The sequence below is a fragment of the Paenalcaligenes niemegkensis genome, assembly GCF_022230885.1.
In the GTDB taxonomy this organism is placed as follows: Bacteria; Pseudomonadota; Gammaproteobacteria; order Burkholderiales; family Burkholderiaceae_B; genus Paenalcaligenes; species Paenalcaligenes niemegkensis.
The window spans coordinates 1,088,692-1,204,034 of the sequence record NZ_JAKGCT010000004.1 but is presented as its reverse complement, the minus strand read 5'-3'; the positions used below and the strand labels follow the sequence as shown (position 1 = coordinate 1,204,034).

Genomic DNA, 115,343 nt, shown 5'->3' with positions numbered 1-115,343 from the left:
TTCGAGAAATTCCATTTCATGCAAATACTAAACATCGCTACAGTATGCTTTGTGAATGAAAGCCAGGAGCTACTGGTCGTTCGTAAGAAAAATACCAGTTTCTGGATGCTTCCAGGTGGCAAGCTCGATCATCAAGAAACACCAGCAGAAGGGGTTATCAGGGAAGTTTGGGAAGAGCTTCAGATAACACTTGAGGCTCAGAATCTTGCGCAGCTGGGTACTTTTGATGCGCTCGCTGCCAACGAAGCGGATACGTCCGTACATGCTCATGCTTTTCTTGCCAAGTTACCCGGTAAGCAAAAGCCTAGAATTTCAGCCGAAATTGCCGAAATGAGGTGGCTACCATTGAATCGGCCCTTCCCGATAAGCATAGCGCCTCTGCTAAGAAACCATATTATCCCGGCGCTTCAAGGCCTATGATATTCCGGTCAGATAAGCAGTAGTTGCTTTGCATCGAGACCCTGTATCGTTGAATGGAATTTGCGTTCTTATTGGGTCAATAAAGCACTTTGTTTGTATAGTGCGACACTTCCATGCATTATAGGGTAAACCCCTATCCAGACTCTAGGGTTTACCCTATAATGCATACATGTGTTGGCATTTCTCTTAGGGGACTTCAAAGTGGCAAATGAATTTGTAAAACTGGCGTCAGTGGGTAATGTTCCAAACGGCAGGGCAGAGCATCCAAATGCACTAGAGCTTCGGGTAAGAGCTTTTGCAAAAACTGCAGCTACGGTGATTGCTAAAGTCGATCAAGCCATGCAGGGGTATTTCAATGCGATGGCAACAGCTCGTAGTCGTAAGCCTGTTACATGCGAATGTGCCCAGCCTTTGTCCGAGCGTCGTTACTAAAACGCTCCTCAGGTTCAGGTCTTCGCGATCTTCGTTTCTTAAGATGTCGTACTTTATTGATCAGCGGGGCGATTTGACCTCGCTGTTTGCCTGGTAGGCAATTCCAATTACGTTAACCCGCTCGGGGGCGTATCTGTATTAGTCTGTTTGGTTTTTGTGCTTTTTCAGCTCTAAACCCAGTCTATATCTATCACACTCAATGATTTTAATAATTCGTTCTGCAAGGCGTTGCCCTGTTTGATAACGATGGGCTGTATGCGTCGTTAAGCGTATCAAAATCAGAAAAACAAATGAAAAGGCCTGTATCCGGTGTTGCTCCGGATACAGGCCTGAAGCCCTTAGTGTTAACTGTTCAACTTATTAAGATCAGTGCATTAAGGGGCTTTCATGCGCACTTGAGAATGACTTGGCTAGTCGTTGTCAGCACCACGGTAGCGCTTGTACGGCAAAACGTTCCAGGCGCGATCTTTCAGTTTTTCTGCGGAAATTGCGGGTGGGACGTCTTCAAGCAGCTGACGGGCAGCGCGTAATTCGCGTTCGACTTCAGCCTTGTCCTGATACATGAACTCGTCGGACGCTTCCTCAGGAGCTTGACTGAGCTTCTCTTCAAGGTCACTGAGTATGCGTTCTTGCTGGAAGCGAAGTGTGGTGCGTGCTTCTTCGACCCAGGCTGGCTGCAGGTTACGATTGTGGTCACCTACGGAGGTGTACTCGTTGTAGACACCATTGTAGACGTCGCCAGCGTGCGAGCGTGCGTCTTGGCTGGCAATTTCGAGATCGCGGATGGTGAGTTCGCTGTCTTCGATGATCTTGGCACGTGGCTGTCCACCCAGACGCGTGTACTTGGTGTAGAAAGGGTACATGCTGTTGATGACTTTTGCGATAGGTAGCGTACCTTCATGGTTTTCGTCTACGCCCTTCGGTTGTACACCCTGCATTCCGGCAATAGCAGACTCAGGGCGAACGACCTCTTTGGGCGGCATGATGCCATGGCGTAACATTTCGCGAATACCGGTGCCGGAAATATTGAGGCGGTAGCGCTCGTCGTGGCGGCAGGTTTGCGTACTGGCATGGCTGGCGCAACGGGTGCAATAAAACACCTCATGGAACAGGCGAACATCGATGCCGAGCTCTTCGGGGCGGAACTGATCAAAAATGCTATGACTGGCATATTTGTCGTAGAAGCTGCCAATGCCTGCGTGATCACGACCAATCAGGGCGTGAGTACACCCATAGTTTTTCATGATCAGGGCGTGCAAGACCGTTTCGCGCGGCCCCGCGAAAATGTAGGTAACCCGTAGCGGAGATAAAATCGCTCGCTCGTCAGGATAATAGGTTTCCAGAACATTGCGGTAGGCAAGCATGCGATATTCATGACGCACATATTCGCGTTTTGCCATCTCAACCAAAGGTTGCAGGAACAAGCCGTCAACTTCTTCAAGTGCGTTGCGATGGATGTGCTCATGGCCGCGATGCAGGGGATTAGCACCTGTAATGAAACCCGCTACAGAGCGGAACTTCTTCTTTTCATAGAACAGGCGCCATGTGTCTTTAGGCTCTTGGCGTAACTTCTCGAAAGGCCCCCAGTCTACCCGCTGTAGCAGATGTAAGGTGCCACCCAGTGCTACATCACCCATCCGGCGGTGAATGGAATCCACCCCGGGGTGATTTCTGTCGGTAGTGCCAAAAAGCTGCTGCGCACGGTGTTCTTTGTCGTACGAGAAAATGTCTTCGATGCTAAGAATGGCTACTGGCTCATTGCGGCTGTCGGTAAGCGCCACCTCTGAACCCACTGATAGTTCCTTGATGATTTCACTGTTGCGCTCACCAATAGGAGCGAAGCTTAAGGGCACTGGCCAGATTACACCGTTACTTAAGCGGCCATCTTTGAGTACAGACTTATAGTCGGCTTCATTCATGAAGCCCTTATTTGGGGACAACACACCTGTGGCGATCATTTCGATGGTGATGACGGCTTCCAGATCGACGCGGATGCAAGGTAGCGATCGGGCCCGCTCGATTTCGTCTTTTACCAAATGCTCAGGGACAACCTGATTAACCAAGGTGCCACCATGAGGCTGTTGTGGGTAGCTGTCAAAATTTAGAGTGTGGTGTTCCATGTTTCCTCCAGTAGTTTTCCCATTTGACGATAAAAGATCGCCTTATTGTTGGGGTGTTTTTTAGCATTTCAGTAGCAGGTGTCATTCTAAAACTGAAGATTCGCTATCGTGTTTAAAAAGTACTATTTATTAGCCTGTGCGTAGGTCTTTGCCTTAGGGATTGAGCTTAATATAACGTGTACCGTTATTACAGCAGATTGGGAGCAGGCACAATAATAACCATCGGGTATTCATCCTTAAAGTTGATACTTGAAACGCAGCAGCTCTTGAAGGCGGTGAGCCTGGCGTATGGATTCGTGAAGAATTTTGCGTTCTAGCGGATTTAACGAAGCGGGATCAAGCGTATTGCTTAATGGCTGTTGATTCTGGCTTTGCTGCAAATGCTCTTGCATGCGCAGCAACTGCAAGTATTTATAAGCGCCCTGAAAAGCATGGGCGTCTTCCCGGCTAATGGCACCCTTGTGTTCCAGCTGCTCCAGACGAAGCAAGGTCGAAGCCTGGCTTATGCCATACGCCAGGGCCAAAATGCGTGTGGCGTCGACAAAAGGGCTTAAGGCTTCAGTCTTTAAATTGATAGTATTGTCGGAAATTCCGAGGGCATGCCCTATACGATCAAACACGCCGCTAAGCGGCAAGCGATACTGCAGCGCGTTCTCGGCCATCATACGTTGAAACTGGGGATGATCGCTGATCAGGCTTAACAGGTATGGCATCAGCCTTGGCAAGGCGGACTCATTACCCCATAAGTTGCGTATATCAAAGAAGATACTCGCTGCCAGCAGGTTATTGGGGTCTGGCAGTTGGATAATGTGCGCAAACTTGTGCTGCCATTCGCCAAACGAGAGACAGAGTTCGGGGTTGCTCGCCATGATATTGCCAGGACAGAGCGTTAATCCGCATTGGTCCAGCGCCTGATTGATATCGTGGGCGATGGGTAAAAGAGTCTGGCGAAAAGCCTCGGTTTCAGCTGGGCTGTTACTAAAAAAAGTATGCCGTTGTCTTGATCGCTTAACAGCGTTTGTTCATGGCGGCCCTCGCTGCCAAAGGCCAGCCAGCAAAACTCAATATCCGGATTGCCATGGCTGGCAAGCATGAGTTCGATAATGCGCGTGGTTGTGTGGTCATTAAGCTGTGTAATTAATGCGGTGATCTGCATGGCCTGTGCACCATGAGCCAGCATGCTGTTGACCAGCCGTGGCATTTCAGAGCGTAGCTGCTGCAGGCTGTTGACGCTGTCGGCGTAACGGATGGCTCGCGACAGGCGAACAAGGTCCACACGCTGCAGTGCGAAAAGGTCACGCTCGGAAAGCACTCCTGCAAGATGCCCGTTTTCGACGATGCAAACGTGACCTATGTGGTGCCGGGTCATGAGCATGGCGGCATCGTAAGCGCTATGCCGGGCTTCAAGCACATGCAGCGTTTTGGTCATCAGGCCAGAGATGCGGTCGCTCCGTTTAACGGAGGCATCAGCAAATACACGACGTAAATCACGAAGGGTGAAAATGCCTTCGAGCTTGCCAGATTCGTCGGTGATGGCTACGCTGCTGACCTGGTGCCCATGCATGAGCTTGACCGCTGCCTCAAGCGTGGTGTCAGGAGTACAGCTAACAGGCGTGCGTGTCAGTAACTGCTGCAACGGGGTGTCTAGTGACTGATCGTCGCCTGGAATCCGGGCCGCTTGTGCCTGGGCTTGCTGCTGTAGCGAAGCAAGCAGGGGACTTATCCCTTGAAAGGCAAACAGGCGAAAGGGCTCAGATGCATGTAGCAAGCGTTCGAACGGCTCAATCTGAAGAACCAGGCATTGGCATGCCGTGGCAGCAGTATATTGGGTTCGGGTAGGGCGTTCGCCAAGAAGAGCAGCCACAGGGAAAGCATCGCCAGGCGTTAAGGAAAAACGCTCGTCGGGATGATCGGCCGAGGCCGATTGCCGTATGCCTTTTACTTCGCCGTCGAACAACAAATACCAGCGTTTTACCTGACCTGATTCAGGGGAAAACAATATATCGCCTGCTTTAAAAGACCGGAGTTCGCAGTGATCAGCTAAATACAGCTGGTGCGTTTGTTCCATCTGCCCAAAAGGCACGTGATCTTGCAAGAAACGGACGATAGTTTGAGTATTGGTTGTGACAGCTGGCTGGCCGGTATGATCATAATTTTTCGTCATGGTGGTGGCCCTGAAGCAACTGTCTTATTATTACTCACAATCGCGAGGCATATCATCGCGTTATACCAAAGTAGGAGACAGTATTAATGAAGCCAGGATGGGTCGTATTGGCCTCTTTGATTTATGCGGCAATCCTGTTCGCTATCGCGTGGATCGGGGATAGAAATCCCCTATATACCCAGCGCCCATGGCTGCGTCCTGCGGTATACAGTTTAGCCTTGGCGGTCTATTGCTCCTCATGGACCTTTTATGGAGCGGTAGGCTCGGCCGTACGGTATGGCGTAGGGTTCCTGCCTATTTATCTGGGTCCTTTGCTGATGCTGATATTTGGGTGGCGGATTATCGAGCGGCTTGCTTTGGTGGCCCAGTCTCAGAATACCGTTTCCATTGCTGACTTCATGGCCAGTCGCTATGGCCGTTCCCAGCGCCTTGCAGCCATGGTGGCCGGTATGGCGGTGGTCGCGGCGGTACCATACCTGGCTTTGCAGTACAAGGCGGTAGCCCTTAGTCTGAGCGTGTTGGCTGGCACCGACTTTCATACTAGTGTCCTGGGCGATCCCGCCTTGTATGTGGCGATCTTAATGGCTCTGTTTTCGATATTGTTCGGCACAAGGCAAGTGGATGCCACCGAGCACAGGCCTGGACTGATGCTGGCAGTGGCCTTTGAGTCTTTAGTCAAACTTGTGGCGCTTGTTGCCGTCGGTTTGTTTGCTGTGCGCTGGTTTGGTCATGCAGAACTCAATATGGTGGGCGCTGTCAGTGCCCTATTCGAGAACACACCTCCTGTGGGGTTTGTTGGCCAGACATTGCTGGCTTTTGCAGCCATTATTTGCCTGCCCCGCCAGTTTCATGTCGCGATTGTCGAGTGCGGGGACGTCGTCGATATACGGCGGGCCCGCTGGTTATTTGGTGGCTATCTTATCGTCATCAGTCTGATGGTGTTGCCGATTGCGGCGGCCAGCGTCAGCTTGTTTGGCACGGGCTCAGGTATGGTGGCGCCGGATAGTTTTGTACTGGCGCTTCCCTTATCGCAGAATCAGGTGGGCCTGGCCCTAATGGTATACATCGGTGGTTTCTCTGCAGCCACCGGTATGGTTATCGTTACCAGCGTCGCACTTTCGACCATGGTCAGCAATGACCTCGTAATGCCCTTGTTGTTGCGTCGGGGCTGGGCCCAGTACCAGCAGGGCAACGTGGCTTCTACCGTCTTGTGGATCCGCCGCGTGGCGATTATGGCCTTGGCCGGAGTCGCGTATGGCTATTACATGCTCAGCGGCAGTGATACGGCTCTGGCTGCTTACGGGCTAATGGCTTTTGTAGCGGTGGCTCAGTTCGGCCCGGGCTTAATTGGCGGTTTGTACTGGCGTGGGGCCAGCCGCCAGGGGGTTGAGGCCGGTTTGTTGCTCGGTTTTGGCATTTGGGTTTATACCTTGCTATTACCCACTCTGACAGAAGTGGGCTGGCTGGCCGACGACTGGCTGCTTTATGGCCCCTTTGGCCTGTCGTGGTTGCGTCCTTATCAGCTATTCGGGGTAGAGGGCTGGGACCCCTTGACGCACGGTACCTTCTGGTCATTATTATGCAATATCGGTGCTTTTCTATGGGTGTCACTGCGCAGGCGGCCTGGTCTCGGAGACCGACTGCGTGCCGAGCCTTTTCTAAACCCTTACGCTGAACGTCAGGCCTTGGCTTCCCGACATTCGTATGGTGATTTGTCGGTACACGACTTATTGCTGCTGGCGGGTCGTATCGTGGGAGAGAAAACTGCGCAGCGTGCTTTTGAAGCCCAGGCAAGGCAGCAGCATCAGCCCCTTGAGCCAGGGCTGCGAGCCAACAACGCATGGGTACATTTTACCGAACTGCTGTTAGCTGCTGCAGTGGGCGCAGCTTCGGCCCGTCTTGTACTGACCAGTGCATTACGTGGCTCTGGCATGGAAGTGGCCGCCATTGTGGCGGTGCTTGATGAAGCAGGTCAAGAGCTGCGCTTCAACCGGGATATCTTGCTCACTACCCTGGAGAATATTGATCAGGGGGTCAGTGTGGTTGATGCAGAGATGCGTTTGGTCGCCTGGAACCTGAGCTATCAGCAATTGTTTAAGTACCCGGGTGGCATGCTATACGTTGGCAGGCCAGTCGCAGACCTGATTCGTTTTAATGCCGAGCGTGGAAAAATAGAGCGTGTAAAAGGCACAGATATTGAACAGGCGATAGAACGCCGCATTCAATTCATGCGCGAAGGTTCATCTTATGTATCACAGCGTACATTGAACGATAAGCAGGTTATAGAACTACGTGGCCGTCCTCTTCCCGGGGGCGGCTACGTTACAAGCTATAGTGATATCACGCATTACAAGCGCGTTGAGCGGGAGTTGCGCGAGATGAATGACAATCTTGAACAGCGTGTCGCTGTGCGCACTCAAGAGGCAGAGCAGGCACAAGAGTCCCGTACCCGTTTCTTAACCGCTGTCAGTCACGATGTGCTGCAGCCCATTAATGCTGCCCGTTTATTTGCCTCTGCTTTAAGAGACACCAGTGATAGCAGCGAGATGCCTCATCTTGCCGAGCGTGTCGATACCTCGCTGCGCACGGCGGAAGAGTTGCTTGAGGGCTTGCTGGATATTTCTCGCCTGGATGCAGGCGCATTAAAGCCCGAGCTGGGAGTGATCAATGCACAACAGCTGCTACAGCATTTGGCAGATCAATATGCGCCTATGGCTGCACGCCGCGGCATGACGCTGCGTATACATGCTCGTCCTGTACAGGTCTATAGTGATCACCGTCTCTTGCGTCGGGTACTGCAGAACTTTCTGGCAAACGCCTTACGTTATACACAAGAGGGGCGCATTATCCTCAGTGCACGTGTTCGGGGCGACGAAGTCGAGTTCCAGGTATGGGACAGCGGCCAGGGCATCCCGCCTCATCACATTCAGCAGATTTACGCTGAATTTCATCGCTACGAGCAACCCTTTGACTGGGATGGCCGTGGCCTTGGCCTGGGGCTCTCCATCTGCCAGCGGATCTCGCTGTTGCTGGGCCATAAGCTCGATGCACGGTCAAAAGTAGGGCACGGCAGCATGTTTTCCATACGTGTGCCTATCACTCATTCTGCCAATGTCAGTGACGGGCAGGCCAATGAGTCGGCCAAGCCCAATGACCGTCATACTTTGGCTGGTCTGCGGGTGCTTTGCCTGGACAATGACCTCGATATCATGGCGGGCATGGAGGCATTGCTGAGCCGGTGGGGTGTACACATCATTAGCGCCACCACGGTAGATATCGCCATCGAAAAAATGGCGCTGAGCCCCGATGTGCTTCTGGTCGACTACCACTTGCACGATAGGCTTGATGGATTGCAAGCTCTTCAGCTGCTGCGCCAGCAAGCGCCTCACGTGCAGGGGGCGCTACTAACCGCAGATGGGAGTGATGAACTCAAGGCTGCGGCGCGCCAGTATGGGTATCTGGTCTTGACCAAGCCTGTTAAGCCAGCCTCATTGCGTGCTTTTTTAACGGCTCAAATTAAAGAATATTAGTTTCACTGGGCTCGTCTTGACTGAGGCCAAGGCGGCTTGCAATTAATACGGCCTGGGTGCGATTTGAAGCGCCCAGCTTGCGCAGTATGGCCGTCATGTGGGCTTTGATAGTGGCTTCTGACACATTAAGCTCATGAGCAATCTGCTTATTCAGTTGACCAGTGCTGACCATCTGCAGGACACGAAACTGTTGGGGAGTCAGTTCGCGTAATTGCGCCGCCGCTTTTCTTTCGTCAACACTAATACCCGGGGTTGAGATAGAAACTTCAGGCAACCACGTCCCCCCGTCTAGCACTTCCTGTAGGGCGATGCCCAGGTTCTGGGAGTCAATGGATTTGGGAATAAACCCCATCGCGCCATGCTCGAGTGCCCGGCGTATAAAACGAGCCTCTTCGTGTGCAGTAACGATCACAATGGGTAGTGATGGATATGTTGCGCGCAAATGCACTAAGGCACTAAAACCAATTGCTCCGGGTATATCTAAATCGAGCAGTAATAGATCGGCGTCCGGGTGGTCGTCAACCAAAGCATATAAATTGGATATCCGATCAGCTTCGTATATGGCCGCACTTGGAAATAAGCGGGCAACAACACCACGTAATGCCTCGCGGAATAGAGGGTGATCATCAGCAATTAACAATTCAGTCATGGTGGGATTATGCCATGCGTTATTTTTATAATTGTGCATATCGTAATAACGTGTCCATAAGTAGAAACAGGGCACCGAAGTACCCTGTTAAATACTACCTAATTAAGAATGGCTAATGGATCAATGAGCGCTGGCTGTCGAGGCACCAATACCTGTTTGACTGCGTACGGTAAGAGCATCGAATGCTGCCCGTTCTTTAGTGGCGCGAGCGCTATTGTCTAATGTTGAGAATAACCAGATAGAAAAGAATGCCAGAGGAATAGACAAAATGCCGGGGTTGGGGAATGGGGTAATGGGCTCGGCAAAACCGAATACATCGACCCAGACAGTGCTGCTAAGCACAACCCATACGGTTGCAGTTACCAGCCCCAGGAAGCCGCCGGTTGTGGCTCCGCGAGTGGTGCAGCCACGCCAGGCGATGGAAAGCACGAGCACTGGGAAGTTGGCGCTGGCAGCGATAGCGAAGGCCAGTCCGACCATGAAGGCTACGTTCTGGTTCTCAAAAATAATGCCCAGCAAAATGGCCAGTACACCCAGGACTACCGTTGAAATGCGTGAAATGCGCAATTGATCTTTTTCGGTAGCGCGTCCTTTGGCAAAGACGTTAGCGTACAAGTCATGCGAAATGGCAGCAGCACCGGCCAGAGCCAGACCTGCGACTACAGCAACAATTGTAGCGAAGGTAACTGCAGCCAGGAAGCCAAGCAGTAAATCACCACCTACAGCATTGGCCAGATGCACCGCAACCATATTGGTGCCGCCAATCAGGCTGTTAAGCATGTCAAACGAACCGTCAGGGCCAGTTTGGAAATACTCGGGATGCTGAATCAGCAGGGCAATCGCTCCGAAGCCAATAATAAAGGTAAGGAGGTAAAAATAACCAATGAAGCTACTGGCGTAAATAACGGATTTACGAGCTTCTTTGGCATCGGCTACGGTAAAGAAACGCATTAGGATATGCGGTAGGCCAGCGGTACCAAACGCCAGGGCAATACCCAATGACAATGCGTTTAACGGATTACTGCTGACAGCAGCGCCGGGCTCAAGGATGGAGTGTCCTGTGGGGTGTGTAGCGACCGCCTCGGCGAGTAATGCATCGATATCCCAGTGGAAGGCTGCCAGTACCAGGCCAGTCATTAAGGTGGCACCCACCAGCATTAATACCGCTTTGATGATTTGAACCCAGGTGGTGGCTGTCATGCCGCCAAATGTCACGTATATCATCATGAGCGAGCCCACAATAACAACCGCAACGTTGTAGTCCAGGCCAAACAGCAGCACGATAAGTTTGCCTGCACCCACCATTTGAGCGATTAAGTACAAGGCAATAATCAGCAGGGAGGCGCTGGCTGCCAAAATACGCATGGGGGTTTGTGACAAACGAAACGACGTTACGTCGGCAAAGTTATAACGGCCCAAGTTACGCAGGCGTTCGGCAATTAAAAACATCACGACGGGCCAGCCGAACATAAAGCCAATGGCGTAGATCATGCCGTCAAAACCACTGACGTAGACCATGCCGGCAATACCCAGGAAAGAAGCGGCCGAGAGGTAATCTCCCGCAATGGCCAGACCATTTTGAAAGCCGGTTAATCCGCCGCCTGCGGTATAGAAGTCGGAGGTGGTGTGTGTGCGGCGCGCTGCCCACCAGGTAATGCCCATGGTTGCCGCAATAAACACCAAAAACATAACGATGGCAGAGGTGTTGGCTTGATTAGGAGGGGCGGCAACCGCATTAGCGCTGAACAGGGTTAAAAATCCCAGACTTAGAAGGGTTTTTATCATGCTACATCCCTCACGATTTTTGCCAATAAGGGGTCATAGACTTTATTTGAAATGTAGACGTAGGTTGAGACCAGAATCACCGCGCTGACGAGAACCAGAATTGCACTCAGTACACCGATGGTCATGGTCATGTTGCCGACTGGGCGGCTAAATAGTTCCGGATCGAAAGCCAGGGTCAAAATAAAGCCAGCGTAAATCACAACCGTCAGGCCGAAGAAAGTCAGGCTCATGCGATTACGTTTTCGTAGTAGTTCTTGATATGCGGGGTGTTTTGTCACCGCCGACACGACATCGTTGGGCGAAGTCATCGTTATGTCTCCTTATGGGTTGATGATTCTATGCATCGAAATTCCGTAGGCACAAGAGCAGTGCGGGTGGAGTTGGCGCGTACAGGCGCTCTGTTTGAAGCAATATAGAACGAGTTAACACCGTGCAATAGGCGACTTTGGTCGTAGACGAGGAGTAGGGCCGGGCCGATATTTACAAAATGAGGAGCAGGGCCAGAGGGGGATTTTTGTTATTAATAAAAAATCGACCTTTTTTATTCACGAGTAAGGCGAAATTTTGCTGCACTGCAATATAGTGAGTGAAACTAATAGCTATGCGGTACGCACCCTGTCAGAGGCATTAAATGCCTTAGATTCAAGGCATTTATAAACGAAAAAACAATGAGGCATCGGTAGACCAGTTACGTATTATTCAGCAGTCAGCTTATTTTTTATTTGCCTGTTTCGCCGGACTACGTGTTTTCCCCGATGTTCAAAGCAAAGAGTTGCCTATTTTTATTGATTTATGCTGCCTAAGCGAATAGGGAGAGATCTTTAAGCCGTGTCAACAGCGTTTTTGGATAAAGCGCTTAATCAGTGTCATTGTTTCATACGGCTGTAAGAAAGAAGTCTTATTAGGTGCCTAGAATGGGGCCATTGGGCAAAGGCCTCGGGTAGCTCATGCTAAATGCGTGAGCTTTGGTCAAGAAGTCTGAGCCTTGCTGTTTTATTTTTTATTTAGTGTTTGATATAAAGCTATTACCAGGAGCCAAGATGAGGCGATCACAGGAGGACACACAACTTATCTCCCTACTTGAATACTATGTGCTTCACATTATTGGCGAGCTCAGCGATGATAAGCGGCATGACGTAAAACGCATCGAGCCTCATTTACATCACATTTATAAAATCAGGGGCGGCTGGCTTGATGTGATCAGTGAACAAGTGCAGTGGTCGTCCGAACAAAAAAACGACATCAGACGTATCTGGAATAAGTATAGTGGCTGGGCTAAGCAACGTGGCGCTATACCTGACCCTGATGCTTTTGCGGCATCGTATGTAGATCAAAACTTCGGTAAAGCCCACGGAAAGGCTGCCCAGAACAAGGCCGACGCCTAAGTGAATTTCTAAACGTATCAGTGCATTCCCTAAGTGTTAAAGCTTATAAACTAATGCACAATACGTTTCATGCAGGTGAGGAGACTATGCAGCCCGACTTAACAGGGCAGCCGCAGATTGCGGTATCTATATAAAGCAGTATCTATAACAACAACATAAAAAAACAAAGGCCAACAGTGATCCTGTTGGCCTTTGTTTTTTATAGTTCACCTGCAGGCTCGTAGGCATGAGACAGCTCGGCCCGTCCTGGCGCTACAGATGTGCTGATTTAGACGCTATATTAATAACCAGCACGCCTGCCACAATCAGGCCGATGCCCAGTAAGGCAGGCAAATCTAACTGCTGCTTAAATACAATCCAGGCAATGATCGATATTGCTACGATTCCTACACCCGACCAGACCGCATAAGCGATACCGATGGGTATGCTGCGCAGTGATAGCGATAAGAAATAAAAAGCTATTCCGTAACCCAGTGCTGTAATTAGGCTGGGCCACAAGCGAGTGAAGGATTCGCTGCTTTTAAGAGCAGTGGTAGCGATGATTTCTGCTGCGATGGCAATACTTAAATATACCCAAGCCATGATTAAGGTTACCTGTAGGTACGTAATACAATTTTGACAGCCCCTTTGCCGCCTTCGTGGGGCGCGCACTCGGTATAGGCTAGAACGTCATGCAGCTGTGCAAGCCAGCGTCGCACAGTGGGTAACAGTATGGGGCCGTTGCCTTTAGAACCATAGCCAACTCCATGAACGATGCGCACGCATTTAATACGATGTTCAATGCATTGATCGACGAAGTTGCTCACCAAAACTCTTGCATCGTCTAGAGTAGCGCCGTGCAGGTCAAGGCTGGCCAAAATGGGCCAACGGCCCTTTTTCAGATTACGCATTACATCTGTTCCACAAGCCGGGCTGAGAAACTCAGTTGGGTCGTCTTCGAAAAGGGGAGAAATATAGTGGTCAGAGGTTTGCGCCAGAACCAGAACCGGTACATCGGTGCCAACAGCGTTAAGGCGGTTCGCAGAGTGTTGCTCACGATGATTGTCGCTTAATGGTGGGAAGAGTTGCCGTCCCGAAGGTGTTAGCGGCTGAACACTGTGCATTTCCTGCTCAAATAACTTTTTATCTGCGCTTGAAAGCAAAGGTTTTTGAACAATATCAGTCTGGAGCAGTTCGCGAAATTCATTTTTAAGCTTATTGCTTTCTGGTGAGCTGTACTTAGCGGCCGCCAGCGCCTTTGGCGTCATGGACGCAGTATTCCCCCTTCAGGAGGGCTCTGTGCCAATGACGCTCTGTTTGAGTGAAGGGTTTTCAAGTCGGCAAGCTGAGGCTTGCTCGACTTGCTTTTACTGGTCTTCATTCTCCAACTGGCCTTCATTTTCTAGCCAGCGCTGTGCATCGAGTGCTGCCATGCAACCAGCTCCGGCACTGGTAATCGCTTGGCGGTAAATAGTGTCTTGTACATCACCGGCGGCAAATACCCCGGGAATTGAGGTCATGGTAGCCATGCCCTCGTGTCCTGACTTGGTAATGATGTAGCCGTCTTTCATGTGTACCTGACCCTGGAAGATTTCCGTGTTGGGGTGGTGGCCAATGGCAATAAAGACACCCGTTAAAGCGAGATCTTCGGTCTGACCCGTCTGATTGTTGCGCAAACGCACACCGGTGACACCAGATGCATCGCCCAGCACTTCGTCAAGCTCATGAAATAGTTTTAACTTAATATTGCCATTCTGTACGCGATCCATTAGACGGTCAGTCAAAATGGGCTCAGAGCGAAACGTATCGCGGCGGTGAACAACCGTAACGGTTTTGCACAGGCTAGACAGATACAATGCTTCTTCTACGGCAGTGTTACCGCCACCAACCACGATGACGTCTTGGTTTTTGTAGAAGAAACCATCGCACGTTGCGCAACCTGAAACACCACGTCCCATGAAAGCTTGTTCTGACTCCAGGCCTAAGTACATCGCGGAGGCACCGGTACAAATGATCAATGAGTCGCAGGTGTATAAATTGCCACCATCACCGTGTAAGGTAAAGGGACGCTTGCTAAGATCAACCGAGGCGATCTGATCAAAAATCAGCTCTGTCTCAAAGCGTTCGGCATGAGCCTGGAAACGAGCCATTAAGTCCGGTCCTTGAACGCCATTGCCGTCGCCAGGCCAGTTTTCTACATCAGTGGTGGTCATTAACTGCCCACCTTGTTCCATCCCGGTAATTAATACGGGGTTAAGATTAGCTCGGGCAGCATATACTGCTGCCGTATAACCTGCTGGGCCAGAGCCCAAAATAAGTACTTTTGCATGTTTAACAGTCGACATTGTAGAAATTCCGAATAATCAATAACCAGCCAATTATAATGAGTCCATGGCTAGATTACCTGCTCCTTCAAATCGCTCCTCAAAAAACGTCCGAAATGGGCCTTCCCCGTTGCAGCTACGGCTGACCTCACTCGTGCGCGAAGCACGGTGGTTTGTTTTTGCCGCTGTCGCTGCCTGGCTGGGTCTTGTCCTGGCTACCTGGAATTCCGCTGACCCCGCGTGGTCGCAGTCCGTGCATGCCGGGGTCATTCGCAATCGGGGTGGCACATTTGGTGCCAACGTTTCTGATTTTCTTTTGTTTCTATTTGGCTTCTCCGCGTGGCTGTGGGTGGTATTGCTGGTGCAGCGTGTAGCTGTGGGGTTTTATCGCTTAACCCATCTGATGCTGCCCAAGGCTAAGGCCGAAGAGCCCCTGCCGCGTGTACGCTGGGAAATCGGAATTGGATTCTTCTTATTGCTTTTGGGGTGCATGGGCTTCGAGGCCTTGCAGTTCCGTGAGTGGGGCCAGAACTTGCCAGCAGGTGCAGGGGGCAGCTAGGGCGCATGCTTGCGGATCTCATGGCGACCAGCCTGGGCTTTGCGGGTGCCACGTTGCTGCTGCTCAGTTTTATTGCGACGGGCTCAAGTTTGTTTTTCAATTTTTCGTGGTTGACTGTTTCCGAGAAAATAGGCCAGGGTGTAGAAAAAGGCATACGCCGCTTGCTTGAATTCAAAGCGGCGCGCGAAGATCGCCGCGTTGGTGAAACCAAGAGTGCTGAACGCAAAGAAAGTGTGGCCACCAAACAAGAGCAGTTCGTGCACGAAACGCCAGTGCGTATCGAACCTGCCATTACCGTAGTGCCTAAATCCGAACGCGTTGAAAAAGAAAAGCAGCAAGCGTTGTTTAAAGAGCCCAGGCAGCCCAGTCTTCCTGGCGGGTTGCCCGAGGTCAGCCTTCTGGATGCCGCAGACGAACAGCAAGAAACCGTGTCGGCTGAAACGCTGGAGTACACCTCCAGACTAATAGAGAAAAAGCTTTCTGATTTTGGCGTAAACGTAACCGTGGTCAGTGCACAGTCGGGGCCGGTGATTACCCGCTACGAAATTGAGCCGGCTACGGGGGTCAAGGGCAGTCAAATCGTAAATTTGGGCAAAGACCTGGCCAGATCACTAAGTCTGGTCAGCATTAGGGTAGTGGAAACTATTCCGGGTAAAAACCTGATGGGTCTGGAGCTACCTAATCCGAAGCGTCAGATGGTTCGCCTCGAAGAGATTATCGGCTCGCAAACTTACCACCGCAGTGCGTCACTTTTAACCATGGTGCTGGGCAAAGACATAGCCGGTAACCCCGTAGTGGTCGATCTGGCTCGTATGCCTCACCTGTTGGTGGCGGGTACCACCGGCTCGGGCAAGTCAGTGGGTATTAATGCCATGATATTGTCGCTGCTGTATAAGGCTGCGGCAGACGAGGTCAAGCTCATACTCATTGACCCCAAGATGCTCGAAATGAGCGTTTACGAGGGCATCCCCCACCTGTTGGCGCCGGTTGTCACCGATATGCGTCAGGCTGCGAATGCCCTGAACTGGTGCGTAAACGAGATGGAAAAACGCTATCGGCTGATGAGCAAAATGGGCGTGCGAAATCTCGCAGGCTTTAATGCCAAGATTCGTGAAGCCGAGAAAAAAGGTACGCCTATACCTAATCCCTTCTCGCTCACACCCGATGCCCCTGAGCCACTAAGCACAATTCCATTTATTGTGGTCGTCATCGATGAGCTTGCCGATTTGATGATGGTGGCAGGTAAGAAAATTGAAGAGCTTATTGCCCGTCTGGCCCAAAAGGCACGGGCCGCCGGGATCCATCTGGTTTTAGCCACGCAGCGCCCTAGTGTTGATGTCATTACCGGCCTGATCAAGGCCAACATACCTACCCGTATCTCGTTTCAGGTGTCATCGCGCATCGACTCCCGCACGATTCTCGATCAGATGGGGGCCGAGACCTTGCTGGGCCAAGGGGATATGCTGTATTTGCCACCAGGTACAGGTTTTCCTGTTCGTGTTCACGGTGCTTTTGTGCACGATGACGAAGTGCATCGCGTCGTGGACTATTTAAAAGAGCAGGGCGGCGAGCCTGATTACATCGATGGGATTCTTGAAGGGATACAGGCTGGCGAAACCGGCGACGGTTTAAATCCGGTTACCGGTATGGCCGATGCCGAGTCCGATCCTCTGTATGATCAGGCTGTAGCAATTATTCTCAAAAATCGTCGTGCCTCGATTTCGTCAGTGCAGCGTCACTTGCGTATTGGCTACAACCGTGCTGCTCGTTTACTCGAGCAGATGGAACAGGCTGGTGTGGTTTCAGCCATGCAGCCTAATGGTAACCGCGAAATTTTAGTTCCCACCGGAGGGGCTTCTGATGAAGACGATTAACTATGCTTTAGCTGGCATGTTGTTGCTGGGAGCATCAAGCATGACCTGGGCAGCCGGAGCGGCAGAGCAGTTGCGTGCCTTTGTCAGCGAAGTCAGTGCTGCCACAGGCCAGTTTACCCAACGTACGGTCGATAACTCTGGGTCTGGCTCAGCGGCTCAAACAGGTAATTTTGCTTTTCAGCGTCAAGGTCAATTTCGCTGGGAGGTGCGCGAGCCTTACGAGCAGCTTGTTTTGTCTGATGGCCAATATGTCTATCAGTATGATGCTGATCTGATGCAAGTAACCCGGCGCGGTGTTGATGCGGCGGTCGGGGCTTCACCTGCGGCCATTTTATTTGGTTCGGGCCGAATCGACGATGCTTTTGAACTATCAGAAATGCCTGATAATGACGGCCTTCAATGGTTGCAGGCGGTACCCAAAAGCGCAGATGCTGGCTTTGCCCATGTCAATATTGGCTTTAAAGAGAAGCAGCCTGTACGTCTCGAGTTGTTAGACTCGTTCGGACAAACAACTCGCATTGATCTCACTGGTCTAACCCCACAAAGCGCTGTTGATCCCGCTTTATTTATTTTTAAAGCGCCCGACGGCGTGGATATGGTCACTATGCCTTAAGCGGGCATGGGTTATTGCTCATGGAAGATTCAGATCTGTTCTCTGGTGCCTCGGCCATGAAGGTGTATGCGCCCTTGGCTGAACGTATGCGCCCACGAAATCTGGACCAGGTTGTTGGTCAGCAAGACTTGGTCGGCGATGGCAAGCCGCTGCGTGTTGCCTTTGAGTCTGGCAGGCCGCACTCCATGATTTTCTGGGGGCCTCCAGGCGTAGGTAAAACAACTTTGGCGCGGATGATGGCAGAAGGCTTTGATGCCCAGTTTCTGGCCATTTCAGCGGTTCTTGGTGGTGTTAAAGACATACGCGAAGCGGTGATCAAGGCACAAATTGCCCAAGGCCAGGGACGCAGAACGATTCTATTTGTTGATGAAGTGCATCGCTTCAACAAAGCACAGCAAGATGCGTTCTTACCTTATGTCGAAAGTGGTCTATTTACCTTCATTGGCGCAACGACCGAAAATCCGTCGTTCGAGGTGAATTCGGCCTTGCTTTCGCGCGCCCGTGTCTACGTGCTGCAACCCTTGTCCGAGCCAGAGCTACTAGAGCTGTTAGACAGGGCCGTGACCTTATTAAACACTGACTCCAACTACGACGGAGAGCTTAATATCGATGACGATGCCCGCGATCAGCTTTGTCGCTGGGCCGATGGCGATGCCAGGCGTCTACTGAACGCGGTCGAGGTGGTGGCCGAGTCGGCGCAAAGTGCAGAGCGTGACGTTATTGACAGCGAATGGCTTGAAATTGCACTGTCGCAAAACCTTCGGCGTTTCGACAAAGGCGGCGATGCTTTTTATGACCAAATCAGTGCCCTGCACAAGTCAGTGCGTGGCTCTGACCCCGATGCGGCACTTTACTGGTTTTGCCGGATGCTCGATGGGGGGCCGATGCACGATATTTATCGCGGCGTATCGTACGTATGGCCTGGGAAGACATCGGGCTAGCCGACCCCAGGGCAATGCAAATGGCAAACGATGCAGCAGCCACCTACGAGCGCCTGGGGTCTCCTGAAGGTGAACTCGCGCTGGCCCAGGCTGTGATTTATCTGGCTATCGCTGCTAAAAGCAATGCGGGCTATAACGCTTATAACCTGGCACGACGGTTTGCGTCCGAGCATGGCAGCTCGCCAGTGCCGCCACACCTGCAGAATGCACCTACCAAGCTCATGAAAGACCTGGGGCATGGCAAAGCCTATCGCTATGCCCACGACGAGCCTCATGGCTATGCGGCCGGGGAAAACTATTTTCCTGAAGGTCTGAATCCCACTTTTTATAACCCTACTGACCGGGGGCTGGAGCAAAAAATCGGACAAAAGCTGCAGACTTTGGCAGAACTTGACCGCCAACATCGCAGTAAGCGCTCCTAGATTCGCTACAATCACCAGATTCACTCATTTAACGGCTTTTTCATTCATGTTAGACATAAACCTTTTACGTAAAGACTTGCCCAGTGTGGTTCAGGCACTGGCAACGCGCGGTGTTGACTTTGATACCCAGCGTTTTAATCAGCTCGAAGCCAGGCGTAAATCGGTGCAGGTCGAAACCGAGACCTTGCAAGCCAGGCGGAATGCCGTGTCCAAGCTGATCGGTCAATTAAAGTCTAAGGGTGAAGACGCCTCTAAAGAGATGGCAGAGTCTCAGCAAATACCACAGCAATTGCACGAGCTAGAGCAGCAGCTGTCGGTCATTCAAAATGAGCTGACTACGTGGCTGAATGGCCTACCCAACCTTCCGCACAGCAGCGTTCCTGTCGGCGATTCAGAAGAGCAAAATATTGAGGTTCGGCGCTGGGTTCCTAATGCGACAGACCCTGCTGCCGACCCTGCTCCCTTGGCATTTGAAGCCAGGGACCATGTTGAAATCGGCGAGAAAATCGGCCTTGATTTCGAGGCGGCCCGCAAGTTGTCCGGCTCGCGTTTTATGGTGCTGCGAGGCAGCATAGCTCGTCTGCATCGTGCACTGGCACAGTTTATGCTGGATATGCAGACACTTGAGCACGGCTATACCGAATGCTATACACCCTACATAGTCAACAGCTCGACCTTGTACGGTACCGGACAGCTGCCCAAGTTCAAGGATGACATGTTCTGGGTAACCAAGGGTGGGCAAGGACACGATGCTGAAGACACTGTGGCGGAAGACCTCTACCTCATCTCCACCTCCGAGATTACCCTGACCGGTATGGTTCGGGATGAAATCCTGAGCCCTGCCGAGCTGCCGGTTAAGCTGACGGCCCATAGCCCTTGTTTCAGATCAGAGGCAGGAAGCGGCGGGCGGGATACGCGAGGCATTATTCGCCAGCATCAGTTCGATAAAGTCGAGATGGTCCAAATCGTTCGGCCCGAGCAGTCGTACGAGGCTCTGGATCAAATGGTGGGGCATGCTGAAGCCGTACTCCAGCGCTTAGGCCTTCCTTATCGAGTGGTGCTGTTAAGCACCGGTGATATGGGCTTTTCTGCAGCTAAAACCTTTGATCTGGAAGTCTGGCTGCCAGCGCAAAATACCTGGCGTGAAATTTCGTCGGTATCTAATTGCGAAGCATTTCAGGCGCGCCGTTTACAAGCCAGATACCGTCTTGATAAGGGCCGCCCCGAGTACGTACACACCTTAAATGGTTCAGGTTTGGCGGTAGGTCGTGCTCTTGTAGCCATACTTGAGAACTATCAGCAAGCTGATGGCTCCTTGCGTGTGCCCGAGGCGCTGCGTCCTTACCTGGGTGGCGCAGAGGTATTGGAAAGTTAAGGTCTGCATAGAACGCAGTGAAAAAAACCGCAATCTTGATTTAAGTTTGCGGTTTTTTTATCCGTTGAAATTAATAGTCATGAGAAAGGCACTATCGATACTTTATGGGATAGTCGTCAGATAAAGTAATTAGCAGCGGATCCGAGGTTTCGGCAGAGGGGCCTGTCTTATCGGCGGCAGGTGCGCCACGACCCAGCGTCCACAGCAGCAAGGGAACCCAAAACAGTAGCGACAGCGTTTTGGCAATCAAGCCGCTCAGACTGGCGTAGCCTGTTTGTGGCGAAGCGCTGATGTTCAGAATCGAGGCCAGAGCAGGGAATTGGCCGATAAACTCTACGACCAGACTGCCAGGAATACGGAACGCCCAACGTGCGGTTTCCCATAGTTCCCACAGGCTAAAAGTGCCATCGCCATTAATATCAATGACCCATTGAAGTGTTTGAAATTGCATGACTCTCTCCTTATAAAAGAAGTTCAGCGCAAACAACACAAGCAGTACCTATAGATTGACTATAGGCCTAAGTACGCAGCACCTCTATATGGATTACCCTAGGTTTGATGCGCAGAGTGAAAGACGAGTTCATGACCTTAATTTCAAATCAACAGCAGACGGATCCAAGGCATGAAAAAGCCCGCACAATGGCGGGCTATAGGGCAGCTTCTGTAAATGCACAAAATCTCGCTCGTACAGGCAAATAAAAAGCCGCCATTTCTGGCGGCTCTCTAGCGTGTGAAGCATGTATAAATAGTGGCGGGCAGGGTGAGATTCGAACTCACGGTACGCCTAGACGTACACTGGATTTCGAGTCCAGCGCATTCGACCACTCTGCCACCTGCCCGCGGTCTTGCTAAAAAGAGTGATCAAGCCGTAGGCCTCTTAAAAGCAAGACCGCCATTCTAGCAGAGATTTTTAAAATGCACATAATAAAAGAGCAGTCTTTTTAGCGCAGGGCAGAATCACCGTGGTTGAGCTAAATGAAGTCCGTGACTTACGGCGCCGGCTTTAGAATTCGGCTTGGCGTGCGAGGGGGAGCATGAACCAGAATAGCTTGCCGACAAGGCGGTGCAGACTGCCCAAAGACGCTAAAATAAAAAATTATCGATTAACTGGGGGCTGATAATGCTCACGAACAAGGCAGCGGTAGTTACGGGTTCAACAAGTGGCATTGGCTTGGCTATCGCCCGAGGCTTAGCCTCTCACGGAGCTGATATCGTATTGAACGGTTTTGGAAACGCCAGGGAAATTGAAAAGCTACGGGTAAACATTGAGCTTGAGTTTGATGTCAAGGCCCATTATCTCAACGTGGACCTCAGTACGCCCGAAGGTGCAAGAAGTCTGATCTCACAAGCTACCGACGTTCTGGGTGCAGTAGATATACTGGTGAACAATGCGGGTATACAGCATACCGACCCTACTGAAAGCTTTCCGGTCGAGCGCTGGGATGCTGTGATTGCCTTGAATTTATCTGCCGTATTTCACACAACGGCAGCGGCTCTGCCAAAAATGCAGGAAAAAGGATGGGGGCGTATTATCAATATCGCTTCGGCTCACGGTCTGGTGGCCTCAGAGCACAAGGCCGCCTATGTTGCTGCCAAGCACGGTGTGGTAGGTTTAAGCAAAGTGGTGGCACTGGAGAACGCGGGTAATGGAATTACCTGCAATGCGATTTGTCCTGGCTGGGTGCGTACTCCTTTGGTTGAGGCTCAAATCGTTGCCTTGGCAAAGGGTTCCGAAGTGGATATTGAAACGGCGGCAAAAATGCTGCTCTCAGAAAAACAGCCTTCGCTACAGTTCGTTACTCCTGAGCAAATTGCCGGAGCAGCCGTTTTTATGTGTACAGAGGCCGCCGATCAAATGACCGGCACAAGCTTGAGTCTTGATGGCGGTTGGACAGCGCGTTGAGCGCAGTATTACGTTAAGGATAGCTATGTTGTTTTTACTTTCACCGGCCAAAAAGCTGGATTACGATTCACCCGTTCGCACCACCAAGAGCAGTCAGCCGCTATTCGTGGATGAAGCACAAACGTTAAACGCCATTATGCGCGAGAAATCCGCCGAGGACCTTACTGCTTTGATGCGCATCAGCGACGATCTGGCCCGCTTAAATGTAGAGCGTTTTGCACAATGGAAACCTACGTTTACGCTCGATAACTCCCGCCAGGCCATACTCGCCTTTAATGGTGACGTGTACGAAGGCTTGAAAGCTGATGAGCTTTCTGATGAGCAGTTGCAATGGACGCAAGATCATCTAATCATTTTAAGTGGCTTATACGGGGCATTGCGCCCGCTCGACTTAATGCGCCCATATCGTCTGGAAATGGGAACCCGGCTAGCTAACCCGGCTGGAAAAAATCTATACGAGTACTGGGGCTCCAAAATAGGTAGCTATCTTGCTGAGCGTGAGGCACAACAGAAAGGCGATGCTGTGCTCGTTAATCTGGCCTCAGACGAATACTTCAAGGCCGTAGATCTAAAAGCAGCCGGGTTGCCAGTAGTGCAATGCGTGTTCCAGGACGAGAAGAATGGCGTCTGGAAAATAATCAGTTTTTATGCCAAGAAAGCACGTGGCCTGATGATGCGTTACGCTATTGATAACCGTATTACAACGGTTAAGGAACTGACGAAGTTTGATGTGGCCGGCTATGCGTTTCAGCCCGATTTGTCCACAGACACCAAGCTGGTTTTTCAACGCCCAGAAAGTGTGCTTAAGAAATAGCCAGCTTTAACAGTAGGCAAAGCAGCAGAAAGAACGGTTTAAAAAGCAGGTTTTTAGACCGTTTCTTCTTTTAAATGCTCGGGAGCAGGAGGGCCCCAGCTATAGCTTAAGCCACGCATATCTTGCCGTATTAGTCGCCCGGCCTTAATCATCTGACGCAAAGGATAAGCCAGCATGGCCAGCTCGCCTTCGGTTTCAATGGCTCCTACCCGCTCTGCCTCCTGGCCGTCCAACAGTGCAACCACTGCATCGGTTGCTTGTGCAATTCCAGCTGGAACTTGATTCAACGTTGCCAGCAAGGGTATAGCTGCGCCAATTTGCGAGGCTAAGACATGGTTTTGAATCATTAAATTATTAAACAGTGCAGCATTTTTCTGTCTATTGGCAGGTTCGTCCATCATCCGGTAAAACGCGGAAGAGAAATTATTGAATGCAATATGAACCTGATTGCGTGCCAATTGCCACTGCGTGTCGGCTTCGTTAAGGTCATCTTCCAGTTGCAAGCGTTGTTCAGCATTCAACGCCTGTGGCGCGGACTCGTCGTCAAGCAGTGCGTTGGCCCGCAAGTTGTCGTTATTTAATTGACGATGAAGAGCGGCATAGTTAAGTCCCGTGGACAGAAAGCGCTTATTGGCTTCAAGTGCCTCACTGGCGAAATCGTCCATCGAGCTGGCTTCCCATTGTGGAAGCACATAGCTGCAGATCAGGGCGATAGCGCAGCCGATAAAGGTATCGAGCAGGCGTTCTCCAATAACAAAGTTATTGCCTGCGTATACAAACTGAAATGAAAGCAAGACAAATATCGTATTGAATAAGCCGGACAACATGTAGTTGATTTGCACCAGACTATTGCCCAGCACATGAGCGATCAACATTGCAGCGAAATATAATTCCGGGTTTTTGGTAAGACTGATGATGATGAAGCTAGCACTGCAGCCCAGCGCAGTTCCCATCAGGCGCCATGTGTTTCTTTGGCGGGTCAGCGCGAAGCCCGGTTTCAAAATGACCACAATCGTCATGATGATCCAATGACTATGCGAGGTCAGGGCATTTAGCATACCAGCCTCAGCGTCATAGAACGTGAAGGCAATAGCAGGCAGGGCCAGGGCAAACAAAGAGGCTACCGTAACGCGAACGGCATATCGGAAGCTCGACGAGCTTAGACGCAAGTTGCTCGTCAGCAAGCCAAAACGCAATTCTTTGCGAGATAAAAAACGGCTTAACGATTTATCTAAATATTGCTCAATAGGAATATTGCTGGTGCCCGACCGGGAGTCGTCGGCCATATGCTCGACGATTTGCCGCGCTATGCGCAGGCGTCTGACGATTTGTACCAGCAAGGCATACACCTCAGGCTCTTCCTGAGCAAAGCCTTTGCTTTTATAGCGGTCCAGCTCGTATTCCATGGCGCGAACTTCGGCTTTTACACTGATGCGTTCATCGCCTTGCCTGTAGCGCGATAAGTTTAAGGCCGTGCGCCCAATTTCGACGGAAAGATACTTTAGCGCGTCACGGGCAAACTCCATGAAGTCGCTGCTGGCCAGCTTTCGTCTTAATGTGGTGTAGTCGGTATGTGTGGCGATCAAGATATCAAGTAGCTTCACCATACTGGTGTAGAGACTCAAGAGCCTGACACGCTGGCCATCGCCACGGCCCCTTCCTTGAGGCAGTTCGCGCAGCACCATATCGCGTGCGGCCTGGTGCAGTTCGCTCATGCTGGACTGCACACGTATGAGCTCGCGATAGCTTTCGTCAAGATCGGTGTTGGCGTCGTAAAAGTTAGCTCGTGCAGCCATGTATTCGGCGGTGGCAAACAGGGCCATCGACAGCACTCGCCGTTCTTCGCGCAGCCACAGGATGCGCCTGAATAAACTGCTGAATGCAAAATACGACAGACCGCCTATAAAGGAATAGAAGGTGTGCCACCAAACGTCGCTGCTTTCCATTGAGCTGCGTAGCGTCAGAGACATAAGCAACAGGCAGGCAAAGCCCATCAAGCTGCCGCGCTTCCCAAATACATTAAGCATTGAGAAGCTAAAGCATAAAAGGGGAATAGCCAGCCAAATGGCCCAGGTTGATCCCGAGGCAAAGCCTGTTATGGCTACAGTCAGGGTACCCAGGGCCACGCCGCCCAGCATTTCATTGCTGCGGTAGCGACGCGGGCCGCCCGGAGAGTCAACAATGGCCACGCACATCGCACCCATTGCAGCAATGACGCCTACATAGTACAGCTTGAACACACCGCCCAGAATGATGACAGGCAACAGCACACCCATCGACTGGCGTAGGCCGCCAAGCAGATAATGGCTGTATAGAAAGCGCTGTAACTGGGGGATTGGATTAACCATAAAGCCAATTTCTGTTCATGGGCTACTAAGTATATAGGGGATGCGCACTCTATGCTGCCCCTGCGGATTTGCGCTTTTCCAACAAACCTGGTTGCTCGACGCTTAACAACGGGGTAAAGTACTTGCTGCCCAGTCTAATCCGGTTGGGCAGTAGGGCTCTTTTTAACGGGTTTATCCGCCCGTGTTGTTGCGCCTCTCTTTTTTGTCGCTGGCCGCGTCACAAGCGTGTGTTGCCAGGGCTTCCGTTTCAAGCTACCGCGTATTTACGCAAGTGCTATGTTCCGAAGAGTGCAGGTCAAACAGTAGTGTGTCTGGGTGGCGTGGTCCCGTGGGCCATAAAGCGCCAGATCATGTTGCTGATATTGGCTCAGACTCAGGCTTGGGTGCCAGTCGGGGTAATAGTACAAAGACTGAAAGGAATTTCATAATGGAACTCAATGGCGCAGATATCGTCGTGCGTACCTTGGCCGACGAAGGCGTAGAACACGTCTTTGGTTATCCAGGCGGCGCAGTGCTTTATATCTACGACGCAATTTTCAAACAAGACAAGTTTCGTCATGTACTGGTTCGTCACGAGCAAGCAGCCGTGCACGCAGCCGATGCATACTCACGCTCGTCAAATAAGGTCGGGGTTGCACTGGTCACCAGCGGTCCGGGGCTGACGAATGCCGTTACTGGCATTGCTACGGCCTATACCGACTCCATCCCCCTTGTTGTCATCAGTGGGCAGGTTTCCACTCAGGCCATCGGCGAAGATGCCTTCCAAGAGTGCGATTCAGTGGGCATTACCCGTCCCTGCGTTAAGCATAATTTCCTGGTGCGTGATGTCCGTGATCTGGCCGATACGATTCGCAAAGCGTTTTATATCGCCAGCACAGGTCGTCCGGGTCCGGTTCTGGTTGATATCCCCAAAGATATTACGATGGCAATGGGTCGCTACACGCCCCAGCGTGGCGAAATCAAGATGCGTTCGTATGCCCCGGTAACCAAAGGGCATCAAGGACAGATTAAAAAAGCAGTGCAATTGCTGGCTGGTGCCGAGCGACCCATGATTTATGTGGGTGGCGGGGCTATTCTGGCGAATGCCTGCGACGAGGTTAAGCAGCTTGTAGAAAGCAGTGGTGCGCCGTGCACCACCACCTTGATGGCTCTGGGGGCATTTCCCGGCAGCAGCGACCAGTACGTCGGCATGCCCGGCATGCATGGTACCTACGAAGCCAACATGGCGATGCAGCACTGCGATGTGCTGGTCGCAGTAGGTGCGCGTTTTGATGACCGGGTTATTGGTAATCCGCGTAACTTCATGCAAGTACCACGCAAAATTATTCACATCGATATCGATCCATCGTCGATTTCCAAGCGTGTGAAAGTCGATGTGCCCATCGTAGGCTGTGTAAAAGATGTATTGGTCGAGCTTAACGACTTTTACAGCCAGGCCCGTCCCAACAGCGAGAAAAGCAAGTTGGCTTTGGCTCAGTGGTGGCAGCAAATAAACGAGTGGCGTGCCAAAGACTCGTTGGGCTATAAGGGCTCTGATTCAGTCATCAAGCCTCAGTCCGTTGTTGAAGCCATGTGGGAAGTTACCGGCGGTGATGCCTTTGTAACTTCAGACGTAGGCCAGCATCAGATGTGGGCGGCACAGTATTACCGTTTTAATAAACCGCGCCGCTGGATTAATTCCGGAGGCCTTGGAACCATGGGCGTAGGCTTGCCTTATGCCATGGGTGTGCAAATGGCCAACCCCGATTCGCAGGTTGCGGTGATCACGGGCGAAGCCTCAATACAGATGAATATCCAAGAGCTATCTACGTGCTTGCAGTATCGTCTCACGCCTAAGGTTTTGTGCCTGAACAACCGCTACCTTGGTATGGTCCGTCAGTGGCAGGAGATCGATTACGGTTCGCGTTATTCCGAATCCTACGTCGATGCGCTCCCTGATTTCGTAAAGTTGGTCGAAAGCTATGGGCATGTAGGCATGCGTATTGATAAGCCAGCCGATGTGCTACCTGCCATAAAGGAAGCCTTTACCAAGTACAAAGACCGTCTGGTATTCATGGATTTCATCACAGACCAGACTGAAAATGTCTGGCCCATGGTGAAAGCCGGTAAAGGCCTTACTGAAATGCTGCTAAGTGCCGACGACCTCAAAGGAGAGAAATTATGAAACGTGTAATTTCCATTCTTCTTGAGAATGAACCCGGTGCATTGTCACGTGTGGTAGGTTTGTTCTCGGCTCGTGGTTACAACATCGAAACCCTGACGGTCGCACCCACTGAAGACATCACCTTGTCCCGCATGACTATCGTTACGGTGGGGCCAGATGAGGTCATCGAGCAAATTACCAAGCACCTGAATCGTCTGGTTGACGTGGTTAAAGTGGTAGACCTTTCAGAAGGTCCTCACGTCGAGCGCGAGCTTATGCTGATCAAGGTGCGTGCGGTAGGCAAAGAACGCGAAGAAGTTAAGCGTATGGCTGATATCTTCCGTGGCAGCATTATTGATGTTACTGATAAGTCGTACACCATCGAATTAACGGGTGTACAAGAAAAAATCGCCGCGTTTATTGAAGCCCTGGACTCCACCGCCATTCTGGAAACAGTCCGGACAGGTGTTTCTGGAATCAGCCGTGGCGAACGTGTACTGAAGTTATAAAAGTTATAACGACTATCACCCATGTATTGGGTACAAAGACAACGCTTGTAAAGCGGAACAAAATTTTGGAGTGGTTTTCATGAAAGTTTTTTACGACAAGGATTGCGATCTTTCTTTAATCAAGGGCAAAACGATTGCCATTATTGGTTATGGTTCGCAGGGTCATGCGCATGCGTTAAACCTGCACGAGTCGGGCGTTAATGTGATTGTGGGCTTGCGTAAAGGTGGTGCATCCTGGAGCAAGGCCGAGGGCGCAGGCCTGAAAGTGCAAGAAGTTGCAGAAGCCGTAAAAGGGGCTGATGTCGTAATGGTATTGCTGCCAGACGAAAGCATCGCAGAAGTCTACCGCACACAAATTGCCGACAACATTAAGGCTGGTGCAGCCCTGGCTTTCGCGCACGGTTTTAACGTGCATTACGGTCAGGTAGTGCCACGTGATGACATTGACGTCATCATGATCGCTCCTAAGGCTCCTGGCCACACAGTGCGTGGTACCTACAGCCAAGGTGGCGGTGTGCCTCACCTGGTTGCTGTTTATCAGGACAAGTCGGGTGCAGCACGCGACATCGCATTGTCTTACGCTAGCGCAAACGGTGGCGGCCGTGCCGGTATTATCGAAACCAACTTCCGCGAAGAAACAGAAACCGATTTGTTTGGTGAGCAAGCTGTCTTGTGTGGCGGTGCGGTCGAACTGATCAAGGCTGGGTTCGAAACTCTGGTTGAAGCGGGTTATGCCCCAGAAATGGCTTACTTCGAGTGTCTGCACGAACTGAAGTTAATCGTAGACCTGATCTACGAAGGCGGCATTGCCAACATGAACTACTCCATCTCTAACAACGCCGAATTTGGTGAGTACGAGACTGGTCCCAAGATCATTACCGACGAAACCCGCAAAGCCATGCGCGAGTGCCTGGCAGACATCCAAAACGGTGTTTACGCCAAGAATTTCATTCTTGAGCACGCTGCAGGTGCGCCAACGCTAACCTCACGCCGTCGTATCAATGCTGAATCGCAAATCGAGACAGTGGGTGAGCAGCTTCGCGCAATGATGCCGTGGATTGCTGCGAACAAATTGGTAGATAAAAGCAAAAACTAAAGTAATTTAGTTTTATAAACCCTGCTTCAGGCCTTGTTGTTTGGCCTGAAGCAGGGTTTTTTATTGGGCACCAGCGCAATCGGTTATGCTTGACCTTTATTGTTAATGTTAGCAGCTTGAACTATGCCAATTAAGACCCCTGAAGAAAAGCGCCGTCGTAGTATTTATTTACTGCCCAATGCGTTCACGACAGCCAATCTGTTTGCGGGCTTTTATGCCGTGGTGCAAGCAATGAATGGCCGCTTCGAGGTGGCTGCCATTGCTATATTTCTAGCCCTGGTTTTTGACGGTATGGATGGACGGGTGGCGCGCCTGACCAACACGCAGTCTGCCTTTGGCGAGCAATACGACTCCATGGCCGATCTGACATCGTTCGGTATTGCGCCAGCCCTTGTCATGTATGTTTGGGCCCTGCAGGGCCTGGGCCGGTGGGGCTGGTTGGCGGCCTTTATATTTGTGGCCGGGGCGGCATTACGCCTGGCCCGTTTCAACACCAATATTGCTGTAGTCGACAAACGTTTTTTTCAAGGCTTGCCTAGCCCGGCAGCCGCGGCCCTTATTGCTGGCTTTGTCTGGCTCGCGGTCGATAATAAACTGCGTGTTTCGGCAGAGCCTTTAGCCTGGTGTGCCTTTGCATTAACCATTTATGCTGGTGTGGCTATGGTGTCAAATGCGCCTTTTTATAGTGGTAAAAGCTTTGCTGTAGGCAAAAGTGTACCGTTTTGGGGCATGCTGGTGCTGGTGCTGCTATTTGTATTTGTCTCTTCTGATCCGCCCATCGTGCTTTTCAGCATGTTTATTCTGTATGGGCTTTCGGGCTGGGTGGTCATGGCCTGGCGCTGGAGGCGTGCGCGTCAGCTAATTAATAAGCGTCGCGGGCTTGAAGAAAAGTAGATTTGAGCGGTTAGCTAGAAACCGTCAGGAAATGCTTGCTAATGAGCCTTTCCTGACAGGGGTAAATGGCACTTTCAACGTGCTAAGTTGCTTAATTTAAGAACGGGAACAACCCGTCGGCTGCGTCAAAAGGGTCTGGCCCTGGATGATGATGTACCACTTCATCGTTGTCGTTGAAGTAAACAGTCATCATTCCATTGAAGGCACCGCCTTGCCGATAGCGATAGGACCACGTTTTCATTGGTACTCCGCGCAGCGGTACAGTCTCTATCTTTGCTGGAGGACCGAACCAGCAATGAACCCGCTCTGGTGGCCAGTAGCCCTCGTTTAGGCGCTCGAACTCGGCGTCTGTCAGCATTTGGCGCATAACAACCACACTGTCATCCTCGCTAAGTTCGGCCGTCCAGGCATACTGCCCCATCGGTTGTGTTGACCATGTCGCCAGGCGTTGCCCATCGTCCACGCACTGGCTATTAGGCGCGCCAAACGACTCGGTCACGTGGTTTAACGAGGTGCCGGGCGTTATATCGCTCATGCTGGAACATGAAGCAAGCAGAGCAAGTGTCATCACCGTCACAGCATGTTGTAGTGGTTTTTTCCACATGATGCCTCTCCGAATAGATTATTAATGGGGGCTGCCGTCTCTATTTACGCGCATAACATCAACAAAGGGGCAATCTCTTTGCCGCACACCTGTTATTTTCGTTATAATTTACTCCGATTTGCCGAATAGTCGGTAAAGGTTTCTTTTGCACGTCAAGGCTCCTCGGCTTTGTCGCATGTTTTAGAGGATAAAATCAACATGTCAGCAGATGTCAAAAAGTCCGATGTAGTATCGGCATTCCAACGTAAAGAGGGCGATACAGGTTCGCCCGAAGTACAAGTTGCATTGTTAACAGCGCGTATTACTCATTTAACCGATCATTTTAAAAGCCACGTTAAAGACCACCACTCGCGTCGCGGTCTACTACGCATGGTCAGCCGTCGTCGTAAATTGCTCGATTACTTAAAAGATCGCAAACCAGACGCGTACCGCGACCTGATTGAAAAGCTCGGTCTGCGTAAGTGATACACCGGGGCACGCCCCGCGCGAAATAACCGTGCCTGCTGCGAACTGGCTTCGCAGTAGGCACGGTTTTTTATTGTAAGGAACTCAAGAATGTTCAATAAAGTTACTAAAAAATTCCAGTACGGCGAGCACGAAGTGGTGCTTGAGACTGGCGAGATCGCTCGTCAGGCCTCCGGTTCTGTGCTGGTTTCTGTTGAAGATACCGTAATTCTAGCCACAGTGGTTGGGGCTAAAAAAGCAAAAGCTGGCCAAGATTTTTTCCCGCTAACCGTTGATTATGTTGAGAAAACATACGCAGCCGGCCGCATTCCCGGGGGCTTCTTTAAACGTGAAGGCAAGCCTTCGGACCGTGAAACGCTGACGTCGCGTCTGATCGATCGCCCATTGCGTCCTTTGTTCCCTGAAGGCTTCTACAACGAAGTCCAGGTAATTATTCATACGCTGTCGGTTGACCCTGAGATTGATCCTGTCATCCCCGCGCTAATTGGTGCTTCGGCGGCTTTGGCTATTTCGGGTATTCCGTTTAACGGTCCGGTGGGTGCAGCGCGTGTAGGTTACGTTAACGGCCAATATGTATTGAATCCAAGCAGCACCGCTTTGGCTGACGAATCCAAGCTGGATTTGGTGGTTGCAGGTACTGAGGCGGCTGTGCTGATGGTCGAATCCGACGCTCAGCAGTTATCCGAAGAAGTCATGCTGGGTGCTATTGCATTTGGCCACGAGCAAATGCAATTGGCGATTAACGCTATTCACGAGCTGGTGGAAGATGCTGGCAAGCCCGAGTGGGACTGGCAACCTGCTCCTGCTAACGAAGCGCTTATTGCAGCCATTAAAGCCGCATCATTGGAAGGCGTTAAAGAAGCCTACCAAACACGCGAAAAGCAGGCACGTACGCAAAAGCTTAAAGAAGTCAGCGCTAGCGTAAAAGCATTGTTGGCCGAACAGGCAGAAAGCAAAGGCGAAGCTGCGCCTGATAGCGTCGAGGTTGACTCAATTCTGTTCGATATCGAAAGTGATATCGTGCGTACCCAGATCCTGAGTGGCGAGCCACGTATTGACGGTCGCGACACACGCACTGTGCGTCCTATCGAGATCCGTCTGGGTGTATTGCCCCGTGCTCACGGTAGTGCATTGTTTACTCGTGGCGAGACGCAGGCTTTGGTTGTGTCCACCCTTGGTACACGCCAAGACGAGCAGATCATGGATTCGGTAATGGGCGAGTACCGCGACCGTTTCATGTTGCATTACAACTTCCCTCCATTCGCTACGGGCGAGACAGGCCGCTTTGGCGCGCCGCGTCGTCGCGAGATTGGTCATGGTCGTTTGGCCAAGCGTGCGTTAACGCATTTGCTGCCAGCCGCTGAAGACTTCCAGTATTCACTGCGTGTGGTGTCGGAAGTTACCGAGTCCAACGGCTCTTCGTCGATGGCTACCGTTTGTGGTGGTTCGTTGGCGCTCATGGATGCTGGTGTACCGCTAACTGACCACGTTGCCGGTGTGGCAATGGGCCTGATTAAAGACGGCGGCAAATTTGCAGTACTCACCGATATTCTGGGTGATGAAGATCATCTGGGCGATATGGATTTCAAAGTGGCCGGTACCGAGAGCGGTATTACTGCTTTGCAAATGGATATCAAAATCCAGGGCATCACTACCGAGATTATGCAGGTTGCGTTGGCTCAGGCTCGTGAAGGTCGCTTACATATTCTCGAGCGCATGAAGTCTGCTCTCGAGGGTTCACGCACCGAGCTTTCCGCTTTTGCACCTCGCATGATTTCCGTGAAGATCAATCCCGAAAAAATCCGTGACGTTATTGGTAAGGGTGGTGCTACCATTCGTGCCCTGACTGAAGAGACGGGTACCCAGATTGATATCGGCGATGACGGCACGATCACCATTTCCAGTGCTGATCTCGAGAAGGCTCACGAAGCCGAGCGTCGTATTAAAGAGCTGACTGCTGACGTTGAAGTAGGTCAAGAGTACGAAGGTCCTGTGCTTCGTCTGCTCGACTTTGGTGCCATCGTTCAGGTGTTGCCAGGCCGTGATGGCTTGTTGCATATTTCCGAGATTGCTAACTACCGTATTGCTAACATCAACGATGTGTTGAAGGTTGGTCAACTGGTTAAGTTTAAAGTGATCGAGGCTGACGACAAAGGTCGTTTGCGTTTGTCGGTTAAGGCGATTGGCGGTATCGAAGCTCAGGGTGGTCCTCAGGCTCCTGTAGCGGCTTCAGCGCCTAACGAGCAGTAAGGTTGGGATAGATTGCCAGGTGCGCTTTGTGCGTGTCTGGTGATGGCCTGTGCACCGGTTGGTGTGTGGGCTTTAAATGCCATAAGGTGCGTTGTGCCTTGTGGCATTTTTGCGTTTGGGCGTACAGGGTTTCGAGGTGCTTTAGCGCTCTCTTTTTCCTGCTTCCCTTGCGGGGCGCGGCGCTCCCCGATGCGCTCGCTCGGAAAGGGGCGAGCGGACTTAGGGTGTGTAAATAGATACAGGTCTGTGGATGGCGTAGCCGTGGGTAAACGCGCTATGCCAATATATCGGCAGCTTAAGCGAAGACGTCTTCGATGCACTGGGCATCTAGCACGTTTAATGTCCATGCTTGTAGTTGCCCGGCGTCAACTTGTGAGAGTTGCGACTGATACTGAGAAGGTAGAGCACCGAATTTGCGCTCGAACATGCGTAATAGTGTTTGTCGCTGCTGCTCCAGGCCAATCTGTTCGGCATTCTGAAACCCAATCTGTTCACCCTTTTGTAATCCGATTTGCTCGCCTTCATGACGAGCGTAGTCGATCATGTCTTCGGCATCGACCAGGGCTTGTTCGCGTCGCTCGGCAGCCAGGCGTATTTCTTCGTCGGCATACAGGGTTTCCAGGTGCTTTAGCGCTTCTTTGACGGGTGGATGGGTGATGGTGTCCATGGCGGCCTCGTTCAGGTTGTGCAATAGGCAGGTGATCCAGGCTTGTAGCGGTGCGGGGGTTGTTGCCGCTTTTCAGCCTTGCTTAACTCAATTATATGCACTTGTAGCGCGGGACCCAACTGGACGTGTGGGAGTTCCTCGTCGCGTAGCGTGAAGCGCCAGCAAGCTTTGTCTGGATGCTCATCGAACAGGTCATGTACCAGCAGGCTGATGCCGATAGCTGGCTTTAATAGTCTGTAGTCCTGGCCTACTTGCAACTGGCTTGCCAGACTACGTGCTACGCCGTAAATATTACGTTGAGGCCAGTGCAGAAATCGCTGTAATTGCATTTCTATACCCAGGCGTTGGCCGTCGGCATCTTCAGCCAGTATGTCTAGCACAATGTTTTTGCCGGATAATTCTTCGGGCAGGATATGGGGATTTAATACACGCCGAACCGTGATGGGCGGTGCGGGATGTAGCACGGCATTGATCAGGTCCGTTAGCAGGGGAAGGTGCTTGGCGAACAGGATTTTGAAGACCAGATCGTTGCACAGTGATAGGCCGGGTGTGGATGTTTCTGGGCTGCTGGCTACCGAAACCAGAGAAGGTGAGGATTGCATGTTCGCCAACCAATGAGTTTACAAACACACAATCTAAAGCAGGCGCTTCGTAAATAAAATTAGGCGGATTTGTCCAGCTGGATCGTTAGGTCAGGTGTATCTTGGAGTTCACGCTTTGTGTTGTTTTGGTTTCGGCGATCTCGTCCGCACGCCCCTCTCCGATGCCGCCCGTGCCGCGCTGCTTTAATGCGCCTGATCAGCAGGCTCAATGAACAGGTCGGCACTGACGTGGAACCGCGCTACCAGAGCGGCAATCTGACGAGTATTCAGCATTCGTCGCCCTGAGAGAATTTCGGATACGACACCCTGACTGCCGATTTCCGGTAACGCGGCCTGGGACAATCCGTGCTGCTCCATGAAAAAGCGCAGCATCTCGCGCGGAGGCAGCGCTGGCTGAGGGTGGTGTTTGTCGTCGTAGTCGGCAATCAGACCACTAACGAGTCCAAACAGACCGGATAGTTCTCCATTCTTTCCTGCCAGTCCACTTTCAATTAAGGCATCAGCCAGATCGACCATGCGGTGATAGCCCGCCTCATCATGAATGGGATCAATACCAGTCGCCCCTTGCAGAGCGGCCCAACTGCTTCTGATATCGTTCAGGTTCATTTTTTCCAATCTCCTTTGTCGTATTCAGTGTGTGTTAACACGTGCTTGATGTAAGCCATCTGATGTGCCGAATGCAGGAATGCAATCAGACGGTACTTATTGCCGCCAATGTTGAATACATACAAATCACCCACCCTGTCCACGCTGCCGAACTGCCGACGCAGGGCAGCGAAGCCGCTGAAAACATGAGACTCCATCGCCTTGCGCCAGGCTTGCAGCGGACCACCGGCGTCTGGGTATGGAGCAGAAAAATCAATTAGTCGACGGTTTGTGATGACTCTCACTTGATGATTATCTCAATTTGAGATAGCAAATGCAATGCTTGTTTAATCTCGACTGTCATGTGCGTATTACCTCAGATCTAATTTAAATAACTGTCACGCTAAGGCGCGGTTTCACGCTGTGTGTCTTTAAAAGGAGCTGCGGTCCATTATGCAGAAGCCGATAGTTAATGTCCGGTCTGGGTAGGTTGAAAATGTCCGATGCAAGGTATCTATTCCTCCACCAGGTTTGCCGTATGTGCACTTACTCAGGCTGCCGCCCGCGAACTTGCGGCCGACGACATCACCGTCAACGCCTATTGCGCGGGTGTCCCTGCTGGCGGGTCCCGACGCCGACTACACGGCATGGCAGCACCGTTGATCGATGGCGGGATGGTCTCCCGTTAAATATCTGATCACGGAATCAACGCAAGCCCATGCCCATGATGCCCGCAAAGCGGCAGAAGAAAGTCCCCTAAAAACACACAGACCTGTTTCTTGCAGGCACAAAAAAGGCTCCTTGCGGAGCCTGAATTGCGTTTCATCCTGCATAGCGGGTTAGAGCTACTTACCATCAATAGATGGTGCACCCACCCGGAATCGAACCGGGACGACCAGAGGTCGAGAGATTTTAAGTCTCTTGCGTCTACCTATTCCGCCATGGGTGCGGATTTTCAAACTAGTGTATGGCGGAAGCGGTGAGATTCGAACTCACGGATGGGTTACCCCATCGCTGGTTTTCAAGACCAGTCCATTCAACCGCTCTGGCACGCTTCCTTTGGCAAATTTCCACGGCCGGGTAGGGCGTGCGTACTAAGAGCCGTGTGGAAAATTAAGCATAGGCACTTTTGATGCCCCTGTGTAATTTGCCACTAAAGGGCAAGACTATACCGTACTTTTTTGTTTTGTCACACCTAGTTCGCGAGGGGGCTGAATCGAATACACTGATCACGACAATGCTAAAGGAGTTTGTAATGAAAGCTGTGGAAATTTCTCAACCTGGTGGTCCCGAAGTTCTGATGCTTGTTGAGCGTCCTATGCCTGAGCCCGGCGCGGGGCAGGTGCTGATTAAGATACATGCAGCGGGGGTGAATCGCCCTGATGTCATGCAGCGCAAAGGTATTTATCCGCCTCCGCCGGGAGCTTCCGACTTGCCTGGCCTTGAAGTGGCGGGCGAAATTGCAGGGGGAGATCTTGACGGTACGGGTTTCGCGTTGGGTGACAAGGTGTGTGCCTTGGTTGCCGGTGGCGGATACGCTGAGTTTTGCGTAGTCGACGCTGGCCATTGTTTGCCTATTCCCGCCGGTTTGGGTTACGTTGAAGCGGCAGGATTGCCGGAGACCTTTTTACGGTTTGGAGCAATGTGTTTGATCGTGCAGGGCTGAAAGGGACAGAGTCACTTTTGGTGCACGGCGGTGCTAGCGGGATCGGAACGACGGCTATTCAGTTGGCTGTAGCCCGTGGGCATAAGGTTTTTGCAACAGTGGGAAGCGATGAGCGGGTGGCTGCGGTGGAGGGCCTGGGCGCGACTGGTATTAATTACCGCACGCAGCAATTTGAAGATGTTGTCAAAGAGTCCACCGATGGCAAGGGTGTGGATGTCATTCTTGATATGGTGGCGGGAGATTACATTAATCGCGATATTAAGTGTTTGGCTAACGATGGCCGAATTGTGATTATTGCGTTGCAGGGTGGTGTTAAGGCGCAGATTGATTTTTCTCAGGTGCTGACCCGCCGTCTGGTAATTACGGGTTCTACGCTGCGCCCACGTACTAGTGAGTTCAAATCCGGTATTGCAGCAAGTTTGCAGACAGAAGTGTGGCCTTTGCTGGAGTCAGGGAAGCTCAAGCCTTTGATTTACGCCACCTTTGACTTGGAGCAGGCGAGCGATGCGCATGTGATGATGGATGCGGGCGAACAAATCGGGAAGATCATTCTTAAAGTGACACACTAGTCTCCATTGTCATGTGGGAAGTGAGGGGTGGCATGGACACTACGATGTGGCCACTCCTTTTCAATACCTGGCCTGGAAAAAGTAATGACCACTCTCTTTTCAAAGCATAATAAAATTGTGTTTATTTTCGACAGGTATTAGGTGCATAACAGCGCATCGCGCTACAATGCTCGGTTGACTGATTTAATAGCGTTGTTATGCCATTGTTTTCTTGGGCTACTTCGCAGTTTTTTCCCCGAGGGCAATGACAAATCACGTAGCTCGTAAACGCCTGGTAATGGGCAACTGGAAGATGAATGCGTCGCTTGAGGCGAACGCATCTTTGCTTAATGCATTACTCAGCTCGCCGCCATGTGCAGAGTCGGTTGAGGTTGCTGTTTGTGTCCCATTCCCTTATTTGGCGCAAGTGCAGGCGGCGTTGTTTGGCTCTGCTATTCAATGGGGCGCGCAAGATGTAAGCTCCGAGAGCCAGGGCGCATACACCGGTGAAACGTCGGCCCAGATGCTGCGTGACTTTGCTTGTGAGTGGGTGCTTGTGGGTCACTCCGAGCGCCGTCTGCGTCATGCTGAAAGTCATGAGGCTGTAGCGTTAAAGGCGGTCCAGGCCTTGAATGCAGGGCTTACTCCTGTGTTCTGTGTGGGTGAAACCGATGAGCAGCACGAGGCTGGCGAGACAGAAGCTGTGGTGTTGGCGCAACTTCAGCCTTTGCTCGACCTTGCGGCCGCGTCTGTATCCGGCGTCGTAGTGGCTTACGAGCCAGTGTGGGCCATTGGTACGGGTAAAAGTGCGACACCAGAGCAGGCTCAGCATGTGCATGCGTACATTCGCAGTTTGCTGAAGCAGGGCGGTGCCGGTCAAGTTCGAATTTTATATGGCGGTAGTGTGAATGGCACTAACGCTTCTCAATTGTTTGCCATGCCCGATATCGACGGCGCGTTGGTGGGTGGTGCGGCGCTTAATGCCGAAGAATTTTTACGTATAGCGGCCGTGTAGGCCTCGGAGTCTTTAAATGTTAACGCTGTCATCAATGTTGCAAGCGGTACAGGTTATTTCCTCGCTTGCCATTATCGCTCTGGTTTTGCTGCAACAAGGTAAAGGGGCCGATATGGGTTCCGCTTTTGGCGGCGGCTCAGCTGGTAGTATGTTCGGTTCCGCCGGTGCGGCAAACTTTTTGTCACGGATGACAAAATGGGCGGCTATTGTGTTTTTTGTTTCGACGGGTTCTCTTGCGTGGCAGGCACATAGGCCAGCAGCCCAAGAGGCGGGTGGTGTGATGCACGGATTTGAGTCGGTGGTTCCTGGTATGGTCGCGCCAGTGCCTAGCGTTCCGCAGGCGCCAGATGCCAGTGTTCCGGCTGTACCCGCTGTGCCTGCGACACCAGAGATCCCCGCCACACCTGAGGTGCCCTCTGCTCAGCAGGCTCCTGAAGTTAACGATAACGCAGCTGCTGAAGAGCCTACGGATGTGGCGCCTGATGCCACGTCTGAAGAAGCTCCGCAAGAAGCAGGGCAGCAAGAGTCCGAGTCGCCTGCAGCCGGGACTACGCCGACCGAGTGATAGTGTCGCGTGCTTGTCACGCGACACTATCATTACGTTTTAGATAGTTCTATTACAGCTAAATAGTCTGATTTAGGTGTAAGCTTTAAAGCCGATGTCTCCTGTTGGGGTGTCGGCTTTTTTGTTATCCCTTCGTGTAAGAAATTTTCGTCCTTCATGCTGATAGTGGTGTTTGGCAATTAACCGATTCCGCTCTTGGCATGGCGTTGATGAATGATTTGATGTTCAATAGCTTCATCATGTTCTGATGAGCAGACGGCAAAGGTTTATTGCCATTCAAAATAACGAATAAGGAAAGTCTGATGGTAGACACGCAGCAAGTCGGTGAGCTAAAGCGCAGAGTTTCTACGGTAAAAAAACGTTGCTGGGGGTTGGGGTGGCGAGTGCGATGGCGATGGCGTCTCCTTCGCTAATGGCGCAAGATGAGCAGGGCGTAAGTGTGCGCTACGGCTTAGGTGATGATTACAAGCGCATCGAGGCGGCTTGGAACAGCCGCACCTTGTGGTCTACGGACCTTTTGGCCGTCCTCTAAACCTTCAGGCAGAAGTAGGGCTCGCGTATTGGCATGCAAAAAGAAGCAGCTCGTCGTCCAGTGTGTGGCAGTTAACGGCTACCCCCATGCTTAGATACTGGGTTTCCGAGCGTTGGTATCTGGAAGCAGGTATAGGCCCGTCGGTATTTTCTTCCGTTAAGTTTGCCGGCAAGCGCATGGGCACGGCATTCCAGTTCGCTGACCAGGTTGGGGTAGGTGTACGCATAACCGATAACCAGCGCCTTAGCTTGAGGTATTCGCATTATTCGAATGCAAGCATTAAGAAACCTAATCCCGGGCTTGATCTTCTGCAGCTTAGCTATACCTTCAATTTTTAAGTAATAGAATGCTTATTAACGTTTAAGAGTGGTTTGGGGCATTTGCAGACTGGCATGAATTGTTGCGTGGTTGGTGCATCATTTGCTTGTTATTTCTTAATAAAGCATTAAATTCGAACGGTACGGCTTGCTATATGGGTTTTTCGTGCTAGAATACCGCTCTTACTTGCTTTTATATGTTTTTGAAAGCACTGCCGACGTGGTGGAATTGGTAGACACGCTATCTTGAGGGGGTAGTGGCGAAAGCTATGCGAGTTCGATTCTCGCCGTCGGCACCAAGCAGTTTTAGCGTTACGCTAAAGAAAAAATTAACCGAGCCCAGGCTCGGTTTTTTTGTGTCTGCTACTTTCTGGGAAGGTGTGTGCGGGTAGCTCGCCGCTTTTGAGGGTTGCTTCGGTGATAGTGACTTGCAATGTGGGGTCAGCTTAGCTGCATAGGAGCTCAGTATTTGGAGTGAGTGTCTCCAGGCAGCGTGTAATGGCAAAATTAAAATTTAAATAAAAATCCATATAATTCAATTGTTTAGAGCATAAATCTAAGTTTTTGCTTCAAAGTATTTTGATGCCAGGCTGAGGCAATATTGATGCAAGGGTAAACCCTAGGTTTGTGGCACCATTTCCACTGTTTTGTGGCTTATTGGCTACAGAAAGAGAGCGATCTGACTGTTAAAGCACACAAACAATGGTCAAGGAGCCGGAAGTTTGATGCAATAGCTTCAACTTCCCATTGCGGAGTTAGAAAGAGCAGCAGCACACAAGGTTGTTGGGCTGCTCTGATTTACTCAAAAAATCCACGGAGATTTCTTACATGAAAAAGACTCTGCTAGCTGCTGCTCTGATGGTCGGTTTCGCCGGCGTCGCTCAGGCAGACACATCTGTAACACTGTACGGTATTCTTGACGGCGGTATTGGTTACAACAAGATCAAAGGTTCGGCTCTTCCTGGCGTCGATGACAATGGTCGCACCCTTAACCCATACGCAGCAGACGGTCGTGTTGGTTTTGATGCCAAGCGTACAGGTATGATCAATGGTATTCAGTCTGGCAACCGTTGGGGTCTAAAAGGCTCCGAAGATTTGGGTAACGGTCTGCGCGCTGTATTCCAACTCGAGAGCGGTTTTAACCTGGGTACAGGTAACTCGGCTCAAAGCGGTCGTTTGTTTGGACGTCAAGCCACTCTAGGTTTGGCTGGCGATAGCTGGGGTCAATTAGATTTCGGTCGTCAAACTAACATCGCTTCCAAGTACTTCGGTGCTATCGATCCTTTCGCTTTGGGCTTTGACCAGGCTAACCTGGGTGGCGTAATTTCGGCTGCTAACACCGCACGTTACGACAACATGGTCATGTACCAAACACCTAACTTCTCTGGCTTCCAGTTTGGTGTTGGCTACTCCTTCAACGTAGACGGCGACCAAGATCCTAAATGGAATGTTGGTGGTGTTCAGGATCCTGACGATAACAAAAAAGCCTGGACTACAGGTTTACGTTACGCCAACGGTCCTATCAATGTTGCTTTGACCTATGACCAGTTCAAAGACAACAATGGTATTCAAGAAGTTGGTACTGGCGGTGTAACAGCTAAGAGCTGGAACCTCGGTGGTGCTTACGACTTTGAAGTTGTAAAACTGCACTTGGCTGGTGGCCAAACTCGCCACGGTATGTTTGCAACACAAACCTATGCTGGCGAAGCTTTCCTTCCTAGCTTCCAAGGTTTGGACGGCTTGAAAGTTAACTCCTACATGGTTGGCCTGAGCGCTCCTGTCGGTGCTGGTAACGTCATGGCGTCTTGGACTATGGGCGATATCCGCTCAGCGCCAGATCGCAATGCTGCTGCTGATTCTGAGTTCAAAAACCAGAACACATACAGCTTGGGTTACACACACCCACTGTCCAAACGCACCAACGTGTACGCCATTGGTTCTTACGCCAAAAACGTACATTTCGCACCTGATGCGAAATCCACGCTGGTTGGTTTAGGCCTGCGTCACCAGTTCTAATTATGCGCGTAGGCAACTACGCACATAAGAGCCTGGCTTGCTAGGCTCACAGAACTTGCAAGCTTGCTTGCATTAGAAGCCACTCTTCGGAGTGGCTTTTTTGCGTCTGTCTTGGCGTTTTCCATGGTGGTGGAGGCAGGCTTTGGCTCGTATAGTTGTGACGTGAAAGTCTCTTTTATTGCTGAATGCCTGCATTAGCGTATCAAACCCGACTCGGAGGAGCTATGGAGCATCACGACTTGCAGTTGATTGATCCTCATCCATCATTGCATAACGCCGACCTGGAGCCGCTGGCGCGGCACAAAAGGGTGTGGGGCTGGTTCGAAATCTTCAATGTCTGGACAAACGATATCCAAAGTCTGTTTGGCTATACACTGGCGGCCACCCTGTTTATTTCCTATGGCCTGAATGGCTGGGCGGTGTTCGCCGGTATTTTGCTGTCTGGCTTTATAGTGATGTTTCTGGTTAATTTAAGCGGCCGGCCGAGCGTCTTGTACGGAGTGCCTTACCCTGTAATCGCCCGCCTCAGCATGGGGGTGCGAGGGGCTAATTTTCCTGCACTGGTGCGCGGTATTGTGGCTATTTTTTGGTATGGTGTGCAAACCTACTTTGCCTCTACCGCGATGGCTTTGCTGCTGAACGCGGTGCTCGGAACGCCTGGCGGAGGAACCTTCCTGGGGCTTGACTGGGTGGGGTGGGTCTCATACGTGCTGGTGTGCGTGTTGCAGCTGGGGATTTTCCTGATGGGGATCAGTTGGATCACGCGTTTTCTGAATTTGGCGGGGCCGCTGGTCTACGCGGTAATGGTCGCGTTGTTGTGCGTGATTTGGTATAAGGCCGGCCCGGGGCTGCTGTCTGAGGTAGGCAGGATTTTTGCGGGGCAGGGAACTTACCAGGGCGGGCCGATTATGGCCTTTGGGTCAGTGGTCGGCACGATGGTGGCTTACTTTGCTGCGGTGGTCATTAACTATGGGGATTTCTCGCGCTTTGTGAAAGACGAGCGCAGCATGCGTATTGGCAACTTTCTGGGGTTGCCTGTCAGCCTGGCCGTGTTTTCGTTTTTGGCCTTGTTTATTACGGCAGGGACGGCGGTGCTTTTTGGCGAAACGCTGACAAATCCCAGTGATATCGTGGCCAGGGTAGATAATCTTTGGCTTACCGTTATCGCTGCGCTTACGTTTTTTGCTGCAACGGTAGGTATTAACCTGGTGGCAAACTTCATACCCCCGCCTTTGATTTGGCTAATTTGCATCCTGCGCGGATCAGCGCCAAGATGGGTGGCTTTATTACAGCTGTTATCGCGTTTTTTATTGGTGCTTTATGGCTCCCCTTGATTAGTGCTATAGGAATAACGGGCTTTGTAGACACGCTCGGCGCGTTGTTGGCACCGCTTTATGGCATCATGATTGTCGACTTTTATCTGATCCGTAAGCAGCGTGTGGTGCTGCAAGATCTGTTTAGCATGGATGCGCAGGGTACCTATTATTTCAACGGCGGCTGGAACAGGCGGGCGATGTTGGCTTTTGCCTGCGCTGCGGTATTTTCAGTTTCCACTGTCTGGGTACCGGTGTTATCAGATTTGGCCGGCTATGGATGGCTGATAGGGGCATGTCTTGGGGGCCTGTTACACTACTTGGTGATGCGAACGCATGCGCTGGAGCGCATAATATCTTAATGGGGCATCCGCTTTTAATCGACAGAAGGCATCTGGGTTAAGAGGCGAAAAGCGTTGTTGTTACAAAAAATAGTGCAACGAATGGTTCGTCCAGTATAGTTGTAATATTGATACACTACCGCTGCGAGCCTTGATCCTCAAGGCTCCTGCGGCTTGCCTATACATCACTGCCGGGTACCTTGGTTTCTCTCGGGGTTATCCCCTTAAACTCTACTCGCAAAATGCTACAATCCAAGAGTTTATTTACTGCGATTGGGTGCTTTGCATGAACCTGCAACAATACTTTCCCGTGCTTCTGTTTATTCTCGTTGCGACGGGCATTGGTTTGGCTCTGCTGACGGCAGGGCGTATTCTTGGTCCTAATCGTCCTTACGATGAAAAACTATCACCTTACGAGTGTGGGTTTGAGGCGTTTGACGACTCTCGCATGAAGGTCGACATCCGTTACTACCTTATTGCTATTTTGTTCATCATGTTCGATCTGGAAATTGCATTTTTGTTTCCCTGGGCAATAGCGAACGGCACCGTAGGCATTGTCGGTTTTTGGTCTGTTATGGTGTTTCTGGCGATACTTACCGTTGGCTTCATCTACGAGTGGAAAAGAGGCGCTCTCGACTGGGAGTAAGCCTGTAGTTACATATCGGCGTATAGGCAGCGTGCATAGGTACGGTTTAGCTTAACGCCAAGAATCTCTGCCCCGGAAAACCTCCAGTAGCAGACCTGACAGTAAAAGGTGCTAGGTACAAGTTGTGGTGCTTGGCGCTTGGGTAAAGGCAAATAATATGGCTATCGACGGCATTCTAAAAGAAGGTTTTATTACTACCAGTGCAGACAAGGTTCTGAACTGGGCTAAAACGGGTTCCATGTGGCCCATGACTTTCGGCCTGGCCTGTTGTGCGGTCGAGATGATGCACGCTGGCGCAGCCCGTTATGATCTTGACCAGTTTGGCATCATCTTCAGGCCCAGCCCGCGCCAGTCTGATCTCATGATCGTGGCGGGTACTTTGTGCAACAAAATGGGGCCGGCCTTACGCAAGGTTTATGACCAGATGGCAGAGCCGCGTTGGGTGGTCTCAATGGGGTCCTGTGCCAATGGTGGCGGTTACTACCATTATTCATACTCTGTAGTGCGTGGATGTGATCGTATCGTTCCTGTAGATATCTATGTGCCAGGGTGCCCTCCAACTTCCGAGGCATTGGTCTACGGTTTGTTGCAGTTGCAAAACAAAATTCGTTTAACCAACACCATTGCGCGTTAAGCGTCTGGCCCATTCACTAGGTAGAAATTAGTACTATGACACGGCTTGAAACGCTACAAAAAAATCTACTGACGGTGTTTGGCGACGATGCGTCGCTAAGCTTGTCTCACGATGAGCTCACACTCGAAGTCCCTGTCGACGCCTGGATCGAAACCTGTACTGCATTGCGTGATCATAACGATCTTGGTTTTGAAATCTGTATCGACCTTTGTGGTATCGATTACTCAGGCTGGCGTGCGCCGACCTTTGAATTCGACTCCACGCTGTTTCCGCACCGCTTTGCCGTTGTGATTCACCTGCTGTCCGTGAAGCACAACTGGCGCATGCGTGTACGAACCTTTGTGCCTGGCGATGACTTTCCTGTTTTGCCTACTCTGTTTAGTGTGTGGCCCACTGTTAACTGGTTTGAACGCGAGGCCTTTGATCTCTACGGGATCATCTTTGAAGGGCATCCTGACCTCCGCCGCATTCTTACCGACTACGGTTTTATTGGACACCCCTTCCGCAAAGATTTCCCCATTTCCGGCTACGTGGAAATGCGCTACGACGTAGAGCAAAAGCGTGTGGTTTACCAGCCGGTAACAATCGAACCGCGTGAGATCACTCCGCGAGTTGTTCGTGAAGATGATTACGGAGTAGGGCGCTAAGAGCATCATGGCTGAAATTCAAAACTACACATTAAACTTTGGTCCTCAGCATCCGGCCGCTCACGGCGTATTGCGCCTTGTGCTTGAGCTGGACGGCGAGGTCATTCAGCGGGCCGATCCTCATATTGGCCTGTTGCATCGCGCTACCGAAAAGCTCGCCGAGCACCGTACCTATCTGCAGGCGTTGCCATACATGGACCGTCTGGATTACGTGTCCATGATGGTTAACGAACACGCTTATTGCCTGGCAGTCGAACGCCTGCTTGGTGTTGATGTGCCGTTGCGTGCCCAGTACATTCGCGTCATGTTTGACGAAGTCACGCGCATACTCAATCACCTGATGTCCATCGGTTCGCATGCGCTTGATGTAGGTGCCATGGCGGTCTTTCTGTACGCCTTCCGCGAACGTGAAGACCTGATGGATGCTTACGAGGCTGTGTCTGGTGCCCGTCTGCATGCCGCCTACTATCGTCCTGGTGGCGTTTATCGCGATTTGCCAGATCAGATGGCTCAGTATCAGGGTAACAAGTACCGAAGCACGAAAGAGCTTAACGCGATGAACGACGCCCGCTCAGGGTCGCTGCTTGATTTCCTCGAAGATTTCACGAATCGCTTTCCTGCCTGTGTAGACGAGTACGAAACTCTGCTCACCGATAACCGTATCTGGAAACAGCGCTTGGTTGATGTGGGTGTGGTGACTGCTGACCGTGCCAAGGCACTCGGTTTTACCGGTCCCATGCTGCGAGGCTCCGGTGTCGAGTGGGACGTACGGCGGACTCAACCCTACGAGGTCTATGATCGTGTTGATTTTGACATTCCTGTCGGAACCAATGGCGATTGCTATGACCGTTACCTGGTTCGTATTGCCGAGATGCGCGAAAGTAATCGCATCATCCGTCAATGCATAGAGTGGCTTCGTCATAACAAGGGACCGGTTATTACGGGTAACCGCAAGGTTGCACCACCTAGCCGAGAGAACATGAAGACCGGCATGGAAGACCTTATTCACCATTTCAAACTCTTCTCAGAGGGAATGCACGTTCCGCCAGGCGAAGTCTATGCCGGTGTTGAGCACCCTAAAGGTGAGTTCGGTATTTATATGGTGTCCGACGGTGCCAACAAACCTTATCGCATGAAAATTCGTGCTCCTGGGTTCGTGCACCTGCAGGCTCTTGATGAAATGTCGCGCGGGCACATGATCGCCGACGCGGTAACTATTATCGGCACGCAAGACATTGTGTTTGGCGAGATCGACCGCTGAGGCGGCGCCACGGAACAACGGAATCAAATTATGCTGCTTTCCGAAAAAGCTTATCAACGTATCGACCGGGAGTTAAGTAAATTCCCTGAAGATCAAAGGCGTTCAGCCATTATGGCGTCGCTTACTATTGCCCAAGAAGAAAAGGGCTGGGTTTCGCCTGACATTATTGAAGATGTCGCTACCTACCTTGGGGTGCCGCCTATCGCGGTCCAAGAGATAGCGACCTTCTACAACATGTTCCACACCAAGCCCGTGGGCAAGTTCACTATCTCTGTATGTACAAACCTGCCTTGTGCGTTGCGCGAAGGCGAGAAGTCGGGCGAGTACCTGAAAGAAAAGTTAGGTATCGAGTACGGTGAAACCACCGCTGACGGCATGTTTTCCCTGGTAATGGGCGAATGCATGGGGTCCTGTGGAGACGCACCCGTTATGTTGGTCAACAATCAGCATATGTGCGTACACATGGAGTCCGAGCGCATTGATGCCATGCTCGACGAGCTCAAGAAACACGGAGAATCGGCATGAGTGCACCTGATATTCTCAAAAAGCTGGCGCAAGGGCTAGAGCCTGATCCAGGCCAAGATCTTTCACGCAGCATGATTTTTCATGGTCGCCATATCCAGCCCCAGATGCTTGACGGGCTGGACGGAAACAATTGGGGCCTGGACGATTACGTTAAGCGCGGTGGTTATGAAGCGCTGCGCAAAATTTTAAGCACAGGGATGACGCCTGATGACGTTATTGCCGAGATCAAAGCGTCCTCGCTTCGTGGCCGTGGTGGTGCAGGTTTCCCCACAGGCCTGAAGTGGAGCTTCATGCCGCGCACCTTGCCGGGCCAGAAGTATCTGGTCTGCAACTCTGACGAGGGCGAGCCCGGTACATTCAAAGACCGCGACCTGTTGCGCTTTAACCCGCACATCGTGATTGAAGGGATGGCTATTGCTGCTTATGCAATGGGCATCAGCGTTGGCTATAACTACATTCACGGTGAGATCTTCGAGGTCTATCAGCGCTTTGAAGAAGCCCTGGACCAGGCTCGTGCAGCGGGCTTCCTTGGCGAGAAAATCCTGGGCTCTGAATTTAACTTCGAGCTCTATGCCTTTCATGGCTACGGTGCCTATATTTGTGGTGAAGAAACAGCGTTGCTTGAATCGCTCGAAGGCAAGAAAGGCCAGCCGCGCTTCAAGCCGCCATTTCCGGCCAGTTTTGGCCTTTACGGCAAGCCCACCACCATTAACAACACCGAAACCTTCGCGTCGGTACCCTGGATTATCCGTAATAGCGGCCAAGAGTACCTGGATATCGGTGTGCCCAATGCCGGCGGCACTAAAATCTTTTCGATTTCCGGTGACGTTCAACGGCCTGGTAACTACGAAGTGCCCCTGGGTACGCCATTTTCCACTTTGCTTGAATTGGCGGGCGGAATGCGTGAAGGACGTGTCTTGAAAGCTGTCATTCCTGGTGGCTCATCCGCGCCGGTTTTGCCGGCCGAGATCATGATGCAGACTAACCTTGATTACGACTCTATTGCGAAAGCAGGGTCCATGTTGGGGTCGGGCGCTGTCATTGTCATGGACGACACACGCTGCATGGTGAAAAGCCTTTTGCGTCTTTCGTATTTTTACTATCACGAAAGTTGTGGTCAATGTACGCCTTGTCGTGAAGGTACGGGTTGGCTGTGGCGCATGGTTCATCGTATTGAGAATGGTAAGGGTCGTCTTGAAGACCTGGACCTGCTCGATGAAATCGCTCAAAACATTATGGGTCGTACCATTTGTGCTTTGGGCGACGCTGCCGCGCTGCCAGTACGTAGTTTTGTTAAGCATTTCCGCGACGAGTTCGCACACCACATCGAGCATAAAAGCTGTGTGGTGCCCCAATATTTGTAGGCTCAGGACAAACTAATGGTTGAACTCACCATCGACGGCATCAAAATGGAAGCCCCAGAGGGCAGCATGGTCATCCAGGCTGCTCAAGACGTTGGGGTTTACGTGCCGCATTTTTGTTATCACAAGAAGCTAAGCATTGCTGCTAACTGCCGCATGTGCTTGGTAGACGTCGAAAAAGCACCCAAGCCATTACCAGCGTGCGCAACGCCGGTAACAAATGGCATGGTGGTGCGCACCCGCTCTGATAAAGCCATCGCCGCCCAGAAAAGCGTGATGGAGTTTCTGCTCATCAATCACCCCTTGACTGCCCGGTCTGTGACCAGGGTGGCGAATGTCAGTTGCAAGACCTGGCAGTAGGCTATGGCGCTTCCGAGTCGCGCTACAAAGAAGAAAAGCGTGTGGTGGTAGCCAAGAATATGGGTCCGTTGATCTCTACCGAGGCGATGCAGCGCTGTATTCACTGTACGCGTTGTGTGCGTGTTGGCGAAGAAATCGCAGGCATCCAGGAAGTCGGTATGCTTAATCGCGGCGAGCATGCCGAGATCACGACTTTCGTAGGGCGGGCTGTAGAGTCAGAGCTATCAGGCAACATGATCGATGTGTGTCCGGTAGGGGCGTTATTATCCAAGCCTTTTCACTTCAAGGCTCGCGCCTGGGAGCTCGCACGCCGTCGCACCGTTAGCCCGCACGATAGCGTGGGCGCCAACCTGGTGGCCCAGGCAAAAATGGATCGCGTCTTACGGGTAGTGCCCTTCGAGAACGATGAGGTTAACGAGTGCTGGATCAGCGACCGTGACCGTTTCTCTTACGAAGGTCTGTACACCGAAGACCGTTTGACTCACCCCATGATTCGCGAAAATGATGGTTCATGGCGCGAAGCTTCCTGGAGTGACGCCCTGCAGTTTGTCGTCCATGGCATTAATGCTGTGCGCGAGAAATTCGGTGCTGATCAAATCGGTGGAATAGGCAGCCATGTGGCAACCACCGAAGAACTCGCGTTGTTAGCTCGCCTTGTGCGCTCTCTGGGCTCAGAAAACGTTGACTTCCGCTTGCGTCAAAACGATGCACGTCTGGATCAGGCCATGGCCGGGATCCCGTGGCTGGGTATGCCACTTACCGACCTCAACAAGCTTGATCGTGTTTTGGTCGTCGGTTCTTTCTTGCGTAAAGACCACCCCTTGATAGCCCAGCGCTTGCGCCAGGCGGTCAAGCAAGGTGCCCAGGTCTCGTTTATCGATTCCGCTGCCGATGATCCGCTGTTTGATCACGTGGCTGGCCGTATTACGGTGGCTCCAAGTCAACTGGCAAATGCCATTGCTGAAGTTTCAGTTGCAGCAGCGCAGGCAGCTAATCAAGACAGCCCGGCTGCATTCAGTACAGTTGAAGTGTCTGAGCTGGCAAAAACGATTGCCACCAGCCTGGCATCTGGCGAACGAGTGGCTATTTTGCTTGGCAATATGGTGGTTTCCAGCGATCAGGCAAGTGTGATTGCAGCTAACGCTGCTGTCCTGGCTAAGGCCACCGGCGCTACCCTTGGCTTCCTGACGCCGGGCGGCAATACCGTTGGTGGTTATCTTGCTGGCGCGATTCCTGTTAAGGGTGCCCTGACGGCAGAGCAAATGCTCGCGCAATCATTGCGTGCCTATATTGTGGTCAATGCCGAACCCGGCATGGATAGCGATCACGGTGCGCGTGCTGTTGAAACACTTAAGGCCGCCACTTTTTCCGTAGCATTGACGCCTTACCGCAGTGCCGCAGAAGAGTGGGCGGATGTGATGCTGCCGATCGCTCCTTTTACAGAAACCTCGGGTACTTTTGTTAATGCCGAAGGACGTGTTCAAAGCTTCAAGGGTGCAGCCGCACCCTACGGAGACACCCGTCCGGCCTGGAAGGTATTGCGTGTTCTGGGCAACTTGTTCCAGCTTGAAGGCTTCGACGACGAGACCTCCGAGTCTGTTCGTGATCTGGTGATGTCTGCCGGCGTAGAGGCTCGTCTTAGTAATGTGATCAATGCTGCTCCTGCCCTGGTGGCGGCACCAGCGGGCATCGAGCGGGTGGCCGACGTGCCTATTTATCGTAGTGATGCTTTAGTCCGCCGTTCGGCTCCCTTGCAACAAACGCCAGCAAGCGATAAGCCGGCTGCGCGAATGAGCGTTCAAACGGCAGAGCAGTTGAATCTGGTAGATGGCGATGCCGTACGAGTTCGCTCGGCGCAAGGCGAAGCCGCCTTAGTAGTGCAACTCGACAGCACCGTAGCAAACGGATGTGTGCGCGTTGCAACGGCTTTTGCTGAAACTGCCGCATTGGGTAGCAGCTTCGGTCAACTGACAGTGGAGCGTGCATAAGATGGAATTGCTGTCTGCTATTCAAAGTTTTGGCGAGGGTCTGATCGGCCCGACCGCCTGGTATGTGGTTTGGACCTTAATCAAGATTGTCTGCATTGCGTTGCCCATCATCATTTGCGTTGCGTACTTAACGTACTGGGAACGCAAAATGATCGGTTTTATGCATGCGCGCAAGGGGCCTAACCGGGTAGGCTACCGTGGCTTTTTACAGCCATTCGCCGACGTTTTTAAATTGCTCACTAAAGAAGTCATCGTTCCTGCCAAGGCAAACAAGGTGCTTTTTGTATTGGCACCTGTAGTTACCTTGATGCCAGCACTGGCAGCATGGGCGGTGATACCTTTTGGTCCTGAAGTTGTGCTGGCCGATATCAACGCAGGCCTGCTCTACATATTGGCTATTACTTCACTGGGTGTGTATGGGGTGGTGGTGGCCGGTTGGGCATCCAACTCTAAATATGCATTGCTGGGTGGTTTGCGTGCGGCAGCTCAGGTGCTGTCATACGAACTGGCCATCGGTTTTGTACTCGTTACCGTATTGCTGGTGTCGGGGACCCTGAACCTGAGTGAAATCGTGCTTAGCCAGGATAAGGGCATGTTTGCTAATCGCGGCCTCAATTTCCTTTCATGGAACTGGTTGCCGCTATTGCCATTGTTTGTGGTCTATGTGATTTCTGCGGTGGCAGAGACCAACCGTCACCCCTTTGACGTAGTCGAGGGTGAATCGGAAATTGTGGCGGGCCCAATGGTCGAATACTCAGGGATGGGTTTTGCCCTGTTCTTCCTGGGCGAGTACGCCAACATGATTTTGCTGTCCGCCATTGCATCAATCATGTTCTTGGGCGGCTGGTTGCCAATCGTAGATTTCGCACCGTTTACCTGGGTCCCCGGCTGGTTATGGCTTGGGTTGAAGACCTTTGTAGTGGTTTCAATGTTTATATGGTTCCGTGCGACGTTCCCGCGCTTCCGTTACGACCAAATTATGCGTCTGGGCTGGAAAGTATTTATTCCGCTCACCGGTATCTGGTTGGTGGTGGTTGCGATTTGGATGCAGACGCCGTGGAACATCTGGCAATAAGGCACGGGGGCTAATTATGGAAGCTATCAAAGATTTTTTCGGCAGCTTAATGCTGACCGAGATGCTCAAAGGGATGCGCCTTACCGGAAAATACTTTTTCCGTCGCAAGATTACGCTACATTACCCTCAGGAAAAAACGCCGACTTCAGCTCGCTTTCGGGGCCTGCACGCTTTGCGTCGTTATCCTAACGGCGAAGAACGTTGTATTGCCTGTAAGTTATGTGAGGCTGTGTGTCCTGCGTTGGCCATTACTATCGAATCCGAGGAACGTGACGATGGCACACGCCGTACTACCCGTTACGACATCGATTTAGCCAAATGTATTTTTTGTGGTTTTTGTGAAGAAAGTTGCCCGGTTGATTCCATCGTTGAAACTCATATCCACGAGTATCACGGTGAAAAGCGCGGTGACCTTTACTACACCAAAGATATGCTGTTGGCGATCGGTGATCGTTTCGAGCCTGAAATCGCTAAGCGTCGTGCAGAAGACGCTCCTTATCGTTAAAGCCGGGGTCAGATCTTTATGATTTTTACTACTGTTCTGTTCTACGTCCTGGCGTTAATCCTCGTAGTAGCAGCTTTTCGTGTTGTTACTGCAAGCAGTCCGGTGACGGCTGTATTGCATTTGATCCTGGCATTCTTTACAGCAGCCATGATCTGGATGACGATGGGCGCCGAGTTCCTGTCTTTATTGCTAATCGTGGTGTATGTGGGCGCGGTCATGGTCATGTTCCTGTTCGTGATCATGCTGGTCGATACCCGTATGCCGTCGCTTACTGAAGGTCTTAAGGGATATTTGCCTCTGGGCCTGACTGTGGGTGGGGTCATGGTTCTTGAAATGGGATTTGTGCTGACCCGGGCCTGGGTTGATGCAGGACCCGCCGCGATCATGCCTGAAAACTACAATAACTCGCGGGTTATTGGCGAGCTCATGTACTCCGACTATGTTTTTGCAGTGCAGGTGGGCGGGGTTATTTTACTGGTGGGTATGGTTTCGGCTATCGCTCTTACCCTGCGCAAACGTGGCGATGCAAAACGCACGGTTTCTTCTGATCAGGTTAAGGTACGCGCCAAAGACCGCTTGCGCATGGTAAGCATGGTGTCGCAAACCGAAACTCCATCGACGACTAATCAGGTTGAGGGTAATGCTGGAGACAAACAATGATGACACTTAGCTTGGCTCATTATCTGGTGTTGGGTGCCATACTGTTCACCATCGGATTGTTTGGCTTCTTTCTGAACCGACGTAACCTGTTGATCTTGTTGATGTCAGTCGAGCTGATTCTGCTCTCTGCCAACATGAACTTTATCGCTTTTTCTACCTGGTTTGGCGATCCCGCCGGACAGATCTTCGTTTTCTTTGTGCTTACCGTAGCGGCTGCTGAAGCGGCTATTGGTCTTGCCATTCTGGTCTTGCTGTTCCGCAACCTGAATACGATTAACGTAGAAAAACTTGACCAGCTCAAGGGTTGATGGGATCGCACATACTATGAACTCACCAAGTCTATATTTAATAATCGCTCTGGCGCCACTGGTTGGTGCATTGCTGTCGGGCCTGTTTGGTACAGGGTTTCTGGGCCGTGTAATCGGTAAAACCGGTGCGCACCTAATTACCATCGCATGCGTGCTGATTGCCTTCCTCGGCTCGGTAACAGTGCTCTTGCAAGTGCTCGACGGTCATACCTTCGATGGCGCCGTCTATACCTGGATCACCATTGGCAGTGTCAGCTGGGATATCGGGTTTCTTATCGATCCGCTAACCGCCTTAATGATGGTAGTTGTCACATCGGTTTCCCTGATGGTGCATATTTACACCATTGGCTATATGGCTGACGATCCTGGCTACCAACGATTCTTCTCCTACATCTCACTCTTTACCTTCTCGATGCTGATGCTGGTCATGTCTAACAACATGCTGCAGCTGTTCTTCGGCTGGGAGGCTGTAGGTCTGGTTTCGTATCTGCTGATCGGTTTCTGGTTTGATCGTACGACGGCTACATTCGCCAGCATGAAGGCTTTCCTGGTCAACCGTGTCGGTGACTTCGGCTTTGTACTGGGGATCGGCCTGATCTATGCCTACACCGGCACCATGCACTATGGCGAAATCTTTGAACAGGTTTCACGCCTGGCTACCCTCAGTTTCCCTGGCACCGACTGGCAACTGCTGACAGTTGTGTCGATCGCGCTGTTTATCGGGGCCATGGGTAAGTCGGCACAGGTTCCTCTGCACTCATGGTTGCCAGATTCCATGGAAGGCCCCACACCTATTTCAGCGCTTATTCACGCTGCAACGATGGTGACGGCCGGTATTTTCATGGTGGCGCGTTTCTCGCCAATCTTTGAGCAGTCTCCTACTGCACTGTCGTTTATCATCGTAATTGGTGCCATTGGCGCGCTCTTCCTGGGTGCCCTGGGTATTATTCAAAATGATATCAAGCGCGTGATTGCTTACTCGACGTTGTCGCAACTGGGTTACATGACCGTCGCTTTAGGGGCTTCAGCCTACTCGGTGGCTATCTTCCACCTCATGACCCATGCTTTCTTTAAAGCCTTGCTGTTCCTCGGAGCAGGTTCGGTCATTATCGGTATGCATCACAATCAAGACATCCGCGCGATGGGTGGCTTGCGTAAATACATGCCCATAACCTGGATCACTTTCTTGCTGGGTACTGCGGCATTGGTAGGTACACCGTTTTTCTCGGGTTTCTACTCTAAAGAACACATTATCGAAGCAGCTGGCGCTGCCGCTGCCGCAGGTGTGTGGGGTGCAAGTTTCGCCTACTACGCGACACTAATCGGTGTGTTCGTTACTTCGCTGTATTCGTTCCGCCTGTACTTTTTGGTTTTCCACGGCAAAGAAAATTTCCGTGACCCGTCTCCCGAGGCGCTGGGCGATCATCACGCCCTGGAAGAAGATCCCAAAGAGTCTCCGTGGGTTGTTACCTTGCCTCTCGTTCTGTTGGCCATTCCTTCAGTTATTGCCGGTATATGGTTTATTGATCCATTGTTGTTCGGTGATTTCTTTAATGGTGTCATTACCGTCTCCGCAGAGCACCCCGCAATGGCCGAATTGGCCAGTCACTGGGAAGGCTGGGTCGCCTATGCCTTGCACGGTTTCGTCACTGTACCGTTCTGGTTGATGGTTGCCGGTTTCGTGGTGGCCTGGTACTTCTACCTGATTAATCCGGCATTGCCCGCTGCCATTAAGCGCAATACGGCCGGCATTAATAAAGTGTTAGAGAATAAGTACTACGTAGACTGGTTCAATGAGCAAGTGTTGGCACGTGGTGCGCGCTGCTTGGGCACTGGCCTCTGGAAAGGGGCTGATGCCGGCCTGATTGACGGCATTATCGTCAACGGCAGCGCCCGTGTAGTGGGCTGGATTGCTGCGGCTTCACGCCGTATTCAGTCAGGCTTCATTTATCACTACGCCTTCTCCATGATCATCGGCATTATGGCTCTCTTAACCTTTTTCGTGCTGACGGTTCAATAATGGCAAGCGATATGGCGTCTTCTACATTTCCTTGGTTATCGCTCGCAATCTTCGTGCCCATTTTGTCCGGACTTCTGGTCCTGGCATTGGGACGGGACGAGCGACCAGAGTTCACTCGTACTCTCGCCCTGGTCGGTGCGATTGCGGGTTTATTAGTTACGATTCCGCTGTACACAGGGTTTGATCCCTCTACGGCAAATATGCAGTTCCAGGAGCTGGCCCCCTGGATCGAAAGCTTTTCGGTCAATTACCACTTGGGTATTGACGGGATATCCTTATGGTTCGTGCTGCTGACCGCCTTCATCACCGTCATTGTGGTGATAGCTGGCTGGGAAGTCATTACCAGCCGGGTGGCCCAATACATGGGGGCTTTCCTGATTTTGTCAGGCCTGATGATTGGTGTGTTTGCAGCCCAGGACGGGATGCTTTTCTACATCTTCTTTGAAGCCACCCTGATTCCCATGTACATCATTATTGGTGTGTGGGGCGGGCCGCGACGGGTATATGCGTCAGTCAAGTTTTTTCTGTATACCTTGTTGGGTTCGCTGTTGACACTGATTGCCTTCATTTATTTATGGCATGCATCAGGGGGCAGCTTCGAGATTCAGAAATGGCACGATGTGCAGTTGGCATTCCAGCCGCAAATTCTGATTTTCCTCGCCCTGTTTATGGCTTTTGCGGTCAAAGTGCCCATGTGGCCGGTACATACATGGTTGCCTGATGCCCACGTTGAAGCGCCTACAGGCGGTTCGGTTGTGCTGGCAGCCATCATGCTGAAGCTTGGTGCGTACGGCTTTTTGCGTTTTTCGCTGCCCATCGTGCCCGACGCTTCACACAGCATGGCTGGCTTCATGATTGCGTTGTCGCTGATAGGTGTGATTTACATCGGTCTGGTTGCCATCGTGCAAAAAGACATGAAAAAGCTTGTCGCCTATTCCTCAGTGGCTCATATGGGCTTCGTGACTCTTGGCATGTTCGTCTTTAACCAGACGGGTCTAGAGGGCGCCATCATACAAATGATCTCGCACGGTTTTGTATCCGGCGCGATGTTCCTGTGTATTGGGGTCTTGTACGACCGTATGCACACTCGAGAAATTGCCGATTACGGCGGTGTGGTAAATGTAATGCCGCGCTTTGTCACTTTCCTGGTGCTGTTTTCAATGGCCAATTCCGGCTTGCCGGGTACCAGTGGGTTTGTGGGCGAGTTCACCGTCATTATGGGCGCTGTCGAGTACAACTTCTGGATCGGTCTGCTGACAGCCTCGGCATTGATCACTGGTGCAGCATATTCGCTATGGCTATTAAAGCGTGTGGCCTTCGGTCCTGTGACCAACGATAACGTACGTAACATGCAAGATATCAACGGACGCGAGTTCCTGGTCTTGGGTGTCATGGCGCTTGCCGTGTTGTTCATGGGTGTGTATCCCAAACCGTTTACGGAAGTTATGCACGTCTCGGTTGATGCACTGTTGCAGCACGTTGCTGTATCGAAACTGTAGACCTGGAACATTATGCAAAACTCATTTGATTTCGCTTTGGCATTGCCCGAGATTGTGCTTCTCATCTTGGCCTCGGGAGTGCTGTTGTTCGATGCGTTCAACAAAGAAGAAGCTCGTCAGAACACCTTCGTATTGGCGATTGGCAGTTTGGTTGTGGTCAGCATGGTCTCGTTGTGGCAGTGGAGTGCTGGCGTAACGGGTACGACCTTCAATGGTCTGTATGTTGTTGACTCCTTGTCTCACTTCCTGAAAATTGTTTCCTATGTCGCTGTAGCCGTTACCTTGATATATGGTCGTGCCTACGCTGAGAATCGCGGCATGATGCAAAATGGTGGCGAGCTTTATTCGCTGACCCTGCTGGCGCTGCTGGGCCAGATGCTGATGATTTCAGCGGGCAATATGTTGACCGTTTATCTGGGCGTTGAGCTCATGTCCTTCGCCTTGTATGCGCTTGTAGCCTTGCGTCGTGAACATCGACCTGCAATCGAGGCTGCCATGAAGTACTTTGTACTGGGCGCATTGGCTTCGGGCGTGTTGCTGTATGGCCTGTCCATGATTTACGGTGCTACCGGCCATCTCGACCTGCGTGAAATCGCTACCGTCGTTTCCGAGGGCAGGGCAGAGCGTCTGGCGCTTGTGTTTGGTGTGGTCTTTGTGGTTTCAGGTTTGGCCTTCAAGCTGACGGCAGCCCCATTTCATATGTGGACTCCGGACGTCTACGAAGGTGCACCCACAACCGTAACCTTGATCATCGCAGCCGCTCCGAAAATCGCTGCTTTTGCTATCACGTTGCGCTTGCTGGTTGAGGCGCTGCATGGCATCGCTATCGATTGGCAGTCCATGCTCATGATTATGGCGGTGGCCTCGCTGGTAATCGGGAACTTAACCGCGATTATGCAGACGAACTTCAAGCGCATGCTTGCGTTCTCTACCATTTCGCACATGGGTTTTGTGTTCCTGGGGCTCATGTCAGGTGTGAATGCAGATGGCGGCGTATCCAGTCTGGCTTATGGATCATCGCTGTTTTACGTCATTGTGTATGTGTTGACGACGCTTAGCACTTTTGGCTTGATCTTGCTGTTAAGCCGCCAGGGTTTCGAGTGTGAGAACATTAGTGACCTTAAAGGCTTAAATCGCCGTCATCCCTTGCTGGCGCTGGTCTTGTTGCTGTCGATGTTCTCGCTGGCCGGTATACCTCCTCTGGCGGGCTTCTACGCGAAGCTGAGTGTCTTGCAGGCCTTGGTCGGTGCTGGTCATGTCGTCGTTGCTGTGATTGCTGTAGTAATGTCGCTTATTGGCGCGTTCTACTACATTCGCGTGGTAAAGGTCGCCTATTTCGAAGAGCCGGATGCCGATCAGGAAATCCACCCATTAAATCTGGGTTGGGTTACCAGCGGCGTATTGTCCTTAAACGGTCTGTTGATCTTTGTCTTCGGTATATTGCCTAGCGGCTTGCTGGCGCTTTGTATTCGCGTAGTACAGGAATCTTTACGTTTCTAAGCGGTATTTTTCATGAATCAAAGTGTAGCAGTCTGGGTATTAATAGTTTTGTCGCTCATTACGGCCAACCTGGCTTTTGTTTCACAGCGGCCCTTACTGTTTTTACCCTGGCAGCAACAGGGCGAACCTTTGGGTTCGCCTCTGTTACGATTATTGCGCTCCTTATTATTTGCTGTCATTGTGGCGGGCATCGCTTATGTAGCGCATCGTTATATAGCACAGAGTTTTTTTAACTCCTCCGTGCCTTTGTTGTTGATGGTAGTGCTTGTGGTGGTGGTGTTTGCTATTTTGCTCTATATTCCTGGCTACCTTCTGCGCCAGCACCCTATACATAAAAGTGTATTTGACAGGCTTGTAGAGATGTTTGTCCTATTTTGCCTGATGGGCATTTTGGGCTTTGCTTTCGAAGCGAGTATTGGTAATCCGTTCCCGCAGCGTTGGGAGTTCTACGCCATCGCCTTGTGTCTGTATCTGGTTTTGGGTTACCCGGGCTTTGTGTTCCGGTATCTGATTAAACGGCGCCAAACCCGATCACCTAAAGCTGTTAAGGCATAGCGGCCAAGGGCCTGTGTGTAGCCTGCTGGTTTTGACGAATTTAAAAGCCCGGCTTAAACATCATTGAACCAACCCGTCCAACAAACGGAAGCCATTCAATAATGTTTAAGCCGGGCTTTTTGTTTCTGGCGATCTAGTGGGTTTTTAACATTGTAGCCAGTGCATACGTGTCAGCGCCTCCTGGCTGAGCACATAGGTTAACTCGTCAGCGGGAAGTTCCCTGTTTAACCCAGCCGCTTGCCCTGCCCAGAGGGGGTGAAATCGGGGCGGCCCTCTTGCTCGGCCTGCGCGCGCAACGGAGCGATAGCGTTAGAGGCATGGGGAAAAGCCGGAGCGGCGGCAGGCGTTGCGCCCAGTTCATTAATGGCCCGGTTCTCGATGCTGCGGGCGGGCCTGCCAGTGAAGACTGTAGTCAGTACAGTGGAATGATCCTCTGTCTGGCTCAGCGCCTGACGATGCAAATCTGAAATCAAAGACTCTGGACAAGCCAGATAGGCGCTTCCGATTTGTACCCCGGCCGCTCCCAATGCGAAGGCTGCAGCGATGCCCCGGCCATCGGCGATGCCTCCTGCAGCAACTACCGGGACGCGCACAGCATCGACTATTTGCGGAACAAGTGCCATTGTGCCGCATTGGGCATGGGGGTTTGTTTCGATAAACATGCCGCGGTGTCCGCCGGCTTCAGCCCCTTGGGCGATGATGATATCGCACCCTTCAGACTCCAGATGCAAGGCCTCCCGTGCGCTGGTAGCTGAAGACATGATTATGGCTCCTGTGCGTTTGATCCGTTCGATTAAAGAGGGTGAAGGAAGCCCAAAATGGAAGCTGAGAACCTCAGGCTTTAACTCTTCGATCAGGCTGCACAGCTCGTCATTGAAACTGGCTCGTCCCCGAGTGGGACTGATGGCATTGATATTCAGGCCTGCTTTTTCGTAATGTTCTGCAAGGCTTTGCAGCCAGATCTGCTGTCGCGATTCATCGATGGGATGTTCCTGATGACAGAAGAAGTTCAGGTTCAGGGGCTGTGTTGATGTTTCGCGAAAGGCTGAAACTTGTTCGCGGATCGTGGCAGGCTCTAAAAGAGCGCAGGGCAGGGATGCCAGGCCCCCGGCCTTGGAAACGCCCAGAGCAAGCTCCAGGCCGCCTGCACCAGCCATTGGAGCGAGTATCAAAGGTTTGTTAATGCCCAACATCTGCTGTAAGCGATAAGTAGGCCAGTGTTGAGTCATGTTTATATCCTTAGTGTCAAAGTGAGGGCGCTGGTTAAAGTGCATTCAATGGAAACTACGCTGTTTGGCTGTTAATCATAATATCGCCGAGAGCCTGGTAGATACAAGGCTGAAGGAGGAGGCTTGAGGTGCTTAAGCTTCGGGGATCATTATTTGGCTCGTTGCGCGCTACAATATTGAGTTGGTTTCCCCTTAGGGGTTCTTCTGCGATTCTCGCCTGTTGCCGGCTGCGAAGCGTGATAATTATTTTTCAACAACGAAATATGTCTCATTTAATACTTCAGTCGCCCACCTTGGATCAGGCGGTTATCGAAAAAATAGCAGCTATTGTCAGCGCGGACGGGGTTCAAGAGCTGGGTCCTACGGCGGTGCGTATCCTGGGGGCTGATAGTAACGAGAAGCCTCAGGTAGCCGTCGAATGTCAGCGCGCCCGTATGGACTTCGCTTTTTTGGAGCAAATCCAGCTGTTGCGCGAATGCAAGATCCTGGTCATGGATATGGATTCCACGTTGATCAATATCGAGTGTATAGACGAGATTGCAGCAGCAGTAGGCCGTAAAGAGCAGGTGTCGGCCATTACTGAAGCGGCGATGCGTGGTGAAATTGCAGACTTCACGGAAAGCCTGATTCGTCGTGTCAGACTGCTCGAAGGGGTTCCGGAGTCAGCCCTGATGTCGGTATATGAAAATCGCTTGCAGCTTAATGCCGGGGCAGAGAATCTGGTTGCAACAGCAAAAAAACATGGTGTGCATACGCTATTGGTGTCGGGCGGATTTACGTTTTTCACTGAAAAGCTAAAGACACGCCTGGAACTCAATGAGGCACATGCCAACACGCTTGAGGTCGTTGATGGAACGTTGACGGGCAGGGTGCTCGGAGACATTGTTGATGCTCAGGCCAAAGCCGGCTATGTCACGCAGCTGGCGACACGTTTGGGTGCTGCACCCGAGCAAATCATTGCCGTTGGTGACGGAGCCAACGATTTGAAAATGATGGAAAAGGCGAAGTTCTCGGTAGCTTACAGAGCCAAGCCCGTGGTGCAGGAGCAGGCAGCCTATGCGCTAAACCATGCTCCTTTAGATGCCATTCTTAACTGGTTTCGCCTAAGCCACTGATCAGGTGTTATCTAATCAGGACGTGAAATCAGGCTTAAAACCTCGAGCAAGCGCGAAACTCGTGCTTTAAGGTCACTTCCTTCTTTCATTTCGATACGCAGGCGGTCAGATCCGGCAAAACGGATGTACTTGTGCTTTTGCACAAGTTCAATCAAGGTGATTGGGTCAACATTCGGCTTGCTGGAAAACTGCAGATTGGCATATTCAGCGTTGGCATCCAGTTTAAGAACGCCAAGGGGCTCGGCAGCAATGCGTAGCCGATGCACTGCCATCAAGGTTTGAGCCGCTTCGGGCAGCGGACCGTAGCGGTCAATCAGTTCTTCTTGCAGTGTGCTCAGATCAACAGGATCTTTGGCGTGCGACAGTTTTTTGTAAAATCCTAAGCGTGCATGCACGTCGGCGCAGTAGTCAGAAGGCAAGAGCGCTGACGCACGTAAATTGACTTCACAGTTAAGCGCAAAGGGTGAATCAAGATCGGGCTCTTCGCCTGCTTTTAATGCGCGTACTGCCGCATTGAGCATGTCGGAATACATTGAGAATCCGATCTCCTGGATATTTCCGGACTGTGATTCGCCCAGCACTTCGCCTGCGCCCCGAATCTCCAGATCATTCATGGCAAGGAAAAATCCAGCTCCTAACTCTTCCATGGCCTGAATTGCCTCAAGCCGTTTCTTGGCATTGCTGGTGATCGCATCTTCGCCTGGGGTGAGCAGGTAGGCATAGGCCTGGTGATGCGATCGGCCTACGCGTCCGCGCAACTGATGCAGTTGCGCCAGGCCAAGGCGATCAGCGCGGTGGATGACGATGGTGTTGGCAGAAGGAACGTCAATGCCGGTTTCAATAATCGTGGTGCACAGCAATACGTTAAAACGTTTTTGGTAGAAGTTTTTCATGACGCTTTCGAGCTCGCGCTCGGGCATCTGGCCATGCGCCACACCGATACTAGCCTCAGGCACCAGTTCTTCGAGGCGAGCCCGTCGATTCTGGATGGTTTCGACTTCATTGTGCAAGAAGTAGACCTGACCGCCACGTTTGAGTTCGCGCAACAAGGCTTCGCGGATAGTGCTGCCGTCTTCCCGACGTACAAAGGTTTTAATGGCCAGACGCTTCTGAGGGGCAGTGGCAATTACCGAAAAGTCGCGTATGCCTTCGAGGGACATGCCCAGGGTACGGGGTATAGGGGTGGCGGTTAAGGTAAGAATGTCGACTTCAGATCTTAAGGCTTTCAGGCGCTCTTTCTGACGTACGCCAAAACGGTGTTCTTCATCAATGATTACCAGGCCCAGATCCTTGAACTTTACGCTTTCGGAGAGAATTTTATGCGTGCCAATGACGATATCAATCTGGCCTGCACCAAGGCCTTCAATGGCTTCTTTGCTTTCTTTGGCAGATCTGAATCGGGATAGCTCGGCGACGCGTACCGGCCAGTCGGCGAATCGGTCACTAAAGGTTTGTGCATGCTGCTCAGCCAATAAGGTAGTAGGACAGAGCAAAGCGACCTGCTTGCCATTGGCCACTGCTAAAAAAGCGGCACGCAAGGCAACCTCGGTCTTGCCAAAGCCAACATCGCCGCAGATCAAGCGATCCATAGGCTGGTTAGAACGCATATCATCCATGACGGCTTCAATGGCAGCGCCCTGATCGGGAGTGGCTTCAAAGCCAAAGCCTGCAGCAAAGTTTTCGTAATCGTTAAGCGGAATCTTATATTGATTGCCGGTGCGCAATGCACGTTTGGCATATAAGTCCAGCAGTTCGGCGGCAGTATCCCGGGCCTGTTTTGCGGCGCGCTTGCGGGCTTTATCCCATTGGCCTGACCCGAGCTGATGCAATGGAGCAGCATCAGCGTCAGAACCACTGTATCGGGCAATAACATGCAGTTGAGACACAGGCACATACAATGTGGCGCCTTTTGCATACTCAAGATGCAGAAGTTCAACCGGGCCCTCGCCCAAATCCATCTCGATAAGACCGCAATAACGTCCTATGCCATGCTGCGTGTGGACAACGGGGTCGCCTTCCCTGAGTTCGGAGAGGTCCCTGACCATCGCTTCAACGTCTGTGGTGGCCTCTTGTTTGCCACGTCTGCGCTGAGTGCGCGCCTGGGTGGGATACAGGTCGTTTTCAGTTAAGACACTGATGGCAGCATCGTGAAGGGCAAAGCCTTGGGATAACGGCGCAACCACCAGGGCAAAGGCTTCATCTGATGCCAGGAACGACTGTAGATCGTGGCTGCCACCAGACACCGAGATGCCGAACTCTTGCAGCATTTGTGCAAGGGTCTCGCGACGGCCGGCGGAGTCGGCACACAGTACGGTGCGACGGCTGGGGTCAGCGATTTCGCGTCTCAGGGCCGCGACGGGATCTTCGGCACGGCGCGATATGGCGACCTCAGGAAGAGGGATGAATTCGTCGTTATGCTCCCCAGAACTAAGGCTAAGCCGGGCAAAGTCTTTAATGTGACTGTGTAGTTCAGCTTCGCTTAAGAACAGGGCCTCTGGCGCCAGTACAGGCCGTTCTCTGTCGCTTTTCAAAAACTGGTAGCGGCCATAGGTCTCGGCGTGAAACTGCTGCACTACCGGTGCAATATCGCCTTCGCTGACGATAAGGGACTCTGCAGGCAGATAGTCAAACAAAGTGGCGGTTTCTTCAAAAAACAAGGGAAGGTAATACTCGACACCCGCAAAGGCAATGCCGTTACCAATATCTTTATAAGGCAATGCACGTGAGGGATCGCCTTCAAAAACTTCACGAAAGCGCGTTCTGAATAGAGTGCGAGCATTTTCGTCCATCGGGAACTCGCGGCCAGGCAGCAGCTCTACTGAGGGCACTGGATAGAGGCTGCGTTGAGTATCCACGTTAAATGCCCGGATAGATTCAATTTCGTCGTCGAATAAGTCGAGCCTGTAAGGCAGTACAGACCCCATCGGAAAAATATCGATTAGCCCCCGCGAATGCAGAATTCGCCGGGCGCAGTTACTTGCGTGACGTGACTGTAGTTGGCCAATATCATTTGCTCTCGTAGCTGCGCTTCGTTGAGCTTTTCACCCTGTTTAAACGAAAAGGTATAGGCCGCAAGGAACGAAGGTGGCGGGAGGCGATACAATGCTGTAGTTACCGGAACCGTCAACACATCTACCGAGGCATGGAGCAGTGCATTCATGGCCTGGAGGCGCGACGAGACCAGGTCTTCGTGTGGCGAAAATCCGTCGTAGGCCAGCGTTTCCCAGTCAGGAAACTGCCTTACCCTAAGCGTAGGTGCAAATAGCGGAATTTCGTCGGCAAGCCTTAAGGCGTCCAACGGATCGGCGCACATGATAACCAGAGGCTTTGCGCTTTTGGCAGCCAGGTCCGCAATTAGCCAGGCGTCTCCGGAGCCAGGGGGCAAGGCCTGGGTATAACGTTGCCCCGGCTTGAGCGCTTTTAGCACCTGGCCGGTACTGGAGAGTGAAAGCGGTGTTTGGGTTTCAGTATCCGTCAGGGTGGTCATATAAAGTTAAGGCTTATGAACAAAAAAATAATTGCAATTGTGCCGGCAGCCGGCGTTGGTGCCCGGGCCAGGCAAACTGCAGACACAGGCACTGCTGCGACAGTGCCCAAGCAGTATGAGTTGCTAGGAGGCTTGCCGATGTTGCGCCGAACCGTACAGACGCTGTTGGCTGACTCTCGTATCACACAGGTGAGGGTCATTGTAAGCAAGCACGATGCCTGGGTGGAACAAAGCCTTATGGGCCTTGAGCGTACCGTCTGGCGTGAACAGGGCGGTGCGACTCGTTCACATACTGTTTATAACGCACTGATCGACCTCGATGCCGGCCTTGATGACTGGGTGCTGGTACATGATGCCGCTCGCCCCGGTCTTCCGCCCGAAGCCCTGAAGCGCTTGATAGACACCTGTCTGGCTCAGGAGCATGGTGGGCTGCTGGCCCAGCCAGTCGCTGACACTATAAAGCGTGGAGATGCGAACGGCGCACTAAACATTGTGACGGAAACGGTTAACCGAGACAAACTGTGGCTAGCGCAAACACCGCAAATGTTTAAGGCGGGGCTATTGTTAAAAAGTCTGCAGCACGCCCACAAGCAACGTATTGATGTTACCGATGAGGCCTCTGCCGTCGAGCACAGTGGCTATCATCCTCTATTAATATTGGGGTCAAGCCGTAATTTTAAAGTGACTTGGCCGGAAGATTTCAAACTCATGGAAAAATGGTTGTGAATATGGGAATACGCGTTGGGCAGGGTTTTGATGTGCATGCATTGGTCGAAAATCGCGACTTGATAATAGGCGGTGTGCACATTCCTCATACACATGGGCTGCTGGGGCATTCGGACGCAGATGTGCTGCTGCATGCCACTACTGATGCTATCTTGGGTGCCGCAGGCTTGGGAGATATAGGCCGACACTTTCCGGATACCGACCCGCGCTATAAAGGCGCTGACAGCCGCGTACTGCTGCGCGATGCGATGGCTCTGGTTACTGCAGCTGGCTGGACAGTAGTGAATGTAGACGCTACCGTGCATGCGCAGTCACCTAAGATAGGACCCCATGCCGCCGCGATGGTGGCAAACATCGCCGCCGATCTAAATATCAGCGCTGAGAGCGTCAATATTAAAGCTAAAACCAACGAGGGTTTAGGTCACCTGGGACGTAAAGAAGGCATTGCTGCCAATGTGGTAGTGCTTCTGACGAGCCGACTATAAGCCATTGTCGTCCGTGTGGCACACGCTGGCCCGGGATTGCAGCCGTGCCGGTCGTGCAGTGCAGCTGTTAATTCAGGCCTTTACGTTCCGGATGCTGATAAGCCCGCATCCGAATTTTAGGGATGGTAATTCGGGCCAGCAGGCCTTGCGGCGGATGCGAAATTAAATCCAGGTTGCCGCCTACATGGCCCAGCAGGCGTTCTACGATTGCCAGCCCCAGTCCGGCACCGCTGACACCGGTACGTGCAGTCTCGCCTCGGGAAAATGGGCGCAGCAAGCGCTGAATTTCGTGCGGTTCTACGCCGACTCCCTGATCCTCTACGCTGATTTCAATGATGTTTCCGCTTTGGGTGGCCGAGAGATGTATATAGGCTTTATCATCATCAGGACTACGGCCATACCGACGCGCATTCTCGATCAGATTAATAACGATGCGTTTAAGGTCGTTCGCCTGGATACGAGCATACAGGTTTGGTTCGATGCTGGCAGTCAGCTGTCCGCCTAAGCTTTCGGTATGGGAGCGTTCACGATCAAATATTTCGTGCAAGACGTTGGAGACTTCAATGCCCTTTTCGGGGGCGATGCCAGCAGGACGCGCATATTCCATCAATTGACCGATGCTGTGGTCGATCTGGGCGAGATCCTCGTCGATGGCGTGCCGTGTTTCATCGCTTACCGAGCTGAGCTCGATTTCCAGCCTCATGCGAGCCAATGGGGTACGCAGGTCGTGAGAAATCCCCGCCAGCATAATCTCACGATCAGCCTCGGCCTGACGTATGTCGCGGGCCATCCGGTTGAAGGCAATATTAAGATCGCGAATTTCGTTAGGGCCACGTTCAGGCAAGGGCGAGGGAGTTTCCCTCGGGCAAGTTGACGGGCGACCTTGGCCAGGCGAGCCAGGGGATGATTGACGAAGCGCACGCTGACTGCGGCACCAATCAAGGCGAGCATCAGCGCTGTAGCGGCCCACCCGAACCACTCCGGACCTGCGGTGAGGCTTAGCTGCTCACGATCAAAGACAAGCCAGTATTGGTCTTCATTGATGTCAAAAGACACCCAGATGCCAGGCATTTGGTTCACCGACCACATGACCAGGGTTTGGCTGCCCAGGCCAGAGCGTATCTCTCGCGATACATGTATCCAATAATTGGTGCGCTGCAAGGGCTCAAGCACATCATCCTGTTCCCGCGGCTGAACGCGCAAACCTTCCTTGGTGGCAAGATCAAGCATCAGCGCAGGACGTACCTGAGTGGGTGCATAAATAAGCGCCGAACGGGTAATGCTGACAGCGGTCGTTACCCGTTGAGCCATTTGGCGCGCTCGAGGGCCTTCTTCCATGCTGAAGAAGACCTGAAGCCAGGCGCCAAGACTCACTAACATCAAGGCAGCGAGCAACAGAAAAGAACGACTAAATAAGCCCAGTCGGAATCTAGACGGTTTTTGGGGCCTGGCTGTGCCAGACCCCGTGCTTTGTGTGCCTAAGTTAGTGGCCATGTAGCGTAAATTTAATTACCGCCGTCTGGAACAAAAACGTAGCCTAAACCCCATACTGTCTGGATAAATACAGGTTTGGAAGGGTTGGGTTCTATCAGTTTACGCAGCCGGGAAATCTGTACGTCCAGACTTCTGTCGAAGGCTTCGTATTCACGGCCACGTGCAAGCTCCATCAGTTTGTCGCGAGACAAAGGAATCTTGGGGTGACGAGCAAACACCTTCAATACCGAGAACTCGCCTGTGGTGATCGGAACTACGTCGTCGCTTTTGGTTAAGGTACGGGTAGACAAGTTAAGAACATAAGGACCGAATTCGATAGATTCGTTCTCTTGGCTTGGCGCGCCAGGATGTTCTTCTGTACCACGGCGGCGTAAGATAGCATTGACACGCGCGAGAAGCTCACGTGGATTAAATGGCTTGATCAGGTAGTCATCCGCACCCATCTCTAGGCCGACAATTCTGTCGATCTCTTCGGCTTTGGCGGTAAGCATAATGATAGGAGTGTTATCGTGCCCACCACGCAGGCGTCGACAGATGGACAAGCCATCTTCACCGGGAAGCATCAGGTCAAGCACAAGCAAATCGAAGTGCTCGCGCTGCCAAAGCTTGGACATTTCTTTGCCATCTTCTGCAACAAAGACGTTGAAGCCCTGTTCAGAAAGGTAACGACGAAGTAGGTCGCGAAGACGAGGATCATCGTCGACGACAAGAATTTTACGGGAGAGGGGTTGATTCTGCGTATTCATGATGAAAATGTAACAGGCTCCGAGTCGCTCGTACAGGTCGGTAGAAAAATATTACACATGAAGCTTTTAGTACGAAAGTTTAAGAAAATAGCGCGTCGTTCATACATTTGAAGGTTCATCGAGTTCCTATTCTATAGATGTAACAGTGCTTGTAAAGCCTTTATTGACGTTGCTTTATACATCTTTGTTAAAAGCAGAGGCTAATTGCTACGAGTTTGATGGCATTTTATGGCTGTCCTCGCTGGATTTTTGAAGGTTCAACTACCTATGGCAAGCCGTGATCGGGTAGGCAGCAAATTATCATCAAAACGAGAAACCGCCACGGAACCGGCTCAGGCAGTAAAATGATTGGATGAATACGCATATATTGGTTTTAGAAACGTCCACACAGGTATGTGGCGTAGCGCTGTTAAGCGCATTGCCCGATGAGCCTTCCCGCTTGCTGATACGTGAGCACGAGGGGAGCGGCGAGCATGCAGAGCGCATTCTCCCCTTGGTGGAGTCCTTGCTCGCAGAAGCGAATGTTTCACGGGCTGATCTCAGTGCCATTGCCTTTGGACAAGGTCCCGGAGGTTTCACCGGCTTACGGGTGGCTTGCGGTGTGACTCAGGGGCTGGCATACGCCCTGAACCTGCCGGTAATCGCCGTTTCCTCGTTATTAGCGGTAGCCGCTACAGCACAAGCTGTAGCAGATCAAATCGAGGTAGTGGCGCTGGATGCAAGAATGGGTGAGGTATACGTGGCTGCGTATCGGCACCGTGTAGATAAAAACGCCTGGGAGACAGTGCGCGAACCCATGTTGCTTGATGCTGAGTTCCTGGCTTTGTGGATAGAGCAGCTTACAGCGCAACTTGAAGCACCGGTAACGGTACGGTTAAGCGGTGATGCGCTAACTGCTTTTCCAGGCTTGGCTGCTCCGTTGGCAGAGTTGCCGGGTCTTCAGTTGGGCGAAGCGGGTAAACCTACAGTAGAAGGTGTGGCTGCACTTGCGATGCTGGCGTTGCAGCAGGGCGAGACCATAGCGCCTGAACAGGCGATGCCCCTGTACGTACGCGACAAGGTAGCTTTTACTACCGCTGAGCGCCAACTAGGGCAGGGAGGAAACCCGTCGGCTCCGTGGCGACCCGCAGAGACAAACTTAAGCTGAAATCATGATGAATACGCTAAAAGATCAAATGGAAATTGTCATCCGTGACATGAAAGCGGCTGATATCGTGACGGTAGCTGCAATTGAAGCTAAGGTACAGCCCGAGCAGCCGTGGTCAGAAGCCAATTTTCGCGACAGCTATATGTCTTGCTATACCATGCTGGTGGCTGAAGTTAATCAGCAAATCGTCGGGTACGTGGTGGTATTGATTGCGCCTGATCTCGGCGAGCTATTGCTAATAGGGGTCGAGCCCGGCTATCAGTCTAAAGGGGTGGGGAAGGCGCTGCTTAACGCCATTGAACATGTTTTGCTGTCAAAGGGGCTGGATGCCCTTATGCTCGAAGTGCGAGACTCTAATCTGCAGGCACGACGTTTTTATGAGACTCAGGGTTTTATCTCGGTGGGCCTGAGGAAAAACTATTATCAATGTGGAGAAAGCCAGCGCGAAGACGCCTTGCTTCTCCAGAAAACACTTAGTCAAGGTGCGTTGTGATCGAATCAGGCTCTACTGAACTACAGTTATCGGCTATTCAGCGAGCCTGGTTGCAAGAACTGGGCCTCGACCGGGCCTATTTGTCGCGCATTACGCGTGAACTTGATTCTGCTGACCGCGCAACGCAACCTGCGAAGGACGACCGTGTAAGCCAGCCTGCAGCCACTGCTCCTGTTTCTTCGACCGGTGCAGCCAGCTCCACCACTGTGCCCTCTGGGGGACAGCCCCTACCGGCTGAGGAGTTGCCGCGGTCTTCTAAGCCAGCCTCCTTGCAAGAGGCCATTGATACCCTGCGCCGGGCCGCTAATATTCGGCCTCCCTCTTCGGTCACAATGGCTCAGGCTGTTAATCCTGACCCGGCGAGCCGGAGCGAGCGAGTGATTCCTGACGATCTGGAGGGGCTGCGGCAATCGGTGGATACCTGCGTTTCATGTGACTTGCATCAGTCCAGGTCCAGGACGGTTTTTGGCAGAGGGGCTCAGGCACCCGTGCAGTGGCTGGTTTTAGCCGATGCTCCCAGCGACGCTGATGACAAATCGGGCGTTGCCCTGGACGGTCACGCTGGCAAGCTGCTGTCGGAGATGCTAGACAGCATTGGTCTTGGGGGTGAAGAGCATAGTTATATCACGCAACTGGTGAAGTGCCGCCCGTTGAGCAGCCAAGGCCCTAATGCGGTCGAGATCGAAGCATGTAGTGCCTATATGTTGAAACAGATAGAGCTCTTGCAACCGCAGTACGTGTTGGCTCTTGGGCAGCTAGCGGCCAATCAACTGCTGGGCAGCAATGATGATATCGAGCAGCTACGTACTAAAGTGCATCATTGGCGGTCGCCTCAGGGCAGGGCCATACCGGTAGTCGTTACGTACCATCCAGCTTCGTTATTATTGCGGCCGCAACATAAGGCCAATGCCTGGCGTGACCTTGCTTTGGTCAAGGGCTTAAGCCAAAGTGCCTGAGCGGGATTAAGAGGGGCTCTGCCTGATGGCCCGGCCGTGCCCTTTTTGCCCGATCTGTTTTTCCAGTTCAGGGTGCTTACGAAGGTTATAGCGATTCCAGCGTATAAATACGATCATTAGCGACGCTACCAGCAAGCCGAAAATCACGATAATTACATTGATCGGCAAGTTCAGCCATAACATCAGGCTGTAGAGAGTGAGCATCAGCAGTATGTTCAGCTGTTCATTGAAGTTTTGTACAGCAATCGAATGACCAGCAGATAATAATACGTGGCCGCGATGTTGCAGCAGGGCATTCATAGGCACGACAAAGAACCCGGATAGCGCTCCAATCAACAGAAGCAGGCTATAGACAGCCCAAGGGGCCTCCACCAGGGGCATCAGCAAAACGGCCAAACCCATGACCACCCCAAAAGGCAGTACATAAAGTGCTTTTTTCAATGGGACCCGGCCCGCCAAAATAGCGCCAGCTACCGTCCCTATGGCGGCGATGCCCATGAGGATTGCTGCCTGGTCCAGCCTATAGCCCAGTTGTTGCTTACCCCATTCAATAACGATGAATTGCAGGGTAGCGCCTGCGCCCCAGAATAATGTGGTCACGGCCAGGGAGATTTGTCCCAGCTTATCGCGCCATAATATATGTACGAAAAAACTGAAATCGCGGATTAAGGCTAAAGGTTTTGTTTTTTGCTTAGGGTAGTGGACATTGGTGCTGGGTATTAATAGATTGCAAAGGGCAGCAACTATGTAGACTGCGCTGATCAGGAGTATTGCTACTTCGGCCCGGCTCTGGGCAACAGCGCCAATGACAGGGCTGGCCTGCAGCTGCGCATAAACCGAAGGGCTTACGAGGACGCCTCCTAACACTGTCCCGACGATAATAGAGAGTACTGTCAGGCCCTCGATCCAGCTGTTGCCTCTGACCAGGTCCTCAGGTGCCAGCATTTCGGTAACGATGCCGTACTTGGCCGGTGAATAGGCGGCCGCTCCTATACCAACCAGGGTATAGGAAACAAAAACCAACAAAAGCTGCTGGCTTTCGGTAGGGGCAATATACTGATGACCGAACATGATGGCACAGCCCATTAGCTTGATGGCGTTGGTGGCGAACATCACCTTGCCTTTGGGGTATGAGTCGGAAAAAGCACCTACAAAAGCTGCTAATACGACATAGGCCAAGGCAAACCACCATTTCATCATGGGGGCCATCCAGTCAGGGCCTTGCAAATCTGCGATTAGGGCAATGGCGGCGATCAATAACGCATTGTCAGCGACTGACGATAGCGCTTGCGCCGCCATGACTAGATAGAAGCCTTTTTTCAAAACGATTTCTCTACATCTGCCCTTAGCTGTAGGACACAGTAATAAGTGGGAGCTACGTTTTCAGCAAAAACGTTACTGAGTATAGCGCTGCTATGAGCACAAAGAAAAAATCATAACTCAGCTTCATTATTTTGATGTGCCTGATTCAGCTACTATATGAGGGTGCGGTATCATACAGGGCTAAAAATAGCTGGCTGCTGCCTGGTACTTTTGCTGCGTTTTTCATACGTGGCTTTTTTGCTAAATTATTCATTCTCCGCCACTCACGCTCGTGCGCTTAACACACATTAAACTCGCCGGATTCAAATCCTTTGTTGATGCCACCGTCATTCCTACACCGAGTCAGCTGGTAGGGGTGGTGGGTCCCAACGGTTGTGGCAAATCAAATATTATTGATGCCGTACGATGGGTGCTGGGTGAAAGCAGAGCGTCTGAGTTGCGTGGCGAGTCAATGCAAGACGTCATATTTAACGGCAGCGGTAACCGCAAGGCATCAGCTCGAGCCTCGGTAGAACTGGTATTTGATAATTCTGAGGGCCGTGCGTCGGGGCAGTGGGGTGCTTACACAGAGATATCTGTGGGTCGAGTACTGACTCGCGATGGAACGAGCAGCTACTTCATTAATAATCAGCAGGTGCGCCGCCGCGACATCAACGATATTTTTCTTGGTACCGGGCTGGGCGCCCGCGGCTATGCCATTATTGGCCAAGGCATGATCAACAGGCTCATTGAAGCCAAGCCTGAAGAACTGCGTGTTTATTTAGAAGAGGCTGCAGGTGTGTCGCGCTATAAAGAGCGCCGTCGGGAAACAGAAAACCGTCTGTCTGATACGCGTGAAAATCTCATACGTCTTGATGATATCTTGCGTGAGCTTGAAGCGCAGCTAGAGCGCCTGGAGCAACAGGCGGAAGTGGCTTTGCAGTATAAGTCGCTGCAGCAAGAGGGCGAGTTAAAGCAGCACTTGCTATGGCTGCTTCGCGAAAACAGTGCCCGGGACGATCAGCAAAGAAAATATCTGGCCATCGAGCAGGCCCAAACCCAGGTTGAGGCGGCCATAGGCGGCGTCCGTGGCCTTGAACTTAAAATTGAAAGTTTGCGCCAGGCTCACTTTGATGCTGGCGATGCGGTGCATGCGGCGCAGTCCACTCTCTTTGAGGCGGGTGCTAAAGCCAGCAGCCTTGAGGCCGAGATCAAGCATGTGATCGATGCCCGCTCACGAATGCAAAGCCGCCAGGAACAACTGGCTCAACAGCAAGGTGAATGGGCCGAGCAACAACAGCATTGTGCTGAAGAGCTCGACGAGTTGCAGCTTAAGCTTGAAGAGGCTGCGATTGCCATTGTTGAAGCCGAGGCTCGATCCGAACATATACAAGATAACTTGCCTGAACTGGAAGAGCAGGTAAGAAGCCTGGCATCCAGGCGCGACGAAATGCGCCAGCAAGTCGCGCGTCTCGAACAGGCTCTGGCACTGCGGGCACAGACGGGTGCTGATATTCAGCGACAAACGCAGCAGTTACTGCTGCGGCGTGAGCGTCTGGAAAATGAGCGTAGCCAGTTAGCCGCGCCTGATGCTCAGGATCTACAACATCTTGATGGCGAGCTTTTACAGTTAGAGCAGCAATTGGCGCAAGGACAGCAACAGTTGCATAAGCTTGAGTCTCAATTGCCCGAACACGAGCAGAGCCGCGCACAGGCCGCTCGTGAACTGCAGCAGCGGGCTGCAGTTCACACCAAGCTAGAGGCCAGGCTGGCAGCCCTGGAGCAATTGCAGGCTGATGTACAGCGTCACGATAAGCTTGAGCCATGGCTGGCTCAGTATGGCTTTGCAGACCTTCCCAGGCTTTGGCAACAGCTGGATATCATTGTGGGCTGGGAAACTGCAGTCGAGGCCGCGTTGCGAGAGCGTGTGGGGGCCATTTCCTTGTCCCAGCTATCGCAATTGATGCAGGCGATTAACGACCCTCCGCCTGCTCGCGTTTGTTTTGTCCAGTTGCCTGAGTTGGCCCGAGCACTCCCCCGCCTGAGAGCAGCCTGGTGCATAAGCTTAAGCTGGTCAATCCGGCATTGCAGCATTTGCTGACGAGCTGGTTAGCTGACACCTTGGTGAGCGACAGTCTTGAAACCGCACTGGCCCAGCGCGAGTCGCTCTTGCCAGGACAGCGTTTCATTACTCCGCAAGGGCATCTCATTGATGCATTGACGGTACAGTTCTACGCACCAGATCATGCACAAGCTGGTGTACTGGCGCGGCAACAAGAAATACAAAATGTTCAGAAAGAAATTAAAGCCAGTCAACTGGACGTAGAAGAGGGGCAGCAGCAGGCCGAACGTACTCACCAGCAATGGAGTCAGCTATCACAATCCTTGCCGCCGGCACGCCAGCGGGTAGCTGAGCTGACCGCAAGGCTGCATGCCGTACAGATGGAGCACGCCCGTCTGACCCAAGAGGCGCAGCAATCCAGCGAACGATCTCGCCGCATTGACTCGGAGTTAAGTGAGCTGGCAGCGAACCACGAAGAGCTTATCGCCCGCGAAGAAGAAAACTTGCATGATCAGGGCGAGCTGTCAGATCAGCTGCTTGAAGCCCAAGAGCTTTGGTCGCAAGCAGAACAGGCCGGCGAAGTATTAAATGCATCAGTGGCCGAAGCACGCCATCAGCTTCGGGACAGAGAGCGCATCGTTCAAGAGGCGCAGCACGCTGAACGCCTGCTCCAGGCGCGCAACGAAGAACTTTCCAGAACGCAGAGATTGGCACAAGAGCAGTTGTTACGGTCGCAGAACGAGTTGAGCAGTTTGCAGGGCGAGCTGACTGAAATGGATGCCTCGGCTGCGCAGGCAGGTTTACAGCAGGCATTGGAAGAGCGTGCCGAACGTGAAGAACTTCTGTCCCTGGCCCGTACGCGCCTGGATGCGGTCGCTGCAGATCTACGTAGTGCAGAAGCCGAAAGAACGCAAATAGAGCAGGGGGTCGAGCCTTTAAGGCAACAGGTCACCGAGCTTCAACTGCAAGAACAGGCAGCCAGGCTTGCTTTGGAGCAATACAGCCAGCTGCTGAATGAACGTAAAGTGGATAGGGCAGCCTTAACTCTAGCGTTGTCGGATAAGCCTGAGCAATGGCGGCGGCTGGGCTGGCTGCAATCAGAAGTACAGCGTATTTCACGCCAGGTCGAGGGTCTGGGCGCAGTAAACTTAGCTGCCCTGGAAGAACTTGCAACGGCGAATGAGCGCAAGAATTACTTAGATGGTCAACATGAAGACCTCAGCCTTGCAATCGACACCCTTGAAGATGCCATACGTAAAATAGACAAGGAAATACGCGAACTGCTGCTAGGAACTTTTAATGCCGTAAACACCCATTTTGGTGAATTGTTTCCTAAACTATTCGGAGGCGGCGAAGCGAAGCTCAGCCTGACCGGAGACGAAGTCCTGGATGCAGGAGTGTTGGTCATGGCGCAGCCTCCGGGCAAGCGTAACAGCACGATTCATTTGCTGTCGGGAGGTGAAAAGGCGCTCACGGCAACGGCTTTGGTCTTTGCTTTGTTTAAGCTTAATCCGGCTCCCTTTTGTTTGCTTGACGAGGTGGATGCGCCCCTGGATGATGCAAATACCGAGCGCTACGCTAAATTAGTCAGTAGCATGAGTGAGCAAACGCAGTTTTTATTTATTTCTCACAATAAAATAGCAATGCACATGGCAAAGCAGCTAGTGGGCGTTACGATGCAAGAGCAGGGGGTTTCGCGCATTGTTGCTGTAGATGTAGAGTCTGCAATGCAAATGGTCGAGGCCTAACGGTGCCGCAAACATGCTTTTATTTATACAGGTCGCACTATGAGTGATTTACAAATCGGATTGATTTCTTTAGGCGTAATTGTCATCGCGCTTGTGCTGCTGTTTAATTGGTGGCAAGACCGCAGGGTACGCCAACAGATGGCGGCGCAGTTTCCCGAAACTGACAATGATCCTCTCATGAGCCACGTAGCCAGCTCGACGGTTCGCAAGGAACCTACAGTACGTATTGCCGACTCCTTGAAAGATAGTGCTAATGACGCGCATGACGAGGTAGACGCCGCCTGCGAAGCCGTCATTGATATTGCCTTTGCCTCTCCGGTCTCAGGCCAGGATCTGGCTCAGATTTTGCACGATCACTTACGGGCAGACGCAAAGCCTTTACGCTTTTTGCTACCTCTGAGCACGGTACTCATCGCACCCAGCTGGCCTCAGGTGAAAGTTATAGCTCGATGCAGTTGGCGGTATTGCTCGCCAATCGTGCGGGGCCCTTAACGGCTATAGAATGGTCGCGGCTGTGGTCCGCCGCTCAAAGTGTAGCCCAGCATTTTGATGCCTCTGTCGAGGGGCCTGAGCAAGACGATGTCGTGCGCCGGGCCCACCAGCTCGACGCCTTATGTGCCGAGCTTGATGCGCAAGTTGGTCTTAGCGTGCGATTGGCAGGTCCCTTAAGCTTCCAGCAAGTGCTGAGCGTCATCCGTGAGGTTGGGTTTTTGGATTATGGCCGCCAGACGGCGTGGCTGGCCGATTCCGGAATTCCACGTTTCAGTGTGCTGTTTGACGGTTTGCTGGCCGACGAAGTCAAGTCAGCCAGCGTAGAGCGCATTGATCTGTTGCTCGATCTGCCCAATAGCCCGGCTGACGAACAGGCCTTCAGCCGTATGGCTTGTGTAGGACGAGACCTTGCGTTGCGACTGGGTGGGGAACTTCTTGATGATCAGGGACGGCCACTGCCCGAGCACAGTGATCAAGGTATAGACGAACAGCTTTTTGCTATGTATCAACAGCTAGAGCGTGCAGGATTCACCGCCGGTGAGTCCCGTACAGCAAGGGTATTTGCGTGACCAGATTACGTTTAGAAGATTTGAAGCAAGAAATCAGCAGCCATAATCATCGTTATTATGTTTTGGATGCCCCCATTATTGCTGATGCAGAATACGATGCCTTAATGCGTGAGCTACAAGAAATCGAAGCTCAGCATCCAGAATGGGTCAGCTCCGACTCACCCAGCCAGCGCGTAGGCGCGGCACCTATGGAGGGTTTTACAACAGTACAGCATGCAGTGCCTATGCTGTCTTTGGGTAATGCCTTTGACGAGGATGAGCTCGTCGCGTTTGACAAACGTGTGACGGATACCTTGCGGGCTGCTGGGCTGATCGGTCTGGCAGAGCAGGTCGAGTACAACGCTGAATACAAATTCGATGGCCTGGCAGTTAGCCTGCGATACGAAAACGGCATGCTTGTGCGCGCAGCGACGCGAGGCGACGGTTTGACCGGAGAAGACATCACTTCGAATATCCGTACGATTCCTTCTGTACCTTTACGGTTGATGGGCAAGCCCACAACCTGGCCCGCAGTTCTTGAAGTGCGCGGTGAGGTGCTGATGAATCATGCGGATTTTGAACAGCTGAACATTCAGCAGCAGCGCCGGCGCGAGAAGGTATTTGTTAATCCGCGCAACGCAGCGGCAGGAAGCCTAAGGCAGCTTGACCCTCGTATTACAGCTCAGCGCAGGCTGCGCTTCTATGCCTACGGCTGGGGTGAGGTCAGCGTGTCCGAACCGAGTCCACAGCAAGACCTGCTGGCACAGTTGAATCACGAGTTTCCCGAACCTTATGCAACCCAGGCTGAAATGCTGGCGTGGCTGCAGCGGTTGGGCTTTCCGGTCAGCCGTACCTACGCGGTGGTTAAAGGGGTAGAGGGCCTATTAAGTTATTACCGTCGCACCGAAGACGCTCGCCCTGACTTGCCCTTTGATATTGATGGTGTTGTATACAAGGTCAATTACCTCGATCAGCAGCGGGTTTTGGGGTTTGTCGCTCGTGCGCCGCGCTTTGCCGTGGCCCACAAATATCCTGCCCAAGAGGCAACTACCGAATTGCTGGGCATTGACGTGCAGGTAGGACGTACAGGTGCCATTACACCGGTAGCACGGCTAAAGCCTGTGTTTGTGGGTGGTGTGACAGTAACTAACGCCACCCTGCATAATGAAGACGAAATACGGCGCAAAGACGTACGTATTGGCGACACTGTCATTATCCGTCGTGCTGGTGATGTAATTCCCGAAGTGGTAGGGCCCGTAATTGATCTACGTCCTGAGCACACTCAAGCCTTCATCATGCCCACTACCTGTCCGGTTTGTGATTCGGCGATTGAAAAGCCCCAGGATGAAGTCATTGCCAGATGCACCGGGGGACTGGTTTGCGCGGCGCAGCGCAAACAGAATTTGGCACATGCGGTTTCGCGTAAAGCGCTCGATATCGATGGTGTAGGCGAGAAACTGATTGAGCAACTGGTAGATACCGGCAGAGTCAAAACCCTGGCGGACCTTTACACCCTAAGCGTTGAAGAGCTGTTGTCCTTGCCTAGGATGGGACGTAAATCGGCCGAAAATGTGGTTAAAGCCGTTAATACGGCTCGACATCCGAGCCTGGCCCGTTTGCTCTATGCCTTGGGTATTCGTCACGTAGGCGAAGCGACGGCGCGCGACGTGGCCAAGCATTACGGTACGCTTGAAAATGTTATGGAAGCCGACGAGGAAGGTTTGCTTCAAGTCTCCGAGGTCGGTCCGGTAGTTGCGGCATCAATCGCCCACTTCTTTGCCGAACCGCATAATCGGGCAGCAATCGTCAAGCTGCTGCAGTCGGGGGTCACGATTGACGAAACGGTCGCTGCTACGGCTTCCAGCCAGGTGTTGGCCGGGCAAACTGTTGTGCTGACAGGAACACTGCCCACCTGGACGCGTGACGACGCTACGCGCCGCATTCTCGAGGCTGGCGGTAAAGTCAGTGGCTCGGTGTCGTCCAAAACGGCCTACGTGGTGGCTGGGGTCGAGGCAGGTACCAAGCTGCGCCGCGCACAAGAGTTAGGGGTCACGGTTCTGGATGAAGACGCTTTAAAGGCATTGCTGGGCCTGGACGACTAGGGCGGATAAAGTAATCCACAAAAAAGGCTGATTCTTATTTAAGAATCAGCCTTTTCTTTTTAGCAAGCGAAAAGCAGCGGTTTAGTTGGCTGCTTATCGTCTGTGCTATTTGATGTCAGCAGCCTTAAACAAGCTTTCCTGGTACTCGTTGAGTTTAGTCTGGCGCATCATGTCTTCAATTTGCGGCTTGACTTCGCTAAGCTCCGGAAATTGCAATGCACGGCTATCGTCTACTTGTATGATGTGCCAACCGAATTCCGACTCGACTGGGTTGGGACTAAGTTCGCCTTTTTTCAGAGCCTGTACTGCCTGGGAGAAAGAGGGTACGTAGTTGTCGCTACTTGCCCAGCCCAGATCACCACCGCGCTGGCCGCTCCCGGTATCAATAGAATGCTTTTTAGCGGCTTCATCGAAAGTAACTTTTTTGGCTTTAATGTCGGCGAGCAGTTTCTTGGCTTCTTGCTCGTCCTCAACCAATACGTGGCGTACTTTGTATTCTTGCTTGCCGGCTTCCTGTTTTTTAAGCGTTTCGTATTCGGCGGTTACGTCTGCATCGGAAACCGGATTCTTTTTCAGATAATCCGACATCAACGTACGCACCAGAATACCCTGGCGTGCGAGTTCTATTTCCTGCTTAACGTCAGCACGTTTTTCCAGCCCGGCTTTCTCGGCGGCTTGCACCACGACCTGACGGCCAATGAGTTCTTGTTTAACCTGTTCGCGTAGTTGCGGGCTGTCGTTAGCGCCTTGCTCTATTAATAAAGCGACGAACTCGTCCAATTGTTTTTCGGTAATTGCCTTACCGTTGACGGTTGCTATATTTTGAGCGTAAACCGGAACTGCCAAAGCGCAAGTTAAAGCAAGTGCAGCAAATCGTTTCATGAGTGTCCTTCGTTAAGCGTTAACGCTAGCCTGTATGGATAGCGCATGTATAGGGTGAGGCATAAGGTCGTGAACGCGATCATACACAAGTCTATGACGAGCGAGTGTAGAAAGTCCTTCAAATTGTTGCGAGCTGATAAGCAGCCGGAAGTGCGCAGCGCCCCTTTGGCGCCTGCATGACCCACATGCATATGGGATTCGTCGATGACCTCGATATGTGAGGGCGCGAGATCGGCTAAACGCGTTTTCAGCGTAGCAATACGTTCTAGATTAATGTCAGACATGGCAATGATTATATTTGATCGTCGTTAGCGGCACTGTGATCTTTTAGATAACGACCTAGCCACAACGACTGAATAATAACAAAAACAATTAATAAGCCCATCAGGCCAAATACTTTAAAGTTGACCCACTGGCTTTCGCTAAAGCGGCCGGAAAAGGCTACGTATAAATTCAGTGCTCCGGAGACGATAAAAAACAGTGCCCAACTGTAGTTCATTTTGTCCCATACTTTGCCTGGCAATACAATTTGCCCACCCATGATTTTTTGCATTAGGTTACGTTGCAGCAACCAGTGGCTGCCCAGCAAAATAGCAGCGAACACCCAATAAAGAACGGTAGGTTTCCATTTAATGAATGCGTCGTTTTGAAAAAACAAGGTGGCGCTACCAAAAACGCCAATAACAGCCAGGTTAATCCAGTGAGTGGTCTCTATAGGTTTGCGCCGGGCTTTCAACCATAGAATCTGGGATGCCGCCGCTGCCATTGTTACGCCTGTTGCCGTGTAAATGTCAAAGTTACGAAAAGCAATAAAAAATAAAATTAATGGAAATAAATCGAATAAAAGCTTTTTCATATTAGGCGTCAGGCGTAGCTTCGAAGGTTAAGGCTGCAGAGTTTATGCAATAACGTAGCCCTGTGGGCGGCGGGCCATCGGGAAAAACATGCCCCAGATGCGCATCGCAAACATTGCAGATGATTTCGGTGCGAGTCATGCCGTGTGAAGTGTCAGCTTCTTCACGAACGTTATCGGGATTCAGGGCAGCGAAATAGCTGGGCCAGCCACAGCCTGCGTCAAACTTGGTGTCTGATTCAAATAAGGGGTGCTGCAGCAGACGCAACGATAAATACCTGCGTCGTTGGTGTCCCAGAACTCTCCAGTGTAGGGGCGTTCTGTACCTTGTTCGCGGGTAACCTGAAAAGCATGAGGCGACAGAATGGCTCGCCACTCTTCTTTACTTTTATGAACTTTAGTCAAAATAATACCTATATATAGACGAGATCAAGGGACAAGCTCTACATGTTAAAGCTTTTAGTCTGTGTTTCGTAGTCCGGTAGCGCAAAAACAGGATGTTGCACAAGAGGCCGATTGCCACGCCGCGCCTTGGAGGCAACGTTTCAGGGACTTTGCTCCTATTGTAGAAGACCCTGTCAGGCAAGCTAGGTTCCCGTTGAGGCTAAATTAGCAAGGCAAGCGATATTTATAGGGACGTTAAAGGTAAACACTAATGTTGGTATTGTCATCAATTTGATACGTTTAAACTGTTTTTAGTTATAAAACTGTATAACAAATGAAATTGCGGCTAAAAGAACGCATAACTAATTGAATTATTGGAGACAACGATGCAGCTTGCCACGTCTGTACGTCGCACGGTTCTGGCCGGTGCTATAGCGCTTGCATTGCCAATGGCGGCAATGGCTCAGGTTAAGGTCGGAATTACCGTAGCGGCCACCGGTCCTGCGGCTTCCCTGGGAATCCCCGAGCGCAACACAGTCAGTTTACTGCCGACTGAAATTGCGGGGCAAAAAATACAGTACATCGTATTAGACGATGCGACAGACACGACAGTTGCAGTGCGCAATATGCGCAAAATGGTTTCTGAAGACAATGTGGATATTGTCATTGGCACTTCAGTGACACCCGGCTCCCTGGCACTGGTGGACGTAGCTGACGAGACCAAAACGCCCTTGATCAGCGTCGCTGCTAATGCGCGCATCGTCGAGCCGGTAGAAGGCGCACGTCAATGGGTTTTTAAAACACCCCAGAACGACCAGTTAATGGCGGGAGCCTTAGCTGACGCTATGGAAAAACAAGGCATTAAGACCCTGGGTTTTATTGGCTATAACGACGCTTATGGCGATGGCTGGCTAGACGTCATGACCAAAGCAGCTGAGGCCAAAGGCATTAAGGTCGTGGCGGTTGAGCGCTATAACCGTAACGACACCAGCGTCACCGGCCAGGCTCTGAAACTGCTTGGTGCCAAACCGGATGGGGTATTGATAGCCGGCTCGGGGACTCCAGTGGCTCTACCACAGCGAGAATTGAAAAGTCGGGGTTATAGCGGCATTTATTATCAAACGCATGGTGCAGCCAACAGCGACGTGTTGCGAGTTTGCGGAAAAGACTGCAACGACATGATCTTGCCTGCGGGGCCTTTGCTGGTGGCCGATCAGCTCCCCGACGATAACCCCCTCAAAGCGTCTGCCTTGGCCTATAAAAAGCTGTACGAAGATAAATATGGCGAAGGTTCGATCAACACCTTTGGGGGACATATGTGGGACGCTGGCCTGCTGGTTAGCGAGGCCATTCCGGTGGCACTTGAATCAGGGGCAACACCTGGCACACCCGAGTTTCGTAAGGCTTTGCGTGATGCCATCGAAAAAACCACCGATCTTTCGGCCTCGCAAGGGGTCTTCAACATGACGCCTACCGATCATTCGGGTCTTGATGAGCGCGCCCGTGTGATGGTTAAGGTGGTGGACGGCAAGTGGACCTATCAGCCTGATCTTTAATTAGTAGATGGTTAGCCAGCAATCTTGTCACCAAGGAGCCGCCTTTACGGCTCCTTGGTTCACTGTGTCAGATGCTTTGTGTTTGCACATCGATGTTTTATTCCGTTGATCATGGTGTTGCCTAAATGGATACCACTGTAGTTCTGATATTGTTGCAGGACGGTCTGTTGAATGGCGCCATCTATGCGTTGCTCGGCTTGGCCCTGGTATTGGTATTTGCCGTAACGCGCGTTATTTTTATACCGCAGGGCGAGTTTGTGACCTATGGGGCGTTGACCTTGGCTTTTGTCATCAATGGTCGCGAACCCGGGACTATTTTCTTGTTGATCATCGCCGGCCTCTTGGTTTTTATGCTTGAGCTGCTTAGCGCGATACGCCGTAAGTCCTTCGGCAGCTTATGGCTTACGGCTGTCTGGGCTCTGTTGCTGCCTTGGGCTTTGTACTGGTGCAGTCCCTACGTGATTGGCCCGGAAACGCCGCTCTGGCTAAGCGTTCTCTTCTCATTGGCGGTAGTGATTCCGCTGGGACCGATGTTGTATCGGCTGGTGTATCAGCGCGTGGCCGAGTCCAGTGTGCTGGTGTTGCTTATCACATCGGTAGCTGTGCATTTTGCGCTCACTGGTTTGGGACTGGTTTTCTTCGGTGCCGAGGGGTGGCGTACGCCGGCGTTTTTGGATGGACACGTTAGCATCGGTGAGATGGTGTGGTCGGCGCAGACATTATTTGTACTGGCTTCGTGTGCACTGCTGATTACTGCTTTATGGCTGTTTTTTGGCCGCACTTTATATGGTCGGGCGTTGCGGGCGACTGCGGTGAACCGGCGTGGCGCACGCCTGGTCGGGATCAGTACCGTGATGTCGGGAAAGCTTACCTTCACCCTTGCTGCAGGCATAGGAACCCTGTCCGGCATGTTAATCGCACCTGTCACCACCATTTATTATGACACCGGTTTTTTAATTGGCCTGAAAGGATTCGTGGCAGCGATTGTGGGCGGTTTGGTCAGCTACCCCATTACGGCGGCGGGCGCTATTTTCGTAGGTATTCTGGAGGCCTTCTCTTCGTTTTGGGCAAGCGCATATAAAGAAGTCATTGTTTTTACCTTGATTATTCCTGTGTTGCTCTGGCGCTCTTTGGGCGCTTCTGTTGTTGAAGATGAGGACTAAGCCGATGAATCGCCTGCTATTAGTCCTTGTGGTGGCGGTGCTGATCGTACTGCCGCAACTCGATGCCGTGCCTACCTTCTGGATTACCCAGCTTAACTATATAGGCATGAGTAGTCTGGTGGTGCTGGGTCTGTTGCTGCTGACCGGTATTGGCGGCCTGACGTCGTTCGGGCAGGCAGCGTTTGTTGGCATAGGAGCCTATACCACGGCCTATCTCAGTACCAGGCTAGGAATCTCGCCCTGGCTAACCTTGCTTGTAGCCATCGGACTGACGCTCGTGTTTTCCGCGTTGATAGGGGCCATTACGCTGCGACTTTCTGGGCATTATTTGCCCTTGGGAACGATAGCCTGGTCGCTGTCTTTGTATTATCTCTTCGGAAATCTGAGTTTTTTGGGCCAGCATGATGGTATTTCGGGAGTGCTGCCTTTAAATTTCTTTGGGATTTCATTAGGTAGCGGGCGCTATATTTATTATCTGATTTGGGCCATTTTGTTGCTGGCTTTATGGGCCACTCACAATTTGCTGCACTCTCGCCCGGGTAGAGCAATCCGCTCCTTGCGTAGCGGGGCTGGGATGGCTGAGTCCTTTGGCGTCAATATGGCTGTCTACAAGATAATTATCTTTGTGTATGCGGCAGTGCTCGCCTGCATTTCAGGCTGGCTCTACGCTCATTTGCAGCGTGCTGTCAGTCCAAGCCCCTTCGGGCTGAATTATGGTATTGAGTATCTATTTATGGCGGTGGTGGGTGGCGCGGGCAGTGTTTGGGGAGCCGTTATTGGTTCAACACTGATACTCGGCCTCAAAGACCAGCTACAGAACTGGCTGCCACGAGTGTTTGATACCAACACCAACGTAGAGCTGATCGTCTTTGGTCTCTTGATGATCTTTGTGCTGCAGTACACACGCGATGGAGTCTGGCCCATGGTGTCCGGTGTGTGGAATGGCCTGACGGGCGGACGGGGAGCCAGGAAGCAGACGCACCCTCCTTTGGCAGCCGCACAGCTAGAGCGGCGGGCACGTCCGGAAAGCAATACTCTGGTGCTGGATGTGAAGGATGCCCGTAAAGAATTCGGTGGGCTGGTGGCAGTCAATGACATCAGCTTTCAACTTAAGGCGGGTGAGATCATGGGCTTGATCGGGCCCAACGGCGCTGGAAAAAGCACAACCTTCAATTTGATTACGGGTGTATTGCCCGCCACCAGTGGCGAAGTCAGTTTTTTAGGCCATCGACTTGATGGTTTGCGGGCGCGTGAGATCGCAAAGCTAGGAGTAGGGCGAAGCTTTCAGCATGTGCAGTTGGTGCCTACGATGTCTGTGATAGAAAACGTGGCCCTGGGCGCCCACCTGCGGCGGAAAGTGGGGGTGTTTTCTGCGCTTCTTCATACTGACCGGCGCAGCGAAAGCGAGCTGTTGCACGAGGCAGCCCAGCAGTTGCAGCGAGTAGGCCTTGGTGACTATCTATACGAGGAAGCTGGCAATCTGGCTTTAGGGCAGCAGCGTTTGCTGGAGATCGCCAGGGCACTGGCCGCAGACCCTGTCTTACTCTTGCTTGATGAGCCTGCAGCAGGTTTGCGGTACAAAGAAAAACAAGACCTTGCACAAGTGCTGACCCAGCTTCGAAATGAAGGCATGAGCATTCTTTTGGTTGAGCACGATATGGATTTCGTTATGCGTTTGACCGACCATTTGGTCGTTATGGATTTTGGAACCAAGCTGGCTGAGGGAGACCCTAAAACTGTGCAGCAGAATCCGGCAGTGCTACAGGCGTATCTGGGTGGCATTGATGACGATTTCGATGGTGATGAGCTGGCTGGCGCTTCTGGTTCCGGCAGCGCAGCCGCAACACCGGCGATGGCGTCTCAGTCTATGCCAAAGGGGGTGTAATGAGCACAAGCAACGATATCGTACTCAGCGTGGAGCACCTGTCGACGCGATACGGAAAGGTAACTGCGGTTGCCGACGCCAGCATACGTGTTCAAAAAGGCAGCATTGTGACGGTTATTGGCGGGAATGGAGCAGGAAAGTCCACCTTGCTAAATTCAATCATGGGTTCATTGCCCCTGATAGGACGCAGCCAGGGCAAAATCTGCTATGAGGGTAAAGAGCTTTCTTCCTGGGAAGTCGAGCGCAGGGTCGCAGCCGGTATGTCACTGGTACCGGAGCGGCGTGAGCTTTTTTCCAGTATGACCGTAGAGGATAATCTGTTGCTCGGCGGTTTTAGACTGTATCGACAAGGGGTCTCAAACTGGCGAAGCACTATAGATGAAGTTTATGAACTGTTCCCCCGCCTGCAAGAAAGACGTCAGCAGTTGGCCGGCACCTTGTCAGGGGGCGAACGCCAGATGCTGGCGGTGGGGCGGGCACTGATGGCGCGCCCTACATTGTTGATGCTTGATGAGCCCAGCCTGGGGCTGGCTCCGCGTATTGTGCGTGAAATCTTTTAATTATTACGCGTTTGCGTTCAACGGGTGTTTCCATTTTGCTGGTTGAGCAAAATGCCAGGGCCGCCTTGCAGGTTGCGGATTACGGCTATGTCCTGGAAACCGGCGATATGGTGCTTGAAGGTGCCGCCAGCGAGTTAAGCGGCAACCCGCGGATCATCGAAAGCTATCTGGGTCTGGGCCGTGAGCAGGCGACTGCGGTGTAAAGGTGTGCAGCTCTCTTGAATCAGCAATTTACCGTCATTTGATTGTCATGCAATAAACCATTCTGAAAATAATACAGGCGATCAGCCATGTGCTGAATGTGGTCGCCCGTACTTTCTGCCATGATCAGGGTGTAGCCCCGATCTTTTAAGGTTTGGATCAGTTGCAGGGCATTTTTTTGAATAGTCGGGGCAACGCCAGCCAATAAATCATCAATCAATAATAGGTCGGCCCCCCGCGCAATGCCCGGGCAACGGACAGCATGTGCTGTTCTCCTGGTGGCAATCGTATGGCAGGAACATCTTTGTTCAGTTTCAGCATCGGCAGCAAGCTGTAGATTTCACCCAAAGGCAGTCCGCCCCCCATGCCCATGTTGGTTAAGGGAAGCAACAGATTTTCCTCGCAACTTAAGTTGCGGACCACACCGGTGGATTTGGAGCAATAGTTTATTCCCAGGTTGCCCATTGCCAGCACATCCAGATGTACCGACTCAATGTTGTGTACCCGAACCGAACCTTCACGTTTCGCACCAATGCCCATAAGCCCATGAAGGGCATTTCTACGGCTTTGGTAATCATCAGCAATGACGCACACCACTTCGCCACGGCAGGCGTGCAAGTTAATGCCTTGCAAAATATGATTTTGACCGCGCCATACGTGCAAGTTAATCACTTCCAGAGTGGTTTCACCCATGACCCACCTTTACTTGAATGACGAGGTAACAGTCCAGTTGTTCTTATGCTGTTGCGCTCGATGTTTGTAGGTGTGCAATGTAAAAATTATGGACACTTGCCACGCTTTAGACTATGCGGGTTTTACATAGTTTAGGCTTATCGTATTTACGTAGTGGCAGGCGTTTTATCTTTGAACTCGCATAAATCCGAAATGCCGCATTGCGGACACTTGGGTTTTCGTGCGACACAAATATAGCGTCCGTGCAAAATCAGCCAGTGATGAGCATCAAGCAGGAATTCTTTGGGGATCAGGCGTTCAAGGCGTCGCTCAACCTCAAGTACATTCTTGCCCTTGGCAATGCCTGTGCGGTTCGAGACACGAAAGATATGTGTATCGACGGCAATGGTGGGCTGGCCAAAGGCCGTATTCAGCACGACATTTGCCGTTTTTCTGCCGACGCCAGGAAGCTCTTCAAGGCTTTCTCTATCGCTAGGCACAATTCCGTGATGTTTTTTTAATAAAATTTCACAGCTTCGAATTACGTTTTTGGCCTTGGTTCGAAACAGGCCGATGGTTTTGATGCAGTCGCTAAGGCCTTCTTCGCCCAGTTCTAAAATTCCTTCCGGAGTACCATGAGTGGAAAAAAACGACGAGTTGCGATGTTGACCGAGACGTCCGTGGCCTGCGCCGACAAAATTACAGCAATAAGAAGCTGAAACGTACTGTCGTATTCAAGTTCGGTGGTGGGCTTCGGGTTGGCTGCCTGGAAGCGGCTAAAAATTTCAGTTCGGATGGTGGCGTTCATGACTGACTAGGTTGTGCGGTGATTGGCGCGTCGTTCGCGAGCACGTGCCAGTGCATCGGCAATGCTGGCTTTGCGGCGTTCAGGTTCATCTGCGGCAAGGGCGACCTCAGGCTTGTTGGCAAGTACGCGATTTGCGAGCAGATTGTCTTCGCCGTGTCTATTGGCCAGACGTTCCTGGCGGCGTTCAAAGTTTAAGCGGGCTTTTTCAGCCTGTGCGTCGGTCCAGGGATCGCTCTCGACCATGACGATGCAATCCACCGGACAGGGGGCAATGCATAAGTCACAGCCGCTACATTGATCGGCTATAACAGTGTGCATGAGTTTATTGGCGCCAACGATTGCGTCTACAGGGCAGGCTTGTATGCACAAGGTGCAGCCGATGCAGTGCGCCTCGTCAATGACTGCGACGGTCTGGGGCTTAAACTCACCGCAGTCTTTATTAAGCGCAATAGCGGCCTGTCCGGTTAGCTTAGCCAAAGCGGCAATGCCTTCAGGCCCTCCCGGCGGGCAGCGATTGATAAGCTCGCCCTGTTCGGCAATGGCCTGGGCATAAGGTTTACAGGCATCGTAGCCGCACCGCGTACACTGAGTCTGCGGGAGCAGCTGGTTAATGCGATCCGTTAAAGAGACAAGGCTCATAAATAAATAACACAGGGGCCTATTGGCCCCTGACGCTTAAGAGATTAAGGGTGAAACGATCTAGTCGTTGCTGAACTGATCGGCGTCAGCAATAAATGTTTTTATTTTAGGATAGATTTGATTTCTCCATCGGCGCCCAGAAAATATCCCATAGTGTCCACTGCCCAGCGCTGTGTAATGGGTTTTGCGTTCAGGATCCAGGCCGCTGCATAGTTTTTGTGCTGCGCGAGTCTGGCCTGCACCTGAGATATCGTCCAGTTCGCCCTCGATCGTGAACAGACTCATGTTTTGAATGCGCTGAGGGCGTACCACAATGCCGTCGATTTCCCATGTGCCTTTGGGCAGGCGATGTTCCTGGAAAATGATTTTAATGGTATCCAGGTAGAATTCGGCGGGCATGTCCATGACTGCATTGTACTCGTCATAGAAACGTCGGTGCGCCTCGGCGTCGCCATCGTCGCCCTGAACCAGATGCTGGTAAAAATCATAGTGTGAATGCATATGGCGGTTCGGGTTCATGGCGATGAACCCGGCGTGCTGTAAGAACCCAGGGTAAACGTTGCGACCTGCTCCCGCGTATCGGCTGGGAACGCGGTGTATCAGATTGTTTTTGAACCACGAGTAGGGCTTGGTCGTTGCTAACGAATTGACCTCGGTGGGGGATTCTCGTGGGTCAATGGGCCCGCCCATCATAATCATGCTTCGCGGAAGCGATGTCATATTTTTAGCTGCCATGACTGACAGGGCAGCCAGCACAGGAACGGTGGGCTGGCAAACCGACATGACATGGATGGCAGGGCCCAGCGTTTCAATGAAGTGCTCTATGTAGCGGACGTAGTCACTTAGGTGAAAGGGACCGTTTTCCAGAGCTACCATGCGTGCGTCTATCCAGTCGGTAACGTAGACATCGTGATCCATCAGCATGGTCCGCACGGTGTCACGCAGCAAGGTTGCGTGATGTCCGGACATAGGGGCAACAATCAATACCTTTGGAGCGCAGTCATCAACGCCCACACGTTCAAAGTGCACCAGATTACAGAACGGCATCGATATGACGGCTTGCTCTGCAACAGTTACCGTTTTGCCTGCCACCTGAACCGACGGTATATTCCATGCAGGCTTTTCGTAATCTTTACCGAGTCTATAAAGAAGCTCGTAACTGGCAGCCAGCTGTTTGGACAGCAAGGTATAGGACCACGGACTATAGGGGTGCGAAAACAGAGTTGAGCTTTGGTTAGATAGCGCCACAAAGGGAGCCAACATAGTGCGCTGAAATTCGTGCAGGTGATAGAGCATATTTAGTCTTTTACGCTGCTACATCGCAGCAGAAAATAAGCGGGTAAGTGGTTGAAGCTACAAACTATTGGAGTGTAGAGTAGTTCGCGCCAGCGTGCGCTTACTATTGTCTTTTCATTGCATTGCAGCAATAAGTAAGCATAAAAAAAGAGGCGTAGGGCCTCTTTTTTATTGGCGGAGAACGATGTTTGCGCATTAACGCTCAAGGTGTTGTAGTTTTCCTTCCACACCGTTCCAGTCGTCAGCATCGTCCAGTGGCTTTTTCGACCGGTTGATCATGCCAAACGCAGGGGTAAGCTCGGCGTTGAGTTCAATAAAGTGCATTTGATCCTGCGGTACATCTTCTTCGGCATAGATTGCGTTAGCAGGGCATTCAGGAATACAGACTGCACAGTCAATACACTCGTCGGGATCGATCACTAAAAAGTTGGGACCCTCACGGAAACAGTCTACCGGGCACACATCAACACAGTCAGTGAATTTGCATTTAATACAGTTTTCGGTCACGACGTGAGTCATTTTTCAGCTCCAGCTTAAAACAAAGCAATAGGGGCAAACCTTCGGTGCGGGCATCATTGCCCGTAGTGGGTTTAAAAGGTTGCCGTAATAATTAAGTAATTTTAACGAATATTCGGATAAAGGCCCGCATTATCCTGTTTTCCCGAGAGGGAAGCATTTTTTGATGATGTTTTGCGGACATAATGGAATACTCGCGGTACGGGTCTTTACAGGATAGTATATTGAAACCTATTGCTGCTTTTGTTCCGCCACACCTTGATCGCTATGCCCGTTTCAACTTCAGATGCTATTCCTGACGAATTACCTGCCCGCGTGGTCTTCAGTCCCCGTTGGCTTGAAAAGGTGTGTGCGGATCTGGATGAGGCCGGAACCCGGCTATTGCACACGGCGGCTGCAACCGTAGCTCTTCCTTTAAACGGGGTTTTAGCCAATACCGGAGAGGCCCTCGACTCTCATAGTGCTCACGTTGTCGAGATCTTGCAGAGCCTGGGATCAGATGCGGTAACTCGCGCAAGTGCGCTGCTGGCAGTCCTGCCTGAGCCGGAAGTAAAAAGCAGCGGCATCAAAGATAATGACATATTAAAAGAGTTTGGCCCTGAAGTTGCCAAACTGGTGCAGGGGACGCGTGCGCTATATAGGTTGGGCACCCTAACCGGCCAGTCCCATGACCAGGCTGCCCCCGGTAGCGACCAGAAAGAAATGAAGCGGCGCATGTTGCTTGCCATGGCGGTTGACCTTCGCATTGTGCTGTTGCGACTGGCGTCAAGGCTGCAATCCTTACGCTGGTATGCTGAAAGTAAAACCCCGTGTCCTCAGGCCTTTGCCAAAGAGACCATGGAGCTCTACACGCCTTTGGCCAATCGTCTGGGTATTTGGCAGGTAAAATGGGAAATGGAAGATTTGGCTTTCCGTTTTCTGCAGCCAGCCACCTATAAAGATATTGCCAAGCAACTGGAAGAAAAGCGTGTCGAGCGCGAAGCTTTTATTACCGCGGTCGTGAAGCAACTCACTGAATCGCTCGCAGAAGAGGGAATGCAGGCCGAGGTATATGGCAGGCCCAAGCACATCTACAGCATCTGGAACAAGATGCGCAATAAAGATTTAAACTTCAATCAGCTGTTTGATTTGCAGGCTTTGCGCATTATTGTTGATGACGAGCGTAGCTGCTATAGCGCTCTGGCGCTGGTTCATGCGCTCTGGACACCTGTCCCCGCTGAGTTCGATGACTATATCTCCAGGCCCAAACCTAATGGCTATCGTTCATTACATACCGTGGTTGCGGATGAGCAAGGGCGCAATATCGAGATTCAGATCCGTACTCATGAAATGCACGAGTTTGCCGAGTTCGGTATGGCCGCACATTGGCGCTACAAAGAGGCAGGCCGCGCTGGTGGAACTGTAGCTGCCACTGCCGATGAACAAAAAGTAGCGTGGATGCGCCAGCTTTTGGCATGGGACAAAAATACGCCGGCCGAGCCTGGTAGTACCGATGTCCAGGCTGCGCATGCTGATCCGGGGCAAGAGCAGGGCAGGACCAGCGGCGAACATATTTACGTCCTGACGCCACAAGCGCGTGTAATCGAGCTGCCCGTGGGCGCGACACCAGTCGACTTCGCTTATTACCTGCATACTGATCTTGGGCACCGCTGCCGTGGTGCCAAAGTCGATGGCCACATGGTGCCTTTGCTCACTAAGCTCAGTACGGGGCAAACGGTAGAGATCATTGCGGCCAAGTCGGGCGGTCCCTCGCGTGACTGGCTAAATACGCAGCTAGGGTTTCTCGCCAGCCCAAGATCACGCGCTAAAGTCAGGGCTTGGTTTAATGCGGTTGAACTGCAGCAACGCATTTCTCAGGGCCAGACCATGGTCGAGAAAGAGTTGCAGAGGCTCGGCAAGACCGCGACGAATCTGGAGCTTTTGGCGCAGCGCCTGGGTTTTGCCCGAGCCGACGACCTATACGTGGCGGTGGCTAAAGACGAATTTAGCCTGCGGCATATCGATCATTCTTTCAAGCAGGCGCCCGCCGGTACGACTGACCCGGAAACCAGGGTGTTTTCGAATGCCACCTCCAGCGTTACCCGCACTGGGAAAAGTGGGGTCCTGGTGGTGGGTGTTGATTCATTGTTAACGCAACTGGCACGCTGTTGTCGTCCGGCTCCTCCTGACCCCATAGTCGGCTTTGTGACACGGGGGCGGGGTGTTTCTATACACCGTAGCGATTGCCATTCTTACGCTGGCTTGATTTTAAGCCAGCCTGAGCGAGCCATTGACGTCGACTGGGGCGACACCGGCGACGCCCTGTATCCGGTCGATTTGCATATCAACGCCCAGGAACGACCCAGCCTGTTACGTGATATCTCTGAGGTGTTTGCCCGATTGCGCGTGAACGTGGTGGGCGTTAGTACGCAAAGTCGCCGTTCCTTAAGCCAGATGACGTTTACGATCGAGGTCACCAACGGCGAACAGATACAGCGTGCCCTTGCTGCATTGCAAGAGATCCCCGGGGTTGAGGCCTCTCGTCAATAGGGCCTCTTGAACTGGTAAAATACTTATTTATGTGGCGGTTCGATATTGAGCCGTAACGACTCGATTAAAAAGAGAGTAAAGCCTTGAAATCTTACACACTACCCGATTACGAAGGTCATTTCGGTCGATTTGGTGGTTCGTTTGTGGCCGAGACATTGGTCCATGCCCTAGACGAACTGCGCGAAGCCTACGAAAAATACAAGAATGACCCCGACTTTCAACAAGAATTCGCCTACGAGCTAAAGCATTTCGTGGGCCGACCATCACCTGTTTATCATGCGAAACGGTGGTCCGACGAGTTGGGTGGTGCGCAGATCTGGCTTAAGCGTGAAGACCTCAATCACACGGGCGCGCACAAGATTAATAACTGTATCGGACAGATACTCCTGGCCAAGCGCATGGGCAAACCTCGCATCATCGCTGAAACAGGGGCCGGTCAGCATGGGGTAGCCACCGCTACGGTTGCTGCTCGCTACGGTCTTGAGTGTGTGGTTTACATGGGCAGCGAAGACGTACGCCGACAGGCTTCCAATGTATATCGCATGAAGTTGCTGGGTGCCACGGTAGTGCCTGTAGAGTCGGGCTCGAAAACATTAAAAGACGCGCTTAACGAAGCCATGCGTGATTGGGTTACCAATGTAGAAAACACTTTTTACATTATTGGTACCGTCGCAGGGCCGCATCCTTATCCCATGATGGTTCGTGATTTCCAGTCTGTTATCGGAACCGAGTGCCTTGAGCAAATGCCTGAAGAAACCGGCCGTCAGCCCGATTTCGTGGTGGCATCAGTAGGTGGCGGCTCCAATGCCATGGGTATTTTCTACCCCTACATTAATCACGAGAATGTCGAGCTGATTGGAGTAGAGGCCGCCGGCAAAGGGCTGGACACAAAAAACATTCGGCTTCACTAACGGCGGGTTCTGTTGGTGTATTGCACGGAAACCGCACCTATGTACTGCAAGATGAAGCAGGTCAGGTGCAAAGTACGCACTCCGTGTCTGCAGGCCTGGACTATCCGGGTGTGGGACCAGAGCATGCATGGCTCAAGGATTGCGGGCGTGCCAAATATGCAGTGGTCTCCGACGACGAGGCTCTCAAGGCATTTCACGACTGCTGCCGTATCGAGGGCATTATGCCTGCGCTCGAATCTTCCCACGCCATCGCCCACGCTGTGCGGATGGCTCCCACGCTGTCCAGTGATCAAATTATTTTGGTTAATCTTTCGGGCCGCGGCGATAAAGATATGCACACGGTCGCTGAATACAGCGGCATCAGCTTGTAGTCGTTATGGAAATTACTATGTCACAACCTTCTAACGCGCGTTTGTCAGCAACCTTTGCGCAACTTAATGGTCGCACGGCCTTAATTCCATACATTGCTGCGGGTGATCCCTCCCTGACAATTACGCCTGCGTTAATGCACGCTCTGGTGGAAGCGGGATCGGATGTTATCGAGCTTGGCGTACCTTTCTCCGATCCGATGGCTGATGGTCCGGTTATTCAGCGCGCCGCCGAACGTGCTGTGAAGCGCGGGGTCAGCCTGAGCGTCGTCCTTGATATGGTACGCAAGTTTCGCGAAACCGACGACAAGACCCCTGTGGTGCTGATGGGTTACGCCAACCCGATTGAAGCCATGGGCCAGGAAGTCTTTGCTCGCGCAGCAGGCGAGGCGGGGGTAGATGGTGTATTAACTGTGGACTATCCCCCTGAAGAGTCTGTGGAATTCGCCAAGCTGCTCGCCGACGCCGGTATCGATCCTATTTTCCTGTTGGCTCCTACGTCCACCGAAGCGCGCATGAAGCTGATCGCCGAGGTGGCACGGGGCTATGTCTACTATGTGTCGCTCAAAGGGGTCACTGGATCTGGAACGCTGAATACCGACGAGGTGGCAAAGCAGCTTGAAATTATTCGCCGTTACGTTACGATTCCCGTCGGCGTGGGCTTTGGTATTCGTGATGCTGAAAGCGCCAGACGCCTTAGTGCATGCGCTGATGCCGTCGTTATCGGAAGTAAGCTTATCGAAACCATGGAGCAGGCCTATGCCGATGAAGGCACAGATCAGGCGGCCATAGCCGCTGCCTCAACGTGGTTACATGAAATACACCGTGCTTTAAACTAGCCTGTTCATTGCATTTCCGTATAGAATCATGCGCTTGTGCTTTGCATAGGCGCATATCATCAAAATTTACTGACAACGCATAGCTCGTTGCCTAATAACAGGATTGCACCATGAGCTGGATCCAGAAAATTCTACCTCCGATGATTAACCGCGGCCATGAAAGTAGCCGTCGAGTGCCGGAGGGTTTGTGGGTGAAGTGCCCGTCTTGTGAGTCAGTGTTATATAAAGAAGACTTGCAGGCTACTCTGAACGTTTGTCCCAAGTGCGCTCATCACATGCGTATCAACGCACGTGGTCGCATCGATGCATTGCTTGATGCCGAAGGTCGGGTCGAAATAGGCGCCAATACACGTCCTGTAGACCCGCTTAAGTTCAGGGATACCAAAAAGTATCCGGATCGTGTTGTCCAGGCAACCCGTACTACCGGTGAAAGCGAAGCCATGGTCGTAATGAGCGGTACTATATTGGCCGTTCCTGCCGTGGTCGCTGCTTTTGAGTTTGAGTTTATGGGCGGGTCCATGGGTTCGGTAGTGGGTGAGCGCTTTGTACGGGGTGTAAAAGCCGCTATCGAGTCTCGTTCTGCCTTCATTTGTGTAGCGGCCTCGGGTGGCGCACGTATGCAAGAAAGCTTGTTCTCGCTTATGCAGATGGCTAAAACCAATGCCATGCTTGCGCAGCTGTCTCAGGCGGGCCTGCCCTTTATCAGTGTGCTTACAGACCCTACGATGGGCGGCGTGTCAGCCAGTTTTGCATTCATGGGAGACGTAGTCATCGCTGAGCCTAACGCGCTTATTGGTTTCGCCGGTCCACGTGTTATTGAGCAGACCGTACGTGAAAAGTTGCCTGAAGGTTTTCAACGAGCCGAGTTTCTGCTTGAGAAAGGCGCGATTGACATGGTGCTCGATCGCCGCGAAATGCAGCTGGAGATCGCTCAACTTATTGCGCTGTTAACCCGTCAGCCTGCTGAGTCCGTTCATAAGCCTGTCTAACAGCGTGGCCGTCGTCCTTTAACGACATTGCCCATCATTACAGTTTCTGATCCACAACTGCAATGATGGGCATTTTTTTGGTCTTGCCCCGTTAAAACGCTAAAGATAGGGTATTAAAAAGGGCCTTGCTGGAGTTCACCAGCAAGGCCCTTTCTGTGCTTGGAGTTAAAGCTACTTGGTTTCGACTAGCTCAAGGGGCTCTGACTCGATCTGCACGGGTGCCTTGCGGGGACGCCCCAGTTTGACAGCAGGAGCTGCGTAGGCTTCTGTGACAGCCGTAGCAGAGGTTTCTACAAGCTCCAGGCCACGTTGCTGTAATACGGACTCAAGCTCTTCGGAAACAACGGCTACGGTCGTGGCAGAAGCTGTGGCTTCTTCCGGTACAACTGTTTCGTCTGAGGTTGCTACAGCTTCGGGCTGAGACTCTGCTGCGGCTTGTAGCGGCTGCTCGTCCACGTAGGCTTCTGGTTCAGCTTGCATGTGGCCTGGCTCTTCTGCTTGCTCTGGTATGGAGCTTTGAACATCAATAGAAGGGGCGGGCTCTGATACAACGCTTTCTGCGACAGAACCTGCTTCGGAAGCAGAGGCTTCAGTCTCGTGGCGAACTGCAGTATCGGCTTCCTGGGGCTGTTCGATAAGCTCCGGCTCGGGAGACTGTTCTGCAACCTGTACAGGAGCTTCGGAGACTGGCTGAGCCTCGGCTGGCGCCGGCGGCATATCTTCAGGAGCTTGTGCAAGCGTAGTGACAGAGGTGTTGTCGTTTTGCGTTTCGACCTGCACCAGGGCTTCAGCTTCTGCGGCCACCTTGACCCGAGTACGGGTTGGGCGCTGTGCCGGAGCTTTAGGCGCTTCGTAAGCTTGCACGTTGCGTTCAGCATCAGCCCGGGTCTCTACCATTTGAAGCGAGCTTTGGGCCAGCAGAGTATCAAGTGCTTCACTTGCTTCTGTCGCAGCAGGCTGCTGTGGCTTAGGGGCTTCTTCAGCAATTTCAGCAATGATTGGCAGGCTTGTCGTTGCCTGAGCAGGCTCGATAACCGACTCTGCTGCCGACACAGCAGGTGCTGCAGGGATTTCAGCCTGCCCGGTTGTAAGCTCAGAAGAGCTTGTTACCGGAGAGGATGGGGATTCAGCTGCTACAGCTTTTGTCGAGTCAGCTTGCTCTTGCTCAAAAGCACTGGCATCGAAACCCGGTGTTTCGTGAGCAATAAAAGCTCCGGCAGCGCTAACAGTGGCTTCTGCCTCTGGCTGTTCAGATTCTGCTTGTTCTGCCACTGCATTGGCTTCTTGCGGACGACGGCCACGACGGCTGCGACGACGGCGACGACGGCGTTCAGGATCGCCCTGACGCTGTTGCTCGTCAGTGTTTGGCTGGGTGTCGTCGTCTTGTGAACCGGTATCGACTGACGTGTCATCTTGCTCATTGCTGTACTCGGGAGCAACAATTGTAGCAGCGAGTGGTGCACTTGAGACGGCCGGTGCGGCGTCCAGATGCTGCTCGTTGTTTGCGGCATTTTCACTTGCGGAGCCATCACGGCGTCTTCCGCGTCCGCCGCGACGGCGACGGTTAGCTGATGCGCTAGTGCTGGCATCAGCGTTTTCGGTGCTGTCGGTGCGTGTCTGACGGTTCTCGGAGCTAGGCGTTTCGGTTGCCGCTTGTTGTGGGCGACGGCGATTACGGCCTGTAGGCGTGCTGCTTTGCTCTACAACTTTGGCTTCGGTAGCTGCTTCGTCGGCGACGGGGCGTTGGCCTCGTCGTTGACGCTGTCGTTGTGGACGTTCGCCTGAAGCAGTGCGTTCGGCATGCTGGCGTTGTCCACGACGTTGCTGGCCCTTGGCTGCTGGCGGTTTCTCTTGCTCAGGTTTTTTGTCTGCAGCAGGGCTGAACCACGCCATAATACGTTGCCACAAGCTTGGGCCTTCGGCTTTTTCGCCACGGCGGCAGAGGTAGGCGCAGGCTGTGAAGGTGTAATGCCTTTAACCAAAGCCTCGGGGCGTGGCTTGATTTCGTGCGTGCGATGAGGCGTGAGTGTTGCCGGAGCTTCAGTCTGCACCTGCTGGTAGCTGATTTTTAGCTCTTCAAGACGAGGATCGTCGTGACGCAGGCGCTCGATGACGTGATGCGGGGTTTCAAGATTTTTATTTGGTATCAGCGTTAAGTTGATATTCAGACGCGATTCGATTTTTGAGACGTCAGCGCGTTTCTCGTTTAGCAGATAGGTTGCGACGTCTACAGGCACCTGGGCATGCAGAGCGGCCGTACCTTCTTTCATGGCTTCTTCTTGAAGCAGGCGCAAGACGTGCAGTGCGCTGGATTCGGCATCGCGAATGACGCCCGTACCTGTGCAGCGAGGGCAAGTGATGTGCGAGCCTTCGTTTAGTGCAGGACGCAAGCGCTGGCGTGAGAGTTCCATTAAGCCGAAGCGTGAAATCTTGCCCATTTGTACACGAGCCCGATCCAGGTGCAGGGCATCACGTAAACGTTGCTCGACCGCACGCTGGTTCTTGCCTTCTTCCATGTCGATGAAGTCGATGACGATCAGGCCGCCCAAGTCGCGCAGACGCAGCTGGCGGGCAACTTCATCTGCGGCTTCCAGGTTGGTGCGCAAGGCAGTTTCTTCGATGTCAGCGCCCCGCGTGGAACGCGCAGAGTTGACGTCGATGGCAACCAGGGCTTCGGTGTGATCGATAACGACCGCACCACCTGAAGGCAGCTGCACAGTGCGTGAGTAAGCTGTTTCGATCTGGTTTTCTATCTGGAAACGGGAGAACAGGGGAATGTCATCCCGGTACATTTTGACGCGCTGTACATTATCAGGCATCACCACGCTCATAAAGGCGGTGGCCTGCTCGTAGATGTCATCGGTATCGATAAGGATTTCGCCGATTTCCTGCGAGAAGTAATCGCGAATGGCACGGATGACCAGGCTGGACTCTAGATATATAAGTATGGGCGCGCTGTTGTCTTTGGCCGCACCATCGATGGCGGTCCAAAGCTGCAGCAAGTAGTTTAGATCCCATTGCAGTTCTTCGACGCTGCGGCCTATACCTGCAGTGCGGGCAATGATGCTCATGCCCGAGGGAATATTCAGCTGGTCAATGGCTTCCCGGAGTTCCTGGCGGTCTTCACCTTCTACCCGACGGGAAACGCCGCCCCCGCGAGGGTTGTTTGGCATTAACACCAGGTATCGGCCAGCAAGCGAGATAAAAGAAGTCAGGGCGGCACCTTTGTTGCCACGCTCTTCTTTTTCAACTTGAATGATTAGCTCCTGGCCTTCGGTGAGGGCATCCTGAATGCGCGCAGAGCGCACATCAACGCCGTCTTTGAAGTAGGTGCGAGCGACTTCCTTGAAAGGCAGGAAGCCGTGGCGATCTTCGCCGTAGCTGACGAAACATGCCTCTAGGCCGGGTTCAATTCGGGTAATAACCCCTTTATATATGTTCCCTTTACGCTGTTCGCGTCCGGCAGTTTCGATGTCGAGGTCTATAAGCTTCTGACCGTCAACAATGGCAACGCGTAATTCTTCTTGATGCGTTGCATTGAACAACATTCTTTTCATGAGCGTGATTCTCCGTAGTCATGGCGCACCGATTATCGGAGCACGACCGCGGGTCACTTGGTGTGTAGCACTTTTCGCTGCAGAGGGAAGGCTGAGATGAATCAGGCCATGCCCACCGTGTAATGTCGTGGGGGCACAGTGCGCGGGTAAGCGCGCAGTTCAGTCAGCATGGAGGTCAGGATCACTATAGTGTTTGACGGTAAGTAAATTGCTGGGAACGGGACAGACTCGGGTTTTGCTCGCGTCTGGTGCTAAATTCTAAAGAGCGACGACTTTTTCGCAGGTGTTCAGTGCCGCACGCGGATGGCAAGCAAATGTGTGGACACGGGCATAACGCTACACGTGTTCAGGCAAACAGGCTCGCTCCGGCGACCAAATGACCACGAAAACTGGAACTCAGGTATTACAATGAGACCTTTCCTGCCTAACGGAGACGCACCCTTTGCATCTCTACGTTTGGCGGTGTCACAGTTTCCATAGGCTGAGGCGATTATATGCCTCTTTTGGACATGAGCAAACCATTAGATATTGATAACCAAGTTCCGCGTGTCCGTTTCGTCGAAATCGAGCCTGAGTTGGCAGGTCAGCGAGTCGATAATTATCTTATTCGTGAATGTAGAGGTGTGCCGAAAAGCCACATATATAAAGCCATACGTGGTGGCCAGGTACGCGTAAATAAAGGCAGGGTCTCAAGCGACTATCGTTTGCAAAGTGGAGACCTGCTGCGTATTCCTCCTATGCGTCTGGCGCAGCGTGACGAAACCCTGCCCGTTCCTCCGGCCGTCTTTCCTATCGTCTATGAAGATCAGTATTTGCTGGTCATCGACAAGCCGCAGGGTGTGGCAGTCCATGGCGGCAGCGGCGTGTCGTTTGGTGTTATCGAACAGTTGCGGGCGGCCAGGCCAGCCGAGCGGTTTTTAGAGCTGGCGCACCGGCTGGACAGGGACACTTCCGGCCTGCTGATTGTGGCGCGGCGGCGAAATGCGCTGGTGGAATTGCATGATATGTTCCGCGAGGGCCGTGTCGACAAGTTTTATCAGGCGCTGGTCGTGGGCGACTGGGTAAACGACCGCCAGCATATCCGTGACCCGTTGTTGCGGTGGATGACAGCCAGTGGAGAGCGCCGCGTCAAGGTGCACCCAGAAGGCAAAGCTTCGCATACCGTTATTAATTTGCTTGCCCGCTATGGCCGTTACAGCCTGCTTGAGGCTGATTTAAAAACAGGACGTACCCATCAAATTCGTGTGCACCTCGCCAATTTGGGCTTTTCCATTGTGGGAGATGACAAGTATGGTTCCGATCAAGTGCGTGAGCACTTTGTCCGCCTGGGTTTTAAACGGATGTTTTTACATTCAAGTCGTTTGCAAATGAATCATCCTATTACTGGCGAGCGCCTGGAGCTTTCCGCTCCCTTGCCAGCTGAATGCCAGGAAGTATTGCGTAGTCTGGAGAAAGCAGCATGAGTACAAAGCGTTATAACGCGGTGATTTTTGATTGGGACGGGACGGTGATGGATTCCACTCATTCCATAGCTACCGCTATTCGCCTGGCCAGTGGCGACCTGGGTCTCGAGGTGCCCAGTATGACGCTGGCCAGCTGGGTGATTGGACTGTCATTGGAAAGTGCGCTGTATCGCGCCGTCCCCGATCTGGGCGCCGAGCAGATGCCACTGTTCCTGGAGCGCTATCGCCACCATTTTTTGCAGCGGGATCCGCACATCAAGCTTTTTGACGGCATGCTGGATTTTATGAATGAACTTAAGGCGCGCAAAGTCGTCTTAACGGTAGCCACAGGTAAAAGTCGCGTGGGTCTGGACAGGGTGTTGCAAAATGTCAATTTAGGTACGTATTTTGCGGCCACCCGCTGTGCCGACGAGACTCAGGGCAAGCCCCATCCGCGGATGCTATACGAGTTAATTGAAGAGCTGTCGTTAACGCCTGCCAATGTCTTGATGGTGGGTGATACCACGCACGATATCGTCATGGCTACCAGCGCGGGACTTGATAGTCTTGCTGTTACCTATGGGGCGCACGACCCTAAAACCCTAAGCAGCGCCGAGCCTACCTACATGGTAGATAGCGTTGCTGCGATGCGAGAACTGATCTTGCAGCGTATATAACCCCAGAAAGGCAGATCTTATGTATTTGCTGAAATATAAAGCCAGCATACCCGATTCGGAAATCACTGATGAGCAGGTTTGGCGCTCTCGCAGGACATTGTTGGGCGGGCTGGGTGCAGGCGCTATCGCGCTGGCTGCCCCGTGGGCAAGCACTCGTGCAGCCCCTTCGCCTGAACAGCCTCTCAAACACATTAGCCCGGAGCAGTGGGGATCCTCCGAGACACGGACTAGTTTTTCCGACGTCAGCTCCTATAATAATTTTTACGAGTTCGGTACGGATAAAGCCGATCCCAAGCGCCACGCCTCCAAGATGCCTACACGCCCGTGGCAGCTTCAGATCGAGGGCGAAGTCTTGAAGCCTCGAAGCTTCGACCTGGATGATCTGCTAGCCCTGCAAAGTCTGGAAGAGCGCGTGTATCGTCTGCGCTGTGTAGAGGGGTGGTCTATGGTGATCCCATGGCTGGGATATTCGCTCAGCGCCTTGTTAAAGCAGGTTGAGCCCACCGCAAATGCGAAATATGTGTTGTTCGAAACGGCGGCAATGCCCAAGTACATGCCCGGTCTGCGTTCGCCGATTTTAAACTGGCCCTACACCGAAGCCTTGCGTATAGATGAAGCCATGCACCCGCTGGCCATGCTGGGCTTAGGTGTGTATGGGGCAGAGCTGCCTGCGCAAAACGGGGCTCCCGTTCGGCTGATTGTGCCGTGGAAATACGGCTTCAAGTCGGCAAAATCAATCGTGCGAATTCAGCTGGTCGAGAAAATGCCAGCCAGCAGTTGGATGCTGGTGGCTCCTCACGAGTATGGCTTTTATGCCAACGTCAATCCAGATGTGCCTCATCCGCGCTGGAGCCAGGCTACCGAGCGCCGCATCGGTGCAGGACTGTTTGCCCCGCGTATTGAAACCCAGCTCTTTAATGGCTATGGCACTGAGGTTGCTGCACTGTATAGTGGCATGGACCTGGCTCGTTTCTGCTAATGGCATTCATCTTCCGTTCAGTATCTGCCGATCGGTTCTTGTTGCTGGCGCGCATTGCGGTATTCAGCATTGGTTTTTTCCCGCTTTTGCGCTGGTTGATTCTTGGTTTTACTCAGGGCCTGAGCGCAAATCCTGCCGAGTTCCTGATCCGCTCTTCAGGCATTTGGGCCACGGTATTGCTTTGGTTGACCTTGGCCGTCAGCCCGGTGCGCCACATTGCGGCGGTTCCTTCAATAATACGGGTACGGCGTCCATTGGGATTGTTTGCGTTCTTTTACACGGTTTTGCATGTGCTCGGGTGGGCGCTCTGGGAGCGCGGGCTTTCCTTGAATGCCATGTTTTCCGATATTTTCGACCGACCCTTTATTGCCATCGGGGCAATTGCTACGGTCTTGATGCTCTTGCTGGCGTGTACATCTACCCACGCAGCCATGAGGCGCCTGGGCGCTAATTGGAAGCGGTTGCACCGCAGCGTCTATCTGATTGGTGTGTTATCGATTGCGCACTTCTATTTAGTGCGCAGTGGGAAAAATGACTTTAATGACGTCTATCTGTATGGCGCGGTATTGCTGATCTTGTTAGGTAGCCGCCTCTGGTACCGTCGACGCTAGCCGCCTTCCGTACTGCCCGCGGCCTTGTTGGAAATGGCTATCGCGCTGAAGTGCTTAAGGCCTTTAAGATTCCCACGGTTTGGGCATCAGGGTTGCCATCATAGAGGCCTGGTCGATAACGCATCTGAAAGGCAGCTATAACATTAATGGTTGCACGATCAAGCTCTCCGTTCAGGCTGACGTCGTAGCCGATTGATTTAAGTAGCTCCTGAATTTCATAGGTACCAGGCAATCCTTCGGTTTGATAGCGTTGCTGGTATTGGGCTGCCTGCGTTTCGTTATACCAGCGCCCCAGTCCTGCTTCGGCCAACTGCGCCCAGGGGAATAGCGGGCCCGGATCTATTTTCCGCTGAGGTGCAATATCGCTGTGGCCTACGATATTGCTAGGGGTGACTCGATGCCGGTTGACCAGATCTTGTATCAAAGCGATAGCCAGGTCGATTTGTGCCTTCTGATAGGGAGCCCAGGTACCATCGGCGCGCCGGCCCTCATTAACGATCTCAATACCCACGGAGCTGGTGTTGAGATCGCTATATTCACCCCAGCGGCCCACCCCCGCGTGCCAGGCACGTCTGTTTTCATCGACCAGTTTGTAGAGTTTGGGCGGAGAGTCATCACTAATGAGGTAGTGGCTGCTGACGTCGTGCTGGCTAAGCACTTTCAACGACGTTGGGGTATCGCCAGAGGTGTAGTGCAGGACGATATGGCGCACCCGGCTGTTTTGTCCCTGGGCCTGAATGCTGTCATCTACCTTTGTGTTGCCGATTCGCGGGGCAGAGCTGCAGCCAGACAGCACTGCCGCCACTAACATCACCAGGACGAAACTTGAGGTGGAAGGACGGCGGGCGGAGAAAGGTAGAAAGGGCATATAAATATCAGCCTGTGAAGAATGGTTACGCTTGAAACAGAAAAATTGTGGGCTGCTTGCTGAGCTCGGGAGCAGGCTGCTTGATCCACTGGTCAACGCTTAGTGTACGCACCCATTGATCAGCCGTGGTTAGCGAGCGAGCAACGCACAGCTTTGTGTTCTTGTTCAGGTTTTGCAGCAAGGCGGCGAATATGGCGCTGTTACGATAGGGCGTTTCAATGAAGATCTGAGTTTGGCGCTGCTTTTTAGAGTGGGCCTCCCATTCCTTCAGGGTCTTGCTTCGTTCGGGGTCCTTGACGGGAGGGTATCCGTGAAACGCGAACTGTTGGCCATCAAGTCCACTTGCCATAAGGCTTAGCAAGATAGAAGACGGGCCTACGTGAGGCATTACCTGAATATTCAGTTCATGCGCTATAGCGACCACGGCGGCACCTGGATCGGCCACGGCAGGGCAGCCCGCTTCGGACACGAGGCCAATTTCGCCGCCGTCACGAATAGGCGATAACCACTCACGTATTTTCTGTGGGGCCGTACCTTGTTTGTCGAGTGTGTGAATGGTGATCTCTTGCAAGGGCTTGAGGGTGCCTGTTTGTTTGAGAAAAGCTCTGGCGGTCTTGGCGTTTTCTGCAATGTAGGTGTCAAGAGACTGAGCTTTGGCCTGAACACTGGCGGGAAGCCATAGGCCAAGATCGGCCTCGCCCAGGCTGACGGGAATGAGATGTAAATAAGCTGTGGTGGACACCAGAAATCCTTAGCGTTTAAGAGTTAAAGAGCGAGTGGCCCGGGGCCAAGCAGGGGTTTAGCCCAACTTTTCGTAGTAGCCGGCTTAGGGCAATAAGGGGCAGACCAATAATAGCGGTGGGATCGTCGGAGTGCATGGATTCCATCAGCGCGATTCCCAGGCTTTCGGCCTTGGCGCTGCCTGCCGTGTCAAAAGGTTTATCGTGCCGCAGATAGTAATGGATTTCGTCCAGGCTCAGCCTTTTGAAGGCGCAGGTGGTGGGCACGCTCTCGCACCACAGTCGGTCTTGCAGTGCCACGCATAGCGAGCTGTGAAACACTACCGTTTGACCACTGAGCTGCTGCAATTGCTCAACTGCTAAATCATAGCTTCCCGCTTTGCCTATAGCCAGCTTACCTAGCGCAGCGACCTGATCCGAGCCAATAACGATGGCATCCGGATGATGTTTGGCCACGGCCATGGCTTTTTCTTGTGACAGCCTGAGTGAAAGAGCTTCGGGTGTCTCGTCAAGCTGTGGTGTTTCGTCAACATTTGATGTGATAACCTCGAAGGGGAGGGCAAGCCGCTGTAACATGTCGCGGCGGTACGGCGAGCCGGATGCAAGAATAAGACGCATGGTTATGCTTAATCGGTTAAAAGTTTGACTGTATAACTGTCTGCGCTGTATTATCTAATGTTTTCCTCGTTATTGGAATGCCGGAGGTCGTTGTGGATACTACGCAATATCTTCTGGAAGCTGCTTCGTTTACACGTCTGGGCGATAGCAGGTCGGGTGTGGTTGATATTAGTGCTTTGGCGCGCGCCACTGAAGATCTGCCGGAACAGCAAGGGCAGAAGTTTAGTTGGTCCGTTCGGGGCGAGCTTGATTCGGCGGGGCGTCGTTTTATTCATCTGCACGTCACAGGGTTTATAATCCTCGAGTGCCAGCGATGTCTAACCCCTTTCGAGCAGCCGGTCGAGGTGCTGAACTCTTTCGAGATTGTAGACACCGAAGCTGAGCTAGAGCTTGATGAAGACGATTTCGAAGGTTCAGACCGTATACTGGCAACGCAGCGATTAAACTTACTCGAATTAATCGAAGACGAGGTAATCCTTAGTTTGCCGTATGTGGCGCGCCACGAAATTTGCCCTTCGTTGCCTGACGCTTTGTCTAGCAACGACGAGCCGAATTTTTTAGATGCCGAGAAACCGAATCCGTTTGCGATGTTAAGCAAGCTGAAGAAATTTTAGCTCATTTTTTAACTTATTTTTTAATTTGCGGGGCCAGTCGCTTTCTGGTTAGCCCTGTACACAGGAGTCATCATGGCTGTTCAGAAAACTAAAAAGAGCCCATCGCGTCGTGGCATGCGCCGTTCACACGATGCTCTTACCGGCCCATCAACAGCAATCGAAGCCACTACTGGCGAATTGCATCTGCGCCACCACATTAGCCCCAACGGCATCTACCGTGGTCGTAAAGTGCTGAAAACTAAAAACGACGATTAATTCGTTGTTTAGTGCTTCGCATTCACTACGTCTGCGTGCCTAATGACAATAAAATCAATACGTATCGCTATCGATTGCATGGGCGGGGATATCGGCTTGGCCGTTACTATTCCTGCCGCTATGCAGTTTGCACGAGAACACTCTGACACCTTGTGTCTGCTGGTGGGCGATACGGATGCAATAAAAAAACAGTTGGCCGACTGTGGAAACCGCTCAGACGACTGGTACGAAATACTTCACGCTTCCGAAGTTGTCACTATGGACGATTCGGTAGAAGTGGCGCTTCGTCGCAAAAAGAATTCGTCGATGCGAGTGGCTGCCCAAGCAGTAAAAGATGGTTTGGCCGATGCCTGTCTTTCGGCAGGAAATACCGGTGCCTGGATGGCCATCACACGGTATGTATTAAAAACGCTGGACGGCATTGATCGTCCGGCAATCGCCGCTTCTATTCCTAATCAAAAAGGCGGCGCCACCACGATGCTCGATCTCGGAGCCAACGTGGATTGCACGGCAGAGCACTTGCTGCAGTTTGCAATAATGGGGACTGCCCTTGCCAGCACCGTTGACCGGCGTGTGCGTCCTACTTTGGGTTTGCTTAATATTGGCGAAGAGGTCATTAAAGGCAACGAAGTTGTCAAGCGAGCTGCAGAGCTTCTGCGAAAAAGTGGCCTTAATTTCTACGGCAACGTTGAGGGTGATGATATCTGTAAAGGTACCGTCGATATTGTCGTGTGCGATGGGTTTGTTGGTAATGTAGTGCTGAAGTCTCTCGAAGGCTTGGCCAAGATGGTGGCCAGCATGCTCCGTGAAGAGTTCACCCGAAACACACTTAGCATGACTGCGGGCCTGGTTGCCAAACCCGTGCTCAATCGCTTAAGTCATCGCGTCGATAACCGGCGCTACAACGGTGCGGCGCTGTTGGGCTTACGTGGTATTGTCATAAAAAGTCATGGTTCTGCAGATGCATATGCTTATGGCAATGCCCTGCAGCGTGCCCGCTACGCTGTGAAGAACGGGCTGCTCGAAGGCATAACCGAAGCTATAGAGCGTTTGCGGCTCAGCTTTCCGGAAGCCGACGAAGCCCAATCTCTTCCTGCTCAGGGCGAACAATCAGAAACCGCGCAGTAATACGCGGCTGTCAGGAATCTATCTCTATGCCATATGCCAAAATAATTGGGTCCGGCGGTTATTTGCCACCGCGAGTGGTTTCTAACGATGATTTGGCGGTTGAGCTTGCCGAGCGCGGCATTGAAACCTCAGATCAGTGGATACGTGAGCGTACAGGGATACTGCAGCGTCATTTAGTTGAGCAAGGGGTCAAGACTAGCCATCTGGCGGTCAAGGCCTCACAAATCGCTCTTGATGATGCCGGCTTGGCTGCCTCGGATATCGACCTCATTATTCTTGCGACATCCACCCCCGATTTTATTTTTCCTAGCACTGCCTGTATTGTTCAGGCCGAACTTGGCGCTAAAAATGCAGCTGCCTTTGACGTGCAAGCCGTATGCAGCGGATTCGTATATGCGTTGACGACTGGCGAGACATTTATTAAAGCCGGGCGCGCTAAAAATGTACTGGTCATCGGTGCCGAGGTTTTTTCCGGTATTCTCGACTGGAACGATCGAAGCACTTGCGTGCTGTTTGGCGATGGCGCAGGTGCCGTCGTGCTCAGCGCCAGCGATGAGCCCGGTGTAGTAGGTGCTCAGCTTAACGCTGATGGCACGCAAATGAATATTTTAGCGGCGGCAGGTAATGTTTCTCATGGCGTTGTTGTTGGCGATCCGTTTTTGCGTATGGATGGCCAGGCCGTATTTAAGTTTGCGGTCAACTCGCTTGCGCAGTCAGCCCACGAGGTATGCGAACAGGCTGGTGTACAGCTGGCAGACATAGACTGGATGATTCCTCACCAAGCCAACCTGCGTATCATCAACTTCCTGGGGCGCAAGTTGGGCATTGATTCCAGTAAAGTTGTTGTTACGGTTGACCGGCATGCCAATACTTCAGCAGCCAGTGTGCCTTTGGCGCTTGACGTGGCCCGCAAGGACGGCCGTATCCAGCCTGGTCATCTGGCCTTGCTGCAGGGGGTTGGTGGCGGATTCACCTGGGGCTCTGTGCTGGTGCGCATGTAGTTGCTTCGCTTAATAGGGTTCTTGCGGTTGGAAGACACCATTTAAATCAGAGACGGGTAAAAATATGAAATTTGCTTTGGTATTTCCGGGCCAGGGTTCACAAGCTGTAGGTATGCTTGATGCGTGGCTCGACAATCCTGCCGTTCAATCTGTAATGGCCGAAGCAGATCAAGCTTTGGACTACAGCCTTTCAGCGCTAATAGCGCAAGGCCCGGCAGAAGATCTAAACCTCACTGTCCATACCCAGCCAGCAATGCTCAGTGCAGCAGTAGCGATGTATCAGGCGTGGAAGGCCCTTGATGGCCCTGTGCCTGCAGTGATGGCGGGTCATAGCTTGGGAGAATACTCTGCATTGACCGCCTCCGGAGCGCTTGCTTTGGCTGATGCAGTGCGTCTGGTGCGAATTCGCGCTAGTGCCATGCAAGAGGCTGTGCCGGTGGGCACGGGTACTATGGCAGCAATCCTGGGTCTGGATGATGATCAGGTGATTGCTGTCTGTGCAGAAGCAGCCCAGGGCGAGACTGTAGAAGCGGTCAACTTTAATGCGCCAGCCCAAGTGGTGATAGCCGGTCATGTGACGGCAGTAGAGCGTGCCTGTGAACTTGCTAAAGCGCAAGGGGCCCGCCGGGCAGTAGTGCTGCCTGTTTCGGCCCCTTTTCACTCAAGCTTGCTGAAGCCGGCCGCTCAGGTACTCGAAAGCGCCCTGAAAGAGGTATCCATGCAGGTCCCCGCAGTGCCTGTTATTAATAATGTTGATGTGCAGAGCCCTTCCGATATAGCTCAGATCCGTTCGGCGCTGGTGCGTCAGGCATGGCATCCGGTGCGATGGGTAGAAACAGTCCAGGCCATGAAAGCCATGGGCATCACACATATTGTAGAATGCGGTCCAGGCAAAGTATTGGCCGGTTTAATTAAACGTATTGATCGCGATATGGTGGTTTATTCGGTGAACGACCCAAGCTCACTAGAGCAAACGATCAGTGCGCTAAAAGGATAATCATGAGCTCATTGGTATTAGATTCAAAAGTCGCCCTGGTTACCGGGGCAACCCGCGGCTTGGGAAAAGCCATTGCCGAACAGTTACAGGCTCAGGGTGCGACAGTTATAGGCACAGCCACCTCTGAGGCAGGGGCAGCGTCGATTAATGACGCTCTGTCAGCTAATGGCGGCCGTGGCGTGGTTCTCGACGTAAATGATGCGGAAGCCTGCGACGCGCTGATCAGTCATATAGCCAAAGAGTCAGGCGGTCCGCATATTCTGGTTAACAATGCCGGTATTACGCGCGATAATCTCATGATGCGTTTAAAAGATGATGATTATGATGCGGTACTGGACACCAATTTAAAAGCCGTGTTCAGATTAAGCCGTGCGGTAATCCGTCCCATGATGAAAGCCCGTTGGGGCCGTATCATAAACATTACTTCGGTAGTGGGTTATAGCGGAAATCCTGGCCAGGCAAATTATGCCGCAGCCAAGGCAGGCGTAGCAGGTATGTCGCGCGCCTTGGCTCGCGAGCTGGGTAGCCGTAACATTACTGTTAATTGTGTGGCTCCGGGTTTTATCGATACCGATATGACGCGGGCTCTTACAGAAGAGCAATCTGCTGCTATTTTGAACCAAATTCCTTTAGGCCGTTTAGGTGCAGCGCGCGATATTGCGAACGCTGTGGCCTTTTTGGCAGGGCCCCAGGCCGACTATATTACAGGTACCACACTGCACGTAAATGGCGGAATGTACATGTAAAGAGCTTGGCACCTGCCAGATCTAAGGTAAAATCATTTGATTTGTAAGGGGCGTACCTTTTGGTGTTTAATAGCCACCGTGCCGTTAGCCTTATACTGGTACTGCCGTTTTTTATCATAGCCTATACCCATTTAATGTATCGTTTGGCTATAATTCGCGGGAATTAATCCCCAACTTGGAGAATCTGCATGGAAAGCATCGAACAGCGCGTCAAGAAGATCGTCGCTGAACAACTTGGCGTAAACGAAGCCGAGATCAAGAACGAATCTTCTTTTCTTGACGACCTCGGTGCCGACTCGCTCGACATGGTCGAGCTCGTGATGGCGCTCGAAGACGAATTCGAAACCGAAATCCCAGACGAAGAAGCTGAGAAAATCACGACGGTTCAGCAAGCTGTTGATTACATCAATTCAAACAGCAAGCAGTAATTTCAAATCAGGGTGCGGGCAGGTGGCATGCTTGCCCCCGCTAAGCGGTTTACGGCGAATATCCGCGATGTGGTTCTTACCCTTCAACAGGTTCGGAGCCTCATTGGTATTCTCTTCGAACCGCTTTTTTGTTTTTAGGAGTCATCCGTGAAGCGACGTGTCGTGATTACCGGGCTGGGTATAATTTCCCCAGTCGGCAACGATATTGCCAGTGCATGGGATAACATCGTTAATGGGCGTTCGGGTATCGGGCGCATTACGCGTTTCGATGCATCCGCTCTCAATGCCCAAATTGCGGGTGAAGTCAAAGATTTCGATATCACGCAATTGGTGTCAGCCAAGGAAGCCAAGCAAATGGATACCTTTATCCATTATGGTCTGGCGGCTGGAATCCAGGCGTGGAAAGACTCTGGCCTAGAGATTACTGAAGAAAACGCCGAGCGTATGGGCGTAATCGTTGGTTCAGGAATCGGTGGCTTACCCCGTATTGAAGATACACAAAAAGATTATCTCGAGCGTGGTGCGCGGCGTATTTCGCCCTTTTTCGTACCAGGCTCATTAATTAACCTGGTGTCTGGTCAGTTATCCATTGCATTGGGTTTAAAAGGCCCCAGCTATGCGGTGGTCTCGGCCTGCACTACAGGCCTGCATTCCATTGGTGATGCCGCTCGACTAATCGAGTATGGCGACGCCGACGTAATGGTTGCGGGTGGCGCCGAATCAACCGTTTCGCCTTTAGGTGTAGGTGGGTTTGCAGCAATGCGCGCCTTATCTACCCGTAACGATGACCCCACGGCGGCATCCCGTCCCTGGGACCGTGACCGTGATGGCTTTGTGCTGGGTGAAGGCGCAGGGGTTCTGGTGCTCGAAGAGTACGGACACGCTCGCCAGCGTGGCGCACGTATTTATGGCGAGTTTATCGGTTACGGCATGAGCTCCGATGCTCATCACATTACTACACCTGATAAAGACGGTCCTAAGCGTGGCATGGAAAATGCCTTGCGTAATGCCAAGGTTGATCTCAGCCTTGTTAATTATGTCAATGCGCACGGTACCTCTACACCGCTGGGTGATATCAACGAAACAGAAGCCATTAAGCTGGCCTTTGGTGACCATGCCAAAAACCTGGTGGTGAACTCCACCAAGTCAATGACTGGCCACTTGCTAGGGGCTGCGGGCGGTATCGAAGCCGTCTTTACGACCCTGGCTGTGCATCACCAAATATCGCCGCCGACCATAAACATTGTTAATCAGGATCCTGATTGTGATCTTGATTACTGTGCCAACGAAGCTCGCGATTTAAAAATTGATGTGGCACTTTCGAACTCCTTTGGTTTCGGTGGCACCAATGGGTCGATGGTGGTGAAACGTTACGCCGAGTAGTGGCGAAGTCGTTTCCGGCTCCATCTACAGCCCGTTCCATTACTACCCAAGAGCCTGCTTGGGTAGTGTGGTCGGGTTTTTTATTGCCTGCAGTTATTTGTATAGCCATCGGAATTGTTCTGTGGCGTCAGTCCCAGCCTGTCTGGGCGTATCCGTTATTGTTGCTTGTGCTGGCAGTAGGCTGTGTAAGGCAATATCAACGGATCAAATTCAGGTCAACGTTATTTCTGCAATTTACTGATAATCAATGGTATGTTGTGGATCATCTAGGCGAACTACACGAGGTTTATTTGTTGCATAATTGGCGAAGCCCATGGTGGTTAAGTTTAGAGTTCACAGATCAGATAAGGCCCGTAGCAACGCGCTATGCGCTTCCCTCCATAACAGGGGCGCGGTCGTTATTTGCATGGCAAAAACTCAACGTTACGCTATGGCGCCAGAAAATAACAATTAACCATTGGCGAGATATTAACCTCGCCCTGAGCCGTTACAATGCATACGCAGGTAGCCAGCAGACTAAGGAACCATCATGACTGAACGCGATGTCGATGCCGAGCTAGTCGCGCGTGTTCAACAGGGCGACAAACGGGCTTTTGATCTTCTGGTATTGAAGTACCAGCGGCGAATCATGCGATTGCTGTCACGTATGGTGCGCGATGCCGGCGAGGTCGAAGACGTAGCCCAGGAAACCTTTATAAAAGCCTATCGTGCTTTGCCTCAGTTTCGCGGCGACAGTGCGTTTTATACGTGGCTTTACCGTATTGCGATAAACACTGCGCGTAATTGGCAGGCGTCCAGTAATCGTCGCCCTTCATTAATAAATTCATATGAAAGTGAAGACGGTGAAACTTTTGATCCAATTGATAACCTAACAGACATCAGTACCCCTGAAGCTGAAATGATTAGCCGTCAGGTGGTCGAAACCGTGAATGCGGCGATAAACGAGCTTCCAGAAGAGTTACGCACCGCTATTGTGTTACGAGAAATCGAAGGCATGAGCTATGAAGACATTGCTGAAACAATGGGTTGCCCAATCGGAACTGTCCGTTCTCGAATATTTCGTGCCCGAGAGGCTATTGCAGCCGAGCTGCGTCCCGTTCGCGAATCTGGCGACACCGACCGCGGTTGGTAAGGAGTAATTCATGTCCAGCAGTAAAACAAGTATAAACTCCCATGACGATTTTAGTTCCTGGGAAGAGTCCGTTTCAGCATGGGTAGATGGCGATAGAAAAATTCGCCCGGACGAGCTAAATACACCGTACGGACGTCAGGTATGGGATACCTACCATCTGATTGGTGATGTGTTGCGTAGTGAAGAGCTCTCGATCACGCCTTCAGACAAGTTTTACGCTCGATTGTCCAAGGCCATTGATGATGAGCCTACCGTTCTGGCACCACGCTATTTGCCGCGTCAAAAGCCTGTACGGTGGGGAATGTCAGGCCTGGCAGTGGCTGCAGCGGTTGCCGCCGTGGCATGGGTGGCCTTGCCGTATTTTTCCTCCGGGTCCCAGTTACCTGCCAGCACGCCTGTGTTGGCAAGCGTAAGCGACGATGCGTGGCTGGATTACGTAGATGCACATCGCGACATGTCGGGGGTAGGGCCAGCGCGGCAGGTATCGTACGAGCTAGGGGTTGCTAATCAATGATAGTTGATGTCTGGCCACGAAAACGTAGCGTCGCTAGGGTGTCGCTGAAAATCATACCTTTGGGTTTGTTCGGCTTTTTTGCTTGTCTTGCCTTTGCCCATAGCGTAATTGCGTTGCCGCTTAGCCCCTCCCAGGCAGATGATCCTCTTCACTTTTTAGCAGAAATGCAGAGTTCTGCGCGAGAGCTTGATTACGCAGGCGTCATTACATACACCCAAGGCAGCGCTACCCAGTCTATGCGTCTAGTGCACATGATTGATGGCACCGGCGAACGTGAGCGCCTTGAGCTTCTTGACGGCAAGCCGCGAGAGTTCTTGCGTAATAACGAGCAGGTGCAGTGCCTGGTTCCCGAGCGCAAGGTGGTTATCCTGGAACGTAAGCGTTCCGACCGCTTCCCGGCTGTATTGCTAGGGCATCCCAAGCAGCTATTAGACTATTACTCAGTCAGCAAGCTGGACGATGTTAAGCGCGTGGCCGGGCGTGAATGCACTGTGTACGAGTTAAACCCTAAAGACGAGTTGCGCTACGGATACAGGCTATGTGCGGACACCGACAATGCCTTGCTGCTGCAGGCTCAAACCTTGAATGCTAACGGCGATGTTATCCAGCAGGTTTCATTTGTCAGTATTGCGTACGGTAGTCAAGTGAAGGCTGCAGACTTACAGTCCACCATCGATTTTTCAAACTGGCGTACCATCGAAGCCAACATGAACAAGGTAGATTTATCGGCCCAAGGCTGGCGCATTGAGTACCCGGCAGGTTTCGAGGTGATTTCTCAAGTAGCTCGCTCCATGGGTACTGGAAGAAAGGTTTCGCAACTTGTATTGTCTGACGGCCTGGCCGCAATTTCGGTATTTATTGAGCCAGTAGAAGATCAGGGCGCACGTCTTAAAGAAGATAAAGGGTCGCGTCGTGGCAGTATGAATTTATTTAGGACACGAATTGGTGATTACTGGCTGACCACCACCGGAGAAGTCCCGCTCAGCACCCTTACCGAACTTGGGCGCACGGCGGAGTTTGTGCCCTTGGCTAGAAAAAATTGACGCTCATTCTAAGGAGTTTAATGATGCAGATCATTTGTGCAGGCTATAAAAAATTGGCTGGATCCCTTGCGGTTGCAACCGCAGGCTTTGCTCTCGCTTGTGCGGCGCCGGCAGTGGT

General features: G+C 52.1%; 96 protein-coding genes, 4 tRNA genes and 13 pseudogenes (2 of these 113 only partly in view). 74 read left to right on the top strand and 39 right to left on the bottom strand.

The annotated features are described in order from the left end of the window. Positions 1-420, top strand: partial view of an NUDIX hydrolase gene (locus L1889_RS09830; RefSeq protein WP_238664975.1) — the 3' portion only. 6 nt of this gene lie to the left of the window's left edge; 420 of the gene's 426 nt are visible here — the last part of the coding sequence; its start codon lies off the left edge, out of view; its stop codon occupies positions 418-420. A 201-nt stretch (positions 421-621) separates the two neighbouring features. Continuing rightward, positions 622-852 carry a hypothetical protein gene (locus tag L1889_RS09825; RefSeq protein WP_238664974.1) on the top strand — a complete coding sequence of 77 codons (231 nt, stop codon included), beginning with the start codon at positions 622-624 and terminating at the stop codon, positions 850-852. 410 nt (positions 853-1,262) lie between these two features. Here L1889_RS09825 and L1889_RS09820 read toward each other — a convergent pair whose 3' ends face one another. From L1889_RS09820 to L1889_RS09810, 3 genes are all read right to left on the bottom strand, one after another. Then, positions 1,263-2,972, bottom strand: a complete 1,710-nt coding sequence (locus tag L1889_RS09820; RefSeq protein ID WP_238664973.1) for a sulfate adenylyltransferase — start codon at positions 2,970-2,972, stop codon at positions 1,263-1,265. Positions 2,973-3,208: 236 nt separating this feature from the next. Continuing rightward, complete coding sequence (locus L1889_RS18425; RefSeq protein ID WP_257793974.1) at positions 3,209-3,880, bottom strand: putative nucleotidyltransferase substrate binding domain-containing protein; 672 nt, start codon at positions 3,878-3,880, stop codon at positions 3,209-3,211. After that, positions 3,862-5,136 (bottom strand): DUF294 nucleotidyltransferase-like domain-containing protein, encoded by a 1,275-nt coding sequence (locus tag L1889_RS09810; RefSeq protein ID WP_257793886.1) that lies wholly within the window; start codon positions 5,134-5,136, stop codon positions 3,862-3,864. Before L1889_RS09810 ends, L1889_RS18425 begins: the two co-directional genes overlap by 19 nt. Before the next feature lie 86 nt (positions 5,137-5,222). Between L1889_RS09810 and L1889_RS09805 the strand changes: the two genes are divergently transcribed. Continuing rightward, the gene (locus L1889_RS09805) at positions 5,223-8,666 is read left to right on the top strand and encodes a hybrid sensor histidine kinase/response regulator (RefSeq protein WP_238664972.1); all 3,444 of its coding nucleotides are present in this window, start codon (positions 5,223-5,225) and stop codon (positions 8,664-8,666) included. On the opposite strand, the gene L1889_RS09800 is transcribed toward L1889_RS09805, so the two are convergent. The 3 genes from L1889_RS09800 to L1889_RS09790 form a co-directional block, all read right to left on the bottom strand. After that, positions 8,653-9,315, bottom strand: a complete 663-nt coding sequence (locus L1889_RS09800; RefSeq protein WP_238664971.1) for a response regulator transcription factor — start codon at positions 9,313-9,315, stop codon at positions 8,653-8,655. The genes L1889_RS09805 and L1889_RS09800 overlap by 14 nt on opposite strands. A gap of 120 nt (positions 9,316-9,435) precedes the next feature. Next, positions 9,436-11,100, bottom strand: coding sequence for a cation/acetate symporter ActP (actP, locus tag L1889_RS09795; protein WP_238664970.1), 1,665 nt, complete (start codon positions 11,098-11,100; stop codon positions 9,436-9,438). Then, positions 11,097-11,408: a DUF485 domain-containing protein gene (locus L1889_RS09790; protein ID WP_238664969.1), complete on the bottom strand. Its 312-nt coding sequence runs from the start codon at positions 11,406-11,408 to the stop codon at positions 11,097-11,099. The genes actP and L1889_RS09790 overlap by 4 nt, the downstream gene beginning before the upstream one ends. Positions 11,409-12,140: 732 nt before the next feature. On the opposite strand from L1889_RS09790, the gene L1889_RS09785 reads away from it, so the two are divergent. After that, positions 12,141-12,485, top strand: a complete 345-nt coding sequence (locus L1889_RS09785) for a hypothetical protein (protein ID WP_238664968.1) — start codon at positions 12,141-12,143, stop codon at positions 12,483-12,485. A gap of 252 nt (positions 12,486-12,737) precedes the next feature. On the opposite strand, the gene L1889_RS09780 is transcribed toward L1889_RS09785, so the two are convergent. From L1889_RS09780 to trxB, 3 genes are all read right to left on the bottom strand, one after another. After that, positions 12,738-13,067 (bottom strand): DMT family transporter, encoded by a 330-nt coding sequence (locus L1889_RS09780; RefSeq protein ID WP_257793885.1) that lies wholly within the window; start codon positions 13,065-13,067, stop codon positions 12,738-12,740. An 8-nt stretch (positions 13,068-13,075) separates the two neighbouring features. Then, positions 13,076-13,732, bottom strand: a complete 657-nt coding sequence (locus L1889_RS09775; RefSeq protein ID WP_238664967.1) for a Smr/MutS family protein — start codon at positions 13,730-13,732, stop codon at positions 13,076-13,078. A 99-nt stretch (positions 13,733-13,831) separates the two neighbouring features. After that, positions 13,832-14,809 (bottom strand): thioredoxin-disulfide reductase, encoded by a 978-nt coding sequence (gene trxB, locus L1889_RS09770; RefSeq protein WP_238664966.1) that lies wholly within the window; start codon positions 14,807-14,809, stop codon positions 13,832-13,834. Between the two features lie 46 nt (positions 14,810-14,855). On the opposite strand from trxB, the pseudogene L1889_RS09760 reads away from it, so the two are divergent. The 4 genes and pseudogenes from L1889_RS09760 to serS all read left to right on the top strand — a co-directional run bounded on the left by L1889_RS09760 (position 14,856) and on the right by serS (position 20,572). After that, positions 14,856-17,221 (top strand): annotated as a pseudogene (locus L1889_RS09760) (DNA translocase FtsK). Then, entirely contained in the window at positions 17,208-17,834 is a 627-nt protein-coding gene (lolA, locus tag L1889_RS09755) for an outer membrane lipoprotein periplasmic chaperone LolA (protein WP_238664964.1), read from the top strand. The pseudogene L1889_RS09760 and the gene lolA overlap by 14 nt, the downstream one beginning before the upstream one ends. 20 nt (positions 17,835-17,854) lie before the next feature. Next, a pseudogene (locus L1889_RS09750) lies at positions 17,855-19,197 on the top strand (replication-associated recombination protein A). 46 nt (positions 19,198-19,243) lie between these two features. Continuing rightward, positions 19,244-20,572 carry a serine--tRNA ligase gene (gene serS / locus L1889_RS09745; protein WP_238664963.1) on the top strand — a complete coding sequence of 443 codons (1,329 nt, stop codon included), beginning with the start codon at positions 19,244-19,246 and terminating at the stop codon, positions 20,570-20,572. 91 nt (positions 20,573-20,663) lie between these two features. Here serS and L1889_RS09740 read toward each other — a convergent pair whose 3' ends face one another. Together L1889_RS09740 and L1889_RS09735 are read right to left on the bottom strand one after the other, a co-directional pair. Further along, positions 20,664-21,023, bottom strand: a complete 360-nt coding sequence (locus L1889_RS09740; protein ID WP_238664962.1) for a hypothetical protein — start codon at positions 21,021-21,023, stop codon at positions 20,664-20,666. Positions 21,024-21,321: 298 nt separating this feature from the next. After that, positions 21,322-21,411 (bottom strand) — tRNA-Ser (locus L1889_RS09735). Positions 21,412-21,692: 281 nt separating this feature from the next. Here L1889_RS09735 and L1889_RS09730 point away from each other — a divergent pair. Further along, entirely contained in the window at positions 21,693-22,475 is a 783-nt protein-coding gene (locus tag L1889_RS09730; protein ID WP_257793884.1) for a 3-hydroxybutyrate dehydrogenase, read from the top strand. Positions 22,476-22,500: 25 nt separating this feature from the next. Continuing rightward, positions 22,501-23,289: a peroxide stress protein YaaA gene (gene yaaA, locus L1889_RS09725; protein WP_238664961.1), complete on the top strand. Its 789-nt coding sequence runs from the start codon at positions 22,501-22,503 to the stop codon at positions 23,287-23,289. 53 nt (positions 23,290-23,342) lie between these two features. On the opposite strand, the gene L1889_RS09720 is transcribed toward yaaA, so the two are convergent. Beyond that, a complete protein-coding gene (locus L1889_RS09720; RefSeq protein ID WP_238664960.1) occupies positions 23,343-25,637 on the bottom strand; it encodes an FUSC family protein in 2,295 nt (764 codons plus the stop codon). A 427-nt stretch (positions 25,638-26,064) separates the two neighbouring features. Between L1889_RS09720 and ilvB the strand changes: the two genes are divergently transcribed. From ilvB to pssA, 4 genes are all read left to right on the top strand, one after another. Further along, positions 26,065-27,801, top strand: coding sequence for a biosynthetic-type acetolactate synthase large subunit (gene ilvB / locus L1889_RS09715; protein ID WP_238664959.1), 1,737 nt, complete (start codon positions 26,065-26,067; stop codon positions 27,799-27,801). After that, on the top strand, positions 27,798-28,289 hold the full coding sequence (gene ilvN / locus L1889_RS09710) for an acetolactate synthase small subunit (protein WP_238664958.1): 492 nt from the start codon (positions 27,798-27,800) through the stop codon (positions 28,287-28,289). Before ilvB ends, ilvN begins: the two co-directional genes overlap by 4 nt. A 79-nt stretch (positions 28,290-28,368) precedes the next feature. Further along, positions 28,369-29,385, top strand: coding sequence for a ketol-acid reductoisomerase (gene ilvC / locus L1889_RS09705; protein ID WP_238664957.1), 1,017 nt, complete (start codon positions 28,369-28,371; stop codon positions 29,383-29,385). A gap of 123 nt (positions 29,386-29,508) precedes the next feature. Then, positions 29,509-30,279: a CDP-diacylglycerol--serine O-phosphatidyltransferase gene (pssA, locus tag L1889_RS09700; protein ID WP_238664956.1), complete on the top strand. Its 771-nt coding sequence runs from the start codon at positions 29,509-29,511 to the stop codon at positions 30,277-30,279. Between the two features lie 91 nt (positions 30,280-30,370). Here the strand turns inward: pssA and L1889_RS09695 are convergent, their stop codons facing one another. Next, the gene (locus tag L1889_RS09695; RefSeq protein WP_238664955.1) at positions 30,371-30,883 is read right to left on the bottom strand and encodes a hypothetical protein; all 513 of its coding nucleotides are present in this window, start codon (positions 30,881-30,883) and stop codon (positions 30,371-30,373) included. 198 nt (positions 30,884-31,081) lie between these two features. Between L1889_RS09695 and rpsO the strand changes: the two genes are divergently transcribed. Together rpsO and pnp are read left to right on the top strand one after the other, a co-directional pair. Next, positions 31,082-31,348: a 30S ribosomal protein S15 gene (rpsO, locus tag L1889_RS09690; RefSeq protein ID WP_238664954.1), complete on the top strand. Its 267-nt coding sequence runs from the start codon at positions 31,082-31,084 to the stop codon at positions 31,346-31,348. Between the two features lie 90 nt (positions 31,349-31,438). Next, the gene (gene pnp / locus L1889_RS09685) at positions 31,439-33,598 is read left to right on the top strand and encodes a polyribonucleotide nucleotidyltransferase (RefSeq protein ID WP_238664953.1); all 2,160 of its coding nucleotides are present in this window, start codon (positions 31,439-31,441) and stop codon (positions 33,596-33,598) included. Between the two features lie 295 nt (positions 33,599-33,893). Here pnp and L1889_RS09680 read toward each other — a convergent pair whose 3' ends face one another. The 4 genes from L1889_RS09680 to L1889_RS09665 form a co-directional block, all read right to left on the bottom strand. Further along, positions 33,894-34,265, bottom strand: a complete 372-nt coding sequence (locus tag L1889_RS09680; RefSeq protein WP_238664952.1) for a DUF4351 domain-containing protein — start codon at positions 34,263-34,265, stop codon at positions 33,894-33,896. 11 nt (positions 34,266-34,276) lie between these two features. Further along, a complete protein-coding gene (locus tag L1889_RS09675) occupies positions 34,277-34,867 on the bottom strand; it encodes an Rpn family recombination-promoting nuclease/putative transposase (RefSeq protein WP_238664951.1) in 591 nt (196 codons plus the stop codon). 183 nt (positions 34,868-35,050) lie between these two features. Beyond that, positions 35,051-35,473, bottom strand: coding sequence for a helix-turn-helix domain-containing protein (locus tag L1889_RS09670; protein ID WP_238664950.1), 423 nt, complete (start codon positions 35,471-35,473; stop codon positions 35,051-35,053). Further along, a complete protein-coding gene (locus tag L1889_RS09665) occupies positions 35,470-35,757 on the bottom strand; it encodes a type II toxin-antitoxin system HigB family toxin (protein WP_238664949.1) in 288 nt (95 codons plus the stop codon). The genes L1889_RS09670 and L1889_RS09665 overlap by 4 nt, the downstream gene beginning before the upstream one ends. 198 nt (positions 35,758-35,955) lie before the next feature. Here L1889_RS09665 and L1889_RS09660 point away from each other — a divergent pair, with 198 nt between their 5' ends. Next, entirely contained in the window at positions 35,956-36,141 is a 186-nt protein-coding gene (locus tag L1889_RS09660) for an SDR family NAD(P)-dependent oxidoreductase (RefSeq protein WP_238664948.1), read from the top strand. Positions 36,142-36,315: 174 nt separating this feature from the next. Here the strand turns inward: L1889_RS09660 and L1889_RS09655 are convergent. Together L1889_RS09655 and L1889_RS09650 are read right to left on the bottom strand one after the other, a co-directional pair. Beyond that, a tRNA-Leu gene (locus L1889_RS09655) sits at positions 36,316-36,401 on the bottom strand. 19 nt (positions 36,402-36,420) lie between these two features. Next, a tRNA-Ser gene (locus tag L1889_RS09650) sits at positions 36,421-36,510 on the bottom strand. 197 nt (positions 36,511-36,707) lie between these two features. Between L1889_RS09650 and L1889_RS09645 the strand changes: the two are divergent. The 23 genes and pseudogenes from L1889_RS09645 (at position 36,708) to L1889_RS09530 (ending at position 59,309) form a co-directional block, all read left to right on the top strand. Then, positions 36,708-37,687 (top strand): annotated as a pseudogene (locus L1889_RS09645) (NAD(P)H-quinone oxidoreductase). 244 nt (positions 37,688-37,931) lie between these two features. Next, positions 37,932-38,681, top strand: a complete 750-nt coding sequence (gene tpiA, locus L1889_RS09640; RefSeq protein ID WP_238664947.1) for a triose-phosphate isomerase — start codon at positions 37,932-37,934, stop codon at positions 38,679-38,681. Positions 38,682-38,697: 16 nt separating this feature from the next. Then, positions 38,698-39,246: a preprotein translocase subunit SecG gene (gene secG / locus L1889_RS09635; RefSeq protein WP_238664946.1), complete on the top strand. Its 549-nt coding sequence runs from the start codon at positions 38,698-38,700 to the stop codon at positions 39,244-39,246. Positions 39,247-39,634: 388 nt separating this feature from the next. Next, a complete protein-coding gene (locus tag L1889_RS09630; RefSeq protein ID WP_238664945.1) occupies positions 39,635-39,778 on the top strand; it encodes a hypothetical protein in 144 nt (47 codons plus the stop codon). Then, positions 39,748-40,116, top strand: coding sequence for an acyloxyacyl hydrolase (locus tag L1889_RS09625; RefSeq protein WP_238664944.1), 369 nt, complete (start codon positions 39,748-39,750; stop codon positions 40,114-40,116). The genes L1889_RS09630 and L1889_RS09625 overlap by 31 nt, the downstream gene beginning before the upstream one ends. Positions 40,117-40,309: 193 nt before the next feature. Then, positions 40,310-40,394: transfer RNA gene (locus L1889_RS09620), tRNA-Leu, on the top strand. A gap of 529 nt (positions 40,395-40,923) precedes the next feature. Continuing rightward, positions 40,924-42,111: a porin gene (locus L1889_RS09615; RefSeq protein ID WP_238664943.1), complete on the top strand. Its 1,188-nt coding sequence runs from the start codon at positions 40,924-40,926 to the stop codon at positions 42,109-42,111. 185 nt (positions 42,112-42,296) lie between these two features. Next, positions 42,297-43,786: pseudogene (locus tag L1889_RS09610) on the top strand (NCS1 family nucleobase:cation symporter-1). A 265-nt stretch (positions 43,787-44,051) separates the two neighbouring features. Then, positions 44,052-44,411 carry an NADH-quinone oxidoreductase subunit A gene (locus tag L1889_RS09600; protein ID WP_238664940.1) on the top strand — a complete coding sequence of 120 codons (360 nt, stop codon included), beginning with the start codon at positions 44,052-44,054 and terminating at the stop codon, positions 44,409-44,411. A gap of 157 nt (positions 44,412-44,568) precedes the next feature. Next, positions 44,569-45,045, top strand: coding sequence for a NuoB/complex I 20 kDa subunit family protein (locus tag L1889_RS09595; RefSeq protein WP_238664939.1), 477 nt, complete (start codon positions 44,569-44,571; stop codon positions 45,043-45,045). A 35-nt stretch (positions 45,046-45,080) separates the two neighbouring features. Continuing rightward, on the top strand, positions 45,081-45,692 hold the full coding sequence (locus L1889_RS09590; protein ID WP_238664938.1) for an NADH-quinone oxidoreductase subunit C: 612 nt from the start codon (positions 45,081-45,083) through the stop codon (positions 45,690-45,692). A 7-nt stretch (positions 45,693-45,699) separates the two neighbouring features. Then, positions 45,700-46,953 carry an NADH-quinone oxidoreductase subunit D gene (locus L1889_RS09585; protein WP_238664937.1) on the top strand — a complete coding sequence of 418 codons (1,254 nt, stop codon included), beginning with the start codon at positions 45,700-45,702 and terminating at the stop codon, positions 46,951-46,953. Between the two features lie 30 nt (positions 46,954-46,983). Further along, positions 46,984-47,478 carry an NADH-quinone oxidoreductase subunit NuoE gene (nuoE, locus tag L1889_RS09580; RefSeq protein ID WP_238664936.1) on the top strand — a complete coding sequence of 165 codons (495 nt, stop codon included), beginning with the start codon at positions 46,984-46,986 and terminating at the stop codon, positions 47,476-47,478. Continuing rightward, positions 47,475-48,842: an NADH-quinone oxidoreductase subunit NuoF gene (gene nuoF / locus L1889_RS09575; RefSeq protein ID WP_238664935.1), complete on the top strand. Its 1,368-nt coding sequence runs from the start codon at positions 47,475-47,477 to the stop codon at positions 48,840-48,842. The genes nuoE and nuoF overlap by 4 nt, the downstream gene beginning before the upstream one ends. Positions 48,843-48,857: 15 nt before the next feature. Continuing rightward, positions 48,858-51,187, top strand: a pseudogene (nuoG, locus tag L1889_RS09570) (NADH-quinone oxidoreductase subunit NuoG). A gap of 1 nt (position 51,188) precedes the next feature. Then, positions 51,189-52,262 (top strand): NADH-quinone oxidoreductase subunit NuoH, encoded by a 1,074-nt coding sequence (gene nuoH, locus L1889_RS09565; protein ID WP_238664934.1) that lies wholly within the window; start codon positions 51,189-51,191, stop codon positions 52,260-52,262. Between the two features lie 16 nt (positions 52,263-52,278). Continuing rightward, a complete protein-coding gene (gene nuoI, locus L1889_RS09560) occupies positions 52,279-52,767 on the top strand; it encodes an NADH-quinone oxidoreductase subunit NuoI (RefSeq protein ID WP_238664933.1) in 489 nt (162 codons plus the stop codon). Between the two features lie 18 nt (positions 52,768-52,785). Next, on the top strand, positions 52,786-53,427 hold the full coding sequence (locus tag L1889_RS09555; protein ID WP_238664932.1) for an NADH-quinone oxidoreductase subunit J: 642 nt from the start codon (positions 52,786-52,788) through the stop codon (positions 53,425-53,427). Then, positions 53,427-53,735, top strand: a complete 309-nt coding sequence (nuoK, locus tag L1889_RS09550) for an NADH-quinone oxidoreductase subunit NuoK (protein ID WP_238665902.1) — start codon at positions 53,427-53,429, stop codon at positions 53,733-53,735. Before L1889_RS09555 ends, nuoK begins: the two co-directional genes overlap by 1 nt. Positions 53,736-53,751: 16 nt before the next feature. Then, positions 53,752-55,755 (top strand): NADH-quinone oxidoreductase subunit L, encoded by a 2,004-nt coding sequence (gene nuoL / locus L1889_RS09545; protein WP_238664931.1) that lies wholly within the window; start codon positions 53,752-53,754, stop codon positions 55,753-55,755. Further along, positions 55,752-57,254, top strand: coding sequence for an NADH-quinone oxidoreductase subunit M (locus L1889_RS09540; RefSeq protein WP_238665901.1), 1,503 nt, complete (start codon positions 55,752-55,754; stop codon positions 57,252-57,254). Before nuoL ends, L1889_RS09540 begins: the two co-directional genes overlap by 4 nt. Positions 57,255-57,263: 9 nt before the next feature. Next, positions 57,264-58,754 (top strand): NADH-quinone oxidoreductase subunit NuoN, encoded by a 1,491-nt coding sequence (gene nuoN, locus L1889_RS09535; RefSeq protein WP_238665900.1) that lies wholly within the window; start codon positions 57,264-57,266, stop codon positions 58,752-58,754. 12 nt (positions 58,755-58,766) lie between these two features. Further along, on the top strand, positions 58,767-59,309 hold the full coding sequence (locus L1889_RS09530; protein WP_238664930.1) for a DUF2818 family protein: 543 nt from the start codon (positions 58,767-58,769) through the stop codon (positions 59,307-59,309). A 224-nt stretch (positions 59,310-59,533) separates the two neighbouring features. Here L1889_RS09530 and L1889_RS09525 read toward each other — a convergent pair whose 3' ends face one another. Then, positions 59,534-60,538, bottom strand: a complete 1,005-nt coding sequence (locus L1889_RS09525; protein WP_308217620.1) for an NAD(P)H-dependent flavin oxidoreductase — start codon at positions 60,536-60,538, stop codon at positions 59,534-59,536. 263 nt (positions 60,539-60,801) lie between these two features. Between L1889_RS09525 and serB the strand changes: the two genes are divergently transcribed. Continuing rightward, a complete protein-coding gene (gene serB, locus L1889_RS09520) occupies positions 60,802-61,653 on the top strand; it encodes a phosphoserine phosphatase SerB (RefSeq protein WP_238664929.1) in 852 nt (283 codons plus the stop codon). A gap of 11 nt (positions 61,654-61,664) precedes the next feature. On the opposite strand, the pseudogene mfd reads toward serB, so the two are convergent. Further along, positions 61,665-65,140, bottom strand: a pseudogene (gene mfd, locus L1889_RS09515) (transcription-repair coupling factor). Between the two features lie 15 nt (positions 65,141-65,155). Between mfd and ispD the strand changes: the two are divergent. Then, positions 65,156-65,866, top strand: a complete 711-nt coding sequence (gene ispD, locus L1889_RS09510) for a 2-C-methyl-D-erythritol 4-phosphate cytidylyltransferase (protein ID WP_238664928.1) — start codon at positions 65,156-65,158, stop codon at positions 65,864-65,866. After that, on the top strand, positions 65,863-66,351 hold the full coding sequence (ispF, locus tag L1889_RS09505; RefSeq protein ID WP_238664927.1) for a 2-C-methyl-D-erythritol 2,4-cyclodiphosphate synthase: 489 nt from the start codon (positions 65,863-65,865) through the stop codon (positions 66,349-66,351). The genes ispD and ispF overlap by 4 nt, the downstream gene beginning before the upstream one ends. Before the next feature lie 67 nt (positions 66,352-66,418). Here the strand turns inward: ispF and L1889_RS19365 are convergent, their stop codons facing one another. The 3 genes from L1889_RS19365 to ompR all read right to left on the bottom strand — a co-directional run bounded on the left by L1889_RS19365 (position 66,419) and on the right by ompR (position 68,591). Continuing rightward, entirely contained in the window at positions 66,419-67,054 is a 636-nt protein-coding gene (locus L1889_RS19365) for an ATP-binding protein (protein WP_444329671.1), read from the bottom strand. After that, positions 67,051-67,689, bottom strand: coding sequence for a hypothetical protein (locus tag L1889_RS19360; RefSeq protein WP_444329660.1), 639 nt, complete (start codon positions 67,687-67,689; stop codon positions 67,051-67,053). Before L1889_RS19360 ends, L1889_RS19365 begins: the two co-directional genes overlap by 4 nt. A gap of 167 nt (positions 67,690-67,856) precedes the next feature. Next, positions 67,857-68,591 (bottom strand): osmolarity response regulator transcription factor OmpR, encoded by a 735-nt coding sequence (ompR, locus tag L1889_RS09495; RefSeq protein WP_238664926.1) that lies wholly within the window; start codon positions 68,589-68,591, stop codon positions 67,857-67,859. 352 nt (positions 68,592-68,943) lie between these two features. Here ompR and tsaB point away from each other — a divergent pair, with 352 nt between their 5' ends. Genes tsaB through L1889_RS09480 form a run of 3 tightly spaced genes read left to right on the top strand, consistent with a single transcriptional unit; the run spans position 68,944 to position 71,187 of the window. Further along, a complete protein-coding gene (gene tsaB, locus L1889_RS09490) occupies positions 68,944-69,738 on the top strand; it encodes a tRNA (adenosine(37)-N6)-threonylcarbamoyltransferase complex dimerization subunit type 1 TsaB (RefSeq protein WP_238664925.1) in 795 nt (264 codons plus the stop codon). Positions 69,739-69,742: 4 nt separating this feature from the next. After that, a complete protein-coding gene (gene rimI / locus L1889_RS09485; protein WP_238664924.1) occupies positions 69,743-70,231 on the top strand; it encodes a ribosomal protein S18-alanine N-acetyltransferase in 489 nt (162 codons plus the stop codon). Next, positions 70,228-71,187, top strand: coding sequence for a uracil-DNA glycosylase (locus L1889_RS09480; RefSeq protein ID WP_238664923.1), 960 nt, complete (start codon positions 70,228-70,230; stop codon positions 71,185-71,187). Before rimI ends, L1889_RS09480 begins: the two co-directional genes overlap by 4 nt. A gap of 6 nt (positions 71,188-71,193) precedes the next feature. Here the strand turns inward: L1889_RS09480 and lplT are convergent, their stop codons facing one another. Next, complete coding sequence (gene lplT, locus L1889_RS09475) at positions 71,194-72,510, bottom strand: lysophospholipid transporter LplT (protein WP_238664922.1); 1,317 nt, start codon at positions 72,508-72,510, stop codon at positions 71,194-71,196. Between the two features lie 271 nt (positions 72,511-72,781). Between lplT and smc the strand changes: the two are divergent. The 4 genes and pseudogenes from smc (at position 72,782) to ligA (ending at position 79,441) form a co-directional block, all read left to right on the top strand. Next, a pseudogene (gene smc, locus L1889_RS09470) lies at positions 72,782-76,299 on the top strand (chromosome segregation protein SMC). A gap of 39 nt (positions 76,300-76,338) precedes the next feature. Further along, positions 76,339-76,791 carry a hypothetical protein gene (locus L1889_RS18795; RefSeq protein ID WP_308217619.1) on the top strand — a complete coding sequence of 151 codons (453 nt, stop codon included), beginning with the start codon at positions 76,339-76,341 and terminating at the stop codon, positions 76,789-76,791. Beyond that, the gene (locus tag L1889_RS18790; RefSeq protein WP_308217618.1) at positions 76,749-77,360 is read left to right on the top strand and encodes a cell division protein ZipA C-terminal FtsZ-binding domain-containing protein; all 612 of its coding nucleotides are present in this window, start codon (positions 76,749-76,751) and stop codon (positions 77,358-77,360) included. The genes L1889_RS18795 and L1889_RS18790 overlap by 43 nt, the downstream gene beginning before the upstream one ends. After that, on the top strand, positions 77,357-79,441 hold the full coding sequence (ligA, locus tag L1889_RS09460) for an NAD-dependent DNA ligase LigA (protein ID WP_238664921.1): 2,085 nt from the start codon (positions 77,357-77,359) through the stop codon (positions 79,439-79,441). Before L1889_RS18790 ends, ligA begins: the two co-directional genes overlap by 4 nt. Before the next feature lie 105 nt (positions 79,442-79,546). On the opposite strand, the gene L1889_RS09455 is transcribed toward ligA, so the two are convergent. From L1889_RS09455 to msrB, 4 genes and pseudogenes are all read right to left on the bottom strand, one after another. Beyond that, complete coding sequence (locus L1889_RS09455) at positions 79,547-80,323, bottom strand: peptidylprolyl isomerase (RefSeq protein WP_238664920.1); 777 nt, start codon at positions 80,321-80,323, stop codon at positions 79,547-79,549. Between the two features lie 12 nt (positions 80,324-80,335). Continuing rightward, positions 80,336-80,607 (bottom strand): annotated as a pseudogene (locus L1889_RS09450) (BolA family protein). 8 nt (positions 80,608-80,615) lie between these two features. Next, positions 80,616-81,179 (bottom strand): septation protein A, encoded by a 564-nt coding sequence (locus L1889_RS09445; RefSeq protein ID WP_238664919.1) that lies wholly within the window; start codon positions 81,177-81,179, stop codon positions 80,616-80,618. Between the two features lies 1 nt (position 81,180). Next, positions 81,181-81,584: pseudogene (msrB, locus tag L1889_RS09440) on the bottom strand (peptide-methionine (R)-S-oxide reductase MsrB). A 362-nt stretch (positions 81,585-81,946) separates the two neighbouring features. Here msrB and L1889_RS09435 point away from each other — a divergent pair. The 4 genes and pseudogenes from L1889_RS09435 to L1889_RS09420 all read left to right on the top strand — a co-directional run bounded on the left by L1889_RS09435 (position 81,947) and on the right by L1889_RS09420 (position 86,927). Then, positions 81,947-83,116, top strand: a complete 1,170-nt coding sequence (locus L1889_RS09435) for an ABC transporter substrate-binding protein (RefSeq protein WP_238664918.1) — start codon at positions 81,947-81,949, stop codon at positions 83,114-83,116. Positions 83,117-83,241: 125 nt separating this feature from the next. Then, a complete protein-coding gene (locus L1889_RS09430; RefSeq protein ID WP_238664917.1) occupies positions 83,242-84,279 on the top strand; it encodes a branched-chain amino acid ABC transporter permease in 1,038 nt (345 codons plus the stop codon). Positions 84,280-84,283: 4 nt separating this feature from the next. Further along, complete coding sequence (locus tag L1889_RS09425; RefSeq protein WP_238664916.1) at positions 84,284-86,164, top strand: branched-chain amino acid ABC transporter ATP-binding protein/permease; 1,881 nt, start codon at positions 84,284-84,286, stop codon at positions 86,162-86,164. Beyond that, positions 86,164-86,927, top strand: a pseudogene (locus L1889_RS09420) (ABC transporter ATP-binding protein). The gene L1889_RS09425 and the pseudogene L1889_RS09420 overlap by 1 nt, the downstream one beginning before the upstream one ends. 20 nt (positions 86,928-86,947) lie before the next feature. On the opposite strand, the gene L1889_RS09415 reads toward L1889_RS09420, so the two are convergent. From L1889_RS09415 to fdxA, 6 genes and pseudogenes are all read right to left on the bottom strand, one after another. After that, complete coding sequence (locus L1889_RS09415) at positions 86,948-87,145, bottom strand: hypothetical protein (protein ID WP_238664915.1); 198 nt, start codon at positions 87,143-87,145, stop codon at positions 86,948-86,950. Continuing rightward, positions 87,142-87,618 (bottom strand): P-loop NTPase family protein, encoded by a 477-nt coding sequence (locus L1889_RS09410; protein WP_238664914.1) that lies wholly within the window; start codon positions 87,616-87,618, stop codon positions 87,142-87,144. The genes L1889_RS09415 and L1889_RS09410 overlap by 4 nt, the downstream gene beginning before the upstream one ends. Before the next feature lie 146 nt (positions 87,619-87,764). Beyond that, a pseudogene (nth, locus tag L1889_RS09405) lies at positions 87,765-88,405 on the bottom strand (endonuclease III). Positions 88,406-88,411: 6 nt separating this feature from the next. Beyond that, positions 88,412-89,044 (bottom strand): RnfABCDGE type electron transport complex subunit B, encoded by a 633-nt coding sequence (locus L1889_RS09400; RefSeq protein WP_238664913.1) that lies wholly within the window; start codon positions 89,042-89,044, stop codon positions 88,412-88,414. Positions 89,045-89,104: 60 nt separating this feature from the next. Beyond that, on the bottom strand, positions 89,105-90,340 hold the full coding sequence (locus tag L1889_RS09395) for a polyhydroxyalkanoate depolymerase (protein ID WP_238664912.1): 1,236 nt from the start codon (positions 90,338-90,340) through the stop codon (positions 89,105-89,107). Between the two features lie 195 nt (positions 90,341-90,535). Beyond that, positions 90,536-90,859 (bottom strand): ferredoxin FdxA, encoded by a 324-nt coding sequence (gene fdxA / locus L1889_RS09390; RefSeq protein WP_238664911.1) that lies wholly within the window; start codon positions 90,857-90,859, stop codon positions 90,536-90,538. A gap of 264 nt (positions 90,860-91,123) precedes the next feature. Between fdxA and L1889_RS09385 the strand changes: the two genes are divergently transcribed. The 4 genes and pseudogenes from L1889_RS09385 (at position 91,124) to accD (ending at position 96,492) form a co-directional block, all read left to right on the top strand. Beyond that, the gene (locus tag L1889_RS09385) at positions 91,124-93,385 is read left to right on the top strand and encodes a RelA/SpoT family protein (protein WP_238665899.1); all 2,262 of its coding nucleotides are present in this window, start codon (positions 91,124-91,126) and stop codon (positions 93,383-93,385) included. An 83-nt stretch (positions 93,386-93,468) separates the two neighbouring features. Continuing rightward, positions 93,469-94,667 (top strand): annotated as a pseudogene (gene trpB / locus L1889_RS09380) (tryptophan synthase subunit beta). A gap of 17 nt (positions 94,668-94,684) precedes the next feature. Continuing rightward, positions 94,685-95,503 (top strand): tryptophan synthase subunit alpha, encoded by an 819-nt coding sequence (gene trpA, locus L1889_RS09375; RefSeq protein ID WP_238664910.1) that lies wholly within the window; start codon positions 94,685-94,687, stop codon positions 95,501-95,503. 110 nt (positions 95,504-95,613) lie between these two features. Continuing rightward, positions 95,614-96,492, top strand: coding sequence for an acetyl-CoA carboxylase, carboxyltransferase subunit beta (gene accD / locus L1889_RS09370; protein WP_238664909.1), 879 nt, complete (start codon positions 95,614-95,616; stop codon positions 96,490-96,492). Positions 96,493-97,773: 1,281 nt separating this feature from the next. Here accD and L1889_RS09365 read toward each other — a convergent pair. Further along, positions 97,774-100,049: pseudogene (locus tag L1889_RS09365) on the bottom strand (Rne/Rng family ribonuclease); the annotation flags it as partial. A gap of 494 nt (positions 100,050-100,543) precedes the next feature. Here L1889_RS09365 and L1889_RS09360 point away from each other — a divergent pair. From L1889_RS09360 to msrQ, 4 genes are read left to right on the top strand one after another with little or no spacing between them, the layout of a single operon-like run. Continuing rightward, on the top strand, positions 100,544-101,512 hold the full coding sequence (locus L1889_RS09360; protein ID WP_238664908.1) for an RluA family pseudouridine synthase: 969 nt from the start codon (positions 100,544-100,546) through the stop codon (positions 101,510-101,512). Then, the gene (locus L1889_RS09355) at positions 101,509-102,168 is read left to right on the top strand and encodes an HAD family hydrolase (RefSeq protein WP_238664907.1); all 660 of its coding nucleotides are present in this window, start codon (positions 101,509-101,511) and stop codon (positions 102,166-102,168) included. The genes L1889_RS09360 and L1889_RS09355 overlap by 4 nt, the downstream gene beginning before the upstream one ends. Before the next feature lie 19 nt (positions 102,169-102,187). Then, positions 102,188-103,147 carry a protein-methionine-sulfoxide reductase catalytic subunit MsrP gene (gene msrP, locus L1889_RS09350; protein ID WP_238664906.1) on the top strand — a complete coding sequence of 320 codons (960 nt, stop codon included), beginning with the start codon at positions 102,188-102,190 and terminating at the stop codon, positions 103,145-103,147. Continuing rightward, positions 103,147-103,758 (top strand): protein-methionine-sulfoxide reductase heme-binding subunit MsrQ, encoded by a 612-nt coding sequence (gene msrQ, locus L1889_RS09345; RefSeq protein WP_238664905.1) that lies wholly within the window; start codon positions 103,147-103,149, stop codon positions 103,756-103,758. Before msrP ends, msrQ begins: the two co-directional genes overlap by 1 nt. Positions 103,759-103,795: 37 nt before the next feature. Here msrQ and L1889_RS09340 read toward each other — a convergent pair whose 3' ends face one another. From L1889_RS09340 to L1889_RS09330, 3 genes are read right to left on the bottom strand one after another with little or no spacing between them, the layout of a single operon-like run. Beyond that, a complete protein-coding gene (locus tag L1889_RS09340; protein ID WP_238664904.1) occupies positions 103,796-104,626 on the bottom strand; it encodes an N-acetylmuramoyl-L-alanine amidase in 831 nt (276 codons plus the stop codon). Positions 104,627-104,651: 25 nt separating this feature from the next. Beyond that, positions 104,652-105,368 (bottom strand): SAM-dependent methyltransferase, encoded by a 717-nt coding sequence (locus tag L1889_RS09335; RefSeq protein ID WP_238664903.1) that lies wholly within the window; start codon positions 105,366-105,368, stop codon positions 104,652-104,654. Positions 105,369-105,384: 16 nt separating this feature from the next. After that, entirely contained in the window at positions 105,385-105,984 is a 600-nt protein-coding gene (locus tag L1889_RS09330) for a Maf family nucleotide pyrophosphatase (RefSeq protein WP_238664902.1), read from the bottom strand. A 92-nt stretch (positions 105,985-106,076) separates the two neighbouring features. Here L1889_RS09330 and L1889_RS09325 point away from each other — a divergent pair, with 92 nt between their 5' ends. The 12 genes from L1889_RS09325 to L1889_RS09270 form a co-directional block, all read left to right on the top strand. Continuing rightward, positions 106,077-106,598 (top strand): YceD family protein, encoded by a 522-nt coding sequence (locus L1889_RS09325; RefSeq protein ID WP_238664901.1) that lies wholly within the window; start codon positions 106,077-106,079, stop codon positions 106,596-106,598. A 72-nt stretch (positions 106,599-106,670) separates the two neighbouring features. Next, entirely contained in the window at positions 106,671-106,853 is a 183-nt protein-coding gene (gene rpmF / locus L1889_RS09320; protein ID WP_238664900.1) for a 50S ribosomal protein L32, read from the top strand. 42 nt (positions 106,854-106,895) lie between these two features. Continuing rightward, complete coding sequence (plsX, locus tag L1889_RS09315) at positions 106,896-107,981, top strand: phosphate acyltransferase PlsX (RefSeq protein WP_238664899.1); 1,086 nt, start codon at positions 106,896-106,898, stop codon at positions 107,979-107,981. A gap of 26 nt (positions 107,982-108,007) precedes the next feature. After that, positions 108,008-108,982 carry a beta-ketoacyl-ACP synthase III gene (locus L1889_RS09310; RefSeq protein ID WP_238664898.1) on the top strand — a complete coding sequence of 325 codons (975 nt, stop codon included), beginning with the start codon at positions 108,008-108,010 and terminating at the stop codon, positions 108,980-108,982. A 64-nt stretch (positions 108,983-109,046) separates the two neighbouring features. After that, entirely contained in the window at positions 109,047-109,979 is a 933-nt protein-coding gene (fabD, locus tag L1889_RS09305) for an ACP S-malonyltransferase (protein WP_238664897.1), read from the top strand. Between the two features lie 2 nt (positions 109,980-109,981). After that, on the top strand, positions 109,982-110,725 hold the full coding sequence (gene fabG, locus L1889_RS09300) for a 3-oxoacyl-ACP reductase FabG (protein ID WP_238664896.1): 744 nt from the start codon (positions 109,982-109,984) through the stop codon (positions 110,723-110,725). Between the two features lie 188 nt (positions 110,726-110,913). Continuing rightward, a complete protein-coding gene (gene acpP, locus L1889_RS09295; RefSeq protein WP_238664895.1) occupies positions 110,914-111,153 on the top strand; it encodes an acyl carrier protein in 240 nt (79 codons plus the stop codon). A gap of 147 nt (positions 111,154-111,300) precedes the next feature. Further along, a complete protein-coding gene (gene fabF, locus L1889_RS09290; RefSeq protein WP_238664894.1) occupies positions 111,301-112,536 on the top strand; it encodes a beta-ketoacyl-ACP synthase II in 1,236 nt (411 codons plus the stop codon). A 529-nt stretch (positions 112,537-113,065) separates the two neighbouring features. Then, the gene (gene rpoE, locus L1889_RS09285) at positions 113,066-113,668 is read left to right on the top strand and encodes an RNA polymerase sigma factor RpoE (protein WP_238664893.1); all 603 of its coding nucleotides are present in this window, start codon (positions 113,066-113,068) and stop codon (positions 113,666-113,668) included. Positions 113,669-113,678: 10 nt separating this feature from the next. Then, positions 113,679-114,182 (top strand): sigma-E factor negative regulatory protein, encoded by a 504-nt coding sequence (locus L1889_RS09280; protein ID WP_238664892.1) that lies wholly within the window; start codon positions 113,679-113,681, stop codon positions 114,180-114,182. Beyond that, entirely contained in the window at positions 114,179-115,225 is a 1,047-nt protein-coding gene (locus tag L1889_RS09275; protein WP_238664891.1) for a MucB/RseB C-terminal domain-containing protein, read from the top strand. Before L1889_RS09280 ends, L1889_RS09275 begins: the two co-directional genes overlap by 4 nt. A 20-nt stretch (positions 115,226-115,245) precedes the next feature. After that, positions 115,246-115,343, top strand: the 5' end (the start) of a protein-coding gene (locus L1889_RS09270; RefSeq protein ID WP_238664890.1) for a DegQ family serine endoprotease. The gene runs 1,399 nt beyond the window's last position; only the first 98 of its 1,497 coding nucleotides appear in the window; it begins with the start codon at positions 115,246-115,248; its stop codon lies off the right edge, out of view.

What these genes read in the sequence shown, in the direction of transcription:
- msrQ (WP_238664905.1), top strand. Translation starts at nt 103,147, where the DNA reads ATGGCATTCATCTTCCGTTCAGTATCTGCCGATCGGTTCTTGTTGCTG.
- rpoE (WP_238664893.1), top strand. Translation starts at nt 113,066, where the DNA reads ATGACTGAACGCGATGTCGATGCCGAGCTAGTCGCGCGTGTTCAACAG.
- secG (WP_238664946.1), top strand. Translation starts at nt 38,698, where the DNA reads ATGTTAACGCTGTCATCAATGTTGCAAGCGGTACAGGTTATTTCCTCG.
- nuoL (WP_238664931.1), top strand. Translation starts at nt 53,752, where the DNA reads ATGAACTCACCAAGTCTATATTTAATAATCGCTCTGGCGCCACTGGTT.
- nuoI (WP_238664933.1), top strand. Translation starts at nt 52,279, where the DNA reads ATGGAAGCTATCAAAGATTTTTTCGGCAGCTTAATGCTGACCGAGATG.
- L1889_RS09630 (WP_238664945.1), top strand. Translation starts at nt 39,635, where the DNA reads ATGGCGATGGCGTCTCCTTCGCTAATGGCGCAAGATGAGCAGGGCGTA.
- msrP (WP_238664906.1), top strand. Translation starts at nt 102,188, where the DNA reads ATGTATTTGCTGAAATATAAAGCCAGCATACCCGATTCGGAAATCACT.
- yaaA (WP_238664961.1), top strand. Translation starts at nt 22,501, where the DNA reads ATGTTGTTTTTACTTTCACCGGCCAAAAAGCTGGATTACGATTCACCC.
- acpP (WP_238664895.1), top strand. Translation starts at nt 110,914, where the DNA reads ATGGAAAGCATCGAACAGCGCGTCAAGAAGATCGTCGCTGAACAACTT.
- L1889_RS09740 (WP_238664962.1), bottom strand. Translation starts at nt 21,023, where the DNA reads ATGCAATTTCAAACACTTCAATGGGTCATTGATATTAATGGCGATGGC.
- L1889_RS09820 (WP_238664973.1), bottom strand. Translation starts at nt 2,972, where the DNA reads ATGGAACACCACACTCTAAATTTTGACAGCTACCCACAACAGCCTCAT.
- rpmF (WP_238664900.1), top strand. Translation starts at nt 106,671, where the DNA reads ATGGCTGTTCAGAAAACTAAAAAGAGCCCATCGCGTCGTGGCATGCGC.
- L1889_RS09445 (WP_238664919.1), bottom strand. Translation starts at nt 81,179, where the DNA reads ATGAAAAAGCTTTTATTCGATTTATTTCCATTAATTTTATTTTTTATT.
- L1889_RS09675 (WP_238664951.1), bottom strand. Translation starts at nt 34,867, where the DNA reads ATGCAATCCTCACCTTCTCTGGTTTCGGTAGCCAGCAGCCCAGAAACA.
- plsX (WP_238664899.1), top strand. Translation starts at nt 106,896, where the DNA reads ATGACAATAAAATCAATACGTATCGCTATCGATTGCATGGGCGGGGAT.
- L1889_RS09410 (WP_238664914.1), bottom strand. Translation starts at nt 87,618, where the DNA reads ATGGGTGAAACCACTCTGGAAGTGATTAACTTGCACGTATGGCGCGGT.
- L1889_RS09790 (WP_238664969.1), bottom strand. Translation starts at nt 11,408, where the DNA reads ATGACTTCGCCCAACGATGTCGTGTCGGCGGTGACAAAACACCCCGCA.
- fabD (WP_238664897.1), top strand. Translation starts at nt 109,047, where the DNA reads ATGAAATTTGCTTTGGTATTTCCGGGCCAGGGTTCACAAGCTGTAGGT.
- tsaB (WP_238664925.1), top strand. Translation starts at nt 68,944, where the DNA reads ATGAATACGCATATATTGGTTTTAGAAACGTCCACACAGGTATGTGGC.
- L1889_RS09680 (WP_238664952.1), bottom strand. Translation starts at nt 34,265, where the DNA reads ATGGACACCATCACCCATCCACCCGTCAAAGAAGCGCTAAAGCACCTG.
- L1889_RS09355 (WP_238664907.1), top strand. Translation starts at nt 101,509, where the DNA reads ATGAGTACAAAGCGTTATAACGCGGTGATTTTTGATTGGGACGGGACG.
- L1889_RS09615 (WP_238664943.1), top strand. Translation starts at nt 40,924, where the DNA reads ATGAAAAAGACTCTGCTAGCTGCTGCTCTGATGGTCGGTTTCGCCGGC.
- L1889_RS09590 (WP_238664938.1), top strand. Translation starts at nt 45,081, where the DNA reads ATGACACGGCTTGAAACGCTACAAAAAAATCTACTGACGGTGTTTGGC.
- ilvB (WP_238664959.1), top strand. Translation starts at nt 26,065, where the DNA reads ATGGAACTCAATGGCGCAGATATCGTCGTGCGTACCTTGGCCGACGAA.
- L1889_RS09275 (WP_238664891.1), top strand. Translation starts at nt 114,179, where the DNA reads ATGATAGTTGATGTCTGGCCACGAAAACGTAGCGTCGCTAGGGTGTCG.
- nuoK (WP_238665902.1), top strand. Translation starts at nt 53,427, where the DNA reads ATGACACTTAGCTTGGCTCATTATCTGGTGTTGGGTGCCATACTGTTC.
- L1889_RS09805 (WP_238664972.1), top strand. Translation starts at nt 5,223, where the DNA reads ATGAAGCCAGGATGGGTCGTATTGGCCTCTTTGATTTATGCGGCAATC.
- pssA (WP_238664956.1), top strand. Translation starts at nt 29,509, where the DNA reads ATGCCAATTAAGACCCCTGAAGAAAAGCGCCGTCGTAGTATTTATTTA.
- L1889_RS09435 (WP_238664918.1), top strand. Translation starts at nt 81,947, where the DNA reads ATGCAGCTTGCCACGTCTGTACGTCGCACGGTTCTGGCCGGTGCTATA.
- L1889_RS09330 (WP_238664902.1), bottom strand. Translation starts at nt 105,984, where the DNA reads ATGCGTCTTATTCTTGCATCCGGCTCGCCGTACCGCCGCGACATGTTA.
- ispD (WP_238664928.1), top strand. Translation starts at nt 65,156, where the DNA reads ATGAACAAAAAAATAATTGCAATTGTGCCGGCAGCCGGCGTTGGTGCC.
- ompR (WP_238664926.1), bottom strand. Translation starts at nt 68,591, where the DNA reads ATGAATACGCAGAATCAACCCCTCTCCCGTAAAATTCTTGTCGTCGAC.
- trpA (WP_238664910.1), top strand. Translation starts at nt 94,685, where the DNA reads ATGTCACAACCTTCTAACGCGCGTTTGTCAGCAACCTTTGCGCAACTT.
- L1889_RS09400 (WP_238664913.1), bottom strand. Translation starts at nt 89,044, where the DNA reads ATGAGCCTTGTCTCTTTAACGGATCGCATTAACCAGCTGCTCCCGCAG.
- L1889_RS09430 (WP_238664917.1), top strand. Translation starts at nt 83,242, where the DNA reads ATGGATACCACTGTAGTTCTGATATTGTTGCAGGACGGTCTGTTGAAT.
- nuoE (WP_238664936.1), top strand. Translation starts at nt 46,984, where the DNA reads ATGCTGCTTTCCGAAAAAGCTTATCAACGTATCGACCGGGAGTTAAGT.
- L1889_RS18795 (WP_308217619.1), top strand. Translation starts at nt 76,339, where the DNA reads ATGAGTGATTTACAAATCGGATTGATTTCTTTAGGCGTAATTGTCATC.
- L1889_RS09720 (WP_238664960.1), bottom strand. Translation starts at nt 25,637, where the DNA reads ATGGTTAATCCAATCCCCCAGTTACAGCGCTTTCTATACAGCCATTAT.
- L1889_RS09810 (WP_257793886.1), bottom strand. Translation starts at nt 5,136, where the DNA reads ATGACGAAAAATTATGATCATACCGGCCAGCCAGCTGTCACAACCAAT.
- serS (WP_238664963.1), top strand. Translation starts at nt 19,244, where the DNA reads ATGTTAGACATAAACCTTTTACGTAAAGACTTGCCCAGTGTGGTTCAG.
- L1889_RS09525 (WP_308217620.1), bottom strand. Translation starts at nt 60,538, where the DNA reads ATGACTCAACACTGGCCTACTTATCGCTTACAGCAGATGTTGGGCATT.
- nuoH (WP_238664934.1), top strand. Translation starts at nt 51,189, where the DNA reads ATGGAATTGCTGTCTGCTATTCAAAGTTTTGGCGAGGGTCTGATCGGC.
- L1889_RS09585 (WP_238664937.1), top strand. Translation starts at nt 45,700, where the DNA reads ATGGCTGAAATTCAAAACTACACATTAAACTTTGGTCCTCAGCATCCG.
- lolA (WP_238664964.1), top strand. Translation starts at nt 17,208, where the DNA reads ATGAAGACGATTAACTATGCTTTAGCTGGCATGTTGTTGCTGGGAGCA.
- L1889_RS09310 (WP_238664898.1), top strand. Translation starts at nt 108,008, where the DNA reads ATGCCATATGCCAAAATAATTGGGTCCGGCGGTTATTTGCCACCGCGA.
- trxB (WP_238664966.1), bottom strand. Translation starts at nt 14,809, where the DNA reads ATGTCGACTGTTAAACATGCAAAAGTACTTATTTTGGGCTCTGGCCCA.
- L1889_RS09455 (WP_238664920.1), bottom strand. Translation starts at nt 80,323, where the DNA reads ATGAAACGATTTGCTGCACTTGCTTTAACTTGCGCTTTGGCAGTTCCG.
- ilvN (WP_238664958.1), top strand. Translation starts at nt 27,798, where the DNA reads ATGAAACGTGTAATTTCCATTCTTCTTGAGAATGAACCCGGTGCATTG.
- L1889_RS19360 (WP_444329660.1), bottom strand. Translation starts at nt 67,689, where the DNA reads ATGGAAGAAGGCCCTCGAGCGCGCCAAATGGCTCAACGGGTAACGACC.
- L1889_RS09280 (WP_238664892.1), top strand. Translation starts at nt 113,679, where the DNA reads ATGTCCAGCAGTAAAACAAGTATAAACTCCCATGACGATTTTAGTTCC.
- L1889_RS09785 (WP_238664968.1), top strand. Translation starts at nt 12,141, where the DNA reads ATGAGGCGATCACAGGAGGACACACAACTTATCTCCCTACTTGAATAC.
- actP (WP_238664970.1), bottom strand. Translation starts at nt 11,100, where the DNA reads ATGATAAAAACCCTTCTAAGTCTGGGATTTTTAACCCTGTTCAGCGCT.
- L1889_RS18790 (WP_308217618.1), top strand. Translation starts at nt 76,749, where the DNA reads ATGCAGTTGGCGGTATTGCTCGCCAATCGTGCGGGGCCCTTAACGGCT.
- L1889_RS09360 (WP_238664908.1), top strand. Translation starts at nt 100,544, where the DNA reads ATGCCTCTTTTGGACATGAGCAAACCATTAGATATTGATAACCAAGTT.
- L1889_RS09340 (WP_238664904.1), bottom strand. Translation starts at nt 104,626, where the DNA reads ATGCCCTTTCTACCTTTCTCCGCCCGCCGTCCTTCCACCTCAAGTTTC.
- tpiA (WP_238664947.1), top strand. Translation starts at nt 37,932, where the DNA reads ATGACAAATCACGTAGCTCGTAAACGCCTGGTAATGGGCAACTGGAAG.
- rpsO (WP_238664954.1), top strand. Translation starts at nt 31,082, where the DNA reads ATGTCAGCAGATGTCAAAAAGTCCGATGTAGTATCGGCATTCCAACGT.
- serB (WP_238664929.1), top strand. Translation starts at nt 60,802, where the DNA reads ATGTCTCATTTAATACTTCAGTCGCCCACCTTGGATCAGGCGGTTATC.
- L1889_RS09695 (WP_238664955.1), bottom strand. Translation starts at nt 30,883, where the DNA reads ATGTGGAAAAAACCACTACAACATGCTGTGACGGTGATGACACTTGCT.
- fabG (WP_238664896.1), top strand. Translation starts at nt 109,982, where the DNA reads ATGAGCTCATTGGTATTAGATTCAAAAGTCGCCCTGGTTACCGGGGCA.
- L1889_RS09730 (WP_257793884.1), top strand. Translation starts at nt 21,693, where the DNA reads ATGCTCACGAACAAGGCAGCGGTAGTTACGGGTTCAACAAGTGGCATT.
- rimI (WP_238664924.1), top strand. Translation starts at nt 69,743, where the DNA reads ATGATGAATACGCTAAAAGATCAAATGGAAATTGTCATCCGTGACATG.
- L1889_RS09600 (WP_238664940.1), top strand. Translation starts at nt 44,052, where the DNA reads ATGAACCTGCAACAATACTTTCCCGTGCTTCTGTTTATTCTCGTTGCG.
- L1889_RS09385 (WP_238665899.1), top strand. Translation starts at nt 91,124, where the DNA reads ATGCCCGTTTCAACTTCAGATGCTATTCCTGACGAATTACCTGCCCGC.
- L1889_RS09425 (WP_238664916.1), top strand. Translation starts at nt 84,284, where the DNA reads ATGAATCGCCTGCTATTAGTCCTTGTGGTGGCGGTGCTGATCGTACTG.
- L1889_RS09775 (WP_238664967.1), bottom strand. Translation starts at nt 13,732, where the DNA reads ATGACGCCAAAGGCGCTGGCGGCCGCTAAGTACAGCTCACCAGAAAGC.
- L1889_RS09800 (WP_238664971.1), bottom strand. Translation starts at nt 9,315, where the DNA reads ATGACTGAATTGTTAATTGCTGATGATCACCCTCTATTCCGCGAGGCA.
- L1889_RS09530 (WP_238664930.1), top strand. Translation starts at nt 58,767, where the DNA reads ATGAATCAAAGTGTAGCAGTCTGGGTATTAATAGTTTTGTCGCTCATT.
- L1889_RS19365 (WP_444329671.1), bottom strand. Translation starts at nt 67,054, where the DNA reads ATGAGGCTGGAAATCGAGCTCAGCTCGGTAAGCGATGAAACACGGCAC.
- L1889_RS09395 (WP_238664912.1), bottom strand. Translation starts at nt 90,340, where the DNA reads ATGCTCTATCACCTGCACGAATTTCAGCGCACTATGTTGGCTCCCTTT.
- fdxA (WP_238664911.1), bottom strand. Translation starts at nt 90,859, where the DNA reads ATGACTCACGTCGTGACCGAAAACTGTATTAAATGCAAATTCACTGAC.
- L1889_RS09670 (WP_238664950.1), bottom strand. Translation starts at nt 35,473, where the DNA reads ATGAACCTGAACGATATCAGAAGCAGTTGGGCCGCTCTGCAAGGGGCG.
- ilvC (WP_238664957.1), top strand. Translation starts at nt 28,369, where the DNA reads ATGAAAGTTTTTTACGACAAGGATTGCGATCTTTCTTTAATCAAGGGC.
- nuoF (WP_238664935.1), top strand. Translation starts at nt 47,475, where the DNA reads ATGAGTGCACCTGATATTCTCAAAAAGCTGGCGCAAGGGCTAGAGCCT.
- accD (WP_238664909.1), top strand. Translation starts at nt 95,614, where the DNA reads ATGAGCTGGATCCAGAAAATTCTACCTCCGATGATTAACCGCGGCCAT.
- L1889_RS09555 (WP_238664932.1), top strand. Translation starts at nt 52,786, where the DNA reads ATGATTTTTACTACTGTTCTGTTCTACGTCCTGGCGTTAATCCTCGTA.
- pnp (WP_238664953.1), top strand. Translation starts at nt 31,439, where the DNA reads ATGTTCAATAAAGTTACTAAAAAATTCCAGTACGGCGAGCACGAAGTG.
- L1889_RS09780 (WP_257793885.1), bottom strand. Translation starts at nt 13,067, where the DNA reads ATGGCTTGGGTATATTTAAGTATTGCCATCGCAGCAGAAATCATCGCT.
- L1889_RS09660 (WP_238664948.1), top strand. Translation starts at nt 35,956, where the DNA reads ATGCAAGGTATCTATTCCTCCACCAGGTTTGCCGTATGTGCACTTACT.
- L1889_RS09595 (WP_238664939.1), top strand. Translation starts at nt 44,569, where the DNA reads ATGGCTATCGACGGCATTCTAAAAGAAGGTTTTATTACTACCAGTGCA.